The 113,488-nt window shown below is 60.3% G+C and carries 106 protein-coding genes and 2 tRNA genes (1 of these 108 cut by a window edge); 53 read left to right on the forward strand and 55 right to left on the reverse strand.

From position 1 onward, the window contains the following. Positions 1-435: 435 nt before the first annotated feature. Positions 436-2,376 (forward strand): M23 family metallopeptidase, encoded by a 1,941-nt coding sequence (locus tag ACIQJ2_RS18320; protein ID WP_199151617.1) that lies wholly within the window; start codon positions 436-438, stop codon positions 2,374-2,376. 133 nt (positions 2,377-2,509) lie between these two features. On the opposite strand, the gene clpB is transcribed toward ACIQJ2_RS18320, so the two are convergent. The 7 genes from clpB to ACIQJ2_RS18355 form a co-directional block, all read right to left on the reverse strand. Beyond that, positions 2,510-5,110 (reverse strand): ATP-dependent chaperone ClpB, encoded by a 2,601-nt coding sequence (gene clpB, locus ACIQJ2_RS18325; protein WP_400674460.1) that lies wholly within the window; start codon positions 5,108-5,110, stop codon positions 2,510-2,512. 365 nt (positions 5,111-5,475) lie between these two features. Then, entirely contained in the window at positions 5,476-6,159 is a 684-nt protein-coding gene (locus ACIQJ2_RS18330; RefSeq protein ID WP_199150886.1) for a DUF4167 domain-containing protein, read from the reverse strand. Between the two features lie 350 nt (positions 6,160-6,509). Further along, entirely contained in the window at positions 6,510-7,385 is an 876-nt protein-coding gene (prmC, locus tag ACIQJ2_RS18335) for a peptide chain release factor N(5)-glutamine methyltransferase (protein WP_400674458.1), read from the reverse strand. Then, positions 7,382-8,461: a peptide chain release factor 1 gene (gene prfA / locus ACIQJ2_RS18340; protein ID WP_199150884.1), complete on the reverse strand. Its 1,080-nt coding sequence runs from the start codon at positions 8,459-8,461 to the stop codon at positions 7,382-7,384. Before prfA ends, prmC begins: the two co-directional genes overlap by 4 nt. Before the next feature lie 90 nt (positions 8,462-8,551). Further along, positions 8,552-10,819 carry a phosphoenolpyruvate--protein phosphotransferase gene (gene ptsP / locus ACIQJ2_RS18345; protein ID WP_199150883.1) on the reverse strand — a complete coding sequence of 756 codons (2,268 nt, stop codon included), beginning with the start codon at positions 10,817-10,819 and terminating at the stop codon, positions 8,552-8,554. Positions 10,820-10,919: 100 nt separating this feature from the next. Further along, positions 10,920-12,194 (reverse strand): aspartate kinase, encoded by a 1,275-nt coding sequence (locus tag ACIQJ2_RS18350; protein WP_400674456.1) that lies wholly within the window; start codon positions 12,192-12,194, stop codon positions 10,920-10,922. A gap of 172 nt (positions 12,195-12,366) precedes the next feature. Beyond that, positions 12,367-12,993: a hypothetical protein gene (locus ACIQJ2_RS18355; RefSeq protein ID WP_199150881.1), complete on the reverse strand. Its 627-nt coding sequence runs from the start codon at positions 12,991-12,993 to the stop codon at positions 12,367-12,369. A 260-nt stretch (positions 12,994-13,253) separates the two neighbouring features. Between ACIQJ2_RS18355 and ubiG the strand changes: the two genes are divergently transcribed. Beyond that, positions 13,254-14,006 carry a bifunctional 2-polyprenyl-6-hydroxyphenol methylase/3-demethylubiquinol 3-O-methyltransferase UbiG gene (gene ubiG, locus ACIQJ2_RS18360; protein ID WP_400674454.1) on the forward strand — a complete coding sequence of 251 codons (753 nt, stop codon included), beginning with the start codon at positions 13,254-13,256 and terminating at the stop codon, positions 14,004-14,006. A gap of 28 nt (positions 14,007-14,034) precedes the next feature. Here ubiG and ACIQJ2_RS18365 read toward each other — a convergent pair whose 3' ends face one another. The 5 genes from ACIQJ2_RS18365 to ACIQJ2_RS18385 form a co-directional block, all read right to left on the reverse strand. Continuing rightward, positions 14,035-14,622: a DUF3291 domain-containing protein gene (locus ACIQJ2_RS18365; protein WP_400674452.1), complete on the reverse strand. Its 588-nt coding sequence runs from the start codon at positions 14,620-14,622 to the stop codon at positions 14,035-14,037. Continuing rightward, entirely contained in the window at positions 14,622-15,050 is a 429-nt protein-coding gene (locus ACIQJ2_RS18370) for a DUF1178 family protein (protein ID WP_199150879.1), read from the reverse strand. Before ACIQJ2_RS18370 ends, ACIQJ2_RS18365 begins: the two co-directional genes overlap by 1 nt. Further along, positions 15,047-15,904, reverse strand: a complete 858-nt coding sequence (locus ACIQJ2_RS18375) for a carbon-nitrogen hydrolase family protein (RefSeq protein ID WP_199150878.1) — start codon at positions 15,902-15,904, stop codon at positions 15,047-15,049. The genes ACIQJ2_RS18370 and ACIQJ2_RS18375 overlap by 4 nt, the downstream gene beginning before the upstream one ends. Before the next feature lie 128 nt (positions 15,905-16,032). Next, on the reverse strand, positions 16,033-16,290 hold the full coding sequence (gene grxC, locus ACIQJ2_RS18380; RefSeq protein ID WP_199150877.1) for a glutaredoxin 3: 258 nt from the start codon (positions 16,288-16,290) through the stop codon (positions 16,033-16,035). Positions 16,291-16,320: 30 nt separating this feature from the next. Then, on the reverse strand, positions 16,321-17,097 hold the full coding sequence (locus tag ACIQJ2_RS18385; RefSeq protein WP_400674470.1) for a ComF family protein: 777 nt from the start codon (positions 17,095-17,097) through the stop codon (positions 16,321-16,323). 211 nt (positions 17,098-17,308) lie between these two features. On the opposite strand from ACIQJ2_RS18385, the gene ACIQJ2_RS18390 reads away from it, so the two are divergent. Continuing rightward, on the forward strand, positions 17,309-18,193 hold the full coding sequence (locus ACIQJ2_RS18390) for a class I SAM-dependent methyltransferase (RefSeq protein ID WP_400674448.1): 885 nt from the start codon (positions 17,309-17,311) through the stop codon (positions 18,191-18,193). A gap of 81 nt (positions 18,194-18,274) precedes the next feature. Here ACIQJ2_RS18390 and ACIQJ2_RS18395 read toward each other — a convergent pair whose 3' ends face one another. Beyond that, the gene (locus ACIQJ2_RS18395) at positions 18,275-18,490 is read right to left on the reverse strand and encodes a Flp family type IVb pilin (RefSeq protein ID WP_400674446.1); all 216 of its coding nucleotides are present in this window, start codon (positions 18,488-18,490) and stop codon (positions 18,275-18,277) included. 53 nt (positions 18,491-18,543) lie between these two features. Further along, positions 18,544-18,861: a hypothetical protein gene (locus tag ACIQJ2_RS18400; protein WP_199095289.1), complete on the reverse strand. Its 318-nt coding sequence runs from the start codon at positions 18,859-18,861 to the stop codon at positions 18,544-18,546. 389 nt (positions 18,862-19,250) lie between these two features. On the opposite strand from ACIQJ2_RS18400, the gene ACIQJ2_RS18405 reads away from it, so the two are divergent. After that, the gene (locus tag ACIQJ2_RS18405) at positions 19,251-19,577 is read left to right on the forward strand and encodes a hypothetical protein (RefSeq protein ID WP_199150874.1); all 327 of its coding nucleotides are present in this window, start codon (positions 19,251-19,253) and stop codon (positions 19,575-19,577) included. Positions 19,578-19,579: 2 nt separating this feature from the next. Here the strand turns inward: ACIQJ2_RS18405 and mutT are convergent, their stop codons facing one another. From mutT to ACIQJ2_RS18425, 4 genes are all read right to left on the reverse strand, one after another. Continuing rightward, on the reverse strand, positions 19,580-19,993 hold the full coding sequence (gene mutT / locus ACIQJ2_RS18410) for an 8-oxo-dGTP diphosphatase MutT (RefSeq protein WP_400674443.1): 414 nt from the start codon (positions 19,991-19,993) through the stop codon (positions 19,580-19,582). After that, the gene (locus ACIQJ2_RS18415) at positions 19,990-20,769 is read right to left on the reverse strand and encodes a GNAT family N-acetyltransferase (RefSeq protein ID WP_400674440.1); all 780 of its coding nucleotides are present in this window, start codon (positions 20,767-20,769) and stop codon (positions 19,990-19,992) included. Before ACIQJ2_RS18415 ends, mutT begins: the two co-directional genes overlap by 4 nt. A gap of 10 nt (positions 20,770-20,779) precedes the next feature. Next, complete coding sequence (gene argJ / locus ACIQJ2_RS18420; protein WP_400674438.1) at positions 20,780-22,021, reverse strand: bifunctional glutamate N-acetyltransferase/amino-acid acetyltransferase ArgJ; 1,242 nt, start codon at positions 22,019-22,021, stop codon at positions 20,780-20,782. Between the two features lie 177 nt (positions 22,022-22,198). Then, entirely contained in the window at positions 22,199-23,101 is a 903-nt protein-coding gene (locus ACIQJ2_RS18425) for a peptidylprolyl isomerase (protein WP_199150215.1), read from the reverse strand. Between the two features lie 245 nt (positions 23,102-23,346). Between ACIQJ2_RS18425 and secA the strand changes: the two genes are divergently transcribed. From secA to ACIQJ2_RS18440, 3 genes are all read left to right on the forward strand, one after another. After that, a complete protein-coding gene (secA, locus tag ACIQJ2_RS18430) occupies positions 23,347-26,067 on the forward strand; it encodes a preprotein translocase subunit SecA (RefSeq protein ID WP_199150214.1) in 2,721 nt (906 codons plus the stop codon). Positions 26,068-26,242: 175 nt separating this feature from the next. Beyond that, on the forward strand, positions 26,243-27,661 hold the full coding sequence (locus tag ACIQJ2_RS18435) for an oligosaccharide flippase family protein (RefSeq protein ID WP_400674434.1): 1,419 nt from the start codon (positions 26,243-26,245) through the stop codon (positions 27,659-27,661). Positions 27,662-27,664: 3 nt separating this feature from the next. Beyond that, on the forward strand, positions 27,665-28,936 hold the full coding sequence (locus ACIQJ2_RS18440; RefSeq protein WP_199150212.1) for a GNAT family N-acetyltransferase: 1,272 nt from the start codon (positions 27,665-27,667) through the stop codon (positions 28,934-28,936). 102 nt (positions 28,937-29,038) lie between these two features. Here the strand turns inward: ACIQJ2_RS18440 and ACIQJ2_RS18445 are convergent, their stop codons facing one another. After that, positions 29,039-30,685 (reverse strand): AMP-binding protein, encoded by a 1,647-nt coding sequence (locus ACIQJ2_RS18445; protein ID WP_400674431.1) that lies wholly within the window; start codon positions 30,683-30,685, stop codon positions 29,039-29,041. A gap of 238 nt (positions 30,686-30,923) precedes the next feature. Here ACIQJ2_RS18445 and ACIQJ2_RS18450 point away from each other — a divergent pair, with 238 nt between their 5' ends. Then, complete coding sequence (locus ACIQJ2_RS18450; RefSeq protein ID WP_199150210.1) at positions 30,924-31,904, forward strand: aldo/keto reductase; 981 nt, start codon at positions 30,924-30,926, stop codon at positions 31,902-31,904. A gap of 302 nt (positions 31,905-32,206) precedes the next feature. Then, positions 32,207-33,001: a class I SAM-dependent methyltransferase gene (locus tag ACIQJ2_RS18455; protein WP_400674428.1), complete on the forward strand. Its 795-nt coding sequence runs from the start codon at positions 32,207-32,209 to the stop codon at positions 32,999-33,001. Between the two features lie 56 nt (positions 33,002-33,057). Here ACIQJ2_RS18455 and ACIQJ2_RS18460 read toward each other — a convergent pair whose 3' ends face one another. Next, on the reverse strand, positions 33,058-33,660 hold the full coding sequence (locus tag ACIQJ2_RS18460; protein ID WP_400674426.1) for a TetR/AcrR family transcriptional regulator: 603 nt from the start codon (positions 33,658-33,660) through the stop codon (positions 33,058-33,060). A 237-nt stretch (positions 33,661-33,897) separates the two neighbouring features. Between ACIQJ2_RS18460 and ACIQJ2_RS18465 the strand changes: the two genes are divergently transcribed. Beyond that, a complete protein-coding gene (locus tag ACIQJ2_RS18465; protein ID WP_199150207.1) occupies positions 33,898-35,199 on the forward strand; it encodes an MFS transporter in 1,302 nt (433 codons plus the stop codon). Between the two features lie 142 nt (positions 35,200-35,341). Continuing rightward, a tRNA-Leu gene (locus ACIQJ2_RS18470) sits at positions 35,342-35,426 on the forward strand. 103 nt (positions 35,427-35,529) lie between these two features. Here the strand turns inward: ACIQJ2_RS18470 and ACIQJ2_RS18475 are convergent. Then, a complete protein-coding gene (locus ACIQJ2_RS18475; protein WP_400674423.1) occupies positions 35,530-36,273 on the reverse strand; it encodes a type VI secretion system-associated protein TagO in 744 nt (247 codons plus the stop codon). 273 nt (positions 36,274-36,546) lie between these two features. On the opposite strand from ACIQJ2_RS18475, the gene ACIQJ2_RS18480 reads away from it, so the two are divergent. Continuing rightward, positions 36,547-37,140: a YqaA family protein gene (locus tag ACIQJ2_RS18480; RefSeq protein WP_400674420.1), complete on the forward strand. Its 594-nt coding sequence runs from the start codon at positions 36,547-36,549 to the stop codon at positions 37,138-37,140. A gap of 17 nt (positions 37,141-37,157) precedes the next feature. Next, the gene (locus ACIQJ2_RS18485) at positions 37,158-37,670 is read left to right on the forward strand and encodes a disulfide bond formation protein B (RefSeq protein WP_400674418.1); all 513 of its coding nucleotides are present in this window, start codon (positions 37,158-37,160) and stop codon (positions 37,668-37,670) included. Positions 37,671-37,803: 133 nt separating this feature from the next. Here ACIQJ2_RS18485 and ACIQJ2_RS18490 read toward each other — a convergent pair whose 3' ends face one another. The 3 genes from ACIQJ2_RS18490 to ACIQJ2_RS18500 all read right to left on the reverse strand — a co-directional run bounded on the left by ACIQJ2_RS18490 (position 37,804) and on the right by ACIQJ2_RS18500 (position 41,322). Then, positions 37,804-39,582 (reverse strand): methyl-accepting chemotaxis protein, encoded by a 1,779-nt coding sequence (locus ACIQJ2_RS18490; protein WP_400674415.1) that lies wholly within the window; start codon positions 39,580-39,582, stop codon positions 37,804-37,806. Positions 39,583-40,008: 426 nt separating this feature from the next. Beyond that, positions 40,009-40,566: an HNH endonuclease gene (locus ACIQJ2_RS18495; RefSeq protein WP_004118063.1), complete on the reverse strand. Its 558-nt coding sequence runs from the start codon at positions 40,564-40,566 to the stop codon at positions 40,009-40,011. Positions 40,567-40,677: 111 nt separating this feature from the next. Beyond that, positions 40,678-41,322 carry a DNA-3-methyladenine glycosylase family protein gene (locus ACIQJ2_RS18500; protein ID WP_400674411.1) on the reverse strand — a complete coding sequence of 215 codons (645 nt, stop codon included), beginning with the start codon at positions 41,320-41,322 and terminating at the stop codon, positions 40,678-40,680. Between the two features lie 43 nt (positions 41,323-41,365). On the opposite strand from ACIQJ2_RS18500, the gene gluQRS reads away from it, so the two are divergent. After that, positions 41,366-42,247 carry a tRNA glutamyl-Q(34) synthetase GluQRS gene (gene gluQRS, locus ACIQJ2_RS18505; RefSeq protein ID WP_400674409.1) on the forward strand — a complete coding sequence of 294 codons (882 nt, stop codon included), beginning with the start codon at positions 41,366-41,368 and terminating at the stop codon, positions 42,245-42,247. On the opposite strand, the gene ACIQJ2_RS18510 is transcribed toward gluQRS, so the two are convergent. Next, positions 42,212-43,138, reverse strand: a complete 927-nt coding sequence (locus ACIQJ2_RS18510; protein WP_199150200.1) for a YihY/virulence factor BrkB family protein — start codon at positions 43,136-43,138, stop codon at positions 42,212-42,214. The two genes, gluQRS and ACIQJ2_RS18510, sit on opposite strands and share 36 nt — an antisense overlap. 98 nt (positions 43,139-43,236) lie before the next feature. On the opposite strand from ACIQJ2_RS18510, the gene ACIQJ2_RS18515 reads away from it, so the two are divergent. The 7 genes from ACIQJ2_RS18515 to ACIQJ2_RS18545 all read left to right on the forward strand — a co-directional run bounded on the left by ACIQJ2_RS18515 (position 43,237) and on the right by ACIQJ2_RS18545 (position 49,044). Next, complete coding sequence (locus ACIQJ2_RS18515) at positions 43,237-44,070, forward strand: SDR family oxidoreductase (RefSeq protein ID WP_400674405.1); 834 nt, start codon at positions 43,237-43,239, stop codon at positions 44,068-44,070. A 117-nt stretch (positions 44,071-44,187) separates the two neighbouring features. Further along, positions 44,188-44,391 carry a twin transmembrane helix small protein gene (locus ACIQJ2_RS18520; protein WP_047630776.1) on the forward strand — a complete coding sequence of 68 codons (204 nt, stop codon included), beginning with the start codon at positions 44,188-44,190 and terminating at the stop codon, positions 44,389-44,391. Between the two features lie 112 nt (positions 44,392-44,503). Further along, a complete protein-coding gene (locus tag ACIQJ2_RS18525) occupies positions 44,504-45,082 on the forward strand; it encodes a cob(I)yrinic acid a,c-diamide adenosyltransferase (RefSeq protein WP_400674402.1) in 579 nt (192 codons plus the stop codon). A gap of 196 nt (positions 45,083-45,278) precedes the next feature. Beyond that, a complete protein-coding gene (locus tag ACIQJ2_RS18530) occupies positions 45,279-46,028 on the forward strand; it encodes an electron transfer flavoprotein subunit beta/FixA family protein (protein ID WP_400674399.1) in 750 nt (249 codons plus the stop codon). A gap of 27 nt (positions 46,029-46,055) precedes the next feature. Beyond that, a complete protein-coding gene (locus tag ACIQJ2_RS18535) occupies positions 46,056-46,985 on the forward strand; it encodes an electron transfer flavoprotein subunit alpha/FixB family protein (RefSeq protein WP_400674397.1) in 930 nt (309 codons plus the stop codon). 148 nt (positions 46,986-47,133) lie between these two features. After that, positions 47,134-48,012: a 3-hydroxybutyryl-CoA dehydrogenase gene (locus ACIQJ2_RS18540; RefSeq protein ID WP_199147363.1), complete on the forward strand. Its 879-nt coding sequence runs from the start codon at positions 47,134-47,136 to the stop codon at positions 48,010-48,012. Positions 48,013-48,129: 117 nt separating this feature from the next. Then, positions 48,130-49,044: a hypothetical protein gene (locus ACIQJ2_RS18545; RefSeq protein ID WP_400674395.1), complete on the forward strand. Its 915-nt coding sequence runs from the start codon at positions 48,130-48,132 to the stop codon at positions 49,042-49,044. A 21-nt stretch (positions 49,045-49,065) separates the two neighbouring features. On the opposite strand, the gene ACIQJ2_RS18550 is transcribed toward ACIQJ2_RS18545, so the two are convergent. Next, positions 49,066-49,731, reverse strand: coding sequence for a TlpA family protein disulfide reductase (locus tag ACIQJ2_RS18550; RefSeq protein WP_400674393.1), 666 nt, complete (start codon positions 49,729-49,731; stop codon positions 49,066-49,068). 23 nt (positions 49,732-49,754) lie between these two features. On the opposite strand from ACIQJ2_RS18550, the gene argH reads away from it, so the two are divergent. From argH to ACIQJ2_RS18570, 4 genes are all read left to right on the forward strand, one after another. Continuing rightward, positions 49,755-51,155 (forward strand): argininosuccinate lyase, encoded by a 1,401-nt coding sequence (gene argH / locus ACIQJ2_RS18555; protein ID WP_199147357.1) that lies wholly within the window; start codon positions 49,755-49,757, stop codon positions 51,153-51,155. A gap of 313 nt (positions 51,156-51,468) precedes the next feature. Continuing rightward, entirely contained in the window at positions 51,469-51,663 is a 195-nt protein-coding gene (locus tag ACIQJ2_RS18560) for a lipoprotein (RefSeq protein ID WP_199147355.1), read from the forward strand. A 13-nt stretch (positions 51,664-51,676) separates the two neighbouring features. Then, positions 51,677-52,948 carry a diaminopimelate decarboxylase gene (gene lysA / locus ACIQJ2_RS18565; RefSeq protein ID WP_400674390.1) on the forward strand — a complete coding sequence of 424 codons (1,272 nt, stop codon included), beginning with the start codon at positions 51,677-51,679 and terminating at the stop codon, positions 52,946-52,948. Between the two features lie 315 nt (positions 52,949-53,263). Further along, positions 53,264-55,978, forward strand: a complete 2,715-nt coding sequence (locus tag ACIQJ2_RS18570) for a TIGR02302 family protein (protein ID WP_400674387.1) — start codon at positions 53,264-53,266, stop codon at positions 55,976-55,978. A 116-nt stretch (positions 55,979-56,094) separates the two neighbouring features. Here ACIQJ2_RS18570 and ACIQJ2_RS18575 read toward each other — a convergent pair whose 3' ends face one another. The 3 genes from ACIQJ2_RS18575 to ACIQJ2_RS18585 form a co-directional block, all read right to left on the reverse strand. Then, complete coding sequence (locus tag ACIQJ2_RS18575) at positions 56,095-56,454, reverse strand: response regulator (protein ID WP_113332370.1); 360 nt, start codon at positions 56,452-56,454, stop codon at positions 56,095-56,097. 265 nt (positions 56,455-56,719) lie between these two features. Then, complete coding sequence (hpt, locus tag ACIQJ2_RS18580; RefSeq protein WP_199147348.1) at positions 56,720-57,265, reverse strand: hypoxanthine phosphoribosyltransferase; 546 nt, start codon at positions 57,263-57,265, stop codon at positions 56,720-56,722. 200 nt (positions 57,266-57,465) lie between these two features. Next, positions 57,466-58,137, reverse strand: a complete 672-nt coding sequence (locus ACIQJ2_RS18585) for an FxLYD domain-containing protein (RefSeq protein ID WP_400674383.1) — start codon at positions 58,135-58,137, stop codon at positions 57,466-57,468. A 210-nt stretch (positions 58,138-58,347) separates the two neighbouring features. Here ACIQJ2_RS18585 and ftsE point away from each other — a divergent pair, with 210 nt between their 5' ends. The 4 genes from ftsE (at position 58,348) to ACIQJ2_RS18605 (ending at position 61,906) form a co-directional block, all read left to right on the forward strand. Beyond that, positions 58,348-59,007 (forward strand): cell division ATP-binding protein FtsE, encoded by a 660-nt coding sequence (ftsE, locus tag ACIQJ2_RS18590; protein ID WP_015341323.1) that lies wholly within the window; start codon positions 58,348-58,350, stop codon positions 59,005-59,007. Further along, positions 59,000-60,043: a cell division protein FtsX gene (locus ACIQJ2_RS18595; RefSeq protein ID WP_400674380.1), complete on the forward strand. Its 1,044-nt coding sequence runs from the start codon at positions 59,000-59,002 to the stop codon at positions 60,041-60,043. The genes ftsE and ACIQJ2_RS18595 overlap by 8 nt, the downstream gene beginning before the upstream one ends. Positions 60,044-60,112: 69 nt before the next feature. After that, entirely contained in the window at positions 60,113-60,835 is a 723-nt protein-coding gene (locus ACIQJ2_RS18600) for a YdcF family protein (RefSeq protein ID WP_400674377.1), read from the forward strand. Positions 60,836-61,102: 267 nt separating this feature from the next. Continuing rightward, entirely contained in the window at positions 61,103-61,906 is an 804-nt protein-coding gene (locus ACIQJ2_RS18605; protein WP_199147342.1) for a 1-acyl-sn-glycerol-3-phosphate acyltransferase, read from the forward strand. 36 nt (positions 61,907-61,942) lie between these two features. On the opposite strand, the gene ACIQJ2_RS18610 is transcribed toward ACIQJ2_RS18605, so the two are convergent. After that, positions 61,943-62,515, reverse strand: coding sequence for a gamma-glutamylcyclotransferase (locus ACIQJ2_RS18610; protein WP_400674375.1), 573 nt, complete (start codon positions 62,513-62,515; stop codon positions 61,943-61,945). Between the two features lie 11 nt (positions 62,516-62,526). Here ACIQJ2_RS18610 and ACIQJ2_RS18615 point away from each other — a divergent pair, with 11 nt between their 5' ends. Then, a complete protein-coding gene (locus ACIQJ2_RS18615; protein ID WP_400674372.1) occupies positions 62,527-63,540 on the forward strand; it encodes a DUF2125 domain-containing protein in 1,014 nt (337 codons plus the stop codon). A 210-nt stretch (positions 63,541-63,750) separates the two neighbouring features. Here the strand turns inward: ACIQJ2_RS18615 and ACIQJ2_RS18620 are convergent, their stop codons facing one another. From ACIQJ2_RS18620 to ACIQJ2_RS18635, 4 genes are all read right to left on the reverse strand, one after another. After that, positions 63,751-64,179, reverse strand: a complete 429-nt coding sequence (locus ACIQJ2_RS18620; RefSeq protein ID WP_400674370.1) for a GNAT family N-acetyltransferase — start codon at positions 64,177-64,179, stop codon at positions 63,751-63,753. 27 nt (positions 64,180-64,206) lie between these two features. Then, complete coding sequence (locus ACIQJ2_RS18625) at positions 64,207-65,136, reverse strand: prephenate/arogenate dehydrogenase family protein (protein ID WP_400674368.1); 930 nt, start codon at positions 65,134-65,136, stop codon at positions 64,207-64,209. Beyond that, positions 65,133-66,242, reverse strand: coding sequence for a histidinol-phosphate transaminase (hisC, locus tag ACIQJ2_RS18630; RefSeq protein ID WP_400674366.1), 1,110 nt, complete (start codon positions 66,240-66,242; stop codon positions 65,133-65,135). The genes ACIQJ2_RS18625 and hisC overlap by 4 nt, the downstream gene beginning before the upstream one ends. A gap of 102 nt (positions 66,243-66,344) precedes the next feature. Further along, complete coding sequence (locus ACIQJ2_RS18635) at positions 66,345-67,124, reverse strand: class I SAM-dependent methyltransferase (protein ID WP_199147330.1); 780 nt, start codon at positions 67,122-67,124, stop codon at positions 66,345-66,347. 53 nt (positions 67,125-67,177) lie between these two features. On the opposite strand from ACIQJ2_RS18635, the gene gloB reads away from it, so the two are divergent. The 3 genes from gloB to ACIQJ2_RS18650 all read left to right on the forward strand — a co-directional run bounded on the left by gloB (position 67,178) and on the right by ACIQJ2_RS18650 (position 69,664). Then, positions 67,178-67,948, forward strand: coding sequence for a hydroxyacylglutathione hydrolase (gloB, locus tag ACIQJ2_RS18640; RefSeq protein ID WP_199147328.1), 771 nt, complete (start codon positions 67,178-67,180; stop codon positions 67,946-67,948). Then, positions 67,948-68,373: a cupin domain-containing protein gene (locus ACIQJ2_RS18645; protein WP_400674363.1), complete on the forward strand. Its 426-nt coding sequence runs from the start codon at positions 67,948-67,950 to the stop codon at positions 68,371-68,373. The genes gloB and ACIQJ2_RS18645 overlap by 1 nt, the downstream gene beginning before the upstream one ends. A 175-nt stretch (positions 68,374-68,548) precedes the next feature. After that, the gene (locus ACIQJ2_RS18650; protein ID WP_400674361.1) at positions 68,549-69,664 is read left to right on the forward strand and encodes an esterase; all 1,116 of its coding nucleotides are present in this window, start codon (positions 68,549-68,551) and stop codon (positions 69,662-69,664) included. A 21-nt stretch (positions 69,665-69,685) separates the two neighbouring features. On the opposite strand, the gene ACIQJ2_RS18655 is transcribed toward ACIQJ2_RS18650, so the two are convergent. Both ACIQJ2_RS18655 and ACIQJ2_RS18660 read right to left on the reverse strand, forming a co-directional pair. Next, complete coding sequence (locus ACIQJ2_RS18655; protein ID WP_400674359.1) at positions 69,686-70,585, reverse strand: DMT family transporter; 900 nt, start codon at positions 70,583-70,585, stop codon at positions 69,686-69,688. Positions 70,586-70,726: 141 nt separating this feature from the next. After that, positions 70,727-71,503 carry a DUF3108 domain-containing protein gene (locus tag ACIQJ2_RS18660; RefSeq protein WP_400674356.1) on the reverse strand — a complete coding sequence of 259 codons (777 nt, stop codon included), beginning with the start codon at positions 71,501-71,503 and terminating at the stop codon, positions 70,727-70,729. Between the two features lie 237 nt (positions 71,504-71,740). On the opposite strand from ACIQJ2_RS18660, the gene rpmB reads away from it, so the two are divergent. Both rpmB and ACIQJ2_RS18670 read left to right on the forward strand, forming a co-directional pair. Further along, positions 71,741-72,040 carry a 50S ribosomal protein L28 gene (gene rpmB / locus ACIQJ2_RS18665; RefSeq protein WP_004107717.1) on the forward strand — a complete coding sequence of 100 codons (300 nt, stop codon included), beginning with the start codon at positions 71,741-71,743 and terminating at the stop codon, positions 72,038-72,040. A gap of 114 nt (positions 72,041-72,154) precedes the next feature. After that, positions 72,155-72,790 (forward strand): queuosine precursor transporter, encoded by a 636-nt coding sequence (locus ACIQJ2_RS18670; protein WP_199147318.1) that lies wholly within the window; start codon positions 72,155-72,157, stop codon positions 72,788-72,790. A 52-nt stretch (positions 72,791-72,842) separates the two neighbouring features. Here ACIQJ2_RS18670 and ACIQJ2_RS18675 read toward each other — a convergent pair whose 3' ends face one another. The 5 genes from ACIQJ2_RS18675 to ACIQJ2_RS18695 form a co-directional block, all read right to left on the reverse strand. Continuing rightward, the gene (locus ACIQJ2_RS18675; RefSeq protein WP_400674353.1) at positions 72,843-73,595 is read right to left on the reverse strand and encodes an alpha/beta fold hydrolase; all 753 of its coding nucleotides are present in this window, start codon (positions 73,593-73,595) and stop codon (positions 72,843-72,845) included. A gap of 100 nt (positions 73,596-73,695) precedes the next feature. Further along, on the reverse strand, positions 73,696-74,697 hold the full coding sequence (locus tag ACIQJ2_RS18680; protein ID WP_400674349.1) for an esterase-like activity of phytase family protein: 1,002 nt from the start codon (positions 74,695-74,697) through the stop codon (positions 73,696-73,698). Between the two features lie 104 nt (positions 74,698-74,801). Then, positions 74,802-76,703, reverse strand: a complete 1,902-nt coding sequence (cobT, locus tag ACIQJ2_RS18685) for a cobaltochelatase subunit CobT (RefSeq protein WP_199147312.1) — start codon at positions 76,701-76,703, stop codon at positions 74,802-74,804. A gap of 17 nt (positions 76,704-76,720) precedes the next feature. Beyond that, positions 76,721-77,710 (reverse strand): cobaltochelatase subunit CobS, encoded by a 990-nt coding sequence (cobS, locus tag ACIQJ2_RS18690; protein WP_400674346.1) that lies wholly within the window; start codon positions 77,708-77,710, stop codon positions 76,721-76,723. Between the two features lie 308 nt (positions 77,711-78,018). Continuing rightward, the gene (locus ACIQJ2_RS18695; protein ID WP_199147308.1) at positions 78,019-78,639 is read right to left on the reverse strand and encodes a J domain-containing protein; all 621 of its coding nucleotides are present in this window, start codon (positions 78,637-78,639) and stop codon (positions 78,019-78,021) included. Between the two features lie 106 nt (positions 78,640-78,745). On the opposite strand from ACIQJ2_RS18695, the gene ACIQJ2_RS18700 reads away from it, so the two are divergent. After that, positions 78,746-79,033 carry a BolA family protein gene (locus tag ACIQJ2_RS18700; RefSeq protein ID WP_400674344.1) on the forward strand — a complete coding sequence of 96 codons (288 nt, stop codon included), beginning with the start codon at positions 78,746-78,748 and terminating at the stop codon, positions 79,031-79,033. Positions 79,034-79,048: 15 nt separating this feature from the next. Here the strand turns inward: ACIQJ2_RS18700 and ACIQJ2_RS18705 are convergent, their stop codons facing one another. The 3 genes from ACIQJ2_RS18705 to ACIQJ2_RS18715 are packed head-to-tail and all read right to left on the reverse strand — an operon-like array spanning position 79,049 to position 82,079. Continuing rightward, positions 79,049-80,359, reverse strand: a complete 1,311-nt coding sequence (locus ACIQJ2_RS18705; protein WP_400674341.1) for an HlyC/CorC family transporter — start codon at positions 80,357-80,359, stop codon at positions 79,049-79,051. After that, on the reverse strand, positions 80,359-81,489 hold the full coding sequence (gene aroB, locus ACIQJ2_RS18710; protein WP_199147302.1) for a 3-dehydroquinate synthase: 1,131 nt from the start codon (positions 81,487-81,489) through the stop codon (positions 80,359-80,361). The genes ACIQJ2_RS18705 and aroB overlap by 1 nt, the downstream gene beginning before the upstream one ends. After that, a complete protein-coding gene (locus tag ACIQJ2_RS18715) occupies positions 81,486-82,079 on the reverse strand; it encodes a shikimate kinase (protein WP_199147300.1) in 594 nt (197 codons plus the stop codon). The genes aroB and ACIQJ2_RS18715 overlap by 4 nt, the downstream gene beginning before the upstream one ends. Before the next feature lie 158 nt (positions 82,080-82,237). Here ACIQJ2_RS18715 and ACIQJ2_RS18720 point away from each other — a divergent pair, with 158 nt between their 5' ends. The 5 genes from ACIQJ2_RS18720 to ACIQJ2_RS18740 all read left to right on the forward strand — a co-directional run bounded on the left by ACIQJ2_RS18720 (position 82,238) and on the right by ACIQJ2_RS18740 (position 86,143). Further along, positions 82,238-82,405, forward strand: a complete 168-nt coding sequence (locus tag ACIQJ2_RS18720) for a hypothetical protein (RefSeq protein WP_199147298.1) — start codon at positions 82,238-82,240, stop codon at positions 82,403-82,405. Between the two features lie 14 nt (positions 82,406-82,419). After that, positions 82,420-83,376 carry a site-specific tyrosine recombinase XerD gene (locus ACIQJ2_RS18725; protein WP_400674333.1) on the forward strand — a complete coding sequence of 319 codons (957 nt, stop codon included), beginning with the start codon at positions 82,420-82,422 and terminating at the stop codon, positions 83,374-83,376. Between the two features lie 63 nt (positions 83,377-83,439). Next, on the forward strand, positions 83,440-84,393 hold the full coding sequence (locus tag ACIQJ2_RS18730; protein WP_400674330.1) for an acetyl-CoA carboxylase carboxyltransferase subunit alpha: 954 nt from the start codon (positions 83,440-83,442) through the stop codon (positions 84,391-84,393). A gap of 228 nt (positions 84,394-84,621) precedes the next feature. After that, a complete protein-coding gene (locus ACIQJ2_RS18735; RefSeq protein WP_400674328.1) occupies positions 84,622-85,917 on the forward strand; it encodes a L,D-transpeptidase family protein in 1,296 nt (431 codons plus the stop codon). Next, positions 85,910-86,143 carry a sulfurtransferase TusA family protein gene (locus ACIQJ2_RS18740; RefSeq protein WP_400674325.1) on the forward strand — a complete coding sequence of 78 codons (234 nt, stop codon included), beginning with the start codon at positions 85,910-85,912 and terminating at the stop codon, positions 86,141-86,143. The genes ACIQJ2_RS18735 and ACIQJ2_RS18740 overlap by 8 nt, the downstream gene beginning before the upstream one ends. Before the next feature lie 112 nt (positions 86,144-86,255). Here the strand turns inward: ACIQJ2_RS18740 and ACIQJ2_RS18745 are convergent, their stop codons facing one another. Together ACIQJ2_RS18745 and ACIQJ2_RS18750 are read right to left on the reverse strand one after the other, a co-directional pair. Beyond that, on the reverse strand, positions 86,256-87,455 hold the full coding sequence (locus tag ACIQJ2_RS18745) for a CobW family GTP-binding protein (RefSeq protein WP_400674322.1): 1,200 nt from the start codon (positions 87,453-87,455) through the stop codon (positions 86,256-86,258). A gap of 117 nt (positions 87,456-87,572) precedes the next feature. Then, positions 87,573-88,739, reverse strand: a complete 1,167-nt coding sequence (locus tag ACIQJ2_RS18750) for a D-alanyl-D-alanine carboxypeptidase family protein (RefSeq protein ID WP_400674319.1) — start codon at positions 88,737-88,739, stop codon at positions 87,573-87,575. 193 nt (positions 88,740-88,932) lie between these two features. On the opposite strand from ACIQJ2_RS18750, the gene ACIQJ2_RS18755 reads away from it, so the two are divergent. Further along, the gene (locus tag ACIQJ2_RS18755; protein ID WP_400674316.1) at positions 88,933-90,093 is read left to right on the forward strand and encodes a M20 aminoacylase family protein; all 1,161 of its coding nucleotides are present in this window, start codon (positions 88,933-88,935) and stop codon (positions 90,091-90,093) included. Positions 90,094-90,214: 121 nt separating this feature from the next. Beyond that, positions 90,215-90,291 (forward strand) — tRNA-Arg (locus ACIQJ2_RS18760). A 35-nt stretch (positions 90,292-90,326) separates the two neighbouring features. Here ACIQJ2_RS18760 and ACIQJ2_RS18765 read toward each other — a convergent pair. Next, positions 90,327-90,788, reverse strand: a complete 462-nt coding sequence (locus tag ACIQJ2_RS18765; RefSeq protein ID WP_400674313.1) for an Ivy family c-type lysozyme inhibitor — start codon at positions 90,786-90,788, stop codon at positions 90,327-90,329. Between the two features lie 75 nt (positions 90,789-90,863). Continuing rightward, on the reverse strand, positions 90,864-91,130 hold the full coding sequence (locus ACIQJ2_RS18770) for a BON domain-containing protein (RefSeq protein WP_400674310.1): 267 nt from the start codon (positions 91,128-91,130) through the stop codon (positions 90,864-90,866). 200 nt (positions 91,131-91,330) lie between these two features. On the opposite strand from ACIQJ2_RS18770, the gene dxr reads away from it, so the two are divergent. The 3 genes from dxr to ACIQJ2_RS18785 all read left to right on the forward strand — a co-directional run bounded on the left by dxr (position 91,331) and on the right by ACIQJ2_RS18785 (position 94,329). After that, positions 91,331-92,524 (forward strand): 1-deoxy-D-xylulose-5-phosphate reductoisomerase, encoded by a 1,194-nt coding sequence (dxr, locus tag ACIQJ2_RS18775; RefSeq protein WP_400674307.1) that lies wholly within the window; start codon positions 91,331-91,333, stop codon positions 92,522-92,524. A gap of 97 nt (positions 92,525-92,621) precedes the next feature. Continuing rightward, positions 92,622-93,536, forward strand: coding sequence for a pyridoxal-phosphate dependent enzyme (locus ACIQJ2_RS18780; protein ID WP_400674305.1), 915 nt, complete (start codon positions 92,622-92,624; stop codon positions 93,534-93,536). A gap of 160 nt (positions 93,537-93,696) precedes the next feature. Then, positions 93,697-94,329, forward strand: a complete 633-nt coding sequence (locus tag ACIQJ2_RS18785) for a LysE family translocator (RefSeq protein WP_400674303.1) — start codon at positions 93,697-93,699, stop codon at positions 94,327-94,329. Between the two features lie 127 nt (positions 94,330-94,456). On the opposite strand, the gene hemA is transcribed toward ACIQJ2_RS18785, so the two are convergent. The 4 genes from hemA to ACIQJ2_RS18805 all read right to left on the reverse strand — a co-directional run bounded on the left by hemA (position 94,457) and on the right by ACIQJ2_RS18805 (position 99,619). Further along, complete coding sequence (gene hemA, locus ACIQJ2_RS18790) at positions 94,457-95,668, reverse strand: 5-aminolevulinate synthase (RefSeq protein WP_199147279.1); 1,212 nt, start codon at positions 95,666-95,668, stop codon at positions 94,457-94,459. Positions 95,669-95,887: 219 nt separating this feature from the next. Further along, positions 95,888-96,682, reverse strand: a complete 795-nt coding sequence (locus tag ACIQJ2_RS18795; protein ID WP_400674299.1) for an FAD binding domain-containing protein — start codon at positions 96,680-96,682, stop codon at positions 95,888-95,890. A 20-nt stretch (positions 96,683-96,702) separates the two neighbouring features. Next, positions 96,703-99,048, reverse strand: coding sequence for a xanthine dehydrogenase family protein molybdopterin-binding subunit (locus tag ACIQJ2_RS18800; RefSeq protein WP_400674296.1), 2,346 nt, complete (start codon positions 99,046-99,048; stop codon positions 96,703-96,705). An 82-nt stretch (positions 99,049-99,130) separates the two neighbouring features. Next, a complete protein-coding gene (locus ACIQJ2_RS18805; RefSeq protein WP_400674294.1) occupies positions 99,131-99,619 on the reverse strand; it encodes a (2Fe-2S)-binding protein in 489 nt (162 codons plus the stop codon). Positions 99,620-99,915: 296 nt separating this feature from the next. On the opposite strand from ACIQJ2_RS18805, the gene ACIQJ2_RS18810 reads away from it, so the two are divergent. The 7 genes from ACIQJ2_RS18810 to ACIQJ2_RS18840 all read left to right on the forward strand — a co-directional run bounded on the left by ACIQJ2_RS18810 (position 99,916) and on the right by ACIQJ2_RS18840 (position 111,865). After that, on the forward strand, positions 99,916-100,215 hold the full coding sequence (locus ACIQJ2_RS18810; RefSeq protein WP_037148932.1) for a glycine zipper domain-containing protein: 300 nt from the start codon (positions 99,916-99,918) through the stop codon (positions 100,213-100,215). 284 nt (positions 100,216-100,499) lie between these two features. Continuing rightward, entirely contained in the window at positions 100,500-102,425 is a 1,926-nt protein-coding gene (locus ACIQJ2_RS18815; RefSeq protein WP_400674292.1) for an autotransporter assembly complex family protein, read from the forward strand. A 65-nt stretch (positions 102,426-102,490) separates the two neighbouring features. Next, the gene (locus ACIQJ2_RS18820; RefSeq protein WP_400674289.1) at positions 102,491-106,675 is read left to right on the forward strand and encodes a translocation/assembly module TamB domain-containing protein; all 4,185 of its coding nucleotides are present in this window, start codon (positions 102,491-102,493) and stop codon (positions 106,673-106,675) included. A gap of 385 nt (positions 106,676-107,060) precedes the next feature. Next, positions 107,061-107,996 (forward strand): arginase, encoded by a 936-nt coding sequence (gene rocF / locus ACIQJ2_RS18825; RefSeq protein ID WP_400674286.1) that lies wholly within the window; start codon positions 107,061-107,063, stop codon positions 107,994-107,996. 371 nt (positions 107,997-108,367) lie between these two features. Next, on the forward strand, positions 108,368-108,844 hold the full coding sequence (locus ACIQJ2_RS18830) for a chemotaxis protein CheW (protein ID WP_199089818.1): 477 nt from the start codon (positions 108,368-108,370) through the stop codon (positions 108,842-108,844). A gap of 297 nt (positions 108,845-109,141) precedes the next feature. Then, the gene (locus ACIQJ2_RS18835; protein ID WP_199143592.1) at positions 109,142-110,815 is read left to right on the forward strand and encodes a methyl-accepting chemotaxis protein; all 1,674 of its coding nucleotides are present in this window, start codon (positions 109,142-109,144) and stop codon (positions 110,813-110,815) included. A gap of 117 nt (positions 110,816-110,932) precedes the next feature. Then, on the forward strand, positions 110,933-111,865 hold the full coding sequence (locus ACIQJ2_RS18840; protein ID WP_400674283.1) for an alanine--tRNA ligase-related protein: 933 nt from the start codon (positions 110,933-110,935) through the stop codon (positions 111,863-111,865). A 173-nt stretch (positions 111,866-112,038) separates the two neighbouring features. Here ACIQJ2_RS18840 and ACIQJ2_RS18845 read toward each other — a convergent pair whose 3' ends face one another. The 3 genes from ACIQJ2_RS18845 to fdhF form a co-directional block, all read right to left on the reverse strand. Next, positions 112,039-112,305, reverse strand: coding sequence for a formate dehydrogenase subunit delta (locus tag ACIQJ2_RS18845; protein ID WP_400674281.1), 267 nt, complete (start codon positions 112,303-112,305; stop codon positions 112,039-112,041). Then, positions 112,295-113,122 (reverse strand): formate dehydrogenase accessory sulfurtransferase FdhD, encoded by an 828-nt coding sequence (gene fdhD, locus ACIQJ2_RS18850; RefSeq protein ID WP_400674279.1) that lies wholly within the window; start codon positions 113,120-113,122, stop codon positions 112,295-112,297. The genes ACIQJ2_RS18845 and fdhD overlap by 11 nt, the downstream gene beginning before the upstream one ends. Positions 113,123-113,318: 196 nt before the next feature. Beyond that, a protein-coding gene (fdhF, locus tag ACIQJ2_RS18855) for a formate dehydrogenase subunit alpha (RefSeq protein ID WP_400674277.1) crosses the window boundary here: on the reverse strand, positions 113,319-113,488 show its final stretch. 2,710 nt of this gene lie beyond the right edge of the window; 170 of the gene's 2,880 nt are visible here — the last part of the coding sequence; its start codon lies beyond the right edge, outside the window — the gene reads right to left on this strand; it ends in the stop codon at positions 113,319-113,321.

The raw sequence follows: 113,488 nt of genomic DNA on the forward strand, positions 1-113,488 counted from the left end.
CAGGAAACACTAGAGCGAAGGACTTCGTCGCCAGCAGCGCCGCCGCCCTCGTCAGTGATCGGGCTTATAGACCCTACCCATCGAACTAGTCAACAGCCCGATTTTGAAAAAACTCAAAAAAGAGATAACCGATTGATTTTTATGAAACAATTATGACGACTTTTCGCATCGACTGAAATGGCCCATCGAGAGGCCTCGATATCCCCTGCTTTATGGCTTTCAAGTCCCCGAAACACCTGCCGCAACCGGCAGACCGCGCCTGAAAACACGGCCGGCGGCGTCCGAAGAAGCCTCCAGTATCACGACATTTCCATGCAAAACGGCACTTCGCAGACCCAAAGTCCGGTGGTCAGATTTGACTCGCCTGTCATAAATATGCACATCTTCGCCCCCAGCCTACGGCTCGCATATAGAAGGAAGCGGATCTCGATTGGCATGATAACGGACAAGATGATGCTCCGATCGCTCGGCAACGAGCCGCCAATCCTGGCCGATGGCAGGCGCGCGCCGGACCGGCGCGAGGTTTCCTTGCGTTGGCTCTCTGGCACCTTCTTGACCGGCGTCACGTCAAGCATATTAATGGGCGTTGCCCTGTTTGCGGCGCTCGACGGCCGACAGCAATTGGCCATCCCGGCCGAAGCCTATGCGACATCGGACAGCCACGACACCACGGATAATCAGGTCACACGCGGTGGCCGCCTGATTTCCACCGCGATCGCCTCGAAGCCTTCCGACCGCAACATCCTCGAAGTATCGACCGTGGTGCGCGACGGCGACAAGGAAGTGGTACGTCGTCAGCCCTTCGCCCATGTGAAGATCGCGCTCGCCACCAATCGCGTCGCCAGCGAGAACTACCCGCCCTTCGACCCGCTGGCGATCTTTTCCGCAGACGAGAATATCCCGCAGCCTGCCAACCGCACCGGGGCGATCTATGGATCGGATGTGGAATCCGAAGTCAGCCTGAAGACCATAAGCTTTCCGACCAAGGACATTCCCTTCCAGCTTGCCGGCTCCATGTCGCGCGAGGAGGTTGAGGAAAATGTCCGCTCCAACGGCTCAATCCTCGCCGACAGCAACACCCAGCTCTCGGCATTGTATTATGTTGACCCGCGCCGCTTTGCCAATGATGACGATGACGTCGACCTGACGGCCGGACTGGCAGCTCGCGTCGTCGAGGAAAACATGTCCGTCTCCGCTTCGCAGGCTGTGACGGCGCAAACGGAAGAGTTTGCCGACGACATCATTCCCGTCAGGCAGAACATGCCGATCGCCACGGCTCTGACCAATTCCGGTTACCTCAAGACCGATGCGGACGACATCAGCGCCAAGATCCAGCCCGTCTTCGGCTCTTCCGACGTATCGTCAGGCGATGTCCTTCGCATCGGCATCCTGCAAAAGGGCGAGCAGGCCAAGATCATTCGCGCCAGCATCTATCGCGGCACCAAGCATCTGCTGACCATCGCACAGAACGACCGTGGCGATTTCGTCGCCGGCAGCGCGCCGCCCATGCTCGACGCCATCGCCACCGCTTTCGACAACGACGCGCCGGTCCTGACGGCCGGCCGCGATCTGCCGAGCGTTTACGACGGCATCTATCGCGCAGCGCTTTCCTACGGCATGAGCAAGGAGATGGTCGCGCAGGTCGTGAAGTTGCTCGCCAGCAACGTCGATTTCCAGGCGCAGCTGAAACCGACGGATTCGCTGGAGGCTTTCTTCTCCGTCGCGGACAGCAAGGGACAGGCGACAGCCGATTCCGAACTGCTCTATGTCAACGCCAAATTCGGCGACACGGTCACGCGCTTCTATCGCTTCGAAGACCCGACCGATCATTCGATCGATTATTTCGACGAGGCCGGCAAGAGCATCCGCCAGTTCCTGCTGCGTAACCCGGTTCCAACAGGCATTTTCAAATCCGGCTTCGGCATGCGGCGTCATCCGATCCTCGGCTTTGCCCGTATGCATACCGGCGTCGACTGGGCAGCGCCCCGCGGCACGCCGATCATCGCCGCCGGCAACGGCATCGTCGAGAAGGCAGGCTGGGATTCCGGCGGTTTCGGCAACCAGACGCTGATCCGCCATGCAAACGGTTACGTCTCCTCCTACAATCACCAGAGCGCCATCGCCAAGGGCGTGACACCCGGCGCGAAGGTGGTGCAGGGCCAGGTGATCGGCTTCATCGGCTCGACCGGCCTCGCGACCGGCCCTCACCTGCACTATGAGCTGATCGTCAACGGCACCAAGGTCGACCCCTTGCGCATCCGCCTTCCCGGCGGCAAGTCGCTTGACGGCGAAGCACTCGCCAAATTCCAGGAAGAGCGCAAGCGCATCGACACGCTGCTCAGCGACGACAAGACGAAACAGGTCGCGAGCAAATAGCATCCGGTCCAATTGGTCTGTCGTAGAGCCGACCGCCCGTGGCCTTTCCAAAGGAATGCTCTCCCAGCAATGCCTTCAAATGCAAAATGGCGACCCGAGGGTCGCCATCTGAATTTATCCAAATGCCGTAATCTTATGCGGCCTCATTCGCGGCCCGGCGCGGGTGGAACAGCAATCTGTCCGAACCGCTTGTGACCTTGACCAAAGATCCGTCCGGAACCTGTCCGGACAGGATCTGCTCAGCGAGCGGATCCTGGACATATTTCTGGATCACCCGCTTCAGCGGTCTTGCACCGTAAACGGGATCGTAGCCCTTGTTGGCGAGCCAGTTGCGAGCGTCCTCATCGAGATCGAGCGTAATCTTGCGCTCCGACAGCAGCTTCAGCAACCGTTCCAGCTGGATGTCGACGATCGCGCCCATCTCATCGCGCTTCAGGCGATGGAACAGAATGATCTCATCGACACGGTTCAGGAATTCCGGCCGGAAATGCGACCGGACCACATCCATCACCTGCTCGCGCACCTGATCGCTGTCATCGCCGTCCTTCAACTGGGTCAGATATTCAGCACCCAGATTGGAGGTCATGATGATCATCGTGTTACGGAAGTCGACCGTGCGGCCCTGCCCGTCTGTCAAGCGTCCGTCATCCAGAACCTGGAGCAGGATGTTGAAGACATCGGGATGCGCCTTTTCGATTTCGTCGAACAGCACGACCTGATAGGGCCTGCGGCGGACGGCTTCGGTCAGCGCACCACCTTCCTCATATCCGACATAACCGGGAGGGGCACCGATCAGCCGGGCCACGGAGTGCTTCTCCATGTACTCGGACATATCGATGCGCACCATCGCGGTGTCGTCGTCGAAGAGGAAGCGGGCGAGTGCCTTGGTCAATTCCGTCTTGCCGACGCCGGTCGGGCCGAGGAAGATGAACGAGCCGATCGGCCGGTTCGGATCCTGCAGGCCGGCACGCGAACGGCGAACGGCACGGGAAACAGCCTGAACGGCGTCGCCCTGGCCGACGACCCATTTTGCCAGCTCGTCTTCCATCCTGAGCAGCTTGTCGCGCTCGCCTTCCAGCATCTTGTCCACCGGGATCCCGGTCCAGCGGGAAACCACCTGGGCAATGTTATCGGCGGTGACGACTTCCTGCACCATGGAATCGCGGGCGCTATCCTGCTCTTCCGCTGCGTGAAGTTCCTTTTCCAGATCGGGGATCACCCCATAGGCGAGCTCGCCGGCACGCTGGAATTCACCCTTGCGCTGGGCAATGGCAAGCTCGTTGCGGGCGTCGTCAAGCTGCTTCTTCAGATCGGCGGCAAGGCCGAGCTTCTGCTTTTCGGCCTGCCAGCGCGCAGTCAGCGCATCGGCTTCCTCTTCCAGAGAGGCAAGATCCGTTTCAAGCCGCTTCAACCGGTCGGCCGAGGCCTGGTCCGTTTCCTTCTTCAACGCTTCGCGTTCGATCTTCAGCTGGATGATGCGACGATCGAGTTCATCGAGCTCTTCCGGCTTGGAGTCTACCTGCATGCGCAGGCGCGCCGCGGCCTCATCCATGAGGTCGATGGCCTTGTCCGGCAGGAAGCGGTCCGTGATGTAGCGGTTCGACAGGGTTGCGGCAGCCACCAGCGCGGCATCGGCGATGCGCACCTTGTGATGCTGTTCGTATTTTTCCTTCAGGCCGCGCAGGATCGAGATCGTGTCTTCGACCGTCGGCTCTTCAACCATGACGGGTTGAAAGCGACGGGCAAGAGCCGGATCTTTCTCGACATGCTTGCGATATTCATCGAGCGTGGTCGCACCAACGCAATGCAGCTCGCCGCGAGCAAGCGCAGGCTTCAGGAGGTTGGACGCATCCATGGCGCCATCGGCCTTGCCGGCTCCGACCAGCGTGTGCATCTCGTCGATGAACAGGATGATCTCGCCATTTTCCGACTGGACCTCGTTGAGAACGGCCTTCAGCCGCTCTTCGAACTCGCCGCGGAATTTCGCACCGGCAATAAGCGCGCCCATATCGAGCGCCATCAGCTTCTTGTCCTTCAGCGATTCAGGAACGTCGCCGTTGACGATGCGCAGCGCCAGACCTTCGACGATCGCCGTCTTGCCGACGCCCGGCTCGCCGATCAACACCGGATTGTTCTTGGTGCGGCGCGACAGGACCTGAACGGTGCGGCGGATTTCCTCGTCGCGACCAATCACAGGGTCAAGCTTACCCTCGCGCGCCTCGGCGGTGAGGTCGCGGGCATATTTCTTCAAGGAATCGAAGCCCTGCTCCGCATTGGCGGAGTCTGCCGTGCGGCCCTTGCGGATCTCGTTGATGACCTGATTGAGGGCAGCGGGCGTAACGCCGGCCTTCTTCAGCGTAGCCGAAGTCGAGGCCGTCGGCTCGATCGCCAAAGCTTGCAGCAGACGCTCGACGGTGACGAAGCTGTCGCCAGCCTTCTTCGCGGCGTCTTCAGCCGTGGTAAAGACCTTGGCAAGCGGCTGCGCCAGATAGACCTGACCATCGCCGCCCGAAACCTTCGGCAGTTTGGCAAGAGCAGCATCATTGGCGAGACGAGCGGCCTTGGCGTCGCCACCGGCACGTTCGATCAGCGAAGATGCCATGCCCTGATCGTCGTCAAGGAGTACTTTCAGAACGTGTTCGGGCGTGAATTGCTGGTTGCCTTGCGAAAGCGCATTGGTTTGAGCGGATTGCAGAAAGCCGCGTACCCGCTCGGAGTATTTTTCAATATTCATATTAGACCTCCATGGATCGGCCTGCCCTGAACGGCGCAGATCGATGATTGAGATTGAGCCCCCTCAAGAGGCAGGCCCGGCCTTGTCGCCATTGGGATTTGCGGCAAAGCAGCTAAGCGGAATATGGGAGGGTCGCTCAGAAGTTTAAAGGGCGTGAAAAGCGAAAAAAGCCAACAAAAGTTGCGAGTCAAGCCGGACCGACATCAGGCCGAAAAACCTCTACGTCCGCCAGTCCGGCAGATCAAATATGCGACCATCTTGGGCGGCATGAGAAAGACAAGTCAAACAAAAACGGGAGCGACAGCATTTCAGCGCTGCCGCTCCCGTCTCGATATTCGATCGTCTCTCTGGAAAAAGAGAGAGGATTACTCCGAAGTCGCGTCTGCCAAAGCCGGAGCTTCGCCAGAGGCTGCCTCGCCTTCGCCTTCCGCATCAGCGGCGGCGCGACGCGGCTGGCGGCGCGGGCGGCTACCGGCGTTGCGGCGGCGCGGCTGGCGTTCGGCGGCAGGCGTTTCTTCCTCGATTGCCACTTCGGCAGGGATGCCTTCGATCACCGGCTGCGGGCCGGTGCCATCGATCACGTCCGGCTCGGGAGCCGGAGCTGCGGCGACGGCCGGAGCGGGCTGATGACGCGGCGGACGTGGTGCCATCTGCGGCTGATCGTCCATCTCGCCGCCATCGATATCATCGATGTCGCGGTCTGCACCATCACGCTCATTGTAATTCTGGTGTTCGTCGCGCTGATAGCGCTCCTGCATCTGCGCCTGGGCGCTAGCAATGATGCGATTGTAGTGTTCGGCATGCTGAAGGTAGTTTTCAGCCATGACACGATCGCCGGAGCTTTGAGCATCGCGAGCCAAAGCCGCGTATTTCTCGGCGATATGCTGGGCGGTTCCGCGGATCTTCACATCGGGACCGGAGCTGTCGTAGGTTCTGGTCAGCGGGTTCGAGCCCTTGCGGTTGAAATTATTGTTGTTGTTATTTCCGCCGCCGCCGCCGTTGTTGTTACCACGCCCCCGACCGCGCTTATTCTGCTGTCCTGGCCTCATAGATCCTTCACCTGAATTCTCTTCGTTGGGATAAAATTCATACACGACACCTGCCGCCGCGGTTCGGTCACTTCCGAAACCAAGGCCTGCGTGCCGCAAGCAAACTGCGCTTTAAGCGCCGGTCTGCCGCTCGACTACGTCAGATTAACTGATCACGCATTGGGTTATCTTCAACCTTTGACACTCTTACCAAAGAGCGGATCCCCGAGGCTGTCCAAGACAGGCGAATCGTCTCGCCTATTCCCAGCCGCCCAACGCGTGAGCGCAACCTATATCGCTTCCTCAGGAAATCCAAGCCTTTTCTTCGCGATAACAACAGAGGTTCCACAAATCTGCAGCAAAATGTCGCGTTAATGATGAAACTCAAACACAAGCACCCGGTCGTTCCGGCCGTAGTCACGAACCGCTTCGACAAGGAGAAATCCTGCTCCTTCAAATACCGAAGTCACCGTTTCACGCTGATCGTAACCGATCTCAACACCAATCATACCATTCGGGTGTAGAAACCGCGCCGCATCCTTTGCGATCGCCCTATATGCATCCAGCCCATCAAGGCCTCCGTCAAGGGCCGCGGGGGGATCGAAATCCTTTACTTCTGGAGCGAGAGTGGAAATGACACTGGACGCAATATAGGGCGGATTTGAGACAATCACATGAAATCGCTCGTGGATGGCTTCAAACCAGCTACCATGTACGGTGGTAAACCGCGCCGCCAGCCCATTTCGCTCAGCGTTCCCGCGAGCAGTTTCCAGCGCTTCACTGGAGATATCGGAACCGACACCGGTTGCTTGCGGACATTCCTGCAGCAGGGCCAGACAAATGGCCCCGGTTCCCGTTCCCATATCCAATAGGTGGACATTGCCGACTTGCGATTCAAGACGCCGCATATGCGGCAGCATCGTATCGACGAGAATTTCCGTGTCGGGGCGCGGTTCGAGGGTTGCTGGCGACAGCCGCAATGGCAACCCGTAGAATTCGCGCTCACCAAGGATGCGATGGACGGGCTCATGGTTGAGGCGGCGACCGATCGCCGCTCGAGCCTTCTCCACATCCTCGAGCAATACCGCATCGGCGCCGCGCGTCACAAGCTCGGTGGACGAGAGATGCAGCAGGCCACCGACAAGAATACGGGCCTCGGTGGCGGGATCGTCGAGATCGGCCTCGGCAAAGCGGACACGCACCTCTTGCAGGAGCCCCGCGACGGTCGACCCCTGCCCGCTGCTCATGCCTGTTCACCGAGCTGGGCGAGCTGGCTTGCCTGATAGTCAGCCAGAAGCGCGTCGACCACTTCGTCGATTTCGCCTTCCATCATCCGGTCGAGCTTGTAGAGCGTCAGGTTGATGCGATGATCGGTAACGCGACCCTGCGGGAAATTATAGGTGCGGATGCGCTCGGAGCGGTCACCCGAGCCGACCTGGCTCTTGCGGTCGGCGGAACGCTCGCTGTCGGCGCGCTGGCGCTCCATGTCAAACAGGCGCGAGCGCAGAACCTGCATCGCCTTGGCGCGGTTCTGATGCTGCGACTTTTCCGAACTCGTCACCACGATCCCCGAGGGGATGTGGGTGATGCGCACGGCCGAGTCGGTGGTATTGACGTGCTGACCGCCGGCGCCGGAAGAGCGCATCGTGTCGATACGAATATCCTCCGGCCGGATCTCGATATCGATTTCCTCGGCCTCGGGCAACACGGCGACAGTTGCCGCCGACGTATGAATGCGCCCACCCGCTTCGGTCTCCGGCACGCGCTGGACACGATGAACGCCGGACTCGAACTTCAGCCGGGAAAACACGCCCTTGCCGCTGATCGTCGCGATAATTTCCTTGTAACCGCCCGCTTCGCCCTCGCTCGAGGAAAGGACTTCCACCTTCCAGCCGTTGCTGCCGGCAAAGCGCTCATACATGCGAAAGAGATCGCCGCCGAAAAGGGCAGCTTCGGAGCCACCCGTACCGGCTCGGATTTCCAGGATCGCGCTTTTCTCGTCGGCCGCGTCCTTCGGCAGCAGCAGGATCTGCATTTCCTGTTCGAGCGTTGCGATGCGCTCCTTCACCTCAGGCAGTTCCATCTCGGCAAGATCGCGCATCTCGCGATCGACCGATTTGTCGGCGAGCATGGTGTCGAGATCGGCAGCCTCCGCAATGGCGCGCTCGTAGTCGCGGATCTTGGCCACCACGGGCTGCAGTTCCGAATACTCGGAAGCAAGCTTCACATAGACGTCCGCGGCTGGGCCGGCGGACATGCGCGCTTCGATTTCGCCGAAGCGGCGCTCGAGTTCACGCATTTTTTCAACGGGGAGCTTCGCCACCCTGGACTCCAATTCTTCTTATTATCTCTGCTGTGATGTGATGCGCATGATCTTGTCCGGAAACCGCTGTGTGCCTTACGAGATCCCGCGCTAAAGCGGAATATTGTGGCTCTCGGCAAAACGAACAAGGATATCACGCATCGAGGTCGTCGGGCGCTTGTCGTTCAGCGCCTCCTCCATGACTTCAGACAGAGCCTGAAGATCGAGCCCCAGAAGCATCGCCTTCACCGGACCGATCGAGGCCGGCGACATCGAAACAGAGCGGAAACCGATGCCAAGCAGGGCCATGGCGGAAATCGTCTTGCCGGCGAGTTCGCCGCAAAGCGTCACCGGTGTCTTGTTGCGTTCGCCGGCCCGCACGATGTCACGGAGAATGCGCAGGAACGGCCGGTCCAGCGGATCGAAGCGATCCGAAACGCGGGCATTGCCGCGATCCACCGCCATCGAGAACTGGAACAAATCGTTGGAACCGACCGAGACGAAATCGACCTCGGCCATCAACTCGTCCAGCTGCCACAATAACGCCGGCACTTCCAGCATGGCGCCGAACTGCAGCTTGCGCGGCAATCCATGGCCGAAACGCGAGAGGTGCTGGACTTCCTTCTGCAGCAGCTCGCGCACCGCCCTGATCTCGGAGACCTCGGTGACCATCGGCACCATCATCTTCAGCTCGGTGTCGGCCGCCGCCTTCAGCATGGCGCGCAACTGCGTACGCAGCAGGCCCGGGCGATCGAGAGAAAGGCGAATGGCGCGCCAGCCGAGCGCTGGGTTCTCTTCCTCATGGGCGCGGAAATAGGGCACGACCTTGTCGCCGCCGATATCGAGCGTTCGGAAGGTGATAACACGCCCATCCGCCTGCTTGATCACATTGCGGTAGAATATTTCCTGCTCTTCGGCCTTCGGCATGGTCGAAGCGATCATGAATTGCAGTTCGGTGCGGAAAAGGCCGATACCCTCGGCGCCTGATTCCGCAAGCTGCGGCAAATCGACCAGCAGGCCGGCATTCATCAGCAGCGAAATGCGCTGCCCGTCCTTGGTGACCGGCTCGACCGAACGCAGAGCGCGGAACTGCTCCTGCCGGCGGGCGCGGAAACGCACCTTTTCCTCGTAGGAACGCTGATGGTCGGCCATCGGCCGAAGATGAACATGGCCGCCATCGCCATCGATGATGACCGGATCGCCGTTTTCGGCCAGCGCGACGATCCCTGTCGCCTGACCGATAACCGGAATGCCCATGGCACGGGCAACGATGACGACGTGACTCGTCACAGCACCTTCTTCCAGCACGAGGCCGCGAATATTGGCGCGGGGATAATCGAGTAGTTCGGCGGCACCCATGGCGCGCGCGAAAATGATCGCGTCGTTCGGGAAGCCTTCGGCGCTCGTGCGGCCGGAATAGCCGATGAGCTGCCGGAGCAGGCGGTTGGCCAGATCCTCGAAATCGTGCATGCGCTCGCGCAGATACGGATCGGTCAGGCGCATCATCCGCGCCTTGGTGTCGCTCTGCACCTTTTCGACGGCTGCTTCCGCCGTCAAACCGTTGCGCACGGCCTCTTCCAGCTTGCGCACCCAGCCCTGGTCATGCGCGAACATCCGGTAGGTTTCCAGCACCTCGCGATGTTCACCTTCCATAGACACGTCGCGGCGCGAGAGCATGTCGTCGATCGAGATGCGCAGCGAGCCGAGCGCTTCGGCCAGACGGCCGATTTCCTTGTCTGCATCCTCGTTCAACAGATTGGTGACGACGATGCGCGGCTCATGCAGCACGACATAGCCGAGGCCGATGCCTTCATTATAGCTGTCGCCGTCGATGGTGACCGAACGGGTCAGATCGAGTTCGAGGCCGGGCTTGGTGATCTTTTTAAGCTCGCCGGTGGCGATCATTTCGGCCAGGACCATGGCCGTCGTTTCGAGCGCTTCCAGCTCTTCCTCGCGATAGGTCCTGCTCGCCTTGTTCTGCACGACGAGAACGCCGAGCGACCGGCCAGTCCGCAGAATCGGCACGCCGAGGAAGGAATGATAGATTTCTTCGCCGGTTTCCGGCAGGTAGCGGAAAGCTGGATGCGATTGCGCGTCGGAGAGATTGAGCGGCTGGGCGGACGCGGCGATGGTGCCAACGAGACCCTGCCCCATCTTCAATTGCGAAAGGTGGACGGCTTCCTTGTTGAGGCCCTCGGTCGCATAGAGCTCGAGCACACCGTCGGCGCGCAGCACGTAAACGGAGCACACTTCGGCGACCATGTTGCCGGCAATCTGTCGAACGATCCGGTCAAGGCGCTCCTGCGGCTCCAGCGGCTCCGCCATAAGTTCGCGCAGCCGCTTGAGCAGAACGCGTGGACCGCCGGATAGGTCTCTCATTGCGTCTCTAGCTCCCGAATCAAGATGTCATGCCACTCTTGCCCATGTCAGGGCTGGCCGAAACTCGCCTCCGTCACGGTCCGTTGTAAGCAGCCCTCAATCAACTCTTATCCAGACCGTAGCAGGAATGCAAAGTCCTGACTGCGAGTTCTGCATAAGGACCGTCGATCAGGATGGAAATCTTGATTTCTGACGTCGTAATAGCCTTGATGTTGATGCCTTTTTCGGCAAGTGCCCGGAAAGCGGTCGCGGCGACACCTGCGTGCGAGCGCATGCCGACGCCGATAACCGAAACTTTTACCAGACCTGATTCGCTCTGGACGACATCGTAGCCGATCTTTTCCTTGTTCTCGCCAAGAACGCGCAGTGCCTTTTCGGCATCACCCGATGGAACCGTAAAGGTCATGTCGGTCTTGGAGCCGTCCTCGGAAATATTCTGGACGATCATGTCGACATTGATGTGGCTCTCGGCCAGCGGCCCGAAGATGGCGGCGGAAACGCCCGGCCTGTCGGCAAGACGGCGCAACGAGATCTGGGCCTCATCCTTGGCATAGGCAATGCCGGTGACTACTTCCTGTTCCACGATTTCATCCTCGTCACAAATCAGCGTTCCGGGCGGGTTCAGCAGATCGCCCATGCCCGGAGCATCGGGATCCTCGAAAGAGGAGCGCACGAAAGTGCGAACCTTAAAGACCATGGCCAGCTCGACCGAGCGCACCTGCAGCACCTTGGCGCCGAGAGACGCCATTTCGAGCATTTCCTCGAAGGCGATCTTCTTCAGGCGGCGAGCCTTCGGCTCGATGCGCGGATCGGTCGTATAGACGCCATCAACGTCGGTATAGATATCGCAGCGGTCGGCCTTGACGGCAGCGGCGATCGCAACTGCCGAGGTATCGGAACCGCCGCGGCCGAGCGTCGAGATACGATTGTCCGGGCCAAGTCCCTGGAAGCCGGCGACAACAGCCACCTGGCCTTCTCCCATGCGGCGAACCATCTCGGCGCCGTCGATTTCCAGGATCCGGGCGGCGCCGTGGGCGTTGTCCGTGCGGATCGGGATCTGCCAGCCCTGCCAGGAGCGGGCATTGACGCCCATGGCCTGCAGCGCGATCGCCAGCAGGCCCGATGTCACCTGCTCGCCCGACGCAACGACGGCATCATATTCGCGCGCGTCGTAGATCGAATGATTGGCGCCTGCGACCTTCGAGATGTTCTGAACCCAGCCGACCAGCTCATTGGTTTTGCCCGACATGGCGGAAACGACGACCGCGACCTCATGGCCGGCGTCGACTTCACGTTTCACATGGCGTGCAACATTCTTGATACGGTCCAGATCCGCGACGGAGGTTCCGCCGAATTTCATCACGATGCGTGCCATGTGCCTCTACCAGTACCCAGCGCCGGGCGGCCGAAATGCGATAAGCCCGGCATGCAAAACCGCCTTGCCGGCTCGATAGCCGGAAAAGCTTGATCTCAATGGGGCCGTCTCTTAACGAGTTTGGCAGGCGGGCGCAATAGCTTGGCGCAGCCGGCTGCCTATAAACCTTCACCTAAAACTCAACTTTTAAGCTCGACCATAACTTATCGAAAATGCCGCCTTCCGTCGGTATATTTTCCTTGTTGACGATGGTCACGACCAAGACGCCGCCGCTCGGCTTACCTGCCGCGACCACTTCATATTCCATCACATCGTTTTCCGTGGTGGTTTCAGCCTTGACGCCTTTCAGCGCCCGGCCGTCTGAAAGCGTGCGCTGCGTGGCCTCTTTCTTGATCTTGGCGCCAGCGCTGACGCTTTCCTGCACCATCTGCTGCAGCACGAAATCCGTGAGGCCGGCGGGATTGAGCTTCTTATATTCCTGCACGATGATGCCGGTGCCGATCGGCGTCATCAGGGCATATTGCTGCACGCCGCTGCCGAGATCAGTCCTGGCGACAGAAAACTTGCCGTCGTGATCGAAGGAGAATTTGCTGCCGGAGAAAGTCACGGTTTCGCTGCGCTGCAACTCCACGGAAATCTTGCGACCGTCTTTCGTGGTAACATCCAGCGTATCGCCAGGATTGATACCCACTTCGACACCGTCGACCGTCAAACGAAAGCCTTTGCCATCCCCGGCATCTGCATGACCGACCGCAAGACAAGCTATGGCTATCGCGGTCGCGAGACGGAATGGTTTCATGAAGAACTCCTCCATTGGTCGAGGAATCGGATCGATCCCTAATCTGAAAGCCCGGTTAACGGCCCAGGCGATTGATCGGCCACGCAACGCTTGCTTGTCAACCTTCGTCCGACCGCGCGGATATGGAAGATGATGCGCGACACCGTGGCAAGAGCTTGCACCCTTGACATCGGCCTCCGATCGTCCGACTTCACGAATGACAGAAACTATGCCTCGCAATCATGCGAGCGGATTGCACGATGCCGACCAAGGAGCGAGCCATGAGCGAAACGGCGAAAAGCACGATCGACCAGAGCGAAGTGGATCGCTTCTCCGCCATGGCCGCCGAATGGTGGAGCCCGACGGGCAAGTTCAAGCCGCTGCATAAATTCAATCCGGTTCGCCTGGCCTATATACGCGACCGCGCTTGCGAGAATTTCGACCGCAACCCGAAGAGCAGCCGGCCGCTCGAGGGGCTGCGCGTGCTCGATATCGGCTGCGGTGGCGGATTGCTCTCGGAACCGATGGCGCGCATGGCCGCCGAAGTCATTGGCGCCGACCCCTCCGAAAAGAATATCGGCATTGCCTCGACACATGCGAAAGCCTCCGGGGTTCCTGTCGATTATCGGGCGGTGACGGCCGAGCAGTTGGCCGAAGCCGGAGAAACCTTCGATATCGTCCTGAATATGGAAGTGGTCGAGCACGTTGCCGATGTGGAATTCTTCCTCACGACCTGCGCCAAGATGGTGCGCCCCGGCGGGCTGATGTTCGTCGCAACCATCAACCGCACGATGAAGGCCGCAGCACTTGCCATCTTCGCCGCCGAAAACGTGCTTCGCTGGCTGCCGCGCGGCACGCACCAGTATGAGAAGCTCGTGCGCCCCGAAGAGATCGAGAAACCTCTGTCGGCCGATGGGCTCGAAATCATCGCCCGCACCGGCGTGTTCTATTCACCGCTACAGGATCGGTGGAACCTGTCGAAGGATATGGACGTCAATTACATGATGCTGGCGAAACGGGCAAAATACAGCTGAAGGCGCGCGGTCAGCGGAGAAGGCTTGCCTAGACCTTCAAGGCCAGCACATGCGTCAGCAAATCGCTCTGGCCTTCGGCATTGAGCGCTGCAATGTCCTTGAGCCGGCCTCGATCGACGTTGACTGAATTGCCGTCAGGCCCATAAGGCTGCTTGAACGTGAAGGCGGCGGCAGTCGCTCCGTGATCGTGGAGATATTCCAGCCTTTCGGCGCCATCCTTCCAATGCGGAAGGACGCCTTCATCCACCCACCAAAGCACCAATGGCGGCCAATTTTGCCTGACGTTCCAGTGTCGGGCATGTTTGAGCGCGTCGGCATGCACGCCGCTGTAGGAAAACGCCATCAGCGATTCGATATCTGCCCAGAGCGATAGCGACGACGGGGCCGTGGCAAAACCGCTGCCCTCGATAAAACGAGGAAAGACCTGTTCACCCCAACAGGCAACGCCCGGCTCGCCGGAATAGCCGGAGCGGCCAATAAAACCATGCGCCCTGGCGGCAGCCTCGAAATTCGCTGCTTCCCGCAGGCGGAACCCTTCCACGGCAGGGCTCTCATAGGCCGCGACATGCAGCCCGAAATTATACATGGCGAGATGCTTGCCGATGGCCGACACCATCAGTTGATATCGTCGGGGAGCACGGGAATGGCTGCGATCTCGATGCCTTCATCGACAAGAGCCTGCGCTTCGTCCGGCGTTGCCTTGCCGATGATCCCGCGGGCATCCGCCTCGCCATAGTGGATCTTGCGGGCTTCCTCGGGGAATTTCGCACCGACATCTTCGGAATTGGCCTTGATGGTGTCGACCGCTTCCTTGAGCTTGACCATCGCTTCCTTGCGGGCGGCATCCATGGCGAGCGTCTGCATCTCATCCTTCTTGCGCGCCGTCGAAACGGAAGGCGCCATCAGCAGCTTGGAAATCGCAGCCGAATTGCAGACGGGGCACGTCAAAAAGCCGCTTGCGACCTGCCGGTCGAAATCGGCACTTTCCGAAAACCAGCCCTCGAACTCGTGGGCATTGTCACAGCTAAGCGAATAACGGATCAAGCGGCGACGCCTCCAGACGCCGGCGTCGCGATCTTCTCCAACGAAAATTCGCGCGCATTCTTCAGGTTCGGGATCTTATCATGGGCTGCCTTCACGGCAGCAACATCGATTTCGGCCACAACCACAGCCTCGCCCGTGCCGCCTGCCGACGCCAACACCTTGCCCCAGGGATCGACGATCATCGAGTGGCCGAAGGTCTCACGACCGTCTTCATGCTTGCCGGCCTGCGCAGCGGCGATGACGAACATGCCGTTTTCGATGGCGCGGGCGCGCAGAAGGATCTCCCAATGCGCCTCGCCCGTCTGCCTGGTGAAGGCGGCTGGAACGGTCATTACCTCGGCGCCGGCAACGGCCTGGGCGCGGAAGAGCTGTGGAAAGCGCACGTCGTAGCAAATGGAAAAGCCCAGTTCGGCAAAGGGCAGCGATGTGATGCGTGCCTCAGACCCAGGTCGGTAGACGGCGCTTTCGCGCCAGCTCTCGCCATTGTCGAGATCGACATCGAACATGTGGATCTTGTCGTACCGGTTGATGAGCTTGCCATCGGGACCGAAGAGGAATCCGCGATTGGCGATCTTGCCGTCATCGAGCGCAATGGCGGTCGAGCCGATATGAAGATATATGCCAAGCTCCTTCGCAAGCTCGGCAGCAGTCTTGACGATGATGTCGCCGGCTTCGTCGCGCAAGACGGCGCGCAGGCCCGGACGATCTTTCTGCACCGCGCCGGTCATCTCCGGTGTCTGCACGTAGACAGCCCCCTGCGAAGCGGCGTCACGCACCAAACGCGCCATGTCGGCAGCATTTTTCACCGGATCGACACCGGAACACATCTGAATGGCGGCGGCTTTGAAACTCATCGTCGTCTCCCTAAAGCATGTCGCGCAAAAGTGTTGATCGGTTTTGCGACAACGACATGCGCAAGAACAAAGATCTAAAGCGCGCGTAACAAGCCTGAGGCATCGCGACACGCTTTAGCAAATGCGGCTCAGGCGGCCAGCATCGGATCGAGCTTGCCGGCCCGGTCGAGTGCATGGATATCGTCGCAACCACCGACGTGCTCGTCATTGATGAAGATCTGCGGAAAGGTCGATGCGCCGTTCGCCTTGGCGATCATCTCCTGCCGCTTCTCGGGCGCATGGGTCGCATTGTACTCGACGTAATCGACACCCTTGGATTCGAGCAGGGATTTCGCACGAGCGCAATAGCCGCAGAACTCACGCGTATAAATAACGACAGATGCCATGATCCACTCCGGAATAACTAAGCTTTGCTGTCATATAAGATGGCCGACGACCCTTGCAAAGGTCAAAACCGTGACATCGGCAGCACCTGCTTTCTTCAAGGCCCGCGTTGCCGCGGCCACCGTGGCGCCGGTGGTATAGACATCATCCACCAGCACGATGCGCCGGCCGAAGATGTCGGCCGCCCGATAGTCGGAAACGGCGAATGCCCCGCGCACATTGTCCTGCCGCGCCTTGGCGCCGAGACCCACCTGTTGGCTTGTGCGTTTGACTCGCAGCAGCGTCGCAGCAAGAAGCGGTTTTCCCGAAAGATGGGCAACATGACGAGCCAGTTCTGCAGCCTGATTGTACTTGCGCGAAAACAGTCGCGCCCGATGCAAAGGCACGGGAATGATTGCGTCGCAGGCGGCCACGGTGCCGTCGCTGGCGCGGAGCATCCATCCGGCCATCATCGGCGCGAGATCGGTGCGGTCGCGGTATTTCAGGCTGAGCACGAGATCGCGCACGATACCGTCATGGAGGGCAGCAGAACGCAGCCTGTCGAAAACAGGCGGATCGGCGAGCGCTTCGGCGCTGAGGATGCCGGCGCCCAGATCGTGGGAAAAGGGGCTGCCCAGAATTTCGCAATAGGGCCGCTCGATGAAGCGGATGCGGGACCAGCAGGCAGGGCAGAGGCCACGATGCGCGCCGACCGAGACGCCGCAGCCGGGACAGGCGGGCGGATAGACCAGATCGGCGAGCGCCACCCATGGTCTTTTCAGGCCGGCGGTCAGCATAGACAACGTGATTTCGCGCCCCAACATCCCCATATGCCCATTGCGCCCGTTGGATTGACAGTAGAGCGTCGTGCTTCCTTCCGGAAGCACAAAGACGCTCTACCTCTTTGAATCTACGCATCAGGCTTTCCGAAAATCGATTCCGATTTTCGGGCCGATACTGTAGCTTTTTCCCGCAGGCTTTGCGAAGGAAAACGCGTGGCCCGCCAGGCCCCATCGAAATAAACTATTGCAGGAAAACGCCATGGAAATCGTCTTCGACCAAGCACTGCTAGCGGCCCGTAAGCGCCGGGCATTGAGACAGGGCGATCCAAAGGCCGCTTTCCTGCTCGATATCGCCGCCGGCGAACTGGCAGAGCGGCTGGCGGTGACGGAACGCCATTTCGACGAGGCTGTCGAGCTTCACGGCGCAACCGGCATCGCAGCGCGCCTGGCGTTTGCGACCGGCAAGATCGGCCATCTCAGCAGGATCGAAAACGAGCCTGGTTTTGCAGCGACCGGCGAGAGCGTCATCGAGGCTCCTCTTGAAGAGTTGCCGCTGGAGGCGGACTCCGTCAATCTCGTCCTCTCCCCGCTCAGCCTGCACGTCACCAACGATACTCCCGGCGTCTTCATCCAGGTCCGCCGCGCGCTCAAGGCAGATGGCCTCTTCCTGGCGGCCATCCCCGGCCTGGGAACTTTGCAGGAACTGCGCGAGGTGCTGTTGGCTGCTGAAATCGAGTTGACCGGCGGCGCCAGCCCGCGCGTGATCCCCTTTGCCGATGTCCGCGATGTCGGCGGCCTGCTGCAGCGGGCCGGTTTTACCCTGCCTGTCATAGACGCCGAGACCTACATGGTGCGCTACGACAATCTGTTTGCCTTGATGCGCGACCTGCGTGCCATGGGGATGACCAATCCGCTTGCCGAACGCAGCCGTACGCCGCTGACGCGCGCCTTCTTCCTGCGCGCGGCCGAACTTTATGCCGAACGCTATTCGGATGCCGATGGCCGGATCAGGGCGACCTTCACGATTATCTATGTATCCGGATGGACACCACACGAAAGCCAGCAGAAGCCGCTGCGGCCCGGCTCAGCCAAGGCAAGGCTCGCCGATGCGCTCAAGGTCGAAGAGCACAAGCTGAAGCAATGAAGCCCATTACACGGAAGCCGGGAACCCAAAACGCTCCGCACAAACCTCAAAGTTCGTGATCCGAGTCTACAGCGCCGCGCGTCAATTCTGATTTACGGACGAGCCCTGAACCGTGTTGGACAGCAGGCTGAACGTGTTCGACAGACTGTTGCTGAACGCGCCGACGCCGCTGATGATCGCAGCCGACATCAGGGCCGCGATCAGTCCATATTCGATGACCGTCGCACCGGTCCTGTCACTGAAAAAACGCCGTACGGCACGCATACCCTCAAAGCTCCCAGCCCCAGCATTGGACATCAACATCTCGTGAATCCGATGCTGTCATGGCATCTGGCAGGCTATGGCATGCACTATTGGCAGCTGCTGTCGGCGCCGTATCCCTGAACGATGCAGACCGAACCTGGCTCATGCTGCAGCACGCTGCGGCGGATCGTATAACGCTTGCCGTTTTCGGTTTGTGGAATTGAACCCGTCGTAATATTATCGAGATCCGGCGCGCTTGCAAGCACGCGAGACTTGGATCTGTCGGAGAGCATCGGCGTCAGGATAAGCGAAAGCGCTACCGCCGCCGTACCGAACAGCAGAGCGATATTCAACGCGCCCGTCTTGCGCGACGTGGAATAGGACTGCTCTTTTTCCTGAACAGCTTTCCAGAAATCGTCGTCCATTGTGTCAAGCCTTCTTTAACGCACCCAACAACCCGCTTGATTGAGAGCATTGAATGCCAGAAGGTCATAAACGATCCCTTAATATCCACATGCAAATTAATGAGACGTAAAATTCCGGGACAGCACCTGATTCGGCTTATGCGGCTGATTTCAAATGGCTAATTTTCGTTAACCATATTTGTGATGCGTTGCCCGTCGCCGCACCGAATGTGCGCTGCACAAATTCCTAAAGGGTCGCGCCCGTCATTACACACCAGATCGCTTCGGCCGATACACACATTAGGCGCTATGTCCTACGCTTTACCCCAATAAATTGAGATTGACGTCTACTTGCTCCGGTGCCACGTATAAAGCAAATGCCGTTATCATAAGTTGTGGGGAGCTAGTCTATGGTCGTCCTGTTTAAAGTCGTCGGCGGGCTCATTATAGCTCTCGCCCTCGTCATGGCCATCTCGATGCTTGTCGTCGGAGGCATAGGCGGCTTTGTGGCTGGGCTAATTGCCGTGCTGACATACGCATTTTGCGGCGCCACGATCTTTGCTTTCGGATTGATGCTGGAGCATCTTGAGGCAATTCGCCACCACTCTGTCAGGCAGTCGGAAATGTTGACAGAGCTACTGCACAGAGCGCCAAAGGCAGATTCGTCGGGCAGAAACCCGACGGTCAACAGTGTCGATCAGCTTGAGAAATCAGCCTTCCGCTTTAAGGATATCTGACCTTAAAGCAAATCCTGCAGGAACGGGATCAGCGGCTCATCGGCCGGCGGCATCGGATAGTCGCGCAGCGCTTGCGGCCGCACCCATTTAAGCGCCTGCCCTTCCCGGCCGTGCGGAATTCCTTCGTATCGCCGGCAGATGTAGAGCGGCATCAGCAAATGGAAGGTTTCATAGGTGTGGCTGGCAAAGGTCAGCGGCGCGAGACATGCGATCTTCGTCTGGACGCCGATCTCTTCCTGAAGTTCGCGCACCAGCGTCTCTTCCGGAGTTTCGCCGGCTTCGACCTTGCCGCCGGGAAACTCCCAGAGGCCGGCAAGCGACTTGCCCTCGGGGCGCTGCGCCAGAAGAATACGACCATCCGTATCGATGAGCGCACAAGCAGCGACGAGAACGATCTTGCGGTCAGTCTCGCTCATGCTTCCTCCGGGGAACGCCAATAGCAGTAACGATAAGCCTCGCGGAATCCGAAGCGGGCATAGAGCGCGATGGCAGGCGCATTGTCGACGCTGACCTGAAGCCATGCTGTCTTGGCGCTGCGCATGCGCGCCCAGCGCAATGCCGACGTCAGGATCTCGGCGCCCAGCCCCTTGCGTCGATGCTGCGCCGAAACGGAAACCGAAAGTATGCCGGCAAGATCATTGTCCTGCACGCAAAGCGTCGTCGCCACAGGACCTGCGTCGTCATTCTCGATCACGAAAAGCCCCGACGGCGGCTTGATGCCGCTCACTACCTCCGCCAGGGCCGGCTTCAGGGCGGGATCGGCCTCGTCGACAATGAGGCTGGCGTCCACGAAGCGGCCGACATCATGGCTGGGCAGATGGTCCAGCATATCGGGCAGCTCGAGATCGACAAGGTCGGCGGTCATGACAAGCGTTTCGTCGAAGCGCGTCCAACGGCGCTCCCGCAAAAGGTCGATCAGCTGCTGCGAGGCTAGCGGCGTTTCGCGCACCACCATCGGCCTGCCATAGGCTTCGAACTTGCGCTGCGCCTTGCGCAACCGGATCTCGAGGTCACGATGGTCGGAGGGGTCGAGCGGCACGACGGAATTGAGCCGCTTCGAGGGGTGACCCGCCGTCAACCGCACCTGCCAGCTACCGTCATACTGCACCGACGAGGCCGGCCAGGCCCGGAAGCCGACAGCTTCGAGCCTGCGCACCAGGGGCAACTTGTTTATCGTGGACTGCGCATGCATCGGCTAGGTATCAGCTCCGGTAGTCGCCATTGATGGCAACATATTCCTTGGTGAGGTCGCAGGTCCAGACCGTTGCACGACCGTTTCCGAGGCCAAGATCGACCTTCACGGGGATATCCTGCTGCTTCATGACATTCGAGGCCGCTTCCTCGGAATAGGAAGCATCGCGTTCGCCGTTGACGGCAACGCGGACGTCGCCAAACCAGATGGCCAGCTTGTCGCGATCCGCCATCTCGCCGGCCTTGCCGACCGCCATGACGATGCGACCCCAGTTGGCGTCTTCGCCGGCAGCCGCCGTCTTGACCAGCGGCGAATTGGCGATCGAGAGCGCGATGCGCTTGGCAGCGGCATCGTTCTCGGCGCCCGTCACTGTGATTTCGAGCATCTTGGTCGCGCCTTCACCGTCGCGAACGACCTGAATGGCGAGATCCTTGAGGAGATCGTTGAGTGCTGCGCGGAAACCGGCAAGCTGCGGATCGTCGGCGCGATCGATATGCGTCTGGCCGTCGGCAGCGGCAGCACCGGTCGCGAACAGCATCAGCGTGTCGGAGGTCGAAGTATCGCTATCAACGGTCATGGAGTTGAAGCTCGGACCAACACCATCGGACAGCAGCGACTGAAGAGCGGCAGAGGAAATATCGGCATCCGTGACCACGAACGATAGCATCGTTGCCATGTCGGGCGCGATCATGCCGGCACCCTTGGCGATGCCGTTGATGGTGACCTTGACACCGCCGATCTCGGCGCTGCGCGTCGCGACCTTCGGATAAGTGTCCGTGGTCATGATCGCCTTGGCGGCTTCGAACCAGAAATCGTTGACGGCATCCTTGGCCATCGTGTCGAGCACGCCGGCGAACTTGGTCGCGTCCAGAGGCTCGCCAATGACGCCTGTCGAGGCGAGGTAAACTTCGTTTTCACCGCAGCCGACGGCCGCAGCGGCAGACTTTGCGGTCAGCTCTGTCGCCTGGCGCCCCTTCAGGCCGGTAAAAGCATTGGCATTGCCGGAATTGACGACAACGGCACGCGCGCTGCCATGAGCGAGGTTCGCCCGGCAGAAATCCACCGGAGCCGAAGGACACTTCGAACGTGTGAACACGCCGGCGACGGCTGCAGGCTTGTCGAAAACCATCAGCAGGACGTCCGTCCGGTTTTTGTACTTGATGCCGGCAGATGCCGTGGTCATGCGTACACCGCGAAGCGCGGGCATGGAAACGAAGGTTTTGGGAGCGAGCGGAGAAACGGAACCGGACATGAGAGCCACCTGAAAAGAGCAGGATGCCGAAAAGTGTAGGCGGTTTTCGGACTACATCATGCTCTGCTTCTTAGATTCTGGAGCGGATTCGGATTTTAGCTCGATGCGACCTAAGATCATCCGGCTCCAGTGAAAGGCCCGGAAAATCCGGGCCCTAAGGATCCTGCTTACAATTGCTTACTGCTGCGGCTGGGCGTCAGGCGCGATGGCGTCATCCGCCGGGGCCGCATCCTGCTGCTTCTGCGCATCTTCGTATGCCTTGCTGAGTGCCGGGTCGCTGATGGAAACCTTGGCGTCCTGCTTGGCCTTGTTCAGCAGCTCAAGATACTTGTCGCGCATGACGAGCTGACGAACCTGATCCTTGACCTGATCGAACGGAGGAGGAGGAGCGTTGCGCTTGTCCTCGACCTTGATCACGTGCCAGCCGAAGTCGGTCTTGACCGGGGTCTTGGTGTACGTGCCGACTGGAAGTGCGAAAGCAGCCTCTTCGAATTCCTTGACCATGCGGCCATGGCCGAAATAGCCGAGATCGCCGCCGTCAGCCTTGTTCGGGTCGGTGGACTTTTCCTTGGCAAGCGCAGCAAAATCCTTGCCGGCATCGAGTTCCTTGATGATCGCCTTGGCTTCGTCCTCAGTCTTTACGAGGATATGGCGGGCGTGAACTTCTTCCTGCTTCGGCAGGGCTGCGACTTCCTTGTCGTAGCGGGCCTTGACTTCGTCATCCTTGATGGCGTCGGCAACATGCGCCTTGAAATAGGCATTGTGCAGCTCGCGATCACGCAGGTAGGCCATGTGAGCCTGGAAGTCCGGCGTCTGGTCGAGCTTTTCGGCGGCCGCCTTCTGCGACAGCAGCTTCACGTCGATCGAAGCGGAAAGTGCTGCGACCTTCTTCTGGTCGTCTGGAAGCTGGCCGAGCTGTGGATCGAGATTGGCGATCGCCAGATCGAGTTCGGATTGATGGATTTCGACATCGCCGACCTTGGCGACAACGGGATCCTTGGCGTCAGCCGCGAAAACCGGCGCCTGGAAGGTAATGATTGTTGCGAAAGCAACCGCAGCAAGTTTGTTGTACTTCAACATAAAATAACCCTTCGGTGGTCTCGACCGGCTCGACAGATGGGAATCCGGCGTGAAAAAGCCTTCAGCAGGAGAATGTGGCCTTTGTGTATCGGCCAAATCCCGTTGACATCAATCGACCCCCCTCTTATCTGTCACGCAACCTCGCGTCCAGAACAGTTTCCGGCCGTTTTGTGCTATACTCCCGTTTTTTTGGGAGTGGATAAAGCAACGAACGGCCGGATGAAATCTCAGAAAGGACCATTCACATGGTCAGCCTAGGTGGAATTGCCCGCAAGTTGTTCGGCTCGTCCAACGACCGTCGCGTCAAGTCGTTCCAGCCGAATGTCGATGCCATCAATGCACTCGAACAGCAGATGCGTGCGCTGTCCGATGAAGCGTTGGCCGCCAAGACGGTTGAGTTCCGCCAGCAGTTGGCCGATGGCAAGACGCTCGACGATCTCCTCGTGCCCGCCTTTGCGGTAGCGCGCGAGGCATCTCGCCGCGTTCTCGGCATGCGACCTTTTGACGTACAGCTCATCGGCGGCATGATCCTTCATTCCAACGCGATCGCGGAAATGAAGACCGGCGAAGGCAAGACGCTCGTCGGTACGCTGCCGGTCTATCTGAACGCGCTTGCCGGCAAGGGCGTTCACGTCGTCACGGTCAATGACTACCTGGCACAGCGCGACAGCGCCACCATGGGCCGCCTCTACAGCTTCCTCGGGCTGACGACGGGCGTCATCATCCATGGCCTGTCGGACGAAGAGCGGCGCGACGCCTATGCCTGCGACATCACCTACGGCACCAACAACGAGCTCGGCTTCGATTATCTGCGCGACAATATGAAATATGATCGCGGACAGATGGTTCAGCGCGGCCATAGCTTCGCCATCGTCGACGAAGTGGACTCGATCCTGATCGACGAAGCGCGTACGCCGCTGATCATTTCAGGCCCGCTCGACGACCGCTCCGATCTCTACACCACGATCGACGCCTTCATTCCGCGCCTTGCGAAGGAAGACTACGAGATCGACGAAAAGCAGCGCTCGGCCAACTTCTCCGAAGAAGGCACGGAAAAGCTGGAAAACATGCTCGGCGAGGCCGGCCTGCTGAAGGGTGAATCGCTCTACGACGTCGAGAACGTCGCGATTGTCCATCACATCAACAATGCGCTCAAGGCTCACAAGCTCTTCCAGCGCGACAAGGATTACATCGTCCGCAACGGCGAAGTCGTCATCATCGATGAATTCACCGGCCGCATGATGCCAGGTCGCCGCTACTCGGACGGCCAGCACCAGGCGCTGGAAGCCAAGGAGCGGGTGCAGATCCAGCCGGAAAACCAGACGCTGGCGCAGATCACCTTCCAGAACTACTTCCGCATGTACGACAAGCTCGCCGGCATGACCGGCACGGCGTCGACGGAAGCGGAAGAATTCGGCAACATCTACGGCCTCGACGTCGTCGAAGTGCCGACCAACCTGCCGATCAAGCGTATCGACGAGGACGACGAGGTCTATCGTACGCATGAAGAGAAATACAAGGCGATCATTGCCGAGATCCTGGATGCGCATAAGCGCGGCCAGCCGGTACTCGTCGGTACGACGTCGATCGAAAAATCCGAACTTCTTGCCGAGCTCATGCGCAAGCAGGGCTTCAACGATTTCCAGGTTCTGAACGCCCGCTACCACGAACAGGAAGCCTATATCGTCGCCCAGGCCGGTGTCCCCGGCACTGTGACGATCGCCACCAACATGGCCGGCCGCGGCACCGACATCCAGCTCGGCGGCAACCTAGAAATGCGGGTCGAACGCGACCTGCACGATGTCGAGCCCGGTCCGGAGCGTGATGCCGCGATCGCCAGGATTGTCGAGGAGATCAAGGAGCTCAAGCAGAAGTCGCTTGCCGCCGGTGGTCTCTACGTCATCGCCAGCGAACGCCACGAAAGCCGCCGTATCGACAACCAGCTCCGCGGCCGCTCCGGTCGTCAGGGCGACCCCGGCCGCTCGAAGTTCTACCTGTCGCTCCAGGACGACCTGATGCGCATCTTCGGCTCCGACCGCATGGACGGGATGCTGCAGAAGTTAGGTCTCAAGGAAGGCGAAGCCATCGTCCATCCCTGGATCAACAAGGCTCTGGAACGCGCTCAGAAGAAGGTCGAAGCCCGCAACTTCGATATCCGCAAGAACGTCCTCAAGTACGACGACGTGCTGAACGACCAGCGCAAGGTCATCTTCGAACAGCGCGTCGAATTGATGGATGCGACCGATCTTACCGAAACCGTCGGCGACATGCGCCACGATGTCATCGAGGATCTGGTTTCCAAGCACATTCCCGAACGCGCCTATGCCGAACAATGGGATGCCGACGGCCTGAAGGCCGGCGTTGCCAATTTCTTCGACCTCGACATGCCCGTGCACGACTGGGTCAAGGAAGAAGGCATCGCCGAAGACGACATTCGTGCCCGCCTGACGGAAGCCGCCGAAAAGGCCGCAACCGAAAAGGCAGAGCGCTTCGGCCCCGAGATCATGACCTATGTCGAGCGCTCCATCGTCCTGCAAACGCTTGATAATCTCTGGCGCGAGCATATCGTCAATCTCGACCATCTGCGTTCGGTCATCGGCTTCCGCGGCTATGCGCAGCGCGACCCGTTGCAGGAATACAAGGCGGAAGCTTTCGAGCTGTTCCAGTCCCTGTTGAACAATCTGCGCCAGGCCGTCACCGCCCAGCTTTCGCGCGTCGAGCTCGTGCATCAGCCGTCCGAGCCGGAAACACCGCCGATGCAGGGCCGCCATATTGACGCGACGACGGGCGAAGACGAATTCGCTCCTCTCGGCCTTGCAAGCGAAAACTTCGTGCCGCCGGAAAATCGCGACCCGCGCAATCCGGCAACCTGGGGTCGCGTCGGCCGCAACGAAGCCTGCCCCTGCGGTTCCGGCAAGAAATACAAGCATTGCCATGGCGCTTTCGAAAGCACCGAAGTCGTCTGAGGCTTCATTCCTTTCGAAGAATCAAAGAGATGCCGCCTTTCGGGCGGCATTTTTCGTTTTTGTGGACCGCCCTTCGCCATGTTGCTTTCGAAAGATCGAAAGAACCTATTCTTAACCCTCCTCTGCCAAGACTATCGCGAGGTTCGGATCATATTTAAAGTATTGCGTGTTGATCATGGCGGTCTTTCAAACAGCGGAGAAAATGCTGCCGTCCGCATTGCGGGCTGTGGCCTCGCCATATCTGCGTAAACTTGCCATTGTCCTCACAAGCCGCGACGAGAAGGCCGTTTCGCAGCGCATGGCGCTGATCGCCTTCACCATCCGCATCGCCGGCGCGGCCCTCGCTTTTCTGTCGCAGATCATCCTCGCCCGCCTGATGGGCCGGTTCGAATACGGCGTCTTCGTCTTCGTATGGGTGCTGATGATCCTGTTCGGCAACCTCGCCTGTCTCGGCTTCCCAACCGCCATCATCCGATTCCTGCCGCAATACGACGCGAGCGGCAATCTTGCCGCTTTGCGCGGCCTGAACACCACGGCACGCCTTTTCGTCGTCGCTCTATCCGGCACGCTGGCCTTGCTCGGAGCGGCAGTGGTCTATGTCCTGCGCGACACGATCGAACACTATTATCTCATGCCGATCCTGCTTGGTCTCATTGCCGTGCCGATGATCGCGCTCGGTGACGTTCTCGACGGCACGGCGCGCGCCAAGCATTGGCCGATCATGGCATTGAGCCCGACCTTCCTGATCCGCCCGTCGCTGATCCTGCTGTTCATGATCGCGGCCGTCCTTGCCGGCGCGCCGCGTGATGCGGTGACAGCCATGATGGCGGCGCTCGCTGGCGCCTTTACCAGCGTCCTGCTTCAATACCTCGCCGTCACGTTCCGCTTGCGCGGTCACTATCCGAACGGCGCAAGGACGGTCGAGTTCAAGGCCTGGCTGACCGTGGCCTTCCCGATATTTCTGGTCGAAGGCGTCGGCTACCTCTTCACCAATTCCGATGTCATCGTCGTCGGGATCTTCCTCGATCCGGGTGAGGTCGCCGTCTATTTCGCCGCCGCCAAGACCATGGCCCTGGTGCATTTCGTCTATTTCGCGGTCAAGGCTGCCATTGGCCCGCGCTTCGCCAGCATCCTCGCCGAGAAAGACCAGGCAAAACTTGCCGCCTTCGCCACCGACGCAACCCGCTGGACCTTCTTTCCGGCCCTCGCCGTCGGCCTCGCGGTCTTGGCAGCAGGCCAGCTGCTGCTGTCGCTTTTCGGCGCCGCCTTCACGGACGGGCAGATCGTCATGGCCATCCTTCTCGGCGGCATTCTGGCCAAGGCATTGGTCGGTCCGGCCGAGGTATTGCTGACCATGGCGGACAAGCAGATGATCTGCGTCTATCTCTACACCGCAGCGCTCGCCGCCAATATCGGCCTGAACATCGTCCTCATCCCGCGTTTCGGCATCGAAGGCGCGGCCATGGCCGGGGCCGGAGCCATGGTGCTCGAAGCCCTGCTCCTGCACATTGCCGTGCGCAAAACGCTCGGCATCACACTCTTCGCCCTTATTCGCCGCCCAGCGGTGCCACCGACAACACACGGGGCCACCTGAATCATGACGCGCCCTCCTTATACCGAAACGACCGACAGCCAGGTCAACGCTCTGACGCATACGCTTGCGGCGCTGCACTTCGACACGCCGAAGGCAGAAGCACGCGTCGAAGTCGGCCGATCCGGCCGCGAGCTTTGCCTCTATCCCGGCAAACTCGGCTACGAGCTGCAGGACGAGCTGGATTTTCTGTCCAACCGTGCGATGGAACCGAACGTCTTCTTCTCCGGCCGCTTTCTGGCGCCCGCCATGCCACGCCTTGAGGATCGGCAGGTCCGCCTTGCCCTGATGCGCGACAATAGCAGCGCCCGTAGCCGTATCCGCCTGCTGATGCCCTTCACGGTCGACAAGCCCGGCTTTGCAATCGGCCCTTCGATCATTCGCGTCTGGTCCAACTCCTTCGGCCCCCTGGGCACGCCTTTGGTCGACGCCGAGGACGCCGGAGAGACGCTCGACAACCTCTTCGAAGGGCTGGCGCGGCAGGAGCTGCATTTGCCGGCCGCGCTCGTGCTACCCGACATTCGTCTGAACGGCCACTTCGCCCAGATGGCCAAGGTCGTCGCCATCGGCCGCAATCTGCCCATTGCCGTAGCAAACCCCTTCCAGCGCCCCATGCTTCACAGCAACGAGGATGCGATCGCCTATCTCAAACGCACGATCTCCAATGCTCATCTGCGTGAAATGCGCCGCCAGTGGCGCCTGTTGGAAAAGCAGGGCGACGTCTCCTACAATGTCGCGCGTCAACCGCGCGACGTTCACCTGCGCATGGAGGAGTTCCTGGCGCTGGAGGCAAGCGGCTGGAAAGGCAAGAAACGCACTGCCTTGGTCACGGATCGCCACCACGCCGCCTTCGCCCGCGAAGCCATCTCCAATCTCGCGGCCATCGACGCCGTTCGTATTCACACGATCGATCTGAACGGCAAGGCCATAGCCTCGATGATCGTGCTGATCATGGGCGGTGAGGCTTACACCTGGAAGACGGCCTATGACGAGGCCTATGCCCGCTATTCGCCGGGCAAGCTCCTGATGGGAGAATTGACGGAATGGCACCTCGACGACGCCAACGTCGTGCGTTCCGATTCCTGCGCCATCGCGGATCATCCGATCATGAGCCGCTTCTGGCACGAGCGTGAGGACATGGGCACGCTGATCATCGGCCTGACGCCGAACGGCGACCGCGATATCAGACAGATCACCACGCAGCTGCACATGTACCGCAGCACCCGCAACATGGCGAAGCTGCTGCGCGAAAAGATCCTGTCGCTGACGAAGCGCTAGAATATTTCCAGTAGCCGTGTCCAACGTTTCTCAGTGCGGGATACGCAGGAAAACGACGGGATGGAATGCCTTGTGCGTTGATCGGAACCTGCGAGGACCGCACTAGCTTTCGGCGTGCAGGGTTTCTTCGGTCGCCCGCTCGCGCAGCAGGCGACGGATGACCTTGCCCGAGGTCGTCAGCGGCAGTGCATCGACGAATTCGATCTCGCGTGGATACTCGTGCATCGAGAGCCGCGTTTTCACCCAGTCGCGGATTTCGGCGGCCAATGCTTCACTCGGCTCACGGCCAGGCACGAGAACGACATAGGCCTTGACGATCTCTGTTCGCACCGCATCCGGCTTGCCCACCGCCGCGGCAAGCTGCACCGCCGGATGGCCGCCGAGGCAGTCTTCGATTTCGCTGGGGCCTATGCGATAACCCGATGAGGTGATGACGTCGTCGTCGCGGCCGACGAAGGAAATATAGCCATCCGCATCCTGCCGCCCGATATCGCCGGTCAGCAGCCAATCATTGGCGAATTTCGCCTCCGTCGCTGCATCGTTCTGCCAATAGCCGAGGAACATCACCGGATCGGGCCGTTTGATAGCGATCTGCCCGCTCTCCCCGATAGGAACCTCGACGCCATCGGCATCGACGATCGCGACGCGATGGCCGGGCGCCGCCTTCCCCGTCGCCCCACCCCGGCTGACGCCGAAGGCCTCGCTGGAGGCGAGCACGAAATTGCACTCCGTCTGGCCGAAAAACTCGTTGACGCTGACACCGAGCGCCGAGCGCGCCCATTCGAAGGTCTCGCGGCCCAGCGCCTCGCCTGCCGAACCGATGGTGCGGAGTTTGAGGTCGTAGCGGGCCTGCGGATTGTCGACAGCCTTCAACAGCCGCAGCGCCGTTGGCGGAATGAAGGCATTGCGCACCTCCATCTCAGCCATGATGCGGAAGGCCATATGCGGATCGAATTTCTGCGCCGGCGAGGAAACGACGGGAACGCCAAGCATCAGGCTCGGCAGAAGCGCATTCAGAAGGCCGCCGGCCCAGGCCCAGTCCGATGGCGTCCATAGCCGGTCTCCCGCCTTGGGAAAGCCTTCATGGGCGAACTGCATGCCTGGAATATGCCCCGGCAATACGCGATGGCCATGCAGCGCGCCCTTGGGTGGCCCAGTCGTGCCGGAGGTAAAAATCATCAACGCCGGATCATCAGGGCCCGTATCCGCCACCTCGAAAAGAGGCGGGTATGCCGCCACCAGATCGGCAAAGCCGGCGACACCGTCTTCTGCGCCGTCGATGCTGATGACTTCAGTCATTTCAGGCAGTCGGTCCCTGATTGGGCGTAGCCGCTCCAGGCCGAAGCGGTTGGTGACGATAGCCGACGCCCCGGACGCCTGCAGCCGGTATTCCAGCGCCTCCGCGCCGAACAGCAGCGCCAACGGTAAAGCGATCGCCCCCATCTTGTAGATCGCCACATGCGCGACGACGGTCTCGAAGCTCTGCGGCAGCAACAGCGCCACGCGGTCGCCGCGCCGCACACCAAGCGCCAAGAGTGCGTTGGCGAAAGACGCGGAACGGTCTCGCAACTCCCCGTAGGTCATGGAAAAGTGATTGCCGTCCGGATTGAAATGCTGGAGGCAGACCCGATCGGGTTCGTGCTCCGCCCAGGCATCGCAGACAGCATGTCCTATGTTGAATTTCGCCGGAATCTCCCAGCGAAAGTCACGATAGAGCGCTTCATAAGTATCTTGCGGGGGCAATCTCATGCGGAATTCCAAAAATGGTGCAGCGCAGCTAACACCTGTCGCCTTCAGGGTTCAAGGAAACATTTGAAATTGCCGTCTTCCCCCGTGCGCGAATCGCCTTATTTATTGAAGAATACTTCGAAACTCTTCACGAACTAATGCGTCAGCCGCCGATCTGCGTTTCGCGACGCACCATTCCCATCGCTCTTCCGGCGATGGGCCTCCTTGTACCGAATGATCGAATGGACGGAGAATATCGATGGAATACGTAAAATTTGGCAGGACCGGCCTTGAGGTCTCGCGAATCTGCCTTGGCTGCATGACCTACGGCGATCCCAACAAGGGCACGCATGCCTGGTCGCTGAAAGAGGAGGACAGTCGTCCGCTGCTGCGCCAGGCAATCGAAGCCGGCATCAACTTCCTCGATACGGCCAATACCTATTCCGACGGCTCTTCGGAAGAAATCGTCGGCCGCGCCATCAAGGATTTCGCGCGGCGCGAGGATATCGTGCTCGCCACCAAGGTCTTCAACCGCATGCGCCCCGGCCCGAACGGCGCCGGCCTGTCGCGCAAGGCAATCTTCGATGAAATCGACAACAGCCTGCGCCGCCTCGGCACCGATTATGTCGACCTCTATCAGATCCATCGCTGGGACTATACGACACCGATCGAGGAAACGCTCGAAGCACTGCATGATGTCGTCAAGGCCGGCAAGGCCCGCTACATCGGCGCTTCCTCCATGTACGCCTGGCAATTCGCCAAGGCGATCTACACCTCCCGCCTCAACGGCTGGACGGAGTTCGTCAGCATGCAGGACCACCTGAACCTGCTTTACCGCGAAGAAGAGCGCGAAATGCTGCCCTTCTGCGAAGATCAGAAAATCGCCGTCATACCGTGGAGCCCGCTCGCGCGCGGCCGCCTGACCCGTGACTGGGATGAGGCAACGGCTCGCACGCAGTCCGACGAGTTCGGCAAGACGCTTTACACCCAGGCGCTGGAAGCAGACCGCAAGATCGTCGATGCCGTCGGCGCTGTCGCCAAGGCACGTGGCATTCCGCGCGCACGGGTCGCAACCGCCTGGGTTCTGCAGAAGAGCGCCGTCACCGCACCGATCGTCGGCGCCTCCAAGCCCGGCCACATCGCGGATGCCGTCGCGTCGCTGGAAGTGAAACTGACGCCTGATGAAATCGAGGCGCTGGAATCGCCCTATGTCCCGCATGGGGTAGCCGGATTCAAGTGAGGCTTTGAAGGCGGCCCGGCAAGGGCAATGATGACGCATCGCCGCGCATGGCCCCTCACCCTGCGCATGCACGCAGAGAGAGGCTTTTCCCGCTAAATCTGCGTCCTGCCCACACGGTAAACACGGTCGTTTTGCTCCGTGGTCCCCTCTCCCCGCAAGCGGGGAGAGGGCTAGGGTGAGGGGCAATCCAAACCTCCGAAGTCGATTGAGCCCGCGGCAAATCGCGCAAAAGTGACTTCACGAGCAGGTCACAGTTGAGGCTTAACTGATCGAGGTTCCTTACCCCCCGAGGATGATATCCGATGATCACAGTCCCCTTCGAAGCGCGTCGTTTTCAATCGACCGCGGCCTATTACCTGCGCTATCGCATTCCCTATCCGGACAGATTGATCGATCGCGTCGCCGAACGAAGCGGCCTCAAGCGCGGCGATCATGTGCTCGACCTCGGCTGTGGTCCGGGTCAGCTCGGGATCGCCTTTGCCCGGCTGCGGGGCGCAGCCGTTACCGCCATGGACCCGGAACCGGAAATGCTCGCCGAAGTCGAAGCCGGTGCGAAGAAGGCCGGTGTCGACGTCACGATCCGTCAGGGCTCATCCTACGATCTCGGCCCGGATATCGGCAAGCTGCACCTCTGCGTCATGGGTCGCTCCTTCCACTGGATGGACAGGCCGGCAACGCTTGAAGCGCTCGACAGGCTGATCGAGCCGGGCGGCGCCGTCGTGCTGTTTCATGACAAAAGTGTTCTAGCCGAGCCGGATTGGCGCGGGATCGTCGAGCCGCTGGCGGAAACCTACTCGCCCGAACGCAATGCCGACCGGCTGCTGCGCAAGAGCAAGGCATGGGCGCCGCACGAGGCCATGCTGCTGGCCTCCCCTTTCCGCAATCTCGAGCGCGTCGGCATCGTCTCGGAATATACAAGGGATATCGAGGATATTGTCGGCCGTGTCTTCTCGATGTCGTCAACCTCGCCGCAGGCGCTTGGCGACAAGGCAGCCGATTTCGAGGCGGCGCTTCGCGGCAAGCTCCTCGAAGCAGTACCCGACGGCAAGTTCAAGGAGATCGTCGAGGCGAACGGGCTGCTCGCTTTTCGCGATTGAATTCGTGCACGCGGAGCGGCCCGGCAAAACGCCTGGCCGCTCTGGCAGTCTTTGGCCTAAGCCTCGTTTTTGTTTGACTCGCCTGTGTCCGACGGAGGGGTCAGCTCCTGCCGGGTAGCGGCCAGAAACTCCTGCGACAGCTCGGAACTGTCCATCGCCCGCGCCAGGATGACGGCGCCGACCATGGCCGAAAGGCTGGCAAAGGCCTTGCGGCGGCGTTCCTCGGCCGTTTCACCGGGAACGATGTCTTCGAGCACTTCCACCAATCCGATGAGCCCGCCGGTAAAAGTGGACTGCATCTCCGGTCCGTGCCGGCTGACCTCCTGTGTCAGCGCCGCAAACACGCAGCCCGTCGCATGCTCGACGACATTGCGATGGGAGAGATAATGAGCAAGCAGCGCTTCCAGCGGCTGCTCGGGCGAGCTGGCCGCCACCTGCTTCCAGCGCTCCAGCGAGCGTGCCACCAGCGCCTTGCTCGCCTCGCAGGCAAGCTCATCCTTCGAATCGAAATGACCATAAAAGCCGCCATGTGTCAGACCCGCGGCCTTCATGATGTCGGCGACGCCGATGCCGTCGAAACCCTTCTCGCGGAAGAGTTCGCCTGCCACTGCAAGGATCTTCTCGCGATTCTCGGCGAATTTTTCCCGGCTCACTCTCATCAAAAAACTCCATCAGAGCATCAATAAATCTGTATTGACAATTTACATGACGAACATCATCAATACAAAACAAATATGATCGCTATCATGTAAATGCCTTTACACAAACGTTCAAGCCAGGAGAGCGGCACGGCGCTATAAGCGAATACGGTTCCCCCCGGGCCTTTCGCAATCGAACGCCTTCACCGCCCACCCGATCCCGACGTCAAGCCACGCAACTCTATCGGAACGCAGCTCATGGTCTCCACCGCTATTGCCTCGACGCTCGCCCGGCGCAACATCCATTACGGATGGGTCGTCGTCGGCGCCACCTTCCTCACCATGCTCGTCACGGCCGGCGCCATGGGTGCACCCGGCGTGCTCATCAAGCCGCTGGAGGACGAGTTCGGCTGGAGTACCTCGTCCATCTCGTCCGCGCTCGCGGTCCGCCTCATCCTGTTCGGTCTGATGGGTCCATTCGCCGCCGCATTCATGAACCATTTCGGCGTGCGCAAGGTCATCGTCTTCGCGCTTGGCACGATCGGCGTCGGCTTCGTCGGCTCGCTGTTCATGACGCAAGTCTGGCAGCTGCTTCTGTGCTGGGGGATCATCGTCGGCTTCGGGACAGGCCTCACCGCCATGGTGCTGGCGGCAACCGTTTCGACGCGCTGGTTCACCAAGCACCGTGGTCTCGTCATCGGCATGCTGTCGGCAAGCTCGGCCACGGGGCAGCTCGTCTTCCTGCCGCTGATGGCGGAGTTGACGACGCGCTACGGCTGGCGCTCGACCGTGATCTTCGTCTGCGGCATGATCGTCGTTGCCGCCTTCGTCGTACTGCTTCTGATGCGCGACAGACCTTCCGACGTCAATCTGCCGCTGGTCGGCGAGATCCACATCACCCCGCCGCCGGCTGCGACCAAGAACCTGAAGGCTGCGCTCGCCTCGCCGATCGCCGTCCTGCGGGAAGTCTCCACGACGTCGACTTTCTGGATCCTGTTTGCAACGTTCTTCATCTGCGGCCTGTCGACCAACGGCCTGATCCAGACGCATTTCGTCACCCTTTGCGGCGATTTCGGCATCGTGCCGGTGGCCGCCGCCAGCGTGCTCGCCGTCATGGGCATCTTCGATTTCTTCGGCACGATCGGCTCCGGCTGGCTCTCCGACCGCTTCGACAATCGCTGGCTGCTGTTCTGGTATTACGGGCTGCGCGGCCTGTCGCTGGTCTATCTGCCCTTCAGCAATTTCACCTTTTACGGCCTGTCAATCTTCGCCGTCTTCTATGGCCTTGACTGGATCGCCACCGTGCCGCCGACCGTCAAGATCGCCGCTGACCGCTTCGGCCGTGAAAAGGCCGGCCTCGTTTTCGGCTGGGTCTTTGCCGGCCACCAGCTCGGTGCCGCCACCGCCGCCTATGGCGCCGGCCTCACCCGCACGGAGCTGAACACCTACCTACCCGCCTTCTTCGTCGCCGGCGCCTTCTGCCTGCTGGCCGCCATCCTGGCGATCACGCTGCAAAAGCCCGGCTCCGTCGCCAAGGGCGGCCCGGCAATGGCTCACTAGAGTTCGGAAGACAAAAGCCCATGGCGCATCCAGCGCGACATGGGCAAACAGCAACCCTGCGGAAACACTCGCAATATCTGTCGCACCCCGCTTGCGCGCCGAGCCGATCGCATGCTAGACAGCCGCCTCGTCATGATCCGTTGCCCCATTGGCGGAATTGGTAGACGCGCTCGACTCAAAATCGAGTTTCGAAAGAAGTGCTGGTTCGACTCCGGCATGGGGCACCACAATACCCATGACCAATTGAATTATATGGTCAATTATGAATATAATTGGCTTTGGCAATCGGAATGAAACAAATTCCGCACGGCCGAGAGATGAGAATATCACCTACCATTTGCAGGCCTCTCTTAGAGGCTTGATCTCACTTTCCAAGTTCGCAATGGAATAACTGACCGTCAGCGCGCTCTCGTTGAACGGCATTGCCCGAACAATCAGGCGATTTCCTCCAAACAGTGCTTTGATCAAAGAAATACTCGTTGGACCGCTGAAAAGACCTAAAGCGCCGTGATCCGTCGATTCACGAAGGCCTTTCGTGAAAGCTTTTTTGTCATCAACTCGAAAGGTCACATCGCCATAACCGCCGCTTTCAGCCATGAAATGATCGGCAAACTGGAACGTGATTGCGGTTTTCCCCTCCATGCATCGGACAACGAGGGAGGCTTTGCTCGGCGCACGGCCGTATCTGCTGGGAACATCGTCATCTGATTCAAGAAGCAAAAATACGCTCTTCGAGTCGTCGATCTTTGATTTCTCGGTTTCCACCGTCCACTTTGAACTACTTTGTGTCCTGGGCGGTTCAACGCTTGTCTGAACTCGAAAAATTGCGTCATAGCAGATCAACCGCTCGCCTCCATCTTGCATGGCGGCACACTCCTCCGGCTTCTCCGCAGCTTTTACAGGCGCGGCAAAAGCAAAGGCAGAAACGAGCGCTGTCACAGGCAAGGCAAGCCACCCATTTCGTCGCGATAACGATGGCCTGGATTGATGCGCATACGTTGGCTCTGCTCCCCGAAATCGAGCCACGACACCTTTATCGCTTCCCCAAAAAATGCCTGCCTTTGAACGTCCCATTCTCCCCACCTTCTGTACACTTGTGATCAATTTCCGCGCGCGAAATTTTTGAATTGTGACCACGAATCAATCTGAGCGCATAGGTTGAATGAAACACAGAAGAATCCCTTTGTAATCATTGCAATTATCATCTCGATCAGCGTCGCCTCCGCTGTCGGGAATTCCCACACCATCACGAAAAATTTTGATTTTGTGCGGCTTCCGTCACCCAGCGACCATTTACAGCCATATTCCTGCCCCCTAAAGGTTTGCAACGCAGCAATAGGGGGCCTCATGCTTCGAAGACTTTACGACTGGACCATGTCGCTTGCCGGCCGCAAATCGGCCGAGGTCTGGCTCGCCGTTATCGCCTTCGTCGAAAGCTCGGTCTTCCTCGTTCCGGCCGACGTGCTTTTTCTGCCAATGTCGCTGGCCAAGCCCGAACGCGCCTGGCGCTACGCGTTGACGGCGACGGTCGCCTCCGTGCTCGGCGGCATTGCCGGCTGGGCGCTTGGCTACTACGCCTTCGAAACCATTGCTAAACCGATCCTTGAATTCTACGGCAAGCTCGACGCTTTCAACCAGATGAGCGCCGGCGTCACCTATGAATGGGTTCTGCTGCTGCTGGTCACTTCAGGCCTGGCGCATCTGCCGCCAATCAAGGTGGTGACGATCCTGTCCGGCGTCGCCCATATCGATCTCGGCCTGTTCATCATCTCGGCCATCGTCGCCCGTGGCGCGCGTTTCTTCCTTCTGGCCTTCCTGCTGCGCCGCTACGGCGAATCCATCCGCCACTTTATCGAGAAGCGCCTGGGCCAGATTGCCATGGCGGCGGCCGCCACTCTCATCGCCCTCTATGCAGTCTTCCATTTTGCCCTGGCAAGCTGACCAAGGAGCCCCCATACATGTCCACGACCTCGACCTCCTCCCGCGCCGGCCTCGGCTATAGCGTGTTGTTGACGATCGGCATGATCGTCGTTGTCGGCTCTGCGCTCGGCTTCCAGCATATTGGCGGCTACATCCCCTGCGCCCTCTGCCTCGATCAGCGTCAGCCTTATTACTACGGTATCCCTGTCGCCATCATCGCCGCGCTGACCGCCATTGCAGGCCTGCCCTCGTGGATCACCCGCGGCCTTTTGATCATTGCCGGCCTCATGATGATTGTCGGCGGCGGCATTGGCGTCTATCACGCCGGTGTCGAATGGCACTTCTGGGAAGGCCCGACCACTTGCTCGACGACAGCCAACAGCATGACGCAGAACGCCGGCAATCTCCTGAGCGAACTCAGCACCATCAAAGGTCCGTCCTGCACGGAAGCTGCACTGCGCGTTCTCGGCCTGTCGATGGCCGGATGGAATGTGATCGCCAGCGTTATTCTTGCCGCCATCGCCTTCATCGGCGCGAAGAAGGCGGCTTGATCCTCAACATCGCGCAGCACCGGCAAGGTCGCCTTCGCGACATCTCCTCCGCAAAGAGGAGATTGCCGAAAGTTCGATTGCAGCCCTGCTGAAACAGGGATCCTCGCTTCAATTTCGAAACTGGAGCCGGAGATCAAGCCGCAGCGTTGATGTTCCCGGGCGTCGCAATACCCTCTACCGAGGCCGGCAGGTAGATTGTGTTCTTTCCGTAACCGCGCAGTTCCGGCCCGCGCTTTGCAGCATCCGAATCCGGCTCGCGGATCCATTTGCGGCGGTTGAGTTTGAAGCGCTTCACAAGCTGCTCCAACTCCCCCGCGCCCGCGGCAAGCGCCTCGGCCGTTGCGCTCATGCTGCTCACCATCCCCGCATTTTGCTGGGTCATCTGGTCGAGCGAATTCACCGCGGCGTTGATTTCGCTCAGGCTGGTGGACTGTTCGGTAGCGGCGAGCGCGATGGCTTCCACATTGCCATCGATCGATTGCACGAACCCTTCGATATGACGCAGCGCGTCGCCGGTTTCGCCGACAAGCCGAACCCCTTCCTTCACTTCCCTGCTTGAATTGGCGATCAGGCCGGAAATCTCCTTGGCCGCCTTCGCGGAACGCTGGGCAAGCTCCCGCACCTCTTGAGCGACAACCGCGAATCCCTTCCCGGCCTCACCGGCGCGGGCTGCTTCCACGCCAGCGTTCAAGGCAAGGAGGTTCGTCTGGAACGCAATTTCGTCGATCACCCCGATGATGTTGGAAATCTCCCTCGACGCGGTCTCGATCCGGTCCATGGCCGCCACAGTTGAGGTGACGACTTCGACCGATTGCGATGCGGCAGCGCGTGCCTCATGCACCAGCTTGCGGGCTTCGGCCGTACGTCCGGTCGACTGCCGCACCGTAACGGTAATCTGCTCCAGCGCCGCTGATGTCTGTTCCAGAGCGGCAGCCTGCTGCTCGGAGCGGTGGGCAATGGCACCCGCGCTGTCGGTCATCTCGCCGCTTTTCGTTGAAAGCATCGCCGTCTGCGCCAGTACCTGCTCCAGCGTCTCCTGAAACTTCGCAAGCGATTGGTTGAAGTCGTGGCGAAGATGTTCGAATTCGGAGACAAACGGCTTGTCGATCGTCATGCGGATGTTGCAGTCGGAAAGCCGCTCGAGACCGGCGCCGACTTCCTGCAGCGCACGCACCCGGCCAGTGACGTCGGTGGCGAACTTCACAACCTTCATGACCTTGCCATCCTCGTCGAGGATGGGATTGTAGGTCGCCTGGATATAAACCGCGCTACCGGCCTTCGTCAGACGCTTGAACTCGTCGTTGAAGAATTCGCCAGCCGCCAACCGCGGCCAGAACTGCGCATACTCCCGGGAAGCCGCATACTCCTTCTCGCAGAACATGCGGTGATGTTTCCCGACGATCTCCGCGAGCGAGTAGCCGAGCGTGTCGAGAAAATTCTGGTTAGCGGTCAGGATTTTTCCCTCAGGCGTAAACTCGATGATTGCCTGGGCACGGGACAAGGCGTTCAGCTTGCCCTTGCTATCAAGGGCTTCGCGTTTGGTGGTCGTAATATCGGTCGCGATCTTGACGATCTTCGATACCTTGCCTCCACGAAGAACGGGATTGTAGGACGCCTCGATCCAGATTTCGTCGCCGGATTTGGTCACGCGCTTGTATTGGCGCTGGTCGTACTCGCCCTTTGCCAGCCGCGACCAGAAAGCCTTGTAATCGGCGGAGGCAGCTTCCACCGGGTCGACGAAGATCCGATGATGCTTGCCGATGATCTCCTCCGGTCGATATCCAACCGCGCCGCAGAAGTTTTCGTTCGCGTCGATGATCGTTCCATCCGGTTTGAACGAGATAATCGCCTGCGAACGACTGAAGGCTCTCAATACTGCCGAGTCGTCACCAAAAAGAGAATTGAAGTGCATTTGAAGAGCCTTGTTGCGAGTGCCCAGACATTGCTCAAATGGACTTTAAATTGTCTTTAATTCCGGCCGGTTTTCTGTGCGGTGCAGCAATTATTCTGTCCTGCAAATATAATCACGACGGCCGGCGGATGTTGCACCGTCATCGGAGCCTGCCAGTCGTTAAATTCGGGCACGCCGGCAGACATCACTGTTTCCTTTGCAGGGCGGCCGGCACTCGACCAAGACAACGGCTTGCGGCTCGCCGCACGAAAGGCGGGGACCGATTGACGACACCTCACCGCCTGAAACCGGCAACGCAATAGTGTCAACGGATGGGATATTGGTTCGGGTGAGCAGACAGCGCGGCTTGCCGGTCCTCCCTGATGCGAGGAGGCTGCGCCTGGCGCCACGCTTGTTGCGGCCGCCGACACCGGTAGGCGACCATCTTTACGGCTGCAGTTCCGAATCCCAGTAGAGATAGTCGAGCCAGCTGTCGTGCAGGTAGTTCGGCGGGAACAGGCGGCCGTTATTGTGCAGGTCCTGAACGCTCGGCTGATATGGCTTCTGCGCCGGGAACATGCCGGCCTGCTTCGGCAGCTTGCTGCCTTTGCGCAGGTTGCACGGCGAGCAGGCCGCGACCACGTTTTCCCAGGTCGTCTCGCCACCATGGGCGCGCGGGATGACGTGATCGAAGGTCAGGTCGTCATGCGAGCCGCAATATTGGCATTCGAACCGGTCGCGCAGGAAGACGTTGAACCGGGTGAAGGCTGGATTGCGAGACGGCTGCACGTATGTTTTCAGGCAGACGACGCTCGGCAGCCGCATCGAGAAGCTCGGCGACGAAACGCTGTGATCGTATTCTGCAATGATATTCACACGGTCAAGGAAGACCGCCTTGATCGCGTCCTGCCAGGACCAGAGCGACAAGGGATAGTAACTCAGCGGTCTGTAGTCAGCGTTCAGGACGAGCGCCGGCAAGGACTGCGGGGAGACTGCAATCGTCAAGGAACCCTCCTGATCGATTCGGCATCTACACCTGTATATTAGGCCGGTTGTTACAGGATTGTGAAGTCCAATAAATTCAGTGCATAGAGGCTAATCCGCCAGGACTGCCGATTAAACTATAGGCAGCGCATCGCGCCGTGTTTTCACGGCATAATAGGCCCAGAAAAGTCGGGCCGCGACCGAGCGCCAGGGCGCCCAAACCGCGGCTTCCCGGGCAACTGCCTTGGCAACGGGCCTGACTTCGTGACCAAACGCCATGCCGACGGCCGCCTGCAGGGCCACATCGCCGGCCGGAAACACATCTGCGTGACCGCCGCAGAACATGAGGTAGACCTCAGCCGTCCAGGGACCGATTCCCTTGATCGATGTCAGCTCGGCAAGCGCCTTTTCCGGTGATTCGGCGCTGAGCGCATGCAGATCGAGATGGCTGGCGGCTACGGCCTCGGCAACGCGCGCCAGCGTATCGTGCTTGATTCGCGAGAGGCCGAAGCTTCGCCACGCCTCCGGCTCCAGGCTGATATAGCCTTCGGCCGTCACCTGTCCCATCCCGGCGATCATCTTCCCCCAGATCGCATCGGCGCTGGCGCGGGAGACGACCTGGGAAACGATGATGTGAGCAAGCCCTTCGAAGCCCGGCTCACGCAGCCGCAGCGGCAACGCGCCCGCCTCTGCGGCAACCTGCCGCAGGCGCGGATCAAGCTCCAATAGCGCAGTCAGCCCCCGTTCGATGTCGCGCTCGTCGCGTATGATCTGCATGGCGTCTCGTAGTCCCCGACTCGATTTCGTGGCAGAAGAAAGCATGATCGAGATTCTCCGTCAAAAGCCGAAATTCCGCTTTGCCCCGAGCCCGAACGGCTCGCTGCATCTCGGCCATGCGCTCTCAGCCATTCTCAACCACGAGATGGCCGCAAAAGCCGGCGGCGATTTCCTGCTGCGCATCGAAGACATAGATCAGGCGCGCTGCACACCCGATTTCGAGACGGGGATTTATGCCGATCTTTCCTGGCTTGGCCTCCATTGGCAGGAGCCGGTGCGGCGTCAGTCCGAACATTTTCCGGCCTATCAGCGAGCGCTGCAGACGCTCGTCGAGCGCGGTCTCGTCTATCCCGCCTTCCTGACCCGCGGCGAGGTCAAGGCACGGGTCGCCACGTTCGAAGCAGGCGGCAGCCCATGGCCGCGCGATCCAGACGGCACGCCGCTCTATCCACCCGACGACCGTGACCGTAGCGATGCCGAGCGGCAGCGCCTGCTGGCATCGGGCATGAAACACGCCTGGCGTCTGGACATGAAAAAAGCGATGGCGGCAATAGGCGACCCGCTCCATTGGCACGAGAGCGGCGATGGCGAGACGGGCGCTATCTGTGCCGACCCGGCTGCCTGGGGCGATGTTGTGCTGTCACGCTCCGATGCCCCCTCCAGCTACCATCTTTCGGTCGTTGTCGACGACGCCGTGCAGGGCATTACCCATGTCGTGCGCGGGCTCGACCTCTTTCACGCCACATCGATCCATCGCCTGCTGCAGAGGCTGCTTGGCCTGCCGGAACCGCTCTATCATCATCACCGCCTTCTTCTCGGCAGCGATGGCAAGAAGCTGTCGAAGAGCATGGGCGACATCGGCATTGGCGAATGGCGTCAGCAGGGCCTCTCACCGGCGGAGCTTCGCCGCCGCATCGGCCTCTGACTCGGAAGATTCAACCGGCGTTGCCGCTCGGCTCGCGGTCTTGCCGAACAGCAGGCGGCGCACGCGAAACTTCATCAATGCAGCATTGATTTCCGCGCCCATGATGAAGATCACCGCGAGCATGTAAAGGAAGATCAGCACGATCATCACCGACGCCAGACCGGCATAGGTGGCGGTGTAGTTGGCGAAGGTCGAGAGATAATAGGCGAACAGCAGGGCGCCGATCGACCAGAAAACCAGCGTCAGCACCACACCGGGAATGACGTCGAGCAGCCGGCGACGCCCGGCCGCAAGCCACAGATGCAGGATCATCAGTCCCGCCAGAAGCAGGAAGATCGTGCCGTAGATCCGCCAGCTGAAGACGATGTCGAGAATATCGGCCAGCTTCGGCACCCATTGCCGGGTGTAGTTGAGCGCCAGCGGCACCGCGACCAGCAGGATACTGAGAATGGCGAAGATCAGCACCGCGATCAGAACATAGCCAAGGCTGGCAAGGCGGTTGAAATACCACGGCCTGGTTTCAGGGACACGATAGGCGCGATTGAGCGAGATTCGCAGCGCCTCGACACCGTTCGAGGCGAAATAGGCGGCCGCAAGCACGGAGATCGTCAGAAGGCCGCCACGCGGAATGGTCAGAACCTGTACCACCTGATCGGCCAAAGGTTTGGCGATCGCTTCGGGCCAGGTGTCGAAAATCAGATGCACCGCCGTTGACGAAAACTGACTGGCGCCAAGAAAGCTTGCCAGGGCCGTGCCGAAGATCAGAAAGGGGAAAACCGCCAGCAACGTCGAAAGCGCCACATGGCTCGCCATGGCGAACCCGTCATCCTCGACGAAGTGAAACACCGCGTCGTAGATTACCTTGTAAGTCGTCCGCAGGGCTGTCGGCATTCCATCTCCGCTTGACGTCGGCGCTCACCTGCCGGTTGTCGATTGTATCGGGTTCCTGAATATGGGAAACGAGACCTGCTTTGTACAGGAATCATCCCATGACGGAACAACGCATTATCCTGGTAACTGGTTGCTCCTCCGGAATCGGCGCCTATTGCGCGCGGGCGCTCAAGGCTGACGGATGGCGTGTCTTTGCAACCGTGCGCAAGGAAGCCGACCTCGCTCCCCTCGAAGCCGACGGCATCGAAGCGCTGCTCCTCGACTACAGCAAGCCGGAAACCATTTCCGCAACCGTTGCCACCGTGCGGGAGCGCACTGGCGATCGTATCGACGCCCTTTTCAACAACGGCGCCTATGGCCAGACTGGCGCCGTCGAGGATTTGACGACAGACGTGCTGCGCGAACAGTTCGAAACCAATTTTTTCGGCTGGCATGAGCTGACGCGCCAGATCATTCCGCTGATGCGCAGGCAGGGCCATGGCCGCATCGTCAATTGCTCGTCCATTCTCGGATTGATCCCCTATCGCTTCCGCGGCGCCTATACCGCCTCCAAGTTCGCTCTTGAGGGGTTGACGATCACGCTCAGGATGGAACTGCAGGACAGCGGCATTCATGTGAGTCTCATCGAGCCCGGCCCGATCGCGACGCGCTTCACCGCCAATGCGCTGGCGAAGATCCACGAGCACATCGACTTGGAAGGCTCGGCGCATGCGGTGGAATACCGCAGGCAACTCAGGCGGCTGGATGGCTCCGGGCCGATCAGCAAACACAAATTAGGCCCCGAAGCAGTCTATGATGTGCTAAAATCGGCCCTGAACGTGAAGAACCCGCGCCCACACTATCTGGTGACGACGCCCGCCAAGCAGGGCGTTCTCTTGAAAAGGCTATTGCCGGCTAACCTTTTCTATCGTCTGATGCGCCGGCTGGATTAGAGCAACCGGGAAAATGCAGAGCGTTTTCCATTCGGGATTGCTCGGAAACGAAAATTGAGTGCAGCCTCGAGCTTTCGTGAAAGGCTTAGCTGCTCCGAAGACAAGGGTGGAGGATCCATGTCGACCGTTACTTATGTTGCCGCCATCATTGTCATGGGCCTCGTCGCGATCGTACTCGTTCGCGGCTTGCTGAACATGATGAAAGGCGACAATCCCAACCTTTCGAACCGGCTGATGCAGCTGCGCGTTCTGCTGCAGGCGGTCGCGGTGATCCTGATCATGCTGACGCTGTGGCTGACGGGCGGCGGTCGCCCGGCCTAAGCAATTTCAGGACAAGTGTATTGCGGTTTTCCGTCCGAAATTGCGAGAAAACAGAAGGCTAGAGCGTTTCGCGATCCGAAGAAAAACGAAAGGCTTTAGCCACAGGAAGACGATGGTCAAGCTCAACAAGATCTATACCAAAACCGGCGATGACGGCACGACTGGCCTCGTCTCCGGTCCAAGGCGGCCGAAACACGATCTGCGCGTCGAAAGCTATGGCACCATCGACGAAACCAATTCCGCCATCGGCGTTGCGCGACTGCATACGGCCGATATGCCCGATCTCGACGCCATGCTGATGCGCATCCAGAACGATCTCTTCGATCTTGGCGCCGATCTCTCGACCCCTGAAACTGACGAGCCGCCGGCCTATGAGCCCCTGCGCATCGTCGATCATCAAGTCGAGCGCATCGAGCGCGACATCGATCTGCTAAATGCAGATCTTGAGCCTCTGAGGTCTTTCGTTCTTCCCGCAGGAAGCGCGGCATCGGCCCATCTGCACCTTGCCCGTACGATTGCGCGACGTGGCGAGCGCCTGATGGTGGCGCTTTCGCGCAGCGAAGGCGAAAAGGTCAGCCCGGCGGCGCTGAAATACATCAACCGCCTCTCGGATTTCCTGTTCGTCGCCGCGCGCCATGCCAATGATGGCGGACGTGCCGATGTGCTCTGGGTTCCCGGCCAGAATCGGTAGCGACCGGCATTGCTCTCCCGAAGCATTTATATTGACGTTAACGTAAACGTTATTTATGCCTTTGGGGCAATTCGTCTCTCTGCGGCCTGGAAGCGTTGTAATTGGGAAAAAAACGCGTATCCATGTCGCCATTCGACAAATGGAGTGGCGCTAAACAGCGCATGCTCTCGGGCGGTCATGTTGAAGGAAGGATTCCATGAAGATACTGGTGCCAGTTAAGCGGGTTGTTGACTACAACGTTAAGATCCGCGTGAAGCCGGATGGATCTGGCGTTGAGCTGTCGAACGTAAAGATGTCGATGAACCCGTTCGACGAGATTTCGGTCGAAGAGGCGCTGCGTCTGAAGGAAGCGGGCAAGGCCGAGGAAGTGGTGGTGGTATCGATCGGACCTGCCAAGGCCGAGGAAACGCTGCGCACGGCGCTCGCCATGGGTGCGGATCGCGCCATTCTCGTGGAAACCGACGATGTCGTCGAGCCGCTGGCTGTTGCCAAGATCCTCAAGGGTGTTGCGGATGCCGAACAGCCGGGCCTCATCATCGTCGGCAAGCAGGCGATCGACGACGATAGCAACCAGACCGGCCAGATGCTGGCGGCACTGCTCGGCACGGCGCAGGCAACCTTCGCCTCCAAGATCGAGATCGGTGACGGCAAGGCCAAGGTGACCCGCGAAGTCGACGGCGGCCTGCAGACCATCGAGGTCAAGCTGCCGGCCGTTGTCACCACGGACCTTCGCTTGAACGAGCCGCGCTACGCCTCGCTGCCGAACATCATGAAGGCGAAGAAGAAGCCGCTCGACAAGAAGTCGCCGGCCGATTTCGGCGTCTCCACCGAGCCGCGTCTGAAGGTGCTGAAGACGGAGGAGCCCGGCGGCCGCAAGGCTGGCGTCAAGGTCAAGTCGGTTGCCGAGCTCGTCGAAAAGCTCAAGACCGAAGCTGGCGTCCTGTAATCCAGTCCGAACGAGGAGTTAGATATCATGGCCATTCTTCTTCTGGCTGATCACGACAATGCCCACCTCTCCGACCAGACCGCCAAGGCGCTGACGGCTGCTGCCAAGATCGGCGGCGATGTGCATGTGCTGGTGGCAGGTGCCGGTGCCAAGGCTGCGGCCGAACAGGCTGCCAAGCTTGCCGGCGTCTCCAAGGTGCTGGTTGCCGAGGATGCAAGCCTTGCCAACAATCTGGCCGAGCCCTTGGCGGCGCTGATCGTATCGCTTGCCGGTTCCTACGACACCATCCTCGGTGCGGCCACTTCGGTCGGCAAGAACGTGCTGCCGCGCGTTGCCGCCCTGCTCGACGTCGCCCAGATCTCCGAGATCATCGAGGTGGTTTCGGCCGATACTTTCAAGCGGCCGATCTATGCCGGCAATGCCATCCAGACCGTGCAGTCGACCGAGGCCAAGAAGGTCATCACCGTACGCACGGCCTCCTTTGCGGCGGCGGATACAAGCGGCAATGCGGCAATCGAGAGCGTATCGGCGGTGGCCGACCCGGCGCTGTCCTCCTTCGTCGGCGATGCACTGTCGACATCGGATCGTCCGGAACTGACCTCCGCCAAGATCATCATCTCGGGCGGCCGTGCGCTCGGTTCTGCCGAGAAGTTCAAGGAAGTCATCCTGCCCGTCGCCGACAAGCTCGGTGCTGCCGTCGGCGCCTCGCGCGCAGCCGTCGATGCCGGCTATGCGCCGAACGACTGGCAGGTGGGCCAGACCGGCAAGGTGGTGGCACCGCAGCTCTACATCGCCTGCGGCATTTCCGGCGCCATCCAGCACCTGGCCGGCATGAAGGACTCGAAGGTCATCGTCGCCATCAACAAGGACGAGGAAGCCCCGATCTTCCAGATCGCCGACTATGGCCTCGTCGCCGACCTCTTCGAAGCACTGCCAGAACTGCAAAAGGCGCTTTGATCGCGCCGATTATTTTTCTCGCAGTTGCGAGAGACTGGAAAATCGTCTCTTATAGGTCTATCAATCTTTGCCGGGCTAGAAATGGCCCGGCAAATTTGAGTTAAGAGCATAGCGCACCGCCAGAAAGCGCGCCGCCGGGGAGTTGGCAATGAGTTCGCTGAAGACGATCGGTATTATTGGCGCGGGCCAGATGGGCTGCGGGATCGCCCACGTGTCCGCCATGGCCGGCTACAAGGTCCACATCTACGATATGTCCCAGGACCGTATCGAGAGCGGGCTTGCCACCATTAACGGCAACCTTGCCCGGCAGGTCACCTCCGGCAAGACCAGCGACGAGGACCGCAAGGCAGCACTTGCTCGCATCAGCGGATCGAACGATCTCAACGATCTCGCCCAGGTCGACCTGGCCATCGAGGCTGCAACCGAAGATGAAAGCGTCAAGCGCAAGATCTACTCGCAGGTCTGCCCTGTGCTGAAGCCCGAAGCGCTGCTTGCCACCAACACGTCGTCGCTGTCGATCACCCGCCTTGCCTCCGCCACCGATCGACCGGAGCGCTTCATGGGCATCCACTTCATGAACCCGGTTCCGGTGATGAAGCTCGTGGAGCTTGTGCGCGGTATCGCGACGGACGAAACGACCTTCTCGACTGCCAAGGAATATGTCAGCTCGCTGGAAAAGACGATCACAGTCGCCGAAGACTTCCCGGCCTTCATCGTCAACCGCATCCTGCTGCCGATGATCAACGAAGCGATCTACACGCTTTATGAAGGTGTCGGCACCGTCGACGCCATCGACACCGCGATGCGGCTCGGTGCCAATCATCCGATGGGACCGCTGCAGCTCGCCGACTTCATCGGCCTCGACACTTGCCTGTCGATCATGCAGGTGCTGCATGACGGGCTCGCGGACTCCAAGTACCGCCCTTGCCCTCTCCTGGTAAAATATGTCGAAGCTGGCTGGCTCGGCCGCAAATCCGGCCGCGGCTTCTACGACTACCGCGGCGAAGTACCCGTTCCGACGCGCTGAGGGTGACGCGATAGAAAAGCCATGCTCTCTGTGAAAGACTTGAACCTTTCACAGAGAGCATGGCTTTTTGCTTCAAACTGAGAATATATAGCGCTAGAAGAATGTCGGAGATTCGATATGCGCGGTATATTTTATTTCCTTCTTACCTATGTACTTCTTACAAGCAGCTCATACGCCGGAACCTTACTCCCAGACCGGGGGATTTATTGGGATTATAGTTGGAACTACGGCCTGGACGGCGCGTCTCTCGACAATCCTGATGCAGCTCTCGCCGACCTGAAGGCCATGGGCGTGAAACGGGTTCACATCTGGCTGAATGACCAACCTAGGACGCAACGCGACGTCCAATGCGACCAGACATTCGCTTACAGCAGTGACTGGAATCGGGAAAGAGCGGGCAAATTCGTAGCGGCGCTGCAGTCCTCCGGGTTTAGTGTCGCACTGACGATCAGCCCTTGGGTTACGACGAAAACCTATCTTGATTCCCTCGCTCATGGCCCACTTCTGATAGCCCGAGACGCAGAGAAACCCGTCGATATCGAATATGATATGGAAGCGAATTGGACCGATGGCTTTCAGAAGGCGCTCGGCAAATCTTGTAAATCGCTTATCACTCCGCAGCAGGCGGAAGCAAAGCTCGTTGCGATGACAAGAGAGATATCTCCTCGCAGCCAGCTCGGATTAAGCGTTGCAGAGACCTATCTCAATAGCCACAGTACATTGTTGAAGGGCAGCGATTGGATTTCGCCACAGGCGTATCGCGCCAGTTCGGTAAACGGCATCTGGTCAGCTCTGGAAGCGCACCATTATGATCGTCCCGTTTGGTTTGCGATATCAGCGCAAACCAAGAGTTTCGACAAAGGTGAAGGCCCGGGATTGACGCGAACGCAATTTGCCGCGGAGATCACAGCAGTGGCCAATTTGCAGCGCAAGCATTCACGCCAAATTCCCGGCTATCTCGTCTGGGGCCGGCGCGAAATAAACAGTCAATTTAGCGACTATGGAAGCGATTACCTACACGGCAATCAGTAGTCGACATCGGAGCTTCGGGTATCAAATTCCCGCGGCGGCCTTCACCAGCGTCTTGGCATCATCGCTATCCCAGGCAGCTGGGCCGTTCATCGCCGAAATCAGGCATCCCTTGTCGTCGACGAGCAACGTCACTGGGAGGCCAAAGGCCAGTCCCTGCTTCTTCAGTACGTTGAACACGCCCATGGTGTTGTCGCGATAGTGGCCGAGCTTGTCGATGGCATATTCCGTGCGGAACGCTTTGGTTTTCTCTTCATCGCCGGTATCGATGTTGACGGCAACCACTTCGAACTTGTCGCCTCCGACGCTTTTCTCAAGTGCGTTCAACGCCGGCATTTCTTCGCGGCATGGCACACACCATGTCGCCCAGACATTCAACAGCAGGGTCTTGCCGGCGAAGCTCGCGACCGTCAACGGCTGCCCTTCCGGCCCCTTGAAGGCGATGTCTCGGAGCGAGACCGGTGCGGGCGGAGCGCTCATCGCCGCGACCTGGCCCTTGGTGAAAGGCGTCAGCGCAGCGCCGCGATCCTTGGCAGCCGCACATTGATCGGCAGAGGCCGTTTCACCAATGCCATTGCCATACCCCGCCTCCTTCACGTATACCGCTGCCGCGCCGGCAATAACCCCAGCGACGGCGGCAAACAGAACAAGTTTCATGGACGGCAGACCGAACGGCTTCTTTGCTGTCATTTCATTCTCCAGGTGGGCATCTCATGACTGACGGCACGGACACCAAATCCTCCAACCAGATGTGGGGCGGACGTTTCGCTTCCGGCCCCGCGGCGATCATGGAGGAGATAAATGCCTCGATCGGTTTCGACAAGAAGCTGTTTGCACAGGACATCCGCGGCTCAATCGCGCATGCCGGCATGCTCGCCCATCAAGGCATCATTTCGACAGAGGATAAAGACAAGATCGTTCACGGGCTGAACACGATCCTGTCAGAGATCGAAAGCGGTAATTTCGAATTCTCGCGTCGCCTCGAAGACATCCACATGAACATCGAGGCGCGGCTTGCGACCCTCATCGGTCCGGCCGCCGGCCGACTGCACACGGCCCGCTCGCGCAATGACCAGGTGGCGCTCGATTTCCGTCTCTGGGTGAAGGAAGAGCTGCAGAAGTGCGAGCAGGCGCTGACCGAGCTGATCGCAGCCTTCCTCGACCGCGCCGAGGAACATGCCGAAACCGTCATGCCGGGCTTCACCCATCTGCAGACGGCGCAGCCGGTCACCTTCGGTCATCATTGCATGGCCTATGTCGAAATGTTCGGCCGGGACCGTTCGCGCGTGCGCCACGCCATCGAGCATATGGATGAATCCCCGATTGGTGCTGCGGCCCTTGCCGGCACCGGCTTCCCGATCGACCGTCACATGACGGCCAAGGCGCTCGGCTTCCGCGAGCCGACCCGCAACTCGATCGACACCGTCTCCGACCGCGATTTCGCCATCGAATTCCTGTCGATCGCCGCGATATCAGGCATGCATCTGTCGCGGCTCGCCGAAGAGATCGTCATCTGGTCGACGCCGCAATTTGGCTTCGTACGCCTGTCGGACGCCTTCTCCACCGGCTCCTCCATCATGCCACAGAAGAAAAACCCCGATGCAGCCGAGCTCGTTCGCGCCAAGACCGGTCGCATCAACGGCTCGCTGGTAGCGCTCCTGACCATCATGAAGGGCCTACCGCTCGCCTACTCCAAGGACATGCAGGAAGACAAGGAACAGGTCTTCGACGCCGCAGAAAGCCTTGAACTCGCCATCGCCGCCATGACCGGCATGGTGCGCGACCTGACGATCAACACTGCCCGCATGAAGGCTGCCGCCGGCTCCGGCTATTCGACCGCTACCGACCTTGCCGACTGGCTGGTGCGCGAAGCGGGCCTGCCCTTCCGTGACGCTCACCACGTCACGGGACGCGCCGTGGCACTCGCAGAAAGCAAATCCTGCGAGCTGGCCGAGCTTTCGCTCGGCGACCTGCAGGCGATCCATCCCGATATCACCGACAAGATCTTCGATGTCCTGACGGTCGAGGCTTCGGTCGCCAGCCGCAAGAGCTTCGGCGGCACGGCGCCTTCCGAAGTGCGCAAGCAGATTGCCTTCTGGCGCGCTCGCAACTGAAAAGACTAGAGCGCCGCGCTTCTTTTCGGAGACACCAAAGACGCTCTATCTATTTGAATCTACGCATCAGGCTCTCCGAAAATCGATTCCGATTTTCGGGCCGATGCTGTACCGAAACCGCACTCAAACAATCAGGGTGCACAAGACGCGGAAACTTCGCTAAGAAGAGTAACTTTCGCCCTGGAGCCGGACGATTTTCGGTCTATTCGACCGCAAATCGACCGGCTCCAGAATTAAGTTAGTAGAGCATGATGTTGACCGAAAACCGTTTACACTTTTCGGCATCATGCTCTGGTCGCCCAAGAGGATTTCGATGCAGATCAACATGCCGCATATCATCCGCCTGACCGTCGTATTTTCGGTCATCGGCCTTGCCGTTGTCGGATGTGGCCGCAAAGGCGATCTCGACCCGCCGAGTGTTCATGCGACGAAGGGCGGCGATAGCAGCAAGCCGACCAAACAGCCAGGTGTCGAAGATAAGAAGTTCTTCCTCGATCCGCTTCTCTAATTAGGCGTCGACCGTGAACCATTTTCAGTATCGTGACGGCATCCTCTACGCTGAGGATGTCCCGGTTCCAGAGATCGCCAAGGCGGTCGGCACCCCGTTCTATGTCTACTCGACCGCGACATTGGAGCGACACTATCGGGTCTTCTCCGAAGCCTTCGACGATGTCGACGCCATGGTGTGCTACGCCATGAAAGCCAACTCCAATCAGGCGGTGCTGAAGACGCTCGGCCGCCTCGGTGCCGGTGTCGACGTGGTTTCCGTGGGCGAGCTGCGCCGTGCATTGGCGGCAGGAATCCCCGCAAGCCGCATCATGTTTTCCGGCGTCGGCAAAACGGCGCAAGAAATGGACGTGGCGCTCGAAGCCGGCATCTACTGCTTCAACGTCGAATCCGAGCCCGAACTGGAAGTGCTGAACCAGCGCGCCGTCCGCGCCGGCAAAGTGGCCCCCGTCTCCTTCCGCATCAACCCCGATGTCGATGCCCGCACGCATGCGAAGATTTCGACCGGCAAGAAGGAAAACAAGTTCGGCATTTCCTGGGAGCGCGCGCGCGACGTCTATAATCGCGCCGCCAGCCTGCCGGGCATCAAGGTCACCGGCATCGATATGCATATCGGCAGCCAGATCACCGAGCTGCAGCCTTTCGACGACGCTTTCAAGCTGCTGCGCGATCTCGTGGAAACGCTGCGCGGCGATGGCCACGATATCCATCACGTCGATATCGGCGGCGGCCTCGGCATCCCCTATCGCGACGACAACAATCCGCCGCCACTGCCGGAAGCCTATGCTGAAATCGTCAAGAACCAGCTGCGCGGCCTCAATTGCCGGATCGTTACGGAGCCGGGCCGCCTGATCGTCGGCAATGCCGGCCTTCTCGTGACCGAGGTCATCTACGTGAAGGATGCGGGCAGCAAGAGCTTCGTCATCGTCGACGGCGCGATGAACGACCTGATCCGCCCGACGCTCTACGAGGCCTATCACGAGATCCGCCCGGTTGCGCTCGGCGATGGCAATACGCCGCGCGTCAAGGCCGACGTCGTCGGTCCGGTGTGCGAAACCGGCGACTATCTGGCGCTCGACCGCGATATGGCCATGCCGAAGCCCGGCGACCTCCTCGCCGTCAGTTCCGGCGGCGCCTACGGAGCCGTGCAGGCCGGCACCTACAACAGCCGGCTTCTCGTGCCGGAAGTGCTGGTCAAGGGTGGCGAGTTCCATGTCATCCGTCCGCGCGGCACCTATGAAGAGTTGATCGCGCTCGATTCGATTCCCGCCTGGCTCGAGGGATAATCGACTTGCGCCGCCAGTTCAGGCGGCGAAAGACCGGCTTGTACGCCTCCGCCGGAACGGTCACATTTCAGCGAAGTCGGGTGAAAAAACAGCATTTGATGCCGCTTGCCCTCGTCTTCGCCACAAAGAATGTTATCGTTGTTCGATTGGTGTCTCGCCGGGCACCAAGAGCATGGACGTGTGGGACGTCCGGCCATAGTCAACGGGCAAATTGAGCATTTCCAGGAAAGGTGCGTAGCGGTTTCCGTCCGGAATGCATAAACAAACAATACGTTGGAATAGCCATCAACGTCAGATCGGGAGAAAACCGGACCGATGACCAGCCCTAGCAACCCAAAGAAGGGTGCTTTCGCCAGCCGTCCGGCGCTGGCGCGCATGGTTGCGATCAAGCGTCTGCTTGCCCAGATCGTGCTGATCTCGGAGCAGCTTCTACCCAAGCTTTTGCTTCCGGCCTCCATTCTTGCGCTGTTCCTCTCTGCCGCGTGGTTCGGCATTTTCCGCACCGCTCCGGATATCCTGCGCTTCTTGCTCCTTGCCGTCTTCGTTGTCGGCTTCGCTTTCTCCCTCAATCCGCTGCGCCACCTGCGCCGGCCGACGATCGCCGAAGCCGACCGGCTTCTGGAGGAACGCAACGGCCTCGCGCATCAGCCCGTTACCGTGCAGGAAGACGAGCCGGCGCTCGATACCCCCTTCGCCCGTGCGCTTTGGCGCGAACACCAAACCCGCATGGCGGAGCGCATCGCCGCACTCGATGCCGGCCTCCCGCGGCCGGATATTGCCCGCTACGACCGTTTTGCCCTGCGCGCCATTCCGGCTCTGCTGCTGGTGACGGCCTTCAGCTTTTCCATGTCGAACAGCGGCGGCTCTTTGAGCGATATCTTCACGCCCCCGGCTTCCATGTCGAACAATCCGGATGTCCGCGTCGACGCATGGGTTACACCGCCCTATTATACGGGCGAGGCGCCGGTCTACCTGACCGGCAACGTCGCCACTGCGAGCGATAATCTCAACGTGCCGCAATTCTCCGAACTGACGGTGCGCGTGACCGGCACTTCCGCGGATGAAAAAGTCCTGTTCCAGGCAGCAGGCACCGACAAGGGTGTCGAGGTGCCGGAACAGGTGGCCGAGGCCGACAACCAGGCGGCAGCACCCGCTGCCGCGCAACCGGCTGCCTCTGGCAATGCCAATTCCCCTGCCGCTGCCGGCATGATCTCCCGTACCCATGTCCTGAAGCTGGAGAAGGCCGGAGCGCTGACCGTCAACGGCAAGTCCTGGTCCTTCAATGTGGTGGTCGACAAACCGCCGGAAATTACCTTTGACGGCATTCCGCACGCCGCCGCCAGCGGCGCACTCGAACTTGGCTTCCGGGTCAAGGACGATTATGGCGTCGAGGAAGCCCATGCCGAAATCGTGCCGGTCGATCCCGACGCTGCCGCCACCCCGCTCTACGGCTTGCCCGAATACAAGCTTGATGTCCCGCGCCGCGACCGCCGCAACGGCAAGGGTCTCGCCAGCCACGACCTCACGCAAGATCCGCTTGCCGGCAAGCGCGTCCGCATCACGCTTGTCGCCAAGGACGGAGCCGGACAGACGGGGCGCAGCGCGCCCTATGAAATGGTCCTGCCGTCACGCAACTTCAGTCAGCCGCTGGCAGCCGCCGTCGCCGAAGAGCGTCAGGTCTTCGCGCTCGATACCCGCAAGATGCCGGAGGCGATCGAGCTCAACAAATCGCTGACCATTCGCCCGGAAGAAGCCATTCCCGATCTCGGTAATTTCCTGGCGATCAAATCCGCGCTGACGCGGATGAAGCTCGCGTATGATCAGGCATCGCTGAAGGACACGGCAGACTATCTCTGGCAGATTGCACTCGGCATGGAAGATGCGCAGCTGACCGATGCGGAAAAGGCGCTCCGCGACGCCCAGCAAAAGCTCTCCGATGCCCTGCAGCGCAATGCTTCCGACGTAGAGATCAAGAAGCTGACCGACGAACTGCGCAAGGCGATGAACGCCTACATGAAGGAATTGGCCGAGCGCATGCGTAACATGCCGGCCCAGCCCAACCAGCGCTCCGCCAATATCCTGCGCCAGCAGGACCTGCAGCGCATGATGGACCAGATCGAGAACCTTGCCCGCTCCGGCGATCGCCAGGCGGCGCAGCAGATGCTTTCGGAGCTGCAGCAACTGATGAACAGCCTGCAGGCCGGCAAGCCGCAGCCCGGGCAACAGCAGCAGAACCAGGCAAACGATAAGATGCGCGAGCAGATGGATAAGCTCGGCCGCATCATGCGCGATCAGCAGAAGCTGATGGACCAGACTTTCAAGCTCGATCAGGCCATGCGCGACCGCATGCAGCGCGGCGATTCCAACGAGGACGGCGATGGCTTGATGGACCAGCCACTGCCCAATCTCGGCGATCAATCGCGACCGGACATGGGTCAACGGGACCAGGCTCAACAGGATCCACAGCAAGGGCAAAATCCGAAGGGCCAGAAGGGTAACGACCCGACCGACGGCATGACGGCCGATCAGCTGCGCGATGCGCTGAAGCAGCTGCGCCAGCAGCAGGACGACCTCGCTAAACAGCTCGGCGAACTCCAGAAGAACCTGGGATCGCTGGGCATGAAGCCGAACCAGAATTACGGCAAGGCACAACAAGAAATGAAGGGCGCCTCAGGCCAGCTGACCGAGGGCAACGGCGAAGGCGCCTTACAGGGCCAGGGGCGCGCACTGGACGCCTTGCGCAAGGGCACCCGGGACATGATGAACCAGCTCATGGCGCAAATGCAGCAGCAGGGGCAAGGTCAGGGGCAAGGGCAGATGCCGGGGCCAAAGGGCCAGAACGGCCGCGACCCGCTGGGCCGGCCACTGGATGGCCCCATGGATCAGACTGACAGAGACATGGTGCCGAAGATCATCGATGCGCAGCGCGCCCGCGAAATTCTCGATGCCATTCGCGAGCGGTTGAGTAACAATCCAACCCTGAGCGATGAACGACGCTATCTCGAACGACTGCTGAATCTGGGGCAGTAGGACAAGCCGGAACGGCTTGGAGCATTTCCAGAGACCGTGTGTGACGGTTTTCCTCTGTCTGGACCTGAAAGAATGCGAAGCGCCGGGACGGATCAGCGCTTCGAAGCTTGGCCGCTCTAGGCGGCCAATGCGCGTGCGACGGCCTTACGGATGTCCGGTAAAGCAAACGGCTTGGCGACGACATCGACGATTTTTTCCATGAGATCGTCGGCACGTTCGCGCTGCTCGGCATAGCCGGTCATCAGCAGGATCTTCATTCCCGGGCAGGTCGAATGAGCCTGGTGTGCAAGCTCGATGCCGTCCATGACGGGCATGCGGATATCCGAGAGAAGCAGGTCGTAGCCACCCTCCTTCAGCTTTTCCAAACCTTCGGCGCCATCGGCCGCCTCTTCGGTCTCGTGGCCGTCCAGGCGCAATGCGCGTGCGACGAAGGTGCGAAGCGAATCTTCGTCTTCCGTGATCAGAATTTTTGCCATGGCCCTATGCTCCTGGTCCGTCATGTTCCGCGACCGAAATCACCAGAATTCCGTTTGCGATAGGTAAACGACGGGGGGACGATTAGGCTCCGTGGTTAACGAGTCGTCATCATTGGAGCAGAATGGAACAGCTGCGGCAGCCGTCTGCATTAACGCTGAACAACGAAAGCGGCTCGGCTCCTCCCAGAGGTTCCGAACCGCTCGATCCGATTGTCTTCAGGCGATTCCATGCGGAATAGCGCTGAGCGTTCAGGCTGAAATTGTTTTAGACGGCATCGCCCGTGACAACGCCGACGAAGGGCAGCTCGCGGAAGGCGTAGGCCACATCCATGCCATAGCCGACAACGAAATAGTCCGGGCATTCGAAGCCGACATAATCGGCCTCCAGCTCTTCCTGGCGCTTGACGCTCTTATCGAGCAGGACTGCGAGGCTGACGTGGCGAGCACCGCGCTCATAGAGCAGTTCCTTGGCGAAGCGCAGCGTGCGGCCCGATTCCAGAATATCGTCGATCAGCAGAACGTCACGATCCTTCACATCGCTGTCGATGTCCTTGACGATGCGGACACCCTGCGAGGTCGTGCCGGCGCCGTAGCTCGAAAGGGTAATGAATTCGACCTCCGGGGCAAGCCCGGTCTCATGCAACGCGCGCAACAGATCGGCCGCGAAAATGAAGGAACCCTTGAGGACTGCAATGACGAGGAGATCCTTCGTCGGTCCGCTGGCGATTTCCCTCGCCATGACATGATTGCGCTCGGCAATCTGCTCGGCAGTGAAAAGCGGCTCGATATTCTTCCCGCGTACGACAGGCATTGATTGGCATGCTCCATTGCTGCTGCGGCACTCGTCCGCCGCTATCAAGCTCTAGCCCGTAGCACAATCAGCAAGCACGACACACCCCCAGAGTCGGATGATTTTGGGTCGATTCGACCTAAAATCCAAATCTGCGCCTGATTCGAAGGCGTAAAACATGATGTTACTCGAAAGCCGACGACGCAGTTCGGCATCATGTTTCAAGGCATGAATGTGAGCCGAACATCCGGTGTTTTTCCGCCGGGGTGCTGCAACCGCGTCGAAAATCCGCGGCTTTCATGCGGCGCGAGCCGCCCGATCGACACGTTGACGACGACGCTCCTCACCAGCTGATCGCCAGCAAAAAGATTGGCGCGGACCTGCGGAACGGACAGCGTCGCGCCGCTGACGTTCTCAATGATGCCGTTCAGCGCGAGCACACGAAGCCCATTCTCGTCCCGCGGCGTCAGCGTCACATGCGAGAATTGCAGCGGCTCTCCCGTCATGTCGACGGGTGCGCCCGAGAGGCCGGAAAATCCGCCGGAAAGACCGAAGATCAATATCGCGAGAGAAACAATCAGGGCGACGAAACTACGCCGCGACGCCTGCTGCAGAACATTCTCGATAAATCGAAACCCAGCCAGCACACGAGAAAGTCCGTTCGAACGGGTCTTCCGCAACTGCGGCCTTGTTCCAGCTGGGCGCTCATAGCGCATGTTGACGCCGGCAGAGGCGCCCCGGCTACGGCCACCCGATACGGTTACAAACTCGGCATCGACAATATCCGGCTTCGGCGCAAGGCGGTGTGCCTGGCCCGAACTCGCTCCACGCTCTGGCGGGATGAGGTCATAAACCAGCTCCGCCCGCTGCTGACGGTGGCGAAAAGCGCCCATGATGGTCTCCCGTTTCGGCGATCCACATGGTTTCGACGCCCATTCCTAATCTGGGCATTGAAACGAATCCCGCCCAGTCGTAAATTTTATTGGTTAATGCTTCGCAAAGATCGCCATGAATCGGGCGCCTTTCCAGAAAAATTTACCGGCTGTTAACGCCAGTGGTTAACAAGTCGCCTGATTGAACACCGCGGAAGACTGGACTGCCCGTTGATTCACTTTGAGAACGTTGGTTTGCGCTACGGCATGGGTCCGGAAATCCTCCGCGACCTGAGCTTCGACATTCCGCGAAAATCGTTCCAGTTCCTGACCGGCCCCTCCGGCGCCGGCAAGACGACGCTGCTGCGGCTGCTGTTCATGTCGCTGCAGCCGACCCGTGGGCTGATCCGCATGTTCGACCGGGAAATCTCGTCGATCCCGCGCAACGAGCTGCCGCTGCTGCGCCGCCGTGTCGGCATCGTCTTTCAGGATTTCCGGCTGCTCGAGCATCTGACCACCTATGAAAACGTCGCCCTTCCCCTGCGCGTGCGCGGCAAGGACGAGAGCTCCTACCGCACCGACGTGCTCGAACTGCTCAAATGGGTCGGCCTCGGCGAGCGCATCAACGTGCTGCCGCCGGTACTCTCGGGCGGCGAGAAGCAGCGCGCCGCCATTGCCCGCGCACTCATCGACCGTCCGGAAATCCTCCTGGCGGACGAGCCCACGGGCAACGTCGACCCGCCAATGGCGCGCCGCCTGCTCAACCTGTTTCTGGAGCTCAATCGTCTCGGCACGGCCGTTGTCATTGCCACGCACGACCTCGCTCTGATGGACCAGATCGAGGCCAGGCGCATGATCCTGTCGGGAGGGCATCTCGATATCTATGACTGAGCAAGCGCCCCGCAGGAACACACCGAACGCAAAAGCTCCGCAGCAGCAGGCGTCGACCGGCCAGCCGCCGGAGCGCAAGCGTCCGGAGATGCGCGTACGGCCGACCGGACCGATCGTGCCCTCCTCCAATATCCAGGGCAACGCGCTGATCGTCGTCATCGCCATCATGGCCTTCCTCGCCTGCCTGACGCTCGGCGCAGTCAGCATGGTGCGCGCAACGGCCGCCAGCTGGGAAAGCCAGATCTCCCGGGAGATCACGATCCAGATCAAGCCGGACGACAATCTCGATATGGACAAGGCGCTGGCCAGCGCCCGCGATATCGCGCTCAGCTTCGTCGGCACCAAGTCGGGCCAGATCGTCGACGAAGCCGCCACCGCCCGCCTTCTCGAGCCTTGGCTCGGCGCCGGCCTCGATATCAAGGAGCTGCCTGTCCCCCGCCTCGTCATCATTACCATCGACGAGACGCACCCGCCTGATTTCGAGGCCATGCGCAGCCTGCTCAAGGCGCAGATCCCGCAGGCGACGTTGGACGACCATCGCACCTGGGTCGACCGTCTCGTCTCCATGGCACATACCACCGTTCTCATCGGCACCGGTGTTTTGCTGCTTGTCTTCACGGCCATGGTCCTGACCGTGGTCTTCGCCACGCGCGGAGCATTGTCGGGCAATCGGCACATCGTCGAGGTGCTGCACTTTGTCGGCGCCGAAGGCACCTTCGTCGCAACCGAATTCCAGAAGCATTTCCTGAAGATCAGCCTCAAGGGGTCGGCGGCCGGCAGCGCGCTCGCAGCCCTCTTCTTCGCCAGCGCCGGCTTCCTGCAAAGCCGCACGATCGCCACGCCGCAGACCGATCAGGCGACCGCTCTTTTCGGCACGTTTTCGGTCGGCGCGCTCGGCTATCTCGGCATTCTCGCGACCATGATCGTCATCGCACTGCTCACGACGCTGACGGCGCGTTTTACCGTGATGCGCACGATTTACGAGATCGATCTGATCCGTTCTGACCCCGGCAGATCAGACAGTGTGCAGAATTGATAACGCAGTGATGATTTTTTGCGGATCGGCAGCCCGTTCCTTGCCGCAATTGTCGTATAATAACGAATCATGAGCATGGATCTGACGACTCGCAAGACCGTGAGTTCGCAGCCGTTGCGGGAACGCTTCCGCAGCGACAGGCCCGTGCGGCGTAGCCTGATCCGCCGTCTTTTGCGCTGGGGAGGCTTCGCCTTCATTTTCTTCGTCGCCATCATTTTCGGCGGCTTCCTGCACTTTGTCGATTCGATCACCACCCTGAAGCCGCCGCTGGATCCCAAGGCGGATGGCATCGTCGTGCTGACGGGCGGTTACCAGCGCATCGATCAGGCGGTAGAGTTGCTGCGTTCCGGCGCCGGCAACCGCTTGCTGATCTCAGGCGTGCATCCGACCACGACGCCGTCCCAGATCCGCAAGCTGACGCAAAGCTCGGTCGATCTGTTCAGCTGCTGCGTCGACATCGGCTATGATGCGCTCGACACCATCGGCAATGCCCGCGAAGCGGCAAAGTGGATCCACGCCAGGGGCTACAAGAGCATCCTCGTGGTGACGAACAACTACCACATGCCCCGCAGTCTGGCGGAATTGAAATATGTCGACCCATCGACCGATTTCATTCCCTATCCCGTCGTCAACTCCGACCTGAAAACGAAAAACTGGTTCACGGATCCCAACGCGCTGCGCACCATGATCTCGGAATATGCCAAGGTCCTTCTCGCCGGGGCCCGTAACCTGACCGGCCTTGGACGGCCGACTGGCTTGCGGTCGCGACAGCCGCTCGACGACGACGATTAGAGCTTGCTGCCACGAAATATACGGCGGCTCCGCGACGATCACCGTAGCGTGAAATTGAGAATCTCGAACGATCTGAGCCAGTAGGAGGAAAGCGGTGCGCGTGAAGACGCGAAACCGCGCAAGCACCGACTTTTTATTGACGCCGTAATCGTGTAGGCAAACCTTCGGATGCTGGCTCTAGCATCAAATAGATAGAGCGTGGTGTTGTCCGAAAACCGCTTACACTTTTCGGCATCACGCTCTGGCCGGTGCATTGGGAAAGCCTCGATGATTACATTGCGTTCGATCCTGTTCAACGTAGCCTTTTATGCCAATCTGATCATTCGCATGATCGTTTTGACGCCCATCTATTTCCTCATGCCGCGCAAGGCGGCCTACGCAATTCCCAAGGCATGGGCGAAGTCCAGCACCTGGCTGATGGAAAAGATCGTCGGCACGACTTTCGAGATCGAGGGCCTCGAGAACATTCCGAAGGGCAGCTACATCTTCGCGCCCAAGCACCAGTCCTTCTGGGACACTTTCGCGCTGCTCCCCTATCTCGACGACCCCGTCTACATCCTCAAGCGCGAGCTGATGTGGATCCCGCTATTCGGCTGGTATGCCGGAAAGCAGCGCATGATCCCGGTGGATCGCAGCGCGCGCGGCAAGGTGATGTTCGATGTTCTGAAGAGGACGCGCGAAGAGCTTGCCACGGGTCGCCAGCTCATCATCTATCCCGAGGGCACGCGCCGCCCCCCGGGTGCCGAGCCGGTCTACAAATACGGCATCGCACGCATGTATCGCGACCTCGGAATTCCCGTCGTCATGGTTGCCATGCATCCCGGCTTGTTCTGGCCGCGCCGCACCTTCCGCAAATATCCCGGCCACCTCAAAGTGCGCATCCTGCCGCCGATCGAGCCCGGCCTGGATCCGGATGTCTTCTTCGCGAGGCTGATCGAGGAGACGGAAAGGGCAAGCGACGAATTGCTGGTCGAAACCATTGCAAACAACCCACATCTGCCGGTCCCGCCGACCGCTGCCAAGCGGCTGGCTGAAATTGGCAAGGCGAAGGTGGCCGCAGCGGCTGTTTAAGTCCTTTGCTTTGGCACCACGCGAAAGAGCGACGGATCAGGATGCTTCCCGCATCCGTTGCACTTCGTCGACGACATGCTCAAGCCATTGGTCGCGAATGCCCATCTCACGCAGATGCGTCAGCGTATTGAAGACATAGGCATCGTTCGGACCAGACTGGCCGCTGGCCGATTCGACGACATGGGCCGCCTCGACCGCATCCAGCGCCCCGGCATATTGCCTGTGGGTTCGGTCGACGACATAAGCGACGGCAGTAACCCGCCGCCCATCGCCAAGCCGGATCGGCAGCATCTTTTCCAGATAGACGTTCGTAACGAGTTCGCGCTCGCGCAGATAGGCGATCACCTCGTCCCAGGCGGGGGCTGGAACGCGAAATGCTATGCCGCGGCAGGAGCCTCCGCGATCGAGGCCAAGCACCAGACCGGGGCTCTCCTCGGTGCCGCGATGGACCCAGGAACGGACGCAGAGCGAACGACGATAACCGAAAATAAGGGCCTCGGCCCTCTCGTCATAACCAAAGCCCGGATTCCACATGAGGGATCCGTAGCCAAATACCCAAAATTCGTCCATATCCAACGCCAAATCACTGTGAAGCTTCAGTCCAACCATTGGAGAACAACATGGCAGCGTCAAGCCAGAGCGTAGCAACCGGCCGAGGCAAACGCCTTTGGCTCGTCCTGCTCGGTCTGTTGGTCGTCCTCGCCGCGCTCTATACCGGGGGATGGTATTACGCGACCGGCTTCGTAAGATCCAACGTTCTGAAGGCGCTCGGCCAGCAGAACAGCGCCGGTATAGCAGGCAAATGCGAGAACATGGCCTTCAACGGCTTCCCCTTCTCCATCGGGTTGACCTGCGACACAGTCACGGTCGACAACCAGACCCGCGGCGTCTCCGCCAATTTCGACACGCTGAGCGCATCCGCACCGGTCTTCCAGCCTAACCACGTCAGCTGGAGCCTCAAGTCGCCGGCAGAATTGCGGACGACCGAGGGCCTGACGGTTTCGGCCGAATGGACCACCCTGCAATCGAACCTCGTCGCCAAGGGCCGGGGCGTCGCGCAAAGCCAGACCGTCATCGATGGTCTTAAGGCGGGCATCGTCTCGTCCTTCACCGGCCAGAGCGCCAATGTGACTGCCGCCCACACCGAAATGCATGCCAGCCAGAACGGCGACGACCTGGATTTCGCAATCGGCATCGAGAATGCCAATGCAGTCATCAAGGACTTCCCGCAGACGCTGCCGACCGCTTCGACCAGCGCCAACGTGACTCTGTCGGGCAAGGCGGGATTGCTCGACGGCAGCGATCGCGAGGGCCTTCACGGCACTGCGGGCGTCCTGCACCAGGCCGTCATCGACATCGGCGACGGCCGCGTCATGACGCTCTCCGGCCCCTTCAATTTCGACGAGGACGGATTTTTGTCCGGCCAGTTCAAGCTGGAGATCAACCAGATCGGCCCCTGGGGCGATAGCCTGAGCACGACGCTGCCTGCCGCCAAGAACATCATCAAGACGGCCACCAAGATGCTGAAGGCTCTGGCCAGCGGCGCCGACAAGGTCTCCGTCGACCTGACTGCCGATCGCGGTCGTCTCTCGCTCAGCGGCTTCATTCCGCTCGGCAAGATTCCGCCGATCTGAAGTCCGGAATATTTTCAGAAAAAGCCCGCCGCGATCTTCCGTCCGGAATGCCTGAGAAACAAGAGGATGGAGCGTTTCCGCAGGTCAAGAAAAAGCGCGAACGCTCTAGAGCATGTCGCGCAAAAGTGTGCAGCGGTTTTTCCTGCTACGACATGCGTGAAATCAAAGAGCTAAAGCGCGTGAAGCGAATCTTAGAGATCGCGACGCGCTTTAAGCCTCGGGCGTGCCTGAGATGTCTTTCAGGAAAAATATCTCTGGGCTCGGCTGGGCGAAGCGAAAATCGATGCTGCCGGCCGCCTTGAAGCCATTGCGACGATGCCAGGCCTGAGGATCGGCTTCCGCCCACTCGCTTGACGTCATCAGATGCTGTGCGCCCTCTTCGATCATGGCGCTTTCCCAGACCCGAAAGAGAGCAGTCCCCGCGCCGGAACGCTGCAGCGAGGGCAGCACGCGGATCATGTCCATGTAGGGTATCTTGCCCCAGAAGCGGCTGAACCGCAGGAAGCCGAGAAGCGTACCATCCTGCTCGGCGACAAAATATTCCTCGAACTGGATGCAGCGCGTGATCCAATCCTCGCTCGCATCGTCGTGCTCGATGAGCCAAGACAGATCTTCGGAGCGCCCGCGTCTGACGATCATGAGCGCCCCTCCATCGTATAAGGCTGCTTATTCCTTCGTATCCAGGGCATGGCGGCCGAAATCCGGCGCGTCGACGTCCTGGCCGGCCTCGACGATCGAACGGCGGATGGCACGGGTACGGGTGAAGAGTTCAAAGATCTTGTCGCCCTCGCCCCAGCGGATCGCTCGTTGCAGCGAGGCAAGATCTTCCGAAAAGCGCGACAGCATTTCGAGGATCGCATCGCGATTGTGCAAGCAGACGTCGCGCCACATGGTCGGATCGGATGCGGCAAGGCGGGTGAAATCGCGGAAGCCGGAGGCAGAGTATTTGATAACTTCCGACTCGGTCACCGTCTCCAGGTCGTCGGCGGTGCCGACGATGTTGTAGGCGATGAGATGCGGCAGATGCGAGACGATCGCCAGCACCTTGTCATGATGTTCCGGGTCCATCTCGTCGACGCGGGAACCGAGGGTTTCCCAGAAATCGCGCAGCGTCTTGATCGCGGCTTCGTCGGTGCCAGGAACAGGCGTGAAGATGCACCAGCGCCCCTTGAACAATCCGGGAAAACCGGCATCAGGACCTGATTTCTCCGTGCCGGCCAGCGGGTGGCCCGGAATGAAGTGCACGTTGGACGGCATGTGCGGCTGCATCTGTGCAATGACCGATGCCTTGGTCGAACCGACATCAGTCACGATGGCGCCCGGCTGCAGATGAGCGGCGATTTCCTTGGCGACGCTCTCCGAGGCTCCCACAGGCACCGAGACGATGACAAGGTCGGCACCCTTGACCGCTTCGGCCGAGGACGGCGTATAACGATCGCCCAGTTTCAGCTCCTCGGCGCGCTTCAGCGTTTCGGTGCTGCGCGTCGAGATCACTACTTCCTTGGCGAGACCGAGCCGCTTGATGTCATGAGCGATGGAAGAACCGATCAGGCCGATGCCGATCAGCGCAATGCGATCGAACTTGATGTCGCTCATGCCTTGCGTCCCATAAACTCCGTCAGCGTGTCGATGAAGCCGAGATTGGCCTCTTCGGTGCCGATGCTCATGCGCAGCGAATTGGGGAAGCCATAGGCGCGCACGGCGCGCACGATGTAGCCGCGGCTGGTGAGGAAATCGTCGGCCTCGACGGCGCGCTTGCCATCGACATCGGGGAAATGAATGAGAACGAAATTCGTAACCGACGGCGTTACCTTGATCCCGATGGCCTCAAGCGCAGCCGTCATCTTCTCGATCCACTGCAAATTGAAGGCAACGGTCTCGGCCGTGAAGGCCTGATCGCGAACGGCAGCGGCCCCGGCAGCAATCGCGGCGCTGTTCATGTTGAACGGGCCGCGCACGCGGTTGACGGCGTCGATAATGTCGACCGGCGCATACATCCAGCCGACGCGCAGCGCCGCCAGCCCATAGACCTTCGAGAAGGTGCGGGTCATCACGACGTTCTGGTTGGCCGACACCAGCTCGAGGCCTGCTTCGTAGTCGTTGCGGCGAACATATTCCGCATAGGCGGCGTCGAGCACGAGGATGACATGCTTCGGCAGGCCTGCCTGCAGCCGGCGGATTTCGCTGACGGGGACATAGGTGCCGGTCGGGTTGCCCGGATTGGCAATGAAGACCATCTTGGTCTTATTGGTAACGGCGGCCAGGATCGCGTCGACATCGACGGTGCAATCCTTCTCCTTCACCGTGACCGGCGTCGCACCAGCGGCCATGATCTGGATCTTGTAGACCAGGAATCCATGCTCGGTGATGATGCCTTCGTCGCCCGTGCCGAGATAGGTATGGCAGAGCAGGCCAAGCAGCTCGTCGGAGCCGTTGCCGCAGATGATGTTGGCGGTGTTCAACCCATGCACGTCGGCAATCGCCTGACGCAGCTCCTTGGCCTGACCGTCCGGATAACGCTCCAGCTGGCCGGCAGCCGCACGGAAGGCTTCGATGGCCTTGGGGCTGGCGCCAAGCGGCGTCTCGTTGGAAGAGAGCTTGAAGACGCGCTCGACGCCCGGCGCATGCTCCTTGCCCGGTACATAGGCAGCGATATCGAGAATACCGGAACGCGGGACGGGCTTGCTCATTTCCATGCTCATGGGATCGACCTTGTAAAGGGGCGGAAAATTCCGTCTTGAAACACCCCGTCGCATTAAAGCGGAAACGCGGTTTTGTCGAGGGTCAGCGCCGCATCGATCGTATCAGGCGCCGTCGCGCGTCGTCGGAATACCGCGCGGCGCGAGGACGGGCACGAAGACGCGGCGCGATGCCCGCACGGCGACCGGCAGACCCTGATACAGCCGCTTCTGCGCCTCGACGATAATGACCCCGGAGAAAGCCGGCCAAAGCGTGCGACCGACCCTTTCGAAGGCCCGGCGCAGGCTAAGAACAGTGCGCAGTTTCGAGGGCGGGAAGAACAGCGCTTCCGCCGTCGCACCGGGCGTGAAATTGGTTTCCCTGAGCAGCGAGGTCAGCTGCCCGCGGGAATAGGGCCGGCCGGAACCGAAGGGCGTGTGCTCCATGCGCGCCCAGACACCGCGACGGTTCGGCACGGCGATGACAAGCCGCCCACCGGGCGCCAGCACGCGCCAGAGCTCCTTCAGCGTCTCGCGCGGGCTTTCGGCAAACTCCAGCGAATGCACCATCAGCACGCGGTCGATCGAGCTGTCGGGCAGCGGCAGCTCTTCGTCGAAAATCAGCGCCGTGGACGATGCCGATCCCAGCGGCCAGTTCACGGCGCCCTGCCCTGCCGGCATGAAGGCGAAGGTGCGCTCGGTATCGGCGCGGAAGCGATCGAGATAGGGAACGGCATAGCCGAGGCCGACGAGACGCTCGTCCGGCATGCGCGCCCAGATGGAGGAAAGCGCCATGGCGATCGACTGCTCGGCCAAGCGACCGAGCTCGGAATGATAAAACTGGCGGAGATCGACAATATCGGCGTGCATCGAAACAAATGTTATCAGCCAAGCGTTGGACTTCAAGACCGAACGACTTACATTCTCCATCAACGAAAAAGACGAGGACGATTTCAGTCATGAAACCATTGGAATTAGAGATATTTATCTGCCGTTCCGACAATTACGGCGTCTTGGTCCATGATCCGGAAACCGGATCGACGGCATCGATCGACGCTCCGGATGCAAATGCGATCCTGAAGGCGGCCACGCGTCGCGGCTGGACGCTCAGCCATATCCTGACGACCCATCACCACACCGACCACGTCGAAGGCAATCTGGCATTGAAGGAGCAGTTCGGCTGCGAGATCATCGGCCCGATCAACGAAGCCGTTGCCATTCCCGGCCTCGACCGCGCCGTCGGCGACGGCGATACGTTCGAGTTCGCCGGCCATACGGTCAATGTCATCGAAACGCCTGGGCACACCGCCGGTCACGTCTGCTACCACTTCGCCGACGACAAGCTGCTTTTTGCTGCCGACACGCTGTTTGCGCTTGGTTGCGGCCGCCTTTTCGAGCGCATACCGGCCGATATGTGGGCCTCGCTGCAGAAGCTGGCCGTGCTGCCGGACGAGACAGCCATCTATTTCGGCCATGAATACACGCTCTCCAATGCCCGCTTCGCGCTGACAATCGATCCGGACAACGAGCGGCTGAAGGCCCGCGCTGCCGATATCGAGGCATTGAGGGCCGAGGGCAAGTTCACCATTCCGACGACGCTGGCGCTGGAGAAGGAAACCAACCCCTTCCTGCGCGCCGCCGATCCTTCGATCCGCCGCCATCTGCTGATGGAAAGCCGCAGCAACGAAGAGGTCTTCGCCGAAATCCGCAAGCGCAAGGACAATTTCTGATGCGGGTGAAAGAGATTATCGAAACCCTTTCCATGCAGCGGCATCCGGAAGGCGGCTGGTACGTTGAGACCTTCCGCGACGAAAATGGCGGCGCACGCGGCCATTCGACCGCGATCTACTATCTGCTCGAAGCGGGCGAGCGTTCGCACTGGCATCGGGTGCGCGATGCCGCCGAGATCTGGCACTTTTATGCCGGCGCGCCGCTCGCGCTGCATCGATCGGCCGATGGTACGACGAGCGAGACATTGGTGCTCGGCCTCGACCTGGTAAAGGGCGAACGACCGCAGGCCATCATTCCCACCGGCTGGTGGCAATCGGCCGAAAGCCTCGGAGAATTCACGCTTGTCGGCTGCACGGTCTCTCCCGGCTTCGAATTCTCAAGCTTCGAAATGGCTCCGCCGGACTGGAAACCAGCCTCAAGCTGAGCCTCTTTACCTTTCGTTGACATCACGCGGCATGCGGCCGGACGGCTCGGCACGACAGCCTTGAAAAAATTTCGCGCTGTCGCAGCTTTACTCGGGGAGAGAGAAGAGTGGTTCATCCGGAGGAGGTTTTTTCGTGCGATCATTGTTATCTTTGCTCGTCGCTGCAGGTTGCGTCATGAGCGCACCTGCACTGGCCCTTGATGCGCCGGCGTCACCGCCGGGCGAAAAACCCCTGAAAAACTTCGTAACTTCGGTTGAGACGGACGGCTCGATCACGTTCCGTCTTTTCGCTCCATCCGCAAAGGCCGTCACCGTCGGCCTCGGCGCGCGCGATCCTATCGCCATGCAAAAAAGCGACGACGGCACCTGGAGCACGAAGACCGAAGTCCTGAATCCCGATCTCTACGAATATTATTTCAACATCGACGGCTTCCGCAGCATCGACACCGGCACGAACGCGCCGAAGCCGCAGCGGCATGTCAACACCAGCCTCATCCTCGTACCCGGCAGCATTCTCGACATCCGGAAGGTGCCGCATGGCGACCTGCGTCTGGTGACCCTGCATTCGAAGGCGCTGAATTCGGAACGGCAGATGTATGTCTATACGCCACCCGGCTATAGCGACGCCTCCAAGCCTCTGCCTGTGCTCTATCTCTATCATGGCTTTGGCGACACCGTCGGCTCCTGGGTCGCGCAGGGACGCGCGCCGCAGATCCTCGACAATCTCCTCGCCGAGAAAAAGATCGAGCAGATGATCGTCGTGATCCCCGATACTGAAACCGACATACCCGACGCAATCGCCGAAAACATGCCGGCCTCGGATCTTCGCAAGGTGTTCTTTCCCGCCAATGCCGAGGCCGCCGATCGCGAACTCGTCGACGACCTCATTCCCTACATGAAACAGCATTACCGGGTGCGCAACGATGCGGACGGTCGCGCGGTCGCCGGTCTTTCCCAGGGTGGCTATCAGGCGCTCGTGTCAGGCCTCTCGCATCTCGGCACCTTCGGCTGGGTGGCGAGCTTCAGCGGCGTCAGCACCACCAGCTCCCCGAACAAGGCTGTCGATGCCGCGCTGAACGAGCCGGAAAAGATCAACAAGGCGTTGCGCAATTTCACGGTCACGGTCGGCAGCAAGGACGACGTCGTCGGTAAGGATGTGACCGGCCTGAAGGCGACGCTCGAAGAGAAGAAGATCAAGCACGAATATCACGAATATCCAGACCTCCGGCATGAGATGGATGTCTGGCGGCCGTCGCTTGCGGCCTTCCTGGAAAAGGTCTTCAAGAAATAGCGGGCAGCGATTGCGGCGGAACTATTCCGCCGCTTCCGCCTGCGCCTGTTCCGCGTTGCCACGGCGCAGGATCATGCGGTGCGCGGCAAGAACCGCGCCGCCGGTCACGAGCAGGCAGGCGAATGCAATGCCCCAGCTCGGCTCGGCAAAACCGAACAGCGTCAGGATCAAGGTCGACAGCAACGGTGCGGCATAGCTCGCCGCGCCAAGGATCTGGATATCGCCGTTCTTCACGCCATAGTCCCAGGCATAGAAAGCCGCTCCGACGGGAAAGAGGCCAAGCCCGAGCACCGCCACCCATTGTGCTGCGCTCTCCGGCCAGATCGTATCCTCAAGGCCGAGATGGCAGACGAAGGAGAGGATTGCCGTGACGAGGCAGAAGATGGTGACGACATCGGTGGAAACGGCCTCGAAGCGGCGCGTGATCAGCGAGTAGGCGGACCAGGTAAAGGCGCACAGGAAAGCTGCCCCGTAGCCAACTGCATAGGCGCCTTCGAAATGGAAACCGTTGCGACCGACGATCAGGACCGTACCCGCCAGCCCCATCAGCGCGCCGACGATATGATACCAGCGCAGCCGCTCGCCGGGCAGCAAGGCAGATCCGACGACGATCAGCAGCGGCCAGAGATAGGCGATGAGCCCAGCTTCCACCGCCGGCGCATGGCGCAATGCCGTGAAATACAGGAAGTGATAGCCGAAAAGGCCGACAATGCCCGTTACCCAGACTTTTGCCGGCTGACGTAGCAGCTGCAGCCGCTCGGGCTTCAGCATCAGCACGACGATACCGGGGATGCTGCCTATGGCAAAGCAGATGGCGAGCAGCTGAAACGGCTGCATCTTGCCGGACGCCACCGTCAGAAGCGCCAGAAACGACCACATGAGAATGGCCGAAAAGCCCGTCAATGTCGCACGAAACCTCACCCCTGCCCCCAGCTCGTTGCTGCGGGCATCCTCCTGCCCGCTAGGTCAATCCCGGGAAAAATGCGCAGCCGTTTTCCGTGCGGAATTGCGTAGAAATTAAACGCCAGGGGCGTCAAGCGCTTCTGCGAAGCGTCTGGCGGCCTAGCTTCCGTATTTCACGGCCGTAATCGTCACCGTCCCATACTGAGTCGGTATGCGGACGTAGACCGGAGCATATACATTCATGGCTTCGGCCTTGGCAAACCAGATCTCCATATTGTCGCTCTTGGCAAGATAGAGGTAGTCCTTGCGCGAACTCTTGTAGCCGCTCTTCGGCGTGAAGCGCACGCCGCAGGCAACCGTCTTGCCCTTGAAGCCCTCGGTCGAAAACGGATGAGACCCCTTCGGCGACAACTTCAGATCCATCCGCATCTCACCGTCGAATACGGCCAATGTCTGGTTGCAGAGATTGAGGCTTGGCGTGATCGGAAAGATCATTCCGGAAATCGGGTCGAGCACGGACTTCAGATCCGCTTCGGTGATGGGAACCCAGTTGTCCGGCCGCTTTGGCTCCGGCGTGATCGTGTTCGAGGTCACGCTGCCGTTGGTGTAGGCAACATCATAGGTACGCTCTTTCTTGCCGCTCTTGTAGAACAGCGTGTAGTGCGTCGCCTGCAGCTTGTTGTCGTTGACGACACCTGTCACATCGGTCCTGGCGTCAATCGACGTTACGAGGTCTGCCAGACCTGCGGAGGTAATATCGCCACGGATGGTGAATTGCTTTCCGGTGACCTCGGTCTTGAAATCCGCCCTGGCGATCGGCAGGCCGGCCAGTGAAACGCGGTAGCGCGTTTCATGCCGCAGCACGTCGGCCAATGCCATCGACGGCATCGACGCAACGATAGCTGAAATAAGAAACCACTTCCGAGTTTGAAACATGATCAGGGCCTTCAACGAGGATCAGGCAAGATATATAGACACTATGTCTGCCTGCTGCGAGCGCCAGACAACAGCAGCTTTTTGACGGAATTGCGGGAAAACACAAGGTTTGGCTTGACGCGGCCAGCCTCTCTGACTATAGAACCGCAACTTTCCAATTATGGCCCGTTGGATTGCGTGCCGGGTGTTGCCCGGGATGTCTACCTGATGGCCGCGAAAAACAAAAGTAGGTGTACCATGTCCCGCATGTGCGAATTGACCGGCAAGGCCGTCCTCGTGGGCAACAACGTTAGCCACGCCAACAACAAGACCAAGCGTCGGTTCCTGCCGAACCTCTGCCAGGTCACGCTGATCTCCGACGTTCTCGGCCAGCGCTATCGTCTGCGCGTTTCCGCTGCAGCGCTTCGCTCGGTTGAACATCGCGGCGGTCTCGACGCTTTCCTTATCAAGGCAAGCGAAAACGAACTCAGCATGCGCGCTCGCCTGCTGCGTCGTCAGATCGTAAAGAAGTCCGCTGAAGCTGCTGTTGCTGCCTAAGCACTAGCACTTCACGATATCATACGGGCTAAAAGGCTTGTACGGATAAGATCCGCTCAAGCCTTTTTCCATGTCCGATTCACTCCAACTGGTGGCATCACCCAGGATAAAAAAATGCTGACAGCACGCCATACCCTTATCTACGTTATGCTGATGACGCTGGTCGTCGTCGCCTCCAACATCCTCGTGCAGTATCCGCTGCAGGCCACGCTCGCCGGCATCAATCTTGCGGATATCCTCACCTGGGGCGCCTTCACCTATCCGGTCGCCTTCCTCATCACCGATCTCACCAACCGTCAGTTCGGCCCTAAGGCTGCGCGCAAGGTGGTTTTTGCCGGCTTCGTCGTCGGTGTCGCGCTGTCGTTCTATACCGCACAGCCGCGCATCGCCATCGCCTCCGGCTCGGCCTACCTCGCCGGCCAGCTCCTGGACATCTCGGTCTTCAACCGCCTGCGCCGTATGGCCTGGTGGCGCGCACCGCTGTTCGGCTCGCTGATCGGCTCGATGCTGGACACGCTGATCTTCTTCTCCTTCGCCTTCGCACCATTCTTCGTCTTTTTCGGACCGAACGATCCCTTCGCGATCGATTGGGCTCCGATCCTCGGCGTCTTCTCCACCTCGGCACCGCGCTGGATTTCCTGGGCGATCGGCGACTTCTCGGTCAAGGTCACCGTAGGCCTCGTCATGCTCCTGCCCTACGGCGCGCTGATGAACATGCTGAAGCCGATGTCGCAGGCGCCGACGGCATGATGAAGCCATTGTTCGATGCGCACCGTCATCGGTGCGCATCGATCGCTGCCCTCTAGCGTAAAGACAGGCAGGTCAGCACGGCGGCTGCGAATGCGGCCGGGTTTTCGGCCATCATCAGATGGCCGGTATCTCTGATGTTGAGCCGCGCCGTACAAAGACTGTTGGCCCAGTCCGGAACGTCCCACCCTTCAGCGGAACGACGACCCGCGATGAGATAAAGCGGAATACCGGACCGCAGGATGTCACGGATTGCATCCAGATAGGCAGCCTCTCCTGTTGCAGCTACGACCGCTCTGGCCTGCGCCTTGATCGTTGATGGCGGCTGATTCGCAAGCCAGCGCCTGGCAAGGGCCGACGTCCATTCGTTGATCTGCACGCCCGCCCCGGCAATCCAGGCATCCGGGTCGGCTTCATAGCCGCAGATGATCTCCGCGACCTCCTCATCCGGCTTCACGGCGATCTGTCCTGACCAGAAAGCATCCTTGAGGGTGAAATTGCCCTCGATGCTTGTCAGCGACTCGACCAGCTCGGGAAAATGCCGGGCGACAAGCACCGAAACGGCGCCACCGACGGAATGGCCGACCAGATGGACTTTGCCTTTACCGAGACCGGAAATGAAGTCCGCGATGTGGCGAGCCTGATCGAGAAGGTTCAGCTTGCTCGTGTCGGCAGCACGATTGCGGCCATAGCCGATGAGATCGGGTGCGTGAATCTCGGCATTGCCGAAAGCAGCCAGGATTTCTGGATCGCTCAGGCTGCCAAAAAGCCCATGCACAAGCACGATAGGTTCGTCTGGAACTGGCATATCGAGAATCCGATTGTTGGAGCAAGACGTCGCTTAGCTCAGACCGGCGATTCCCTCAATATCCGGGTGCCGGAGCGCGCGATCAGTCCGGAGCCATGTGCTAATTCCGGCCGGCAGCACCTTCATCGCGGAGACGGAATTCCAGCATCAGGCTGCGCTGCAGGATCGAGTGGTTGTCGTCGGACACCATGATCAGGTGAAGTGAGCCATCGGCTGCGCGGAAAACGTCGAGGCCTTCCATGTTGTCGATCTGATACCCCGAGCCTGCTTCGAAGATCACCTTGCCGTCGAGAACGGCGTCCGGCTTGATATCCGCGCCGGCGATACGGCGGATGCGCACGCCAAGGCCATGCACGAGCCCGAAACGGCGCTCCAGCAACAAGAGGTCGCCATCGGGCAGGAACACACCGTCACTGACGTCGTAGTCGCAGTAGCGCCGGACTGTGAAGCGGCCTTGCAGAGGGCCCTCCAGAACAGCGGCGAACATGTTGCCCTGCTCGTCCAGGCTGTCCTCGGTAACGATGACAGCGGCGCCGGCAAGCGGGCTCGATTGCGGCGCGATCATCAGCGCCTCGAGACTGCGATTGGAACGCAGCTCCACTCTGGGAATGGGGATAGGCAGGCTATCGTCCGGCGGCGATATTTCAAAACCCGGATCGGGATAGGTATCGACGCGATGATGCTGCTCGTAGCTCACCAGTATATGGTCGCCACGCAAGGCCAGCCCCTCGGCATCCATCCCGCCCGTCCCAACATCCGTGCCGCGATCACGGTCGATCATGGGCGCGATACGGGCCTCGGAAATGCCTTTCAGCCGCCCCTTGTCATCGCGCATGATGGCGCCCGTCAACCAGTGGCCGGTATCCAGCACGGAAACGAAGTGCTGCTGATCGGGACGAAAGCGAATGGCTGAAATGGCGCCCAGCAGCGCATTGTCGGAACTAAGCTCGAGACCGCCGATAAACTCGAGCGCCCCGAACTGCGTTTCGCCCGAGCCGCGCTTGAAGGTCGAGATCACGGTGGTGCGAATGTCCGCCGGGCCGCCGTCATCAGCTCGATCTTCCGCATCGCAGCCGGCAAGCGGCAATGCGAGCAAGGCCATTATGCCAAGACATCGGGCCACGACCGGACCGCGCTTGCAACCGCCGTTGCCAAAGGGAAGATGCATCGGCCCGAAGGCCGATGCGAAAGGAAGCCGAAACGGGCTCAGCTTGCACGGCGCATGCGCGAACGCGGCATGCTTGCCTGATCCTCGAACAGCGAGGCGAGCTGCTCCGTCATCGCGCCCGCGAGTTCGTCGGCGTCGACAATCGTAACGGCGCGGCGATAATAGCGGGTGACGTCGTGGCCGATGCCGATCGCCAGCAGCTCGACGGGTGAGCGGGTCTCGATCTGATCGATGACGGCCCGCAGGTGCCGTTCCAGATAGTTGCCCGGATTGACCGACAACGTCGAATCGTCGACCGGCGCGCCATCCGAAATCATCATCAGGATACGGCGCTGTTCGCGGCGGCCGAGCAGACGGTTATGCGCCCAGATCAGTGCCTCACCGTCGATATTCTCCTTGAGCAGACCTTCGCGCATCATCAGGCCAAGATTGCTGCGCGACCGGCGATAAGGCTCGTCCGCAGACTTGTAGATGATGTGGCGCAGGTCGTTCAGACGACCCGGCGTCTGCGGCTTGCCGCTGGCGAGCCACTTTTCGCGTGCCTGTCCACCCTTCCAGGCCTTGGTGGTGAAGCCGAGGATCTCGACCTTCACACCGCAGCGTTCGAGCGTGCGGGCAAGGATATCGGCGCAAGAAGCGGCAACCGTAATCGGACGCCCACGCATCGAGCCGGAGTTGTCGATCAGCAGCGTCACGACCGTATCGCGGAACTGCGTATCGCGCTCCATCTTGAAAGACAGCGCCTGCATCGGGTCGATGATCAGACGAGTCAGGCGCGCCGGATCGAGATAACCCTCTTCCAGGTCGAAATCCCAGGAACGGTTCTGCTGCGCCATCAGGCGACGCTGCAGACGGTTGGCGAGCCGACCCACAGCGCCTTGCAGATGGGCGAGCTGCTTGTCGAGGAAGGCGCGCAGGCGCTCGAGCTCGGCCGTGTCACAGAGTTCCTGCGCCGTGGTCGTCTCGTCGAACTCCTCCGTATAGACGTGGTAGTCGACTTTCTCGTTGAAATCGGCGAAAGGCGTGTTCGGACGACGGGTTTCGCCCGGCGTTTCCGAATCTTCCTCGCCCTCTTCACTCATATCGTCGTCGGAGATCTCGCCACCGTCCTCGGTTGCGCCATCCTCCATCTGCTCGTCGGAGGTTTCGCTGTCCTCGGCAGGTGCCGCGTCGGAGCCTTCGTCTTCGTTGGCCTCGTCGTTGTCCTGATCTTCGCCGTTCGGCTTGTCGTCTTCGCTCGGCTGCTCTTCGCTGTCGGGCTCCGACTGCTCGTCGCCATATTCCTCGGCCATCTCCATGGCGGTCAGAATATTGCGGACGACACGGGCGAAGCTCTGCTGGTCGTTGATCGACGAAAGCAGATTGTCGAGTTCGCCGCCGGTCTTTTCCTCGATGAAAGGCCGCCAGAGATCGAGCACCTTGCCGGCGCTTTCCGGTGGCTTCTGGCCGGTCAGCTTTTCGCGCACGATCATCGCCATGGCTTCGCCGATCGGCGCGTCTTCCTGCCGTTCGATGCCTGCGAAGTTCGCCTTGGCGTATTTCTCCGCATTCATCGAGCTGAGGTTGGCGGCAACGCCGCTCATGCGTAGCGAACCAATCGATTCAACACGCGCCTGCTCGACGGCATCGAAGATCCCTCGAGCATCTGCGCCCTGCGGCGCCATGACCGCATGGACGCGAGCGTCGTGACAGGCCAGCCGCAACGCCATCGAATCGCCAAGCCCGCGGGTCACCGCGAGTTCATGCATCGTCGGCCGCTTCGAAAGCTCCGGCAAGCGAATGCGCTCGCCGGTCATACCCGGGCGTTCGTTGGCGAATGCTACCTCGACCTCGGCATCGCCGGCGATCGAGCGCACACAGCCTGTGATCGCCCGGCGCAACGGCTCCATGTCCACCGGAGCACCCGGCTTCGCTCTGGAATTATCTCCGCGACCTGACATGATGTATCGGCTCTTCCCTATGCTTCAAGCACGATGTTGGCAGCACTTTCCTTCAGCTCGACGCCGAAGGCGCGCTGATAGTGCTCGGCGACCAGCGGCCGCTCCAGCTCATCGCACTTGTTGAGGAAGGTGACGCGGAACGCAAAGGCGACATCGCCGAAGATCTCCGCATTCTCAGCCCAGGTGATGACGGTACGCGGGCTCATGACGGTCGACAGATCGCCATTCATGAAGGCAGCGCGCGTCAGATCGGCAACACGAACCATCTTGGAAACGGTATCGCGACCCTTGTCGTTGCGGAAGGACTTCACCTTAGCCAGCACGATGTCGACTTCGTTGTTGTGCGGCAGATAGTTCAGCGTCGTCACGATCGACCAACGGTCCATCTGGGCCTGGTTGATCTGCTGCGTGCCGTGATAGAGGCCGGTCGTGTCGCCGAGACCGATGGTGTTGGCGGTCGCGAACAGGCGGAAGGCCGGGTGAGGACGAATGACGCGGCTCTGGTCGAGCAGGGTCAGGCGGCCCGAGGATTCCAGCACGCGCTGAATGACGAACATCACATCCGGACGGCCGGCGTCATATTCGTCGAAGACGAGCGCGACATTGTGCTGGTAGGCCCAGGGCAGAATGCCGTCCTTGAATTCGGTGACCTGCAGCCCGTCCTTGACGACGATCGCATCCTTGCCGACGAGATCGATACGGCTGACGTGGCTGTCGAGGTTGATACGCACGCAAGGCCAGTTGAGGCGTGCGGCAACCTGCTCGATGTGGGAGGACTTGCCGGTGCCGTGATAGCCCGAAATCATCACGCGGCGGTTGTGGGCGAAGCCGGCGAGAATGGCGAGCGTGGTCTCGCGGTCGAACAGGTAGTCCGTGTCCAGGTCGGGCACGTAGGCGCCGCCCTTGCTGTAGGCGGGAACGCGAATGTCGGAATCGATGCCGAAGACTTCACGGACCGAAACGGTGGTGTCGGGAATCTCGGAAATATCAAGGTCAATCTTGCTCATCATGTCTCCAGGGCGGGTGGCTCTTCACCCTGCCATATCAATCTCAGCCATTTTTTCCGAAACGCCGCAGCTTGTTGCCCACATCCGTTCGGTCGGAACGCGGCGATACTTCTCCGGGACTAAAGCAAAATCTCGGCGCGATGAAATGATCGCTTGCGAGCATCCTTGAACAGAGTCCCGGACAAGAAACGCCGCGTCCGGAAAGTTGGCCGAGGTGCAGCCAGCCAAAAGCACACCCTGCCGCGGTTGCCCGCGGCTTCAGCCGATTTGGACCATACCTGATTGAAGGCGGAGAGCAAGGACGGGAATTAACAAAAACCGTTCTGTTTCAATAATTGATAGGCCTGTATGACGGCGCGGAAACGCTCCTCGGAGCCACGGTCGCCGCCATTGGCATCGGGATGGTGCATTTTCACCAGTTCCTTGTAGCGGCGCTTGATTTCCGACGCGGTAGCCGTGGCACCCAGACCCATCGTGTCGAATGCTTTGGCTTCGAGCGTTTTCAGCTTGCGCTGCTCGGGGAAACGCGGGCCGCGCCCCTGTCCTTCGCCTTCCTTGACGAAACCGAAAGGATCCCGAACGCGCGAATAGGAACCGGAGCGGATATCGGACTGGAGCGGACTGTTCTTGGCGGCCTTGTTCACCCCCACCGTCCATGTCGGACGATGGCCGGTAATGGCTTCCTTCTGATAGCGCGCAATCTCGCCGTCCGAGAGGCCGGAGAAATAGTTATAGCCCTTGTTGTATTCCTTGACGTGCTCGAAGCAGAACAAAAAGAACTGCCCCTCCGCATTGCGCCCGACCGGGGCGCGATGCGTACCGTGCTTGTCGCAGCCGTCCCACTGGCACGTCGGCGGGCCCTGCTCGGGCTCCTGCGCGCGCTTGCGGCGAGTACGGATGCGATCGAAATATTTTGAATCAAGTCTCATGGCGTCCTAATTATGGGCTCTCGATTACCCCACAACAAGAATTGACAAATGGGAATGTTATAGGCTTTGTGGGAGCTTTTTTTCGCAACGGAGATGACGCGGGAATATGGAAACAACACTGCAATCCCGCATTGAAGCGAAGCTGAACGACGCTTTCGCACCGGAGCGCCTCGCCGTCATCAACGAAAGCCACCTGCATGCGGGCCACCAGCCCGACATGACGGGAACCGGCGAGACCCATATAAGAATTCGAATCGTTTCCGCCAAGTTCGCGGGCATGCCGCGCCTCGCGCGCCACAGGGCGATCAATGAGTTGCTGAAGCCCGAGCTGGATGCCGGCCTGCATGCGCTAGCCGTCGAGCCCGCAGCACCCGGAGAGGCCGTTCGCTGGTAGCAGCAGACGGCAACTTTACTGCGGCTTCACCTCTTCCGTCTCAGCGGGGCGGATGCGCAGCTTGGTGATGCGATTCTTTTCCCGCTTCATGACGATGAAGCGCTTTCCATAAAAGGTGAAAGCCTGCCGCTCTTCCGGGATAGTCATCGATTCGTGGATGACGAGGCCGGCAATCGTCGTTGCCTCCTCGTCCGGCAGGTTCCAGTCGAGCGCGCGGTTGAGATCGCGAATCGGCACAACGCCGTCGACGACGATCGAGCCATCGGCTTCCTGCCGCACACCCTGGATATCGATATCGTGCTCGTCGGCAATATCGCCGACGATCTCTTCGAGAATATCCTCAAGCGTCACGATACCCTGGACTTCGCCATATTCGTCGACGACGACGGCGAAATGCTGTTTGCGGCGCAGGAATGCATTGAGCTGGTCTTCGAGATTGGTGCTGTCAGGCACGAACCACGGTTTCTGGGCGATCTTGACGATGTCGAGATTTTCCGGCTCAACATTCGGCTCCGCGAGCGCTCGCAAGAGATCCTTGGCGTGCACGACGCCGATGATATTGTCGATCGAACCGCGCCAGAGCGGCATGCGCGTATAGGGGCTGTCGAGAATGGCGCGCACGACCACTTCCGGCGCGTCGTCGGCATTGATGGCGCGCATCGCCGTGCGATGCACCATGATATCGGAAAGCTCCAGTTCGCCAAGATCGAGCACGCCACCCAGACGGTCACGGTCGGCCTTGACGACCGAACCCTCGCGGTGCAGCAGATCGACCGCACCGCGCAGTTCGTCATGGGCCGACAGCATCGACACCTCTTTCGAGAGGTTGATGCCGAACAGGCCGAGGATCCATCGGACGATGGCGTTGACGAAACTCGATACCGGGCCGACGACAGCAACGAAGAGCCGGACCGTGCCGGCCACATTGAGCGCAAAACGATCAGGCGTGGAAATCGCCCAGCTTTTCGGCAGCACTTCGGCGAAGATGACGAGGATTACGGTCATGGCAATGGTCGCGAGCGCCACGCCAGAATTGCCGAACAGGCCGAGAAACACGCTGGTCGCAAGCGAAGAGGCCAGGATGTTGGCAAGGTTGTTGCCGATGAGTAGCGCGCCGATCAGCCGGTCCCGACGCTCGATCAGGCGACGTACGATCCCGGCCTGCTCATCCCCGTTCGCTTCGAGCGTATGAATGCGGCTACGCGAGGCGGCGGTCAGCGCCGTCTCCGAACCGGAAAAGAAAGCCGACAACAACACCAGCGCGACGATCGAAATGATCTCGGGCCAATATTCCAACAATACAGCCAGCGTGCCTTCGACCGTCATCAGGGATGCTTTCCCTTCAGGAAGCTCAGAACCTCGGACGATGGCACGTCATCGGCAATGAAGGACTGACCGATGCCGCGGGTCAGGATAAAGGTGAGCTTGCCGCTCTTGACCTTCTTGTCCTGGGCGATCGCATCCATCAGCGTTTCGGCCGGCGGCAGCTCTCCGGGGATATCGCTCATCCGCGTCGGCAGGCCGACGGCCTTCAGATGGGCCTCGACGCGCTTGGCATCGTCAGGGCTTGCCAGATTGAGGCGTGCCGAAAATTCGTGCGCGAGCACCATGCCGATCGAGACACCTTCGCCATGCACCAGCCGGCTGCTGTCATAGGCTGTGGCCGCTTCCAGCGCGTGGCCGAACGTGTGGCCGAGATTGAGCAGGGCGCGCGGGCCGTTTTCGTGCTCGTCAGCAACAACGACATCGGATTTCGCCTGGCAGCTTGCCGCAATCGCCTCCATGCGGGCGGCACCTCCGGCGAAAATATCCTTCCAGTTGGTCTCGAGCCAGGCGAAGAAATCCGGCTTGTCTATGAGACCATACTTGGCGACTTCAGCGTAACCGGCGCGGAACTCGCGCTCGCTCAGCGTATTCAGCACATCGATATCGGCCAGCACGAGGTCAGGCTGGTGAAAGACACCGACCAGGTTCTTGCCGTGGCGGGTATTAATGCCGGTCTTGCCGCCGACGGAGGAATCCACCTGCGATAACAGCGAAGTCGGGATCTGCACGAAGCGAACGCCGCGGCGCACGATGCCGGCGGCAAAGCCCGAGAGATCGCCGATGACGCCGCCACCGAGCGCAATCACGGCGTCGTTGCGCTCGACACGCGCAGTCAGCACGGCGTCGCACACAGTGATCAGATGCTCGAAGCTCTTGGTCTTTTCGCCGGCCGGCAGCACCAGGCTGGATGCCTGGATGCCTTCTGCTTCAAGGCTCGCAATCAAGGCAGCAAGATAATGGGGCGCAACGTTTTCGTCGGTGATGACGGCGGCCCTGCGGCCCTTCAGCCGCGTCGCGATCTCGCGCCCGGCTCTGGCGACCAGGCCGGGGCCGATCAGAATATCATAGGCGCGCTCGCCGAGAGGCACGCGCACGAGACGTTCTGCGGAAGCCGGTGTGATCGCATTCATGGAGTTTTGCTTTCTGCTTTCTGTCCCTCGGCAATGGCAGCAAGGACTTCCTTGACCATGACTTCCTTGCTCACATCGCGGGACAGAACCGTGAGATCGGCTTCCGCATAGATCGGGTAGCGCACGTTCATCAGGTTCTCGAGGGTCTGTTTTGGATTTTCGGTCTTGAGCAGGGGGCGCGTGTCGCGCTTGTTGACCCGGTCCCAGAGCACGTCGAGATCGGCCTTCAGCCAGACGGAAAGGCTGCCGCGCTTGACATGCTGCCGCGTGCTGTCGTTGATGAAGGCGCCGCCACCGGTCGAAACCACGCGCGGGCCGCCGCGCAGAAGGCGCTTGATAACGCGCGTTTCCAGCGCCCGGAACTCCTGTTCCCCATAGGCGGCGAAGAGTTCGGCGATCGTCATGCGCGAGACGCGCTCAATTTCGGCATCGGTATCGACAAAGGGAATGCTGAGCTGCTGCGCGACCAGCCGGCCGACCGAGGATTTGCCTGCCCCCATCAATCCCACAAGGACAAGATTGCGCTGACCCAGCGCGGCGCGCGCCTTGTCTCTGAGGCTCTCGGCAAGGATCAGGACTTGTTCACTCATAGGCCCATTCACTATTTCTTTGGAAACGGTATCGTCAAATGCGCCGGTAGCGTCAAGACGCCGCCGTGTAAACATGTCTGCAATATCCTTCAGCTAACCCTTGATGGATATAAATATTGCGTCGCCGGGCCTGTGACTGGGACGAGGAGAGTATTCGAATGCCGACCCTGTTTCGCTTCCTTGTCATCTGCGCGGTGATCGGCGGATCGATATATGGGGCAATGTGGGCGCTTGCTCTCTTCGTCAATCCGCAGCCGCGCGAGATCACCATCCGCATTCCGTCGGAGCGCATCAATCCTCCGGTAACGGGCTCGGTGAAGCCATGAATGCCGGAGCGGGCGTGAGAGATCTGGGCCGGGCGCATCTGGAAGCTTTCCTGGAAATGATGAGCGCCGAGCGTGGAGCTGCGATCAACACCCTGCAATCCTACGAGCGCGATCTCGACGATCTTCACGGCTTCCTGTCGGAGCGCAGCGTCCGCCTGACCGAAGCCGGGTCGAGCGATCTCGGCGCCTATCTCTCCGGCCTTTCGGCCCAGGGCTTCAAGCCCTCCTCTCAGGCGCGCCGTCTCTCGGCAATGCGCCAGTTCTACAAGTTCCTGTATGCGGAAGGACTGCGCACCGATGACCCCACGGGAATCCTCGACGCACCGAAAAAGGGCCGCCCTCTTCCGAAAACCATGGGCATCGACGAAGTGACGCGTCTCCTGACCCAGGCGGAAACCGAAGCGGCGGTCGCCGGTCCGGACCAACTGCAGCGTCAGCGTATGCTGGTGCTGCTGGAACTGCTTTATGCCACCGGCATGCGCGTCAGCGAACTCGTGACGCTGCCGGCAAAGGTGCTCGACCACGAAGGGCGCTTCCTGATCATTCGCGGCAAGGGAAACAAGGAGCGGCTGGTGCCGCTGTCGCAATCGGCCATATCGGCGCTGAAGGCCTATGGGCGGCTGCAGGCGGAGCTCTCAGCAAGCGCAAAGCAGCCGGTGGCCGAGAGCCCCTGGCTCTTTCCTGCAGCTTCCCAGCAAGGCTATCTGCCGCGTCAGGTATTCGCCCGCGACCTGAAGGATCTCGCCATTCGCGCCGGGCTGACGCCCTCGATGATCTCGCCGCACGTCATGCGCCACGCCTTCGCAAGTCATCTTCTGGCGAACGGTGCCGACCTGCGCGTGGTGCAGGAACTTCTTGGCCATTCGGACATTTCGACCACGCAAATCTATACACATGTGCTGGAAGAACGCCTACATCAGCTCGTGCAAACGCATCACCCTCTTGCCAAACAGGCAAAAAAACTGGATTAGGACCGGCATACTGGCTAAAGCCGCCTTCTCTCGTCCCGCGCAAAAGGATCGGAAACGCACCTCATGCACAATTATCTCGACTTCGAAAAACCCATCTCGGATCTCGAAGGCAAGATTCACGAGCTCAAGAAACTGGCGAGCGAAGACGAGAGCATCGACACTTCCGACGAAGTGAACCGGCTCGAAGTTCGCGTTCGCGAGGCGACGGCCGATATCTATTCGAAGCTTAACGCCTGGCAGAAGACGCAGGTCGCCCGCCATCCACAGCGGCCGCATTTCGTCGACTACGCCAATGCGCTGCTGACAGAGTTCACGCCGCTCGCCGGTGATCGCAAGTTCTCCGAGGATGCAGCCATCCAGGCGGGCTTTGCCCGTTTCCGTGGCCAGCCGGTCGCCATTATCGGCCAGGAAAAAGGTCACGATACCAAGAGCCGCCTGAAGCATAATTTCGGCAGCGCCCGCCCCGAAGGCTACCGCAAGGCGATCCGCATCATGGAGATGGCAGATCGTTTCCAGATTCCGGTGATCACGCTCGTCGACACGGCAGGCGCCTATCCGGGCGTTGGCGCGGAAGAACGCGGCCAGGCGGAGGCGATTGCCCGCTCGACCGAGCTCAGCCTTGGCCTCAGGGTCCCGATCGTCTCGATCGTCATCGGCGAAGGTGGCTCCGGCGGTGCCATCGCCATCGCCGTCGGCAACCGGGTCTATATGCTCGAGCACTCCATCTACAGCGTGATTTCGCCCGAAGGTGCGGCCTCGATCCTGTGGCGCGATTCCACCCGCGCCAAGGAAGCCGCAACCGCCATGAAAATCACTGCCGACGATCTGAAGAGCCTCGGCGTGATCGATGGCATCATTCCGGAGCCCCTCGGCGGCGCGCATCGCGATCCGCAGAGCGTGATCGCCGCCACCGGCGACATCATTGCCAATGCACTTAGCGAGCTTTCCAGCCGTTCGGGCGACCAACTGCGCAGCGATCGCCGCCAGAAGTTCCTGAATATCGGCCGCAATCTCTAGACTGCAGCCTGAAAATTTGATCGCAAAAAGGGGAATGAGGCCAAATCTTGGCCACATTCCTGTTATCGAAGCGTTATGGCAAAGAAAAACTTGCCAGCGAGGCTCAGCCACGTCATAGGCTGGTAAGGATTTCTCAAGTATAAGCCTTCTATGATTCCGTTTCATGCTTCGAGGGGAGCGGCGAAACAGATCGAGCTGTCGCTCTTCGCATTTATGGGCCAAGTCAGAATGCGCATCCGTCACCTTGCTTATGTTTCCCTGATGGCGCTGGCTCTCGCTGGCTGCAATGACGCACTCGATACGGCGTCGATCGACCTGTCGAAGGTAAAGAACAAGGTCGAACAGCCGCTGCCTAGCCACATCGTCGCCGATATGGCAAAGAAGGGCATGGATCGCAATTCGCCGATCATGATCCGTATCTTCAAGGAAGAAGGTACGATGGAGATCTTAAAGGCGAACCAGAGCAACCGTTTCGAAGTCATTGCGAGCTACAGCATCTGCGCCTGGTCTGGCCGCCTCGGCCCCAAGGTCAAGGAAGGCGACCGGCAAGCGCCGGAAGGCTTCTACATGCTGACGCCGGCCAATCTGAACCCAAATTCCAAGTATTATCTTGCCATCAACACCGGCTTTCCGAACCGGTATGACGCAGCCAACGGCCGCACCGGCAACAATCTGATGATCCACGGCGCCTGCTCGTCGTCGGGCTGCTATTCGATGACCGACCAGCAGGTGCTGGAAATCTATGCCTTCGCGCGCGACGCCTTCAAGGGCGGCCAGAAAGCAGTGCAGCTCGAAGCCTTCCCCTTCCGCATGACAGCGGAGAATATGTGGAAGCACCGCCTGAGCCCGAATATCGAATTCTGGAAGATGCTGAAGGTCGGCTACGACAATTTCGAAGTCACCAAGCGGCCGCCGGAAGTGGAAGTCTGCGAGAAGAAATATGTCTTCAACCAGCAGGCCAGCGGTCCATTCAATGCCGGCGGTAAATGCCCTGCCATGACGACACCGCCCGCCCTGCAGGTGGCGCTTGCCAACTACGACAAGCAGTATCAGGCCGATTATGGCGCGGCGACGAAGAAATACAGCGACATGGCCTGGTACGATCCGACCGAGGCCGAGCGTAAGGCCGTCGTCGCCAAGCAGCGCAAGGGCCACGATCTTGCCTATGCTCCGACAGGCACCGCACTTGCTGCCGGCAAGATGATGAAAGTCACCGATCTCGAATCGATGATGTCCAACCAGTCGGCTCAGCAGGTCGCGCGCGGCGGCACCGTCGCCAGCCCGACGACGACGGCAAGCATCCGCCTGGCAACGGCAGCGCCTGACGCGGCGGCACCGCAGGCCGGCGGCCCGCTGGTTGCGGCCAATGCTCCGGTGAACATCCCGATCCCGATGGCGAACCCGATGAACGCCGGCCCCGCCGTCAGCGCGCTTGCCTATGCGCAGAACCCGGCTGTCGAGACAGCGCAGACCGAACCGGCAAAGAAGCCGCCGTTCTGGAAGTTCTGGGCCAAGAGTGAGTAATCCAGCCGCCGAGATCTATGATCTGCGCGGACTGAAGTGCCCATATCCGGCGATCAAGACGGAAAAGCGCCTGCGCGGCATGCCGAGCGGCGCAACGCTTGCTGTCGAGACGACAGACCCCCTCGCCATCATCGATATCCCGCATCTTTGCAATGAAAAGGGCCACGCCCTTCTCTCAAGCGAGAAGACCGAAAGCGGCCATCGCTTCGTGATCCGCAAGGGTTGATCAGAGCGGCCGAAGCGCGTCGCGATCTCTACGATCCGCTTCTCTGCTGCGGCTCCTTCATTCTGCACATGTCATCGTCGCGGAACCGCTGCACACTTCTGCGCGACATGCTCTAGAACCGCATTCCCGGCACAGCGAGCGGATTGTCCTGCAGCGCTGCCCTATCCGGCGTGTCGACGCGCGGCTTGCTGAGGAAGGCGTCGAACAGGCCCTTCACGAAATCCTCCGGCAAATCCTTGGTGATGATCACCATGCGCGTGCGCCGGTCTTCCGGATCGGGCCACGCCGGCAGACGCACCGGCGGATGGAAGATGTTCTGCACGCCATGCAGCACAACGGGCCGCTCCGGCCGGTCCGATACGGCGACGATCGCCTTCATGCGCAGGAGCTTTTCGCCATGCGCCGAGCGCAGGAGATCGATGAACATCTCCAGCGCCATGGGATCGATGGGCTGGGTCTCGACGATCGAGAACGAGCGGATCGATCCGTCGTGACGCGTAACATCATGGGCATGCTGATGCCGATGGCCGTGGTGATGGCCATGATGGTGATGGTGCCCATGGTCGTCATGATGGTGGTCGTGGTCGTGATGATGATCGTGACCGTCATGATGATGGTGGTGATCGTCGTCCGCCTCCATCTCGTCGCGAAGCCAGCGGTCGACATCGGCGATCTTGGAGGCCGGATCATAGAGACCGTTGATGAGAATGGCGGCGCGGCCGGCCTCGTCGCTGTCGGCGTTCAGAATCTGCGCCCGCGGATTGAGCGCCCTCAGCCGGCTCTCCAGTTGAGCTTCCGGCACCGCACCGGCGATCCCTGTCTTGGAAACGATGAGGCGGTCGGCTACCGCCACCTGTTTGCGCGCCTCTTCGTGATTGTCGAGCGTCTGCAGGCCGTTGACCGCATCGACGACCGTGACGACGCCATCCAGGTCGAAATTGGTGGCGATGATCGGGTTGCCCATGATCGACTGCATGACGGGCGCAGGATCGGCAAGGCCGGTCGTTTCGATGACGACGCGCTTCAGCGGCCGGATGCGGCCGGTCTGCATGGCATCCATCAGGTTCGCCAGCGTATCCACCAGCTCGCCGCGCACCGTGCAGCACAGGCAGCCGTCGGAAAGTTCGATAATGGCATCGCCGGAGCTTTCCACCAGCAGATGGTCGATGCCGACATCGCCGAACTCGTTGATGATGACGGCCGCATCGCGCATGGCCTCATCCTTGAGGATGCGGTTAAGCAGGGTCGATTTGCCGGCACCGAGGAAACCGGTCAGGATCGCCACCGGCACTCTTTGCTGTGAAACGCTCATGGGTGATATCCGATACTAGAGCAATTCCAGGAAAAGTGCGTAGCGGTTTTCCGTCCGGAATTGCGTGAAAACAAAGAGACAGAACGGTTCAGAGATTCCGTGAAAAGCTGAATCGCTCTAAAAAGTGGGACGCGGCATTGGGATCGGCACGTTGGACGCGCCGCCGGAAATCGCGATCTTGTTGTCCTTGGTGGCTTTGTCGCCCTTGGCGGTAACGTCGTCTTTGTCGCCCTTGGCCGCAGTGGCGATATCCTGGCCGCCGATCAGGCCGGCATAGATGAAATTGGGTTCGTGATCCATTTCATGGATATAGGGCGACAGCACTTTGGTGCGGCCGAACGGATCGCGGGTCTCGCTGCGGGCCTGCGCACCCTTGGTGCTGCAGATATCCGCGGTGACATCGGCGACCTCGCCCGAGAGCGGCGCATCGGGCCGGAGCGTCGCCAGCGTATCACGGGTCGAAAGCTGGTTCTGGAAACCCTTCTCCAGCAGATTGGCAGAATCGTCGGCACGCGCCGCAAGGCTGTCGGTGCCGAGAACGACCGAGATCAGCGTGCGGCCGTTGCGCGTCGCCGATGCGATCTGATTGAAGCCGGCCGCGCAGATAAAGCCGGTCTTCATGCCGTCCGCGCCTGCGAAGCGGCCGATCAGCATATTGATATTCGGCACCTGCTTCACGCCGTTGGTAAAGCCTTCCAGTGAGAAGTAGCCGGCATATTGCGGAAACTCGCGGCGCAGAGCGACGCTCAGAATGGCAAGGTCTCGCGCCGTCGAATACTGCCCTTTGCCCGGCAGTCCGTTCGGATTGATGAAATGCGAGTCGCTCATGCCGAGACGGGCCGCTTCCGCATTCATGCGCGCCACGAAGCCCTGCTGCGAACCGCCGACGGTTTCGGCCACTGCCATGGCAAGGTCGTTTGCCGATTTGACCAGCATCATCTTCAAGGCGTTGTCGAGCGTCATCTTCTGGCCCGGCTTGAAGTACATCTTTGCCGGCGGCTGGGCGGCTGACAGCTTCGACATCACGACTGGCGTGTCGAGCTTGATCTGGCCGGACTGCAAGGCACGGAAGACAACATAGGTCGTCATCAGCTTGGTGAGCGAAGCCGGATACCAGCGGCGAAACGCCTCCTGCTGATCGAGCACGCGCCCGGTGCTGACATCGACGAGAATATGCGGATTGGCTCCGGCCGTCTGCGCGGTCGACAGGAAAAGCATGGATGCTGCTGCGGCCATAGGGACAAGCCGCAGGGCGGCATACAAACGATTCTGCTTCGTCGGCACGATCTATCCTTCAGAGGTCCGGAATTTTCTCGAAAGCTTCGTCTATTTAACCTATATGGCTAGGAGAAGGCAAAGGCGATTGACGACTTTATTTGCCGGTGGCACGCCCCAGAGGCCGCGACAAACTGGCAGAGGCTGTCCGACGGACCCGCAAGTTGAACCAGAATCAATAGTGAGCAGCAGGAAAATCAGCATGCCGATCTTGAACAGAGCCGCAGAACTCCAGGGCGAAGTAACCGAATGGCGCCGCTATATCCACACGCGGCCGGAGCTTCTTTATGCGGTTGAGAACACCGCCGCCTTCGTCGCCGAAAAGCTTCGCTCCTTCGGGGTCGACGAGGTGGTGACCGGCATCGGCCGCACCGGCGTCGTCGGCCTGATCCGCGGCAAGGGCGAAGGACGCACGGTCGGCCTGCGCGCCGATATGGATGCGCTGCCGCTCACCGAGATCACCGGCAAGCCCTGGGCATCCGAGACACCGGGCAAGATGCATGCCTGCGGCCATGACGGCCACACAGCCATGCTGCTCGGCGCTGCGAAGTATCTCGCCGAGAACCGCAACTTCAACGGCAATATCGCCGTCATCTTCCAGCCTGCCGAAGAAGGCGGCGCCGGCGGCGACGCCATGGTCAAGGACGGCATGATGGAGCGCTTCGCAATCGCCGAAGTCTACGGCATGCACAATATGCCGGGCCTGCCTGTCGGCCATTTCGCCATCCGCAAGGGCGCGATCATGGCGGCGACGGACGAATTCACCGTTTCCATCAAGGGCGTGGGCGGCCACGCAGCCATGCCCCACCGGACGATCGACCCGATTGCCATCGGCACGCAGATCATCTCCAACCTGCAGCTCATCGCCTCGCGCAGCGCCAATCCGCTGAAATCGGTCGTCGTCTCCGTGACGATGTTCAACGCCGGCCATGCACAGAACGTCATCCCCAGCGAAGCGAGCTTTGCCGGCACCGTGCGCACGCTCGATCCGGAAATGCGCGATCTCGCCGAACAGCGCTTCAGACAGATCGTCTCCGGCATCGCCGCAAGCCATGGCGCCGAAGTCGACATCGAATTCCAGCGCAACTACCCGGTCACCTTCAACCATGCCGACGAGACCGATCATGCGATCGCGGTTGCCGAGGAAATTGCCGGCACCGGGAACGTCATCGACGATATCGACCCGATGATGGGCGGCGAGGACTTTTCCTACATGCTGCTCGCCCGCCCCGGCGCCTTCATCTTCGTCGGCAATGGCGACACCGCCGGCCTGCACAACCCGGCCTATGACTTCAACGACGAAGCCATCGCCCACGGCATTTCCTACTGGGTGCGACTCGCCGAACAGCGTCTCAACGCCTGAAGCAGGCGCCGCCACTCCCCGTGCGCCTCACAAGGGCGCACGGCGCTACAAAAGCGAATTGTCCTGAGGACGTAAAAGGGCTTGGCTTCGAGCCTTTGCTTTTGTATGGATCATCCCGAGTGGTCTCGTAGCTCAGCAGGATAGAGCACCAGATTCCTAATCTGGGGGTCACGCGTTCGAATCGCGTCGAGATCACCATTCGCCAAGCTCAAACCGGCGTTGGATCCTTCAATTCACTTGTAGTTAAACGCGTCCGGATGGTTCTCCAGGCTGCCCGTCAGTGCTGCATAGAGAATGGTCCTGCCATCGATCGCTTCATTCCCCGGACCGATATTCAGCCATGTCAGCGTCTCGGATACGGTTTTCTGATCGGCTAGCGACAGCAGTCCGTACATGATCTTCTTGCCGGGATCGTACATGACGGCGATGCGCTCCGAGCCGCAATCGTGCTGCTTGCAGGCGCTCATAACATAGACTTTTTCGCCCCCGAACATGACCTCGTGACCAGGAGATTCCACGCTCTTCCCGTGTATCCAGTCCGGTAGCCGATGCCCTTCAGCCATGGCCTTGAAGGCTGCGGCGGCAGCGGGATTGGCGGCGATTTCGCGGAATGTGCTGGGGTTGTCTTGAGCGAACGCGCCCGTTGCGACGGATAGAGTACCAACCAAGGCGGCGGCCATCGTCACCATTCTCATACACTTACCCCCAAATTGCCTGCACCGAGAATTCGTATCGGCCTCAGGATGAACAAGGCCTGAAAAGCCGACAGACTACCCGACCGCAATCCTGTTCCTCACCAGCCTGACGCCTGGGATCGACTCAGCCACCGTGGTTGCCCGCTTCACCTCCTGCTGGGTGGCGACCATGCCGTCGAGACGGATTTCCTGGCCTGTGGCTATCACCCTGACATCGGAGGCATCGATACCGCCGGCGACAGCCAGCGCGTTGGCAACCGTGGATTCCAGTTCCGAACGCCTCGAATGTTCACTTTCCAGATAAAGCTCCACGCCATGGAATGTCGCCGCCTTGAAAACCATCCGTTACCCTCCGCAGACAAGTGGACGGGAAACGCGACACCAGGCATTTGGTTCGGCAATTGGCGAAAAATATCATCAAATCAGTAGTTTCGCCTTAAACGCGCATCGCCGGCATGGCGAGGTTGCATTGCGGCATACTTGCCGCTACCCGCGTTCCCCTGTAGAGCCTTGGAAGATGACAGCAACATGCGGATACCCGAATGATCACCGATAGTAAGTCGAAGCGTCGCCTGACAATATTGGGTTCGACCGGCTCCATCGGCCAGAATACGCTTGATGTCGTTGCCCAGCTGGGCGGCCGCGATGCCTTCGATATCGCCGCGATCACCGGGCATGACAATATCGACCTGCTGGCGCAGCAGGCAAAGGCCTGCGGCGCTGCTTTCGCCGTTACCGCAAACGAAGATCGCTATCAGCAGCTGAAGGATGCCCTTGCCGGCAGCGGCATCGCCGTCGGCGCCGGCAAGAATGCGCTGATCGAAGCGGCATCCATGCAGTCGGATTGGGTGATGGCGGCCATCATCGGCACGGCCGGCCTGGCGCCGACACTGGCGGCCGCCCACCGTGGCGCCGATATCGCCCTTGCCAACAAGGAATGCCTCGTCTCCGCCGGCGATCTTTTCGTCCGCGCCGTGTCGGAAGGCGGCGGACGGCTTATCCCGGTCGACAGCGAACACAGCGCCATCTTCCAGGCATTGGAAGACGATCAGCAGCACGCGGTCGAGCGCATCATCATTACGGCGTCGGGCGGTCCCTTCCGCACCTGGACACGCGAGCAGATGGCCAATGTCACGCCAGCGGTCGCCCGCGCACATCCCAATTGGTCGATGGGGTTCAAGATCTCCATCGGCAGCGCCTCGATGTTCAACAAGGCGCTGGAGATGATCGAGGCCAAGCACCTGTTCAACGTGCGGCCCGACCAGATCGAAGTCGTGGTGCATCCGCAATCGGTCATCCATTCCATGGTCGGCTATACGGATGGCTCGGTGCTGGCGCAGCTCGGCTGTCCCGACATGCGCACGGCCATCGGCTATGCGCTGACCTACCCCGCCCGCACGAAGCTCAGCGTCGAGCGGCTGGATTTTGCGAAACTCGCGCGGCTGGATTTCGAAGCGCCAGATGAGGTTCGCTTCCCCGCATTGCGCCTCGCCCGCACCGCGCTGGAGCGCGGCGGCCTGCAGGGCGCAATCATGAATGCAGCCGAGGAAATCGCCTTTCACGCCTTCGTCGACGGTCGCATCGGCTTCCTCGAGATGGCTGACATCGCCGAGGCCGTCATGGACGAAATGATCGCTACCGGCGGCGCCGAGACCATGGATGCGGTCTTCGCCGCAGACGAGGAAGCGCGCGGCCGCGCGGCCGCACTTGTCGCCCATAGGGAAAAGGTGGCCTGAGACACACCGCGATCTTTCCGGTTGCTCCGTGCGCTTCGGACCCTCGACCTTACACGTCTCTCTATCGCCAACAGCGCCCACGGGGGCAGATCAGTCCATGGCACTTCACCTCGAAACTCCGCTTATCGAATCCCGCCCGCTCAGCCAGGCATCGGGTCGCTCCGTCTGGTTGAAGATGGATGCGCTCCAACCGCCCGGCTCCTTCAAGATCCGCGGCATAGGCGCTGCCTGCGAGCATCATGCCGCAAACGGCAAGCGCCGCTTCGTGTCCTCCTCCGGCGGCAATGCCGGCATCGCCGTCGCCTATGCCGGTCGCCGCCTTTCGATCCCGGTCTCGGTTTTCGTTCCCGAGACCACGTCGGATCGAGCAAAATCGCTGATCCGCCAGGAAGGCGCCGAGGTCTTTGTGCATGGCGCATCCTGGCAGGAAGCAAATGAGCGCGCGTTGCAGGCGCTCGATGCCGAAACGGCCTTCATCCATCCCTTCGATGACCCGCTCCTCTGGACGGGTCATGCAACGATGATCGACGAGGTCGTCCGCGCCGGGGTGCAGTTCGATGCGGTGGTTCTCTCGGTCGGGGGCGGCGGGCTGTTGTCCGGCGTTTCGGAAGGGCTCGATCGCAACGGCCTTCAGCATGTTTCGATCATCGCCGCCGAAACGGCGGGCGCCGCATCGCTCGCGGCCGCGGTAAAGGCCGGCAAGCCGGTCGAACTGCCTGCCATCACCAGCATCGCCACGTCGCTGGGTGCGCGAAAGGTCGCCGAACGCGCGTTTGAGATCACGCAAAGCAGACCGGTCGATTGCGTTGTCGTCGATGACCGCCCAGCCGTTGACGCCTGTATGCGTTTCCTCGGCGATCATCGCGTTCTGGTGGAGCCGGCTTGCGGTGCTGCATTAGCCGTCGCCTATGCCCATGCAGATCGGCTGGCCCCCTTCGAACGCGTTCTGATGGTCGCCTGTGGTGGAGCGACCGCCACCCTTACCCAGCTGGAGGCCTGGCAAGCATCCTGATTGTCATTGCCTCTCGGACAATGGTGCCATTGGACGCAATGGTCGTCGCCCTTGGCGTGCGTCGATAGGTAAGTGTAAAATTACCCACTTACTTCCGGTATTGCCATTCCCGCGGATGTTGTTAGAGAGGAATTCCGGCCTCACTTTCAAGGGAATCAAGATGCCGGACTTCTCCACATTCATATTGTTTGCCGCCGCCGCGCTGGTGCTGACAGCCACGCCCGGTCCCGACATGCTCCTCATCGCCTCGCGCAGCGTCAGCCAGGGCCGCTCCGCCGGTTTCCTCACTTATGCCGGCATTGCGCTCGGCACCTATTGCCACGCCATGGCCGCAGCGCTCGGCCTGTCGCGGCTGTTCCTGACCGTACCCATTGCCTACGAAATCGTCCGTTGGGCAGGCTGCGCCTACCTGCTTTATCTGGCCTTCAAGACCTTGCGGTCGCAAAGTTCCGCCTTCGCGCCTTCGGCTGGGCTCAAACGGCTTTCGGGCAAGCGCATATTCATCGAGGGCCTTGCGACCAATATTCTCAACCCGAAGATGGCCTTGTTCGTGCTCGCGTTGTTTCCGCAATTCGTCGATCCGAACGGCGGGTCGATGATCGTCCAGATGGCACTGCTTGCCACCATCCTGAACGGGATCGGCTTTCTGGTGAATGGCTCCGTCATCATGCTCGGCAGCCACATTCGAGGTCGGCTCTCAGCGATCAAACGTGTTCCGAAGCTGCCGCAATATCTGCTGGCGACGGTCTTTGCCGGCCTTGCGTGCCGTCTTGCCCTGGGACGCCGAGGCTGATCCTGACCCCATAAAAAGTCATTGCGGAAATGGGCTGGAGCCGACATTTCCGCAATGAGATCTATTTGGATTTTTGGCAGAAGCCGTACCCTTCAATTCCGGCACGGCATGCTGAGAAAGCCGCCGCTTACGCGACAGCCCTTGCCAGCGCACAGCGCGACCAGAGCGCATGCAGCGCGCCGACCAGCTGTTCGATATCGCCATCCGAATGCAGCGGCGTCGGCGTGATGCGCAGGCGCTCGGTCTTCTTCGGCACTGTGGGATAGTTGATCGGCTGGACATAGACACCGGCGTCGAGCAGCAGATCCGAAATCCACTTGCACTTGGCAGCATCGCCGACCATCACAGGCACGACATGGCTCGGGTTCGGCATGTGCGGAATGCCTGCCGCGTCGAGCTGCGCGCGCAGCCGGCGGACACGATCCTGATGGCGGGCGCGTTCGAACTGGCTGACCTTCAAATGCTGGATCGAGGCGACGGCGCCTGCGGCAAGCGCCGGCGGCAGCGACGTCGTGAAGATGAAGCCCGAGGCAAACGAGCGGATGAAATCGCAGAGCGCAGTCGACGCGGCGATATAGCCGCCCATGACGCCGAACGCCTTGCCGAGCGTGCCTTCGATGACGGTCAGACGATCCATCAGTCCCTCGCGCTCGGCAATGCCGCCGCCGCGCGGGCCGTACATGCCGACGGCATGCACTTCGTCGAGATAGGTCATCGCGCCATATTTGTCGGCGAGATCGCAGATTTCCTTGATGGGGGCGATATCGCCATCCATGGAATAGACGGATTCAAACGCGATCAGCTTCGGCGCCTTCGGATCGGCGGCCTTCAGCTTGGCTTCGAGATCGTGCAGGTCGTTATGCTTCCAGATGACCTTATCGCACTTCGCATAGCGAATGCCTTCGATCATCGACGCATGGTTCAGTGCATCCGAGAAGATGATGAGGCCGGGAATGCGCGCGCCGAGCGTGCCGAGCGTCGCCCAGTTGGAAATATAGCCCGAGGTGAAGATCAGCGCGGATTCCTTGCCGTGAAGATCGGCGAGTTCCTGCTCGAGCAGAACATGATAGTGGTTGGTGCCAGAAATATTCCGGGTGCCTCCCGCACCCGCGCCACAGTGATCGATCGCTTGCTTCATCGCCTCGATCACTTTCGGATGCTGGCCCATGCCGAGATAGTCGTTGGAGCACCAGACGGTCACTTCCTGCGGGCCGTTGGGCGTATAGCGGGTAGCGCGGGGAAAATTGCCACGGCGGCGTTCGAGATCTGCGAAGATCCGGTAGCGGCCCTCATTGTGAAGACCTTCCAGCTCGCCCTTAAAAAATGCTTCGAAATCCATCATCTGCTCCAGTACCGTGCGACCGTTTTCAAGAATGCCGGTTCACACGTCAACCCCTCCGCATTGCTTTCGCGCCCGCTGCGGCAAATGGCCCCTAATTTTGAACAATTCCAGACAAGAATACGCATTCACGTCAATTTGACAATCGAAACCATGCTGGAAACACTCTCTCCGGAGCGGAGGGTAAACCCCGCCGCTCCGGGCCTATTCGCGGCGAATCTATGCCGCAGCCACGGCGCGTTTGGCCATGACCTTGATCAAATTGGCACGATATTCCGCCGTGGCATGCAGATCGGACAGCAGCGACGACGGATCGACCGTTGCGCCCGCGACGGCATCCGGCGACCAATTCGCCGCAAGCGCCTGCTCCATGTCTGACTGACGGAATACACCATCAGCACCCGCACCGGTGACGGCAACGCGCACGCCGCCGGCACCCTTGGCGACGAAGACCCCCGTCATCGCATAGCGCGAGGCCGGATTGGGGAACTTGGCATAGCCCGCTTTCTCCGGCGCATCGAAGGCGATGGAGGTAATCAGCTCAGCGCCCTCCAACGCCGTTTCGAACAGGCCTCGGAAGAAATCATCAGCCGCGATCTGACGCCGATCGGTGACGATGGTGGCATTGAGCGCCAGCATCGCCGACGGATAATCGGCCGCCGGATCATTGTTGGCGACCGAGCCGCCGATGGTGCCCATATGCCGGACATGCGGGTCGCCGATCATTCCGGCCAATTCACAGAGAGCAGGACAGACCGCATGGATCGCCGCCGAGGAGGCGACTTCGGCATGGGTGGTTGCCGCGCCGATGGTGACCCTACGGCCATCGACGCGGATACCCTTGAGCGAGGGGATATGCCGGAGATCGACGAGATCACCAGGCGAGGCCAGACGCTGCTTCATGGTGGCAATCAGCGTCATGCCGCCAGAGACATATTTACCCTCGTCTGCGTTCGAAAGAAGCTTGACGGCTTCGTCGACCGAGGAGGCGCGATGATAGTTGGTTGCGTACATTGTCTTCTCCTCCTCTCTTCTCAGGCTGTAGCCTGCGCTGCTTCCCACACCTTGAGCGGCGTGGCAGGCATGGTCAGGGCGTTGTTGCCGATGGCGTCGGTAATGGCGTTCATCAGCGCCGGCGGCGAGCCGATGGCGCCCGCCTCGCCGCATCCCTTGATACCAAGCGGATTGCTCGGGCAAGGCGTGTTCTGATGCGAGAGCTTGAAGGACGGCAGGTCGTCGGCGCGCGGCATGGTGTAATCCATGAAGCTTGCCGTCAGAAGCTGGCCGCTCTCGTCATAATGCACGCCTTCCAGGAGCGCCTGGCCGATGCCCTGCGCGATGCCGCCATGCACCTGTCCCTCGACGATCATCGGATTGATGATATTGCCGAAATCGTCGGCCGCAACGAACTGCACGATCTCGGTTTTGCCCGTTTCCGGATCGATCTCGACCTCGCAGATGTAGCAGCCGGCCGGGAAAGTGAAGTTCGCCGGATCGTAGAAGGCGGTTTCCTTCAAACCCGGCTCCATGCCGGCGGGCAGATTGTGCGCCGTATAGGAGGCGAGTGCCACCTGGAACCATGGCAGCGCCTTGTCGGTGCCTGCCACTTTCAGCTCGCCGTTCTCGATGACGATATCGCTTTCGTCGGCCTCCATGAGATGCGCGGCGATCTTCTTCGCCTTCGCCTCGACCTTGTCCAGCGCCTTGACGACGGCGGACATGCCGACGGCGCCAGAGCGGGAACCATAGGTGCCCATACCCATCTGCACCTTGTCGGTGTCACCGTGGACGATCGAAATACTGTCGATCGGCACGCCGAGCCGGTCCGCGACCAGCTGCGCAAAGGTCGTCTCATGCCCCTGCCCGTGGCTGTGCGAACCGGTGAGCACCTCCACCGTTCCAACGGCATTCACCCGCACCTCGGCCGATTCCCACAGGCCGACGCCGGCTCCGAGAGACCCGACGGCCTGCGACGGCGCGATGCCGCATGCCTCGATATAGCAGCTCATGCCGATGCCGCGTTTCATGCCGCGGGCGGCGGCCTCGGCTTTACGCGCGGGGAAGCCACTCCAATCCGCCTGCTGCATGGCGGCGTTGAGCGAAGCTTCATAGTCACCGGCGTCGTAGTTCATGATGACCGGGGTCTGGTACGGGAAGGAGCGGATGAAATTGATCCTTCTCAGCTCCGCCGGCGAGACACCAAGTTCGCGTGCCGCCGTTTCCACCGTGCGCTCAAGCAGATAAGTCGCCTCAGGCCGCCCTGCCCCGCGATAGGCGTCAACAGGCACGGTGTTGGTATAGACCGTGCGGACATTGGCGTGGATCGCCGGAATGGCATATTGGCCCGATAGCAACGTCGCGTAGAGATAGGTCGGCACCGCCGACGAGAAGAGCGACATGTAGGCGCCGAGATTGGCGATCGTATCGACCTTCAGCGCCGTCATGCGGTTCTGCGCATCGAACGCCATCTTGACCTTGGAAACATGGTCACGGCCATGCGCATCGGTCAGGAAGGCTTCCGTGCGATCCGCCGTCCACTTGACCGGCACGCCGGTCTTCTTCGACGCCCAGAGACAGACGATTTCCTCCGGGTAGATATAGATCTTCGAGCCGAAGCCGCCGCCGACGTCAGGCGCAATGACGCGCAGCTTGTTTTCCGGCGCGACATTGTAGAATGCGCTCATGACGAGCCGTGCCACATGCGGGTTCTGGCTGGTCGTGTAGCAGGTGTAGTGGTCTTCGGCCGCATCGTAGATGCCGAGCGTGGCGCGTGGCTCCATGGCGTTCGGCGAGAGACGGTTGTTGTGGAGCTCGATCTCGGTGACGTGTGCTGCTTCGGCGATCGCCTTGTCCGTCGCTGCCGCATCGCCAAGTTCCCAGTCGAAGATCAGATTGTCCGACGACTCCGGATGGATCTGCGGCGCGCCAGCTTTCAGCGCATCCACCGCCTCGACGACGGCCGGCAGCTCCTCGTAATCGACCGCCACGGCCTCGGCGGCATCGCGTGCTTCGCCGAGACTGTCGGCAACCACGATGGCGACGGCATCGCCGACGTAGCGGACGGTATCGACCGCCAGGGGGCGCCAGGCGCCCATCTTCATCGGCGAGCCGTCCTTGGAATGGATCATCCAGCCGCAGATCAGGTTGCCGATGCCATCGGCGAGCAGCTGCTTGCCTTCAAGCACGCCGATCACGCCTGGCATCGCCATAGCTGCAGAAATATCGATGCCCTTTATCTTCGCATACGCATGCGGGCTACGGACGAAATAGGCATATTTCATGCCCGGCGTTACCATGTCGTCGGTATAGCGCCCCTTGCCCGTCAGAAATCGCTTGTCTTCCTTGCGCGCCACGCGCGCGCCAATGCCTTCAACGCCCATCACATCCTCCATTGGGGTTCCGGGCCCGGCAATTCGCCAAGATCACGGTCCAGGCGCGTCGCCAGACGGTCTCGGTGAAACTTTATTCCGCCGCTTGATTGGCGGCATGCATTTCAGCATTAGCGGACAGAACCGCCTGGACGATATTGTGATAGCCGGTGCATCGACAGATATTGCCTTCCAGCTCGCTGCGGACGGTCTTCTCGTCGAGCGTGCCGCCGTGGCGGTTGATCATGTCGACCGCCGTCATCACCATGCCAGGCGTGCAGAACCCGCATTGCAGGCCATGATGCTCCTTGAAGGCAGCCTGAACCGGATGCAGTTCGCCATTGGCGGCCAGACCCTCGATGGTTGTGATCTTGGAGCCGGAAGCCTGTACGGCCAGGATGGAACAGCTCTTCACGGACTTGCCGTCCATATGGATGACGCAGGCGCCGCACTGGCTCGTGTCGCAGCCGACATGCGTTCCCGTGAGGCCGAGCTTTTCCCTGATGAAATGGACAAGCAGCGTGCGATCCTCACACTCGCCACTGACCGCACGGCCGTTCACCGTCAAAGTCACTTTTGCCATATTTTCCTCCTCGCCTCTCCTCCAGAGGCAGAAGGCATCATTTGACTTTTTTATAGTCCAATCAACCTTTACTTTAGCGGAGCAGTCGATTTTCTATACCGCTTCGATTGCTTTATTGTTCGAATACGAGGCCAGCTTTAACCAGAAACAAAAAAACTATTCAGTCCCAATGGACAATCACATTTTGCACGATATTTTTCCGTAGTTGCAGGACTGAAAAGACAGCCCATCGTGGTGGAGCTGAAGAATTGGGACGACGTTGCCGGGTTCGGCGTAACTAACGTTGGAGAGAATAAATGAAGAAGATTCTAATGCTCGCATTGGTCGGCTTGTCTATCGCAAGCTGCACGCCGACAGAACAGGGCGCAGGTATCGGCGCGGCATCCGGTGCTATCATCGGCGGCGCAGTCACCGGCAACGTTCGCGGCGCAGCAGTTGGCGCAGCTATCGGCGGCGTCTCCGGCGCGGTCATCGGCAGCGTTCAGGAACAGCCTGGCCAGTGCTACTACCGCGACCGCTACGGCCGTCGCTACATCGACGATTGCCCGCGTGGCGGCTATCGCGGTGGATACGGTGGCGGCTACGGCGGCTACTGATCAATCCTGGATCCAGCAGATATCGAAGCCCCGGATCGCAAGTCCGGGGCTTTTTTTCTGCCTGAATGCCGAGCCGGAACACCTCTAACGTGCTGTGTTACCGATCGCCAGAGCTTGACGGCAGACCATGCAAATCCATGCGTTCTTGCCCTTTGAGGTCATCTTTTCGAGGTTTTTGACTCCAAAACGGTACACCTGAGGGACTTTTGCCTCTATGGTGGCCGCGCGTTAACCTGGGGGAAACGTCAAGCTGAGTAAGTTCTCATGTAACCGTAAAGCGGCGTATGCATAAAAGAACTGAACCGAAGAAGAGTATTGCGTATCGGCAGGCAGGAACCGTTGCAGCGGTTGCGGCAGCGCTCGCGCTCGGCCCGGTTTGGGCTGACAATGCCTTCGCGTTCAAACTCTTCGGCATCAAGCTCTGGGGCAAGGACGAGACGTCGGACCAAGTTTCCGATCCCGTTCATTACACGGTAGATTTCAAATCCGATAATCTCGACAAGGATCTGAAGAGCGCGCTCGGCGACACGTCGATGCTGATCGCGGACAAGGACAAAGCCGTATCCGGCGACCTTGGCGTCGTCGTGAAGGCGCGCGACGATCGTGACCGTCTCATCGCCGCCCTCTACGAGAAAGCCCGCTATGGCGGTGTCGTGACCATTACCATCAACGGCACGCCCCTCGATGCATTGCCGCCGACCCCCACCTTCGCTCGCTCCAAACCCGTCGCCGTTGCCATCAGCGTCGATCCAGGCCCGCTGTTCAAGCTCGGCAATATTCATTTGCTGGGAGATGCCGCCAGACTGGATCCCGGGAGTTATGGTCTCGCGCGCGGCGGCGACGCAGGCTCTCTGACCATTCTGAAGGCGGGCGACAAGATGGTTGCCGACTTCAAGAAAGAAGGGCACCCGCTTGCCAAACTCGAGAAGCGCGATGTCGTTGCCGACCACGCCACCAATACGGTCGATGTCTCGCTGAAGATCGACAGTGGCCCCGTGGCACCTTTCGGCAATGTCGGCGTGACAGGCCAGAAGTCCGTCGATCCGGACTTCATCAAGCGCTACGCGCGCATCAACGAGGGCAAACCCTACTCGCCCGATGAGCTGAAGAAGGCTTCGGACCGACTGAGAAAGCTCGGCGTCTTTTCGAGCGTCACCATCCGCGAAGCCGACAAGCTGGCGCCGGACGGCAGCATCCCGACGACCATCGAAGTATCCGAAGGCAAGCAGCGCTTCTTCGGCGTCGGCGCACAGTATTCCACCATCGACGGCTTCGGCCTTCAAGGTTATTGGGGACATCGCAATCTGACCGGCCGCGCGGATTCGCTGCGCATCGAAGGATCGGTTTCCCGCATCGGCGAAACCACGGACTTCAGCCAGCTCGATTATACGGCCGGGCTCACCTATGTCAGGCCGGCAACCTTCTATCCTTCGGCGACCTTTACCGCCGCGCTCAAGATGCAGACCCTGCATCCGGATGCCTACGACGCCAACACCGTCACGGCAGGCGCCGGCCTCGCCTACGAAATCAACGATCAGGATACAGTCTCCGCCGGCGGCGAAGTCAGCTATGAGGCGGACACCACCGACGCCTTCGGCAAGCACAAGTATCTGACGGTCGCAATCCCGCTCGAATATGTCAGAGACACGCGCGACAACAAGCTCGACCCGACCGAAGGCTATCGCGCCTCGATCAGCGCCAAACCCAGCTATGAAGCGATGGGCGGCTCGGTATTCAGCTCCTTCGAGGGCTCGGTCACCGGTTATCAAGGCATCGGCGCTAACAACAATGTCGTCTTCGCCGGCAAGCTTGCCGCTGGCTCGTTGATCGGCGCGAACGGTATCGAGGATATCCCGGCGACCCGTCGCTTCTATGCGGGCGGCGGCGGCTCGGTGCGCGGTTACGGCTACCAGGAGATCACGCCCTACAATTCCAACGGCGATGCGCTCGGCGGACGCTCCTATGTGACGGCTTCGTTCGAGGCCCGCGTGAAGATCACCGATACGATCGGCGTCGTGCCCTTCGTCGATGCGGGCAGCGTCACCGATACCGCATTTCCGGACTTTTCCGATCTGCGCATTGGCGCGGGCGTCGGCCTGCGCTACGCTACGCCATTCGGTCCGATCAGACTTGATGTCGCCGTTCCGCTGAACAAGTACAATGGCGGCACGGCCTATGGTATCTATGCCGGCATCGGCCAGGCCTTCTGACGAAACGTATAGTTGTCGCGGACGTTTCAGCACACGGTTACAAAATTGGGATTATTGTTGCCTTCATGAGCATATTGATTCGAATCCTCGGGAGATTGGTACGCTGGATCGCCTATGCGGTCGTGGCAATCCTGTTGCTCGTGATCACGGCTGTGCTCATCGTCGGCATGATACCTTCCGCAACCAATTATGCCGTCACTCAGGTGGCCAAGCTCGCCTCGACGCCCGACCATACCATCACCATTGCCGCACCTTCGGGGCTGCTCAGCGGCAACCTGAAAGTCGGCTCGATCACGGTTGCCGACACGAAGGGCGTTTTTGCCAAGGTGCAGAATCTCGCGATCGACTGGTCGCCGCTGTCGCTGCTGACAGGCACATTCCACGCCGATCGCGTCGCTGCCGATGTGATCGATTTCCAGCGTCTGCCGGTCTCGACGGTTGCGCCCGCGCAGGAAACGCAATCTGCAAGCAGTGGCGGCTTCTCTCTGCCCATCGCCATCGATATCGGCCGGATCGCGCTGCCCGACCTTCGCATTGGACAGGCCGTGGCCGGACAGGATTTCAATCTGGCAGCCGATGGCAGCGTCAAGGCGAACAGCAGCAGCATGGGCCTCACGCTCAATGCCTCCAGGCAGGATGTGCCCGACGCCAAGCTGACCGCCGACATCGCGTTCGCTCCCGCCGAAAACCAGCTGAAGCTGAAGACGCAGATTTCCGAGCCGCGCGACGGCATGCTGGCCGGCCTTCTGCACCTGCCGGGCGGCCCGGCCATAAATATCGATCTTTCGGGCGAAGGCCCTCTCTCCAATTGGGCCGGCAAGCTGCAGGCCGCCCTCGACGGGAAGCCGACTGTCGCCATCAACGGCCACCACAGTCTTTCTGGCGATGGCCTCCATCACATCGACGTCAAGGGCGGCGGCAATGTCAACTCGCTGCTGCCCCCCACCATGCGCCCGCTTTTTGCCGGCCAGACGACCATAGATCTCGCGGCCACCTTCGACGGCAAGGGCAAGATCGATATCCAGACCGGCAATCTCGCCACCGGCAGCGTCGTTGTCGCCGCATCGGGTACGCTCGACCCAGCGGGCAACAACAGCCTCAACGCCAACCTGATCGGCACCTCCGGCCCGGTCGATTTTCGCTGGCCGATGGACGGCGGCGAGGTGCGCGCTCTGATTTCGCGCGTCGACGTCGCGCTCACGGGTGCGGCGCAATCGGTAAAGATCGACGCAAAGGCTGCCGTCGACAGCGCCAGCACGCCACAGGGTCAGATCGGCCAGGTAAATCTGAGCGCCAGGAGCGACGCCTTCAGTCTTGCGACCATGTCCGGTCCGCTGCAGCTGAAGCTCGTCGTCGGCCAAACCGCCTTCGTCAGCGCCGATCTCAACCGTTTGGTCCGCGCACCGATCGCTCTGACCGCACCTCTGCAGCTCTCGTCGGATACGATCGGCTTCAACAACACGACGCTGGAAAGCGCCAGCATCGGCGGCACGGTCAACGGCAAATACACGCTGTCATCGAAGGCGCTGACCGGCAATTTCAAGCTGTTCGCCCTGCCCGGCGTCCTGCCGGATGGCGTATCGAACAAGTTTGAGGGCACGATCTCGCTGGAAGGCCAGGTCGGCGGCACCGTGCCGACCAAGATGAGCATCTCCAATCTGGCGGTTAAATCCAACATCGCCGAAATCCGCGGCAACGTTGCGCTCAATCAGCAGTCGCTGACATCGGATCTCACCGGCAAGCTGCTGGATCTTTCCAAGCTCGTCCCCAATGCACAGGGACAGGCCGATATCGGCCTCAAGGCCAAAGGTCCGCTGAGCGCCCTCGGCATCGACGCTACGGTCAAGGCTGTCAACGTCAAGCTGGCGGGGCGGCTCTTGGACACGCTCGACATCGGCATGACGGGAACTGCCGATCCCAAGGCGCCACAGGCCAATATCCAGGCAAGCGGCGCGATCGACGGCAAGCCGATCCATATTACGGCCGACGCCATTTCCAAGGATGGTCGCACGAGCATTCCCTCCCTATCGGCTGAAATCGGCACGAACAAGCTGCAGGGCAAGCTGGATCTCTCTCCAAGCTTCGAGCCGAACGGCGCGCTGACATTCGACTTGCCCGACCTCAGCCTGCTCGCCGCTCTCGCGGGACAGAAGGCGGAGGGCGACCTCAAGGGCTCGCTCGACATTTCGAGCGCCAACGGCAAGATCGGGCTGAAGGTCAACGCCAGCGGCAACGGCATCCGGCGCGACAATCTGGTCGTCAGCAAGCCAGCAGTGGCACTTACCGTCGACGATCTCAAGGCATTCTCGGCCAATGGCAGCATCCGCGCCGACGCGATCGCCTCCGGTGCAAACCGCATCGCCGATCTGGGTTTGACCTTTGCGCAACAGGGTAGCCGCACCAATTTCGATCTGAAATCGAGTTACGACAATGCACCGCTGACCACGCGCGGCAGCGTCGAGACGGCTGGCGGCCAGACGACCGTAAGCCTCGATGCTTTTGCGGGCGCGCCGCGCACGATCCCGGTCAAGCTCGCTGCTCCCACAAAGATCGTGATCAAGGACGGGATCGTCACGTTGAACGGCCTGACCCTTCAGACGGGCGGCGGTTCCGTCACCGTCGACGGCACGGCCGGTCAGGCGTTGAACATCAATGCCAAGATTGCCAACCTGCCTGCGAACCTTGCCAACGTCTTCGCGCCGACACTTGCCGCCGAAGGCGCCATCTCCGGCACCGTATCGGTCACCGGCAAAGCGACATCGCCCGTCGTGGCGTTCCAGACCAATTGGTCGGGCGCCGCCACCAGCCAAACGAAATCGGCCGGCCTTGCGCCGCTCGGCATCAAGGCGGATGGCAAATTCGCCGACAACGTCGTCACCATCAATACCAATCTGACGGGACAAAGCGGCTTGGCGCTCAACGGCGGTGGTACGGTCGCCATCGCCGGCAGCAAGGCCATGGCGCTAAAATTCTCCGGCAATCTGCCATTCGACGCGCTTGCCGGCCAGCTTGCCGCGCAGGGCCTCGTGATGACCGGTGCGGCCAGGATCGACATGCAGGTCGGCGGCACGACCGCAGCGCCGGCCATCACCGGCTCGATTTCCACCGACGGCGCCAAGCTTGTCGATGTGCGTCGCAACCTCACCTTGAACGGTCTCGCGATAGCCGTGACGCTGGACGGAAAGCAAGCCGTCATCTCCCGGCTGAGCGGTAACCTGGCGAGTGGCGGCAGCATTTCGGGCAGCGGTACGGTCGGCATTACCCCCGACAGCGGTTTCCCCGCCGATATCCAGGTGAAGTTCAACAATGCCACCTATGTCGACGGGACGCTGGTAGCGGCAACCGTCAACGGCACGCTCGGCGTCAAGGGGCCGCTGATGACCGCGCCGATGCTGACGGGCAATCTGCGCATCAACAAGGCGTCGATCACCGTGCCCGAAAAGCTGCCGGCATCGCTCTCTGAGATCAATATCAAGCACAAGAACGCCTCCGCCGCCGTCAAGGCCCAGTTCAAGGACCAGCAGCCGGAAAGGCCGCGAAGCAAGTCGACGACGCTCGGCATCGACCTGCAGCTCGATGCGCCCTCGCAGATTTTCGTACGTGGTCGCGGCATCGATGCGGAGCTGGGCGGCAGCCTCACGGTTCGCGGCACTGCGGCAGAACCGGTCGTATCCGGTGGCTTCACCATGCGACGCGGCCGCTTGACCATCCTCAGCCGGCGGCTGGATTTTACCGACAGCAGCAAGATCACCTTCGGCGGCGACCTGACGCCCGCGCTCAACATGGAGGCGACGTCTTCGGTGAGCTCCACCACCATCACGGTGGACGTAACGGGCCTCGCGACCGACCCGCAGATCGGCTTCTCCTCCTCCCCCGCCTTGCCGCAGGACGAGGTGCTGGCCCAGTTGATCTTCGGCCAGTCGATGTCGAAACTGTCGGCCATGCAGATCGCTCAGCTGGCCGATGCGGCAAGCCAGCTGGCAGGCGGTCGCTCCACCTCGCTGTTCGAAGGTCTGCGCAGCCATCTCGGTGTTGACGATCTTGATATCTCGACCGATGCGAACGGCCAGGCACAGGTCGGCGCCGGCAAATACATCAACAAGCGTACCTATATCGAGCTCCAGCAGGGCGCTTCCAACAACACCAAGGCGATCATCAATCTCGATGTCGGGCGCGGCGTAAAACTGCGCGGCGCAGCTGGATCGGACGGTGCGGGCGAAGCCGGCATCGTCTACGAGCACGAATATTAGGCCTCGGAAACCTGTACCGCCGGTCTTCGGCTGGATAAATGGGTTCAGGAGCGCCGATTGCCGTTGAACAGCCCGACCCCGCTGCAAGCGCCTCTAACCTGCTCGAGATCCAGCGACGATGGCGCCGGCCGCCGCTTCATCCGTGCAGAAACGACCGCACGCGCCGACAAATCGCAATCGCCGGGATGAAACGGGAATGCGCATTGTTGCTCAATGTACTGAGCAGGTCGCACACAAAGCCACCCTTACGCCTATCATTATGGCAAATCGCATTGAACAATCTGTCGAAAGCTCATCAATTTTCGACAATTTTCCATCTTTTTGCTGTCATGCAGAAAATCAATAATGCCCGAACCAATAGCATCCAACTCTCGGAGCAGTGCCGATGAATACGCAATCCACCACCATCACATTGATCGGCGTTCCCCTTGAAGAAGGTTCGGGCCGCCGAGGCGCCGGCATGGGCCCGACAGCTCTGCGCATCGCCGGCATCGAAACCACGCTGATCGAACTCGGCCACCGCGTGACCGACAGCGGCGACCTGCGCCCGGCGCCGGCAGCAGACCTGCCCGAAGATCCGAAGGCGCACAATCTGAAGATCGTCGGCGCCTTCACGCGCGCTCTCGAAGAAAAGGTCTATGATGTCGCATCCTCCGGCGGCTTCCCGCTGATCCTCGGCGGCGACCACAGCCTGTCCATGGGCAGCGTTTCCGGCATGGCGCGCCATGCCGCCGAAGTCGGCCGTCCCCTCTTCGTCCTCTGGCTCGACGCACATTCCGATTTCAATTCACCGGCGACATCGCCGTCAGGCAATATTCACGGCATGCCGGTCGCCTTCTTCTGCGGTGAAGCCGAAATCGCCAACGTCCTGCCGGCCGGCCGGCCGCTGGTCGACCCGACCAAGGTCTTCCAGGTCGGCATCCGCTCCGTTGATCCGCGCGAGCGCGAGGAAATTCGCGAACACGGCGTCAATGTCTTCGACATGCGCTCGCTCGACGAGCAGGGCGTAGCCGCCATCATGCGCAAGGTGCTCGATACCGTGAGCGCCGCCAACGGCCTGCTGCATGTGAGCTTCGACGTCGATTTTCTCGATCCGGACATCGCGCCGGGCGTAGGAACCACGGTACCGGGTGGCGCGACCTATCGCGAAGCGCATCTCATCATGGAGATGCTCTCCGACAGCAACCTCGTCTCGTCGCTGGATCTGGTCGAACTCAATCCTTTCCTCGACGATCGCGGCAAGAGCGCCCGCGTCCTGGTGGAGATGGCGGCAAGCCTCTTCGGCCGCCGCATCTTCGACCGTCCGACCAGAGCGGCCTAACGGCGCTGTCCGGCTGGCAAAGGAATCCGGTGGTGGGTTGCCAGCGGGCGAACATTCCTATCTGGGGCCACCCTCGTCCTTCGACAGGCTCAGGATGAGGGTGGATTGGGCCCTTTCTTCGATATAGCTTGCCCCTCTTGGCGGCAGCACTCGAAAGACCAGCCCTCATGGTGAGGAGGCCCAAAGGGCCGTCTCGAACCACGAGGGCGGGTGGCTGCTCTTCCCTTACAACCTGGATACTTCCAGCATCTTGCTTTGCCAGCCAATACTAATGAAGCCGCTTGTATAGGTTTAGGTTTAAGCAATCTTCTTGTTCTATCGTAGCCTCAACGCGCCGCATTTGGCGTTACGGTTCAATGGGAAGAACGTTCATGGCCACGATCAATTCCACCAGCTTCAGCGGCGAAACACTGGAGATTATTGCTTTCCGGCTTCATGAGCAGGAATTCTGCGTCAAGACCACCACGATCCGCGAAATCCGCGGCTGGGCGCCGTCGACGCCGATCCCGCACGCACCGGCTGATGTCATAGGCGTCATGAACCTGCGCGGCTCCGTGATCCCGATCATCGACCTTGCCTACAAGCTCGGCATGCAGAGCACGGTCGCCAACGAGCGCAGCGCAATCGTCGTTGCGGAAGTCCACAACATGGTCATCGGCATGCTGGTCGACCGCGTATCGGATATCCTCACCATCGCTTCCGACCAGGTTCAACCGGTTCCGGAAGTGACGGCATCCTTCGACCGCGCTTATTGCGAAGGCATTATCGCCACAGAGAATGGAATGATCTGCTTCCTGAACCTTGCCAAGATGTTCAAGGAAAGCGAAGCAGAAGAACTAGCCGCCTAAACTCGCAGAATGTTGTTTGAAAAAGCCGCTACCTTTGGGTGGCGGCTTTTTTATTGCCACTAATTTTAGGCAAGTGTATTTTATTTAGTTTATAATTTCTAATACGCTAAATTTTACTCAAAATTAATGGGGCCAACGCATCATTAACGTGTGAAGCGAGGAGAGAAATACAATCTCAACATTCCGACCATTCCCGCGCGGAGCGCCGTAATTTCGGTGCGCCGACGAGCACGGCCGCCCGCTTCGATGCCATCAATCGACGCTTCGCAAGCGCGAGCCTTCTGAGAGGGAATAGGAATGTTCAGCCTATCATCGGATGCTAGCCGCATTCTGTCCGCCGTTTCCAAGTCACAGGCCATCATCGAATTCGATCTTCAAGGTAAGATCCTGACCGCAAACGAGAATTTCTGCCGCGCGCTGGGTTATGACCTGAAAGAGATCGTCGGCAACCACCACCGCATGTTCTGCGAACCGACCTTTGTGACGACGCCCGCCTATCAGGATTTCTGGGCGCGTCTCGGCCGTGGCGAACATGATGCGGGCACCTACAAGCGATTTGCCAAGGGCAATCGCGAGATCTGGATCCAGGCCTCCTACAATCCCGTTTTCCGCAACGGCAAGCCGGTGAAAGTCGTCAAATTTGCCGCCGATGTCACCGAAACCAAGAAGAAGGCGATCGACGATGCCGGCAAGCTTGCGGCCATCTCTCACTCGCAGGCGGTCATCGAATTCCTGCCGACCGGTGATATCCTGACAGCGAACGAGAACTTCTGCAACGCGCTGGGTTATACGCTCGGCGAGATCGTCGGAAAACATCACAGCATCTTCTGCGATCCGGCCTATACGCGCACGGAAGAGTACAAACGCTTCTGGCAGCGCCTGGCGCAAGGCGAGTTCATCGCCAACGAGTTCGTCCGCTACGGCAAGGGCGGCAAGGAAATCTGGATCCAGGCAGCCTATAATCCGATCGTCGACGCCGACGGGCGGGTCTACAAGGTCGTGAAATTCGCAACCGACGTCACCTCGCGTATGAGCGCCATCAGTGAACTGGCAGGCGCGCTGCGCAGCCTGTCCGAAGGCGACCTGACCAAGACGCTCGATCGATCCTTCGTGCCTTCGATGGAGCAGCTTCGCCACGACTTCAACGCAACGATCCAAAGGCTCTCGGAGACGCTGACAACGGTTGGCGAAAATGCCAGCGCCATTGCCGCCGGTTCGCGCGAACTTGGAGATTCGGCGGAAGCCTTCTCAAGACGTACGGAGCAGCAGGCAGCGTCGGTAGAGGAAACCGCAGCCGCACTGGAAGAGATCACCACTACGGTCGCCGATTCCAGCCAGCGGGCAGAGGAAGCCGGGCGTCTGGTCGCGGAAACCAAGCGCGGCGCCGAACAATCCGGCACGGTGGTGCGCAGCGCCGTCGCCGCCATGGACCAGATCGAAAAATCCTCCCGCGAGATCACCAACATCATCGGCGTGATCGACGACATCGCGTTCCAGACCAACCTTCTCGCGCTGAATGCCGGCGTTGAGGCGGCACGGGCCGGCGAGGCAGGCAAGGGCTTTGCGGTCGTGGCACAGGAAGTGCGGGAGTTGGCGCAGCGCTCCGCCAGCGCCGCCAAGGAAATCAAGGCACTGATCACCACATCGAGCGAGCATGTGAAAAACGGCGTCGGCCTCGTCGGCCAGACGGGCAAGGCGCTGGAAGAAATCGTTACCCAGGTCGGCGACATCAACGCCAATGTCGCCGCCATCGTGAAGGCTTCCAAGGAACAGACGATCGGCCTCAGGGAAATCAATGCGGCGATCAATTCGCTCGATCAGACGACGCAACAGAACGCCGCCATGGTTGAAGAAAGCACCGCGGCAAGCCTCAGGCTTGCCAACGAAGCGGATACGCTTCACACACTGCTCGCCCAGTTCCGCATGGCGGATGCGATCATCAGGGAGATAGTTATGCGGCGGGCCGCCTGATTTCGCTGCAGCTGTCTCATCAATATCAAGCCGCCCCGATCATTCGGGGCGTTGCTTTTTTCAAAGCTCGCGATGCAACCGTCGAAAGACCCCGTCCGCAGGGAAAGACCTTGCCGGATGGCTCACCTTGCAATCCGGGCGGGGCTTCTCTATTTTTCGCCTCGGCATATAAACCAAAAGGAGGTTGCCTATGACATCGCGGGACGCCTGATACACGACTACCGTGACTACTGCCTTTCCAAAGGCATCGACTATGCATGCTTCGCTTCCGTACGGCCGCATGACGATACCACGCTCTTCTGTAGCGCTGGTATGCAGCAGTACAAGCCGCTCTTCTCCAATCCCTCCCATAGGGGCACCGTCTCGAACAGTCAGGCATGCCTGCGGATGGGAGACCTCGATGAGATTGGCGACGGCACCCACTTCCTACATTTCACCATGCTCGGGCTGTTCTCCTTCCGGGAGATGACGCTCTCCGACGCCATCGAGTTCTGGCTCGAATTTCTCGAGCTGATTGGCGCCTGGCCAGACCAAGTCACGATCCATCCAAGCAAGATCGATGAATGGTCGCTGCTCTATCGCGGCCGCGTTCGGATCGTAGCAGACCCCGAATGCACGTGGAGCGACGGCAGTATCAGTGGCTATTGTACCGAGTTCTACAAGGATGGAATCGAGATCGGCAACATCGTCAATCCGCTCGACACCTGTATCGACGCTGGCTTTGGAGCCGAGCGACTCGACATGGTTTCGAACGGGACATTGCCGGAGAACGCTCTCGAGACGCTTCGCAGCACGGCACTGAAGATCATCGATAGCGGCTATCATCCCGGGAACAAGGAGCAGGGCTATGTGCTTCGCAAGCTTCTGCGCCGCATCCACTCCGTTGGCGGTACATTGGACCACCCGTTCTTCCAGCAGGAAGTGGAGCGTCAGGAACGCCTCCTGCAGAAATACGAGCGGCTCCGCCACAAATACCCGGATAAATCCGTGGAGTGGTGGTTCGATACCCATGGCATCGATCCCGAGACGATTTCGTCCGATCAGACCTGAGACAAAGATCTGGGTGCCCCGTAAGTCAAGTTGACCAACGGGGCACCCATCGATTCCGGAACCATATCTCTCCGGTTTCACACCGTCCGATTGATCCTGAGTGGATCAATTTCAACCGAACAGCGCGTAAGTGCGCGTGAGCGTCACCCACACGCCCTCTCGTTTTCCGATTGCTAAGCCGGCTTAATTTCCTCCAGCGGCACCGGCTTGTGGATCAGCGCGGCTGCTTCCAGCACCAGAGGGTTGAGCCCGCTATCTCCGTGATCGATGATTGCGAAAAGCTGGCGCCGCATGCGCGGCTCCCAGAATTTGTTGATGTGTGTAGCCACACCCTCCACCGCCTCATCCGCCGGTTGGGTCTTGAAGAAGGTGGCGATCTGGTTCGCCATATAGATGAGCTTGGTTTCGGTCTTGCCGTGCGGCGTTTCCTCAGGCGACATCGGCGATGCTCCCCGTGATAATGCGATGCGGATGGGTGAAAATCTCGAAATCGTCGCCGCGCACCAGCGCCACCAGCGTCATGCCGGCTTCTTCGGCCGTGCGAATGGCAAGCGCGGTCGGCGCAGAAATGGCGACCAGCACTGAACTGCCGAGGATCGCTGCCTTCTGCACCATCTCGACGGATAGCCGGCTGGTCACAGCCACCACGCCATCGGCGCCCTTGCGACCGGAGCGAATGACCGCGCCGCAGAGCTTGTCCAGCGCATTGTGCCGGCCGACATCCTCGCGCACGGCAAGCAATCCTTCCGAAGGGATATAAAAGCCTGCGCCATGCACCGCGCGCGTCTCGCGATGCAACGGCTGGGCGTCGTTGAGCAGAGCAATCGCCCTGACGATATCTTTCTGCGTGAGCTTTAAGGCGACCTTCGAAACGTCAGGCACCTTGCGCACCGCCTGCTCGATCGATTCGATGCCGCAGAGGCCGCAACCGACGGGACCGGCCATATGTCGGCGGCGCAGCCGCAGCGCATCCGCCACATCGTCGACCAGTGCAATCTGCACGTCGATCCCCTGCTCGTCCTCGATCGGCTCGATCGCGGCGATCTCGCCGATATCGGTAATGATGCCTTCGGTCAGGCTGAAGCCAACGGCAAAGTCCTCGATATCGGCGGGCGTTCCCATCATGACCGCATGCGATGTGCCGCCATAGGAAAAGGCGATCGGCACCTCCTCGGGGACGATACGGGAACCCGAGCGAACAATGCCATTGCGACGGGCGGTCTCGGGGACGGTGGTCGTGGGGGTGAACTTGGTCATTGGATGATGGGGTATGAAATACCCCCCTCTGTCGCCATCGCGACATCTCCCCTACACCGGAGGAGATCGTTTGGAGCCTGCTGCTTCTCACCTGCAAAACAAGTGGAGATCGCCCCGCGAGGCACCAGTCTCCCCCCTTGTGGGGGAGATGTCACCGAGTGACAGAAGGGGTTGTTGTCCCTCCACATCCTCAACCTCACTCCGCAGCCTCCATCTTCCCGACGATGCGGCGCGACTGCTTGGCCTGCTCGTCATAGTCGACCTGCCACTGCGACGGACCGTTCGACGGCGAGACCTGCACGGCCGTTACCTTATATTCCGGGCAGTTCGTCGCCCAGTCGGTATAATCCGTGGTGATGACATTGG

Origin of the sequence: Rhizobium sp. NPDC092011 (genome assembly GCF_044756305.1) — a bacterium.
GTDB lineage: Bacteria > Pseudomonadota > Alphaproteobacteria > Rhizobiales > Rhizobiaceae > Rhizobium.

Coding starts and splice junctions, on each gene's coding strand:
- ACIQJ2_RS18535 (WP_400674397.1), top strand. CDS start 46,056: ATGGCCATTCTTCTTCTGGCTGATCACGACAATGCCCACCTCTCCGAC.
- ACIQJ2_RS18780 (WP_400674305.1), top strand. CDS start 92,622: ATGGCACTTCACCTCGAAACTCCGCTTATCGAATCCCGCCCGCTCAGC.
- ACIQJ2_RS18570 (WP_400674387.1), top strand. CDS start 53,264: ATGACCAGCCCTAGCAACCCAAAGAAGGGTGCTTTCGCCAGCCGTCCG.
- ACIQJ2_RS18585 (WP_400674383.1), bottom strand. CDS start 58,137: ATGGGCGCTTTTCGCCACCGTCAGCAGCGGGCGGAGCTGGTTTATGAC.
- ACIQJ2_RS18600 (WP_400674377.1), top strand. CDS start 60,113: ATGAGCATGGATCTGACGACTCGCAAGACCGTGAGTTCGCAGCCGTTG.
- ACIQJ2_RS18475 (WP_400674423.1), bottom strand. CDS start 36,273: ATGGGACGTTCAAAGGCAGGCATTTTTTGGGGAAGCGATAAAGGTGTC.
- ACIQJ2_RS18460 (WP_400674426.1), bottom strand. CDS start 33,660: ATGAGAGTGAGCCGGGAAAAATTCGCCGAGAATCGCGAGAAGATCCTT.
- ACIQJ2_RS18330 (WP_199150886.1), bottom strand. CDS start 6,159: ATGAGGCCAGGACAGCAGAATAAGCGCGGTCGGGGGCGTGGTAACAAC.
- grxC (WP_199150877.1), bottom strand. CDS start 16,290: ATGGCATCTGTCGTTATTTATACGCGTGAGTTCTGCGGCTATTGCGCT.
- ACIQJ2_RS18840 (WP_400674283.1), top strand. CDS start 110,933: ATGGCTCACCTTGCAATCCGGGCGGGGCTTCTCTATTTTTCGCCTCGG.
- mutT (WP_400674443.1), bottom strand. CDS start 19,993: ATGAGCGAGACTGACCGCAAGATCGTTCTCGTCGCTGCTTGTGCGCTC.
- ACIQJ2_RS18670 (WP_199147318.1), top strand. CDS start 72,155: ATGCTGACAGCACGCCATACCCTTATCTACGTTATGCTGATGACGCTG.
- ptsP (WP_199150883.1), bottom strand. CDS start 10,819: ATGAGAGACCTATCCGGCGGTCCACGCGTTCTGCTCAAGCGGCTGCGC.
- ACIQJ2_RS18395 (WP_400674446.1), bottom strand. CDS start 18,490: ATGTCCAATGCTGGGGCTGGGAGCTTTGAGGGTATGCGTGCCGTACGG.
- ACIQJ2_RS18320 (WP_199151617.1), top strand. CDS start 436: ATGATAACGGACAAGATGATGCTCCGATCGCTCGGCAACGAGCCGCCA.
- gloB (WP_199147328.1), top strand. CDS start 67,178: ATGAAACCATTGGAATTAGAGATATTTATCTGCCGTTCCGACAATTAC.
- ACIQJ2_RS18440 (WP_199150212.1), top strand. CDS start 27,665: ATGACGCGCCCTCCTTATACCGAAACGACCGACAGCCAGGTCAACGCT.
- ACIQJ2_RS18845 (WP_400674281.1), bottom strand. CDS start 112,305: ATGTCGCCTGAGGAAACGCCGCACGGCAAGACCGAAACCAAGCTCATC.
- ACIQJ2_RS18625 (WP_400674368.1), bottom strand. CDS start 65,136: ATGAGCGACATCAAGTTCGATCGCATTGCGCTGATCGGCATCGGCCTG.
- ACIQJ2_RS18720 (WP_199147298.1), top strand. CDS start 82,238: ATGCCGACCCTGTTTCGCTTCCTTGTCATCTGCGCGGTGATCGGCGGA.
- ACIQJ2_RS18530 (WP_400674399.1), top strand. CDS start 45,279: ATGAAGATACTGGTGCCAGTTAAGCGGGTTGTTGACTACAACGTTAAG.
- ACIQJ2_RS18785 (WP_400674303.1), top strand. CDS start 93,697: ATGCCGGACTTCTCCACATTCATATTGTTTGCCGCCGCCGCGCTGGTG.
- ACIQJ2_RS18425 (WP_199150215.1), bottom strand. CDS start 23,101: ATGTTGAAGTACAACAAACTTGCTGCGGTTGCTTTCGCAACAATCATT.
- ACIQJ2_RS18610 (WP_400674375.1), bottom strand. CDS start 62,515: ATGGTTGGACTGAAGCTTCACAGTGATTTGGCGTTGGATATGGACGAA.
- ACIQJ2_RS18730 (WP_400674330.1), top strand. CDS start 83,440: ATGCACAATTATCTCGACTTCGAAAAACCCATCTCGGATCTCGAAGGC.
- ACIQJ2_RS18805 (WP_400674294.1), bottom strand. CDS start 99,619: ATGGCAAAAGTGACTTTGACGGTGAACGGCCGTGCGGTCAGTGGCGAG.
- ACIQJ2_RS18645 (WP_400674363.1), top strand. CDS start 67,948: ATGCGGGTGAAAGAGATTATCGAAACCCTTTCCATGCAGCGGCATCCG.
- ACIQJ2_RS18575 (WP_113332370.1), bottom strand. CDS start 56,454: ATGGCAAAAATTCTGATCACGGAAGACGAAGATTCGCTTCGCACCTTC.
- ACIQJ2_RS18650 (WP_400674361.1), top strand. CDS start 68,549: ATGAGCGCACCTGCACTGGCCCTTGATGCGCCGGCGTCACCGCCGGGC.
- ACIQJ2_RS18490 (WP_400674415.1), bottom strand. CDS start 39,582: ATGCACTTCAATTCTCTTTTTGGTGACGACTCGGCAGTATTGAGAGCC.
- ACIQJ2_RS18660 (WP_400674356.1), bottom strand. CDS start 71,503: ATGTTTCAAACTCGGAAGTGGTTTCTTATTTCAGCTATCGTTGCGTCG.
- ACIQJ2_RS18830 (WP_199089818.1), top strand. CDS start 108,368: ATGGCCACGATCAATTCCACCAGCTTCAGCGGCGAAACACTGGAGATT.
- ACIQJ2_RS18365 (WP_400674452.1), bottom strand. CDS start 14,622: ATGGTGTCGGCCATCGGCAAGCATCTCGCCATGTATAATTTCGGGCTG.
- ACIQJ2_RS18480 (WP_400674420.1), top strand. CDS start 36,547: ATGCTTCGAAGACTTTACGACTGGACCATGTCGCTTGCCGGCCGCAAA.
- ACIQJ2_RS18355 (WP_199150881.1), bottom strand. CDS start 12,993: ATGAAACCATTCCGTCTCGCGACCGCGATAGCCATAGCTTGTCTTGCG.
- ACIQJ2_RS18680 (WP_400674349.1), bottom strand. CDS start 74,697: ATGGCCTTGCTCGCATTGCCGCTTGCCGGCTGCGATGCGGAAGATCGA.
- ACIQJ2_RS18605 (WP_199147342.1), top strand. CDS start 61,103: ATGATTACATTGCGTTCGATCCTGTTCAACGTAGCCTTTTATGCCAAT.
- clpB (WP_400674460.1), bottom strand. CDS start 5,110: ATGAATATTGAAAAATACTCCGAGCGGGTACGCGGCTTTCTGCAATCC.
- cobT (WP_199147312.1), bottom strand. CDS start 76,703: ATGTCAGGTCGCGGAGATAATTCCAGAGCGAAGCCGGGTGCTCCGGTG.
- ACIQJ2_RS18510 (WP_199150200.1), bottom strand. CDS start 43,138: ATGCCGACAGCCCTGCGGACGACTTACAAGGTAATCTACGACGCGGTG.
- ACIQJ2_RS18700 (WP_400674344.1), top strand. CDS start 78,746: ATGGAAACAACACTGCAATCCCGCATTGAAGCGAAGCTGAACGACGCT.
- ACIQJ2_RS18800 (WP_400674296.1), bottom strand. CDS start 99,048: ATGGGCGTTGAAGGCATTGGCGCGCGCGTGGCGCGCAAGGAAGACAAG.
- ACIQJ2_RS18375 (WP_199150878.1), bottom strand. CDS start 15,904: ATGAGTTTCAAAGCCGCCGCCATTCAGATGTGTTCCGGTGTCGATCCG.
- ubiG (WP_400674454.1), top strand. CDS start 13,254: ATGAGCGAAACGGCGAAAAGCACGATCGACCAGAGCGAAGTGGATCGC.
- ACIQJ2_RS18620 (WP_400674370.1), bottom strand. CDS start 64,179: ATGATCGTCAGACGCGGGCGCTCCGAAGATCTGTCTTGGCTCATCGAG.
- ACIQJ2_RS18450 (WP_199150210.1), top strand. CDS start 30,924: ATGGAATACGTAAAATTTGGCAGGACCGGCCTTGAGGTCTCGCGAATC.
- ACIQJ2_RS18770 (WP_400674310.1), bottom strand. CDS start 91,130: ATGGTTTTCAAGGCGGCGACATTCCATGGCGTGGAGCTTTATCTGGAA.
- ACIQJ2_RS18550 (WP_400674393.1), bottom strand. CDS start 49,731: ATGACAGCAAAGAAGCCGTTCGGTCTGCCGTCCATGAAACTTGTTCTG.
- dxr (WP_400674307.1), top strand. CDS start 91,331: ATGATCACCGATAGTAAGTCGAAGCGTCGCCTGACAATATTGGGTTCG.
- ACIQJ2_RS18735 (WP_400674328.1), top strand. CDS start 84,622: ATGCGCATCCGTCACCTTGCTTATGTTTCCCTGATGGCGCTGGCTCTC.
- ACIQJ2_RS18415 (WP_400674440.1), bottom strand. CDS start 20,769: ATGCATGCGCAGTCCACGATAAACAAGTTGCCCCTGGTGCGCAGGCTC.
- hisC (WP_400674366.1), bottom strand. CDS start 66,242: ATGAGCATGGAAATGAGCAAGCCCGTCCCGCGTTCCGGTATTCTCGAT.
- rocF (WP_400674286.1), top strand. CDS start 107,061: ATGAATACGCAATCCACCACCATCACATTGATCGGCGTTCCCCTTGAA.
- ACIQJ2_RS18705 (WP_400674341.1), bottom strand. CDS start 80,359: ATGACGGTCGAAGGCACGCTGGCTGTATTGTTGGAATATTGGCCCGAG.
- ACIQJ2_RS18540 (WP_199147363.1), top strand. CDS start 47,134: ATGAGTTCGCTGAAGACGATCGGTATTATTGGCGCGGGCCAGATGGGC.
- ACIQJ2_RS18765 (WP_400674313.1), bottom strand. CDS start 90,788: ATGAGAATGGTGACGATGGCCGCCGCCTTGGTTGGTACTCTATCCGTC.
- ACIQJ2_RS18465 (WP_199150207.1), top strand. CDS start 33,898: ATGGTCTCCACCGCTATTGCCTCGACGCTCGCCCGGCGCAACATCCAT.
- ACIQJ2_RS18405 (WP_199150874.1), top strand. CDS start 19,251: ATGGTCGTCCTGTTTAAAGTCGTCGGCGGGCTCATTATAGCTCTCGCC.
- ACIQJ2_RS18385 (WP_400674470.1), bottom strand. CDS start 17,097: ATGGGGATGTTGGGGCGCGAAATCACGTTGTCTATGCTGACCGCCGGC.
- ACIQJ2_RS18745 (WP_400674322.1), bottom strand. CDS start 87,455: ATGAGCGTTTCACAGCAAAGAGTGCCGGTGGCGATCCTGACCGGTTTC.
- ACIQJ2_RS18545 (WP_400674395.1), top strand. CDS start 48,130: ATGCGCGGTATATTTTATTTCCTTCTTACCTATGTACTTCTTACAAGC.
- ACIQJ2_RS18515 (WP_400674405.1), top strand. CDS start 43,237: ATGACGGAACAACGCATTATCCTGGTAACTGGTTGCTCCTCCGGAATC.
- ACIQJ2_RS18595 (WP_400674380.1), top strand. CDS start 59,000: ATGACTGAGCAAGCGCCCCGCAGGAACACACCGAACGCAAAAGCTCCG.
- ACIQJ2_RS18520 (WP_047630776.1), top strand. CDS start 44,188: ATGTCGACCGTTACTTATGTTGCCGCCATCATTGTCATGGGCCTCGTC.
- rpmB (WP_004107717.1), top strand. CDS start 71,741: ATGTCCCGCATGTGCGAATTGACCGGCAAGGCCGTCCTCGTGGGCAAC.
- ACIQJ2_RS18400 (WP_199095289.1), bottom strand. CDS start 18,861: ATGGACGACGATTTCTGGAAAGCTGTTCAGGAAAAAGAGCAGTCCTAT.
- ACIQJ2_RS18560 (WP_199147355.1), top strand. CDS start 51,469: ATGCAGATCAACATGCCGCATATCATCCGCCTGACCGTCGTATTTTCG.
- ACIQJ2_RS18715 (WP_199147300.1), bottom strand. CDS start 82,079: ATGAGTGAACAAGTCCTGATCCTTGCCGAGAGCCTCAGAGACAAGGCG.
- ACIQJ2_RS18525 (WP_400674402.1), top strand. CDS start 44,504: ATGGTCAAGCTCAACAAGATCTATACCAAAACCGGCGATGACGGCACG.
- argJ (WP_400674438.1), bottom strand. CDS start 22,021: ATGTCCGGTTCCGTTTCTCCGCTCGCTCCCAAAACCTTCGTTTCCATG.
- ACIQJ2_RS18445 (WP_400674431.1), bottom strand. CDS start 30,685: ATGAGATTGCCCCCGCAAGATACTTATGAAGCGCTCTATCGTGACTTT.
- ACIQJ2_RS18500 (WP_400674411.1), bottom strand. CDS start 41,322: ATGCAGATCATACGCGACGAGCGCGACATCGAACGGGGGCTGACTGCG.
- ACIQJ2_RS18795 (WP_400674299.1), bottom strand. CDS start 96,682: ATGTACGCAACCAACTATCATCGCGCCTCCTCGGTCGACGAAGCCGTC.
- ACIQJ2_RS18835 (WP_199143592.1), top strand. CDS start 109,142: ATGTTCAGCCTATCATCGGATGCTAGCCGCATTCTGTCCGCCGTTTCC.
- cobS (WP_400674346.1), bottom strand. CDS start 77,710: ATGAGCAAGATTGACCTTGATATTTCCGAGATTCCCGACACCACCGTT.
- hpt (WP_199147348.1), bottom strand. CDS start 57,265: ATGCCTGTCGTACGCGGGAAGAATATCGAGCCGCTTTTCACTGCCGAG.
- secA (WP_199150214.1), top strand. CDS start 23,347: ATGGTCAGCCTAGGTGGAATTGCCCGCAAGTTGTTCGGCTCGTCCAAC.
- prmC (WP_400674458.1), bottom strand. CDS start 7,385: ATGAGCAGCGGGCAGGGGTCGACCGTCGCGGGGCTCCTGCAAGAGGTG.
- ACIQJ2_RS18695 (WP_199147308.1), bottom strand. CDS start 78,639: ATGAGACTTGATTCAAAATATTTCGATCGCATCCGTACTCGCCGCAAG.
- gluQRS (WP_400674409.1), top strand. CDS start 41,366: ATGATCGAGATTCTCCGTCAAAAGCCGAAATTCCGCTTTGCCCCGAGC.
- ACIQJ2_RS18350 (WP_400674456.1), bottom strand. CDS start 12,194: ATGGCACGCATCGTGATGAAATTCGGCGGAACCTCCGTCGCGGATCTG.
- hemA (WP_199147279.1), bottom strand. CDS start 95,668: ATGGATTTCGAAGCATTTTTTAAGGGCGAGCTGGAAGGTCTTCACAAT.
- ACIQJ2_RS18675 (WP_400674353.1), bottom strand. CDS start 73,595: ATGCCAGTTCCAGACGAACCTATCGTGCTTGTGCATGGGCTTTTTGGC.
- ACIQJ2_RS18820 (WP_400674289.1), top strand. CDS start 102,491: ATGAGCATATTGATTCGAATCCTCGGGAGATTGGTACGCTGGATCGCC.
- fdhD (WP_400674279.1), bottom strand. CDS start 113,122: ATGACCAAGTTCACCCCCACGACCACCGTCCCCGAGACCGCCCGTCGC.
- ACIQJ2_RS18435 (WP_400674434.1), top strand. CDS start 26,243: ATGGCGGTCTTTCAAACAGCGGAGAAAATGCTGCCGTCCGCATTGCGG.
- argH (WP_199147357.1), top strand. CDS start 49,755: ATGACTGACGGCACGGACACCAAATCCTCCAACCAGATGTGGGGCGGA.
- ACIQJ2_RS18755 (WP_400674316.1), top strand. CDS start 88,933: ATGCCGATCTTGAACAGAGCCGCAGAACTCCAGGGCGAAGTAACCGAA.
- ACIQJ2_RS18485 (WP_400674418.1), top strand. CDS start 37,158: ATGTCCACGACCTCGACCTCCTCCCGCGCCGGCCTCGGCTATAGCGTG.
- ACIQJ2_RS18810 (WP_037148932.1), top strand. CDS start 99,916: ATGAAGAAGATTCTAATGCTCGCATTGGTCGGCTTGTCTATCGCAAGC.
- ACIQJ2_RS18815 (WP_400674292.1), top strand. CDS start 100,500: ATGCATAAAAGAACTGAACCGAAGAAGAGTATTGCGTATCGGCAGGCA.
- ACIQJ2_RS18390 (WP_400674448.1), top strand. CDS start 17,309: ATGGAAATCGTCTTCGACCAAGCACTGCTAGCGGCCCGTAAGCGCCGG.
- ACIQJ2_RS18615 (WP_400674372.1), top strand. CDS start 62,527: ATGGCAGCGTCAAGCCAGAGCGTAGCAACCGGCCGAGGCAAACGCCTT.
- aroB (WP_199147302.1), bottom strand. CDS start 81,489: ATGAATGCGATCACACCGGCTTCCGCAGAACGTCTCGTGCGCGTGCCT.
- ACIQJ2_RS18455 (WP_400674428.1), top strand. CDS start 32,207: ATGATCACAGTCCCCTTCGAAGCGCGTCGTTTTCAATCGACCGCGGCC.